At 68.7% G+C, this 111381-nt stretch carries 101 protein-coding genes (1 of these 101 only partly in view); 54 read left to right on the top strand and 47 right to left on the bottom strand.

Features of this window, described 5'->3' with window-relative positions; all coding sequences use genetic code 11:
- The 8 genes from kdgR to kduD all read right to left on the bottom strand — a co-directional run.
- Positions 1-236 carry the beginning of a DNA-binding transcriptional regulator KdgR gene (gene kdgR / locus ABGI63_RS09720; RefSeq protein WP_272647671.1) on the bottom strand. 589 nt of this gene lie to the left of the window's left edge, so 236 of the gene's 825 nt are visible here — the first part of the coding sequence; its start codon is at positions 234-236; its stop codon lies beyond the left edge, outside the window.
- A gap of 30 nt (positions 237-266) precedes the next feature.
- A complete protein-coding gene (locus ABGI63_RS09715) occupies positions 267-2561 on the bottom strand; it encodes a pectinesterase family protein (RefSeq protein WP_349742227.1) in 2295 nt (764 codons plus the stop codon).
- Complete coding sequence (locus ABGI63_RS09710; RefSeq protein WP_349742226.1) at positions 2558-3712, bottom strand: oligogalacturonate lyase family protein; 1155 nt, start codon at positions 3710-3712, stop codon at positions 2558-2560. The genes ABGI63_RS09715 and ABGI63_RS09710 overlap by 4 nt, the downstream gene beginning before the upstream one ends.
- A gap of 1 nt (position 3713) precedes the next feature.
- Positions 3714-5003, bottom strand: a complete 1290-nt coding sequence (locus tag ABGI63_RS09705) for an ABC transporter substrate-binding protein (RefSeq protein WP_349742225.1) — start codon at positions 5001-5003, stop codon at positions 3714-3716.
- A 1-nt stretch (position 5004) separates the two neighbouring features.
- Entirely contained in the window at positions 5005-6126 is a 1122-nt protein-coding gene (locus ABGI63_RS09700) for an ABC transporter ATP-binding protein (protein WP_349742224.1), read from the bottom strand.
- Positions 6127-6156: 30 nt separating this feature from the next.
- Positions 6157-7059, bottom strand: coding sequence for a carbohydrate ABC transporter permease (locus tag ABGI63_RS09695; RefSeq protein ID WP_349742223.1), 903 nt, complete (start codon positions 7057-7059; stop codon positions 6157-6159).
- Positions 7056-7943, bottom strand: coding sequence for a carbohydrate ABC transporter permease (locus ABGI63_RS09690; RefSeq protein WP_137940982.1), 888 nt, complete (start codon positions 7941-7943; stop codon positions 7056-7058). Before ABGI63_RS09690 ends, ABGI63_RS09695 begins: the two co-directional genes overlap by 4 nt.
- Positions 7944-8015: 72 nt before the next feature.
- Entirely contained in the window at positions 8016-8777 is a 762-nt protein-coding gene (kduD, locus tag ABGI63_RS09685; protein ID WP_349742222.1) for a 2-dehydro-3-deoxy-D-gluconate 5-dehydrogenase KduD, read from the bottom strand.
- A 224-nt stretch (positions 8778-9001) separates the two neighbouring features.
- On the opposite strand from kduD, the gene ABGI63_RS09680 reads away from it, so the two are divergent.
- The 5 genes from ABGI63_RS09680 to ABGI63_RS09660 all read left to right on the top strand — a co-directional run bounded on the left by ABGI63_RS09680 (position 9002) and on the right by ABGI63_RS09660 (position 16614).
- A complete protein-coding gene (locus tag ABGI63_RS09680; RefSeq protein ID WP_349742221.1) occupies positions 9002-9337 on the top strand; it encodes a cupin domain-containing protein in 336 nt (111 codons plus the stop codon).
- A 190-nt stretch (positions 9338-9527) separates the two neighbouring features.
- Positions 9528-12377, top strand: coding sequence for a TonB-dependent receptor (locus ABGI63_RS09675; protein ID WP_349742220.1), 2850 nt, complete (start codon positions 9528-9530; stop codon positions 12375-12377).
- Positions 12378-12438: 61 nt separating this feature from the next.
- Positions 12439-13194: a rhamnogalacturonan acetylesterase gene (locus ABGI63_RS09670; protein ID WP_349742219.1), complete on the top strand. Its 756-nt coding sequence runs from the start codon at positions 12439-12441 to the stop codon at positions 13192-13194.
- A 46-nt stretch (positions 13195-13240) separates the two neighbouring features.
- A complete protein-coding gene (locus tag ABGI63_RS09665) occupies positions 13241-13801 on the top strand; it encodes a PEP-CTERM sorting domain-containing protein (protein WP_349742218.1) in 561 nt (186 codons plus the stop codon).
- Positions 13798-16614, top strand: coding sequence for a pectate lyase family protein (locus ABGI63_RS09660; RefSeq protein WP_349742217.1), 2817 nt, complete (start codon positions 13798-13800; stop codon positions 16612-16614). Before ABGI63_RS09665 ends, ABGI63_RS09660 begins: the two co-directional genes overlap by 4 nt.
- 4 nt (positions 16615-16618) lie before the next feature.
- Here ABGI63_RS09660 and ABGI63_RS09655 read toward each other — a convergent pair whose 3' ends face one another.
- Positions 16619-17791, bottom strand: coding sequence for a cytochrome c biogenesis protein DipZ (locus ABGI63_RS09655; RefSeq protein WP_349742216.1), 1173 nt, complete (start codon positions 17789-17791; stop codon positions 16619-16621).
- A 12-nt stretch (positions 17792-17803) separates the two neighbouring features.
- Positions 17804-18283, bottom strand: a complete 480-nt coding sequence (locus ABGI63_RS09650; RefSeq protein ID WP_349742215.1) for a DUF2147 domain-containing protein — start codon at positions 18281-18283, stop codon at positions 17804-17806.
- 166 nt (positions 18284-18449) lie between these two features.
- Here ABGI63_RS09650 and ABGI63_RS09645 point away from each other — a divergent pair, with 166 nt between their 5' ends.
- Complete coding sequence (locus ABGI63_RS09645) at positions 18450-19190, top strand: response regulator (RefSeq protein WP_349742214.1); 741 nt, start codon at positions 18450-18452, stop codon at positions 19188-19190.
- A complete protein-coding gene (locus tag ABGI63_RS09640) occupies positions 19187-20530 on the top strand; it encodes an ATP-binding protein (protein WP_349742213.1) in 1344 nt (447 codons plus the stop codon). The genes ABGI63_RS09645 and ABGI63_RS09640 overlap by 4 nt, the downstream gene beginning before the upstream one ends.
- On the opposite strand, the gene ABGI63_RS09635 is transcribed toward ABGI63_RS09640, so the two are convergent.
- Complete coding sequence (locus tag ABGI63_RS09635; protein WP_349742212.1) at positions 20520-21806, bottom strand: pectate lyase family protein; 1287 nt, start codon at positions 21804-21806, stop codon at positions 20520-20522. The two genes, ABGI63_RS09640 and ABGI63_RS09635, sit on opposite strands and share 11 nt — an antisense overlap.
- Before the next feature lie 110 nt (positions 21807-21916).
- Between ABGI63_RS09635 and ABGI63_RS09630 the strand changes: the two genes are divergently transcribed.
- Genes ABGI63_RS09630 through fdhD form a run of 8 tightly spaced genes read left to right on the top strand, consistent with a single transcriptional unit; the run spans position 21917 to position 29773 of the window.
- Positions 21917-22735 carry an NAD-dependent epimerase/dehydratase family protein gene (locus tag ABGI63_RS09630; RefSeq protein WP_349742211.1) on the top strand — a complete coding sequence of 273 codons (819 nt, stop codon included), beginning with the start codon at positions 21917-21919 and terminating at the stop codon, positions 22733-22735.
- On the top strand, positions 22732-23646 hold the full coding sequence (locus ABGI63_RS09625) for an SMP-30/gluconolactonase/LRE family protein (RefSeq protein WP_349742210.1): 915 nt from the start codon (positions 22732-22734) through the stop codon (positions 23644-23646). The genes ABGI63_RS09630 and ABGI63_RS09625 overlap by 4 nt, the downstream gene beginning before the upstream one ends.
- On the top strand, positions 23643-24614 hold the full coding sequence (locus ABGI63_RS09620; protein ID WP_137940991.1) for a TRAP transporter substrate-binding protein: 972 nt from the start codon (positions 23643-23645) through the stop codon (positions 24612-24614). Before ABGI63_RS09625 ends, ABGI63_RS09620 begins: the two co-directional genes overlap by 4 nt.
- A 47-nt stretch (positions 24615-24661) precedes the next feature.
- The gene (locus ABGI63_RS09615; protein ID WP_349742396.1) at positions 24662-25108 is read left to right on the top strand and encodes a TRAP transporter small permease; all 447 of its coding nucleotides are present in this window, start codon (positions 24662-24664) and stop codon (positions 25106-25108) included.
- On the top strand, positions 25099-26388 hold the full coding sequence (locus ABGI63_RS09610) for a TRAP transporter large permease (RefSeq protein ID WP_349742209.1): 1290 nt from the start codon (positions 25099-25101) through the stop codon (positions 26386-26388). The genes ABGI63_RS09615 and ABGI63_RS09610 overlap by 10 nt, the downstream gene beginning before the upstream one ends.
- 52 nt (positions 26389-26440) lie before the next feature.
- Positions 26441-28741 (top strand): FdhF/YdeP family oxidoreductase, encoded by a 2301-nt coding sequence (locus ABGI63_RS09605; RefSeq protein ID WP_349742208.1) that lies wholly within the window; start codon positions 26441-26443, stop codon positions 28739-28741.
- Positions 28722-28985 (top strand): hypothetical protein, encoded by a 264-nt coding sequence (locus ABGI63_RS09600; protein ID WP_349742207.1) that lies wholly within the window; start codon positions 28722-28724, stop codon positions 28983-28985. Before ABGI63_RS09605 ends, ABGI63_RS09600 begins: the two co-directional genes overlap by 20 nt.
- Positions 28976-29773: a formate dehydrogenase accessory sulfurtransferase FdhD gene (fdhD, locus tag ABGI63_RS09595; RefSeq protein ID WP_349742206.1), complete on the top strand. Its 798-nt coding sequence runs from the start codon at positions 28976-28978 to the stop codon at positions 29771-29773. The genes ABGI63_RS09600 and fdhD overlap by 10 nt, the downstream gene beginning before the upstream one ends.
- Before the next feature lie 13 nt (positions 29774-29786).
- Here fdhD and ABGI63_RS09590 read toward each other — a convergent pair whose 3' ends face one another.
- Positions 29787-30668, bottom strand: coding sequence for a PEP-CTERM sorting domain-containing protein (locus tag ABGI63_RS09590; protein WP_349742205.1), 882 nt, complete (start codon positions 30666-30668; stop codon positions 29787-29789).
- Positions 30669-31717: 1049 nt separating this feature from the next.
- On the opposite strand from ABGI63_RS09590, the gene ABGI63_RS09585 reads away from it, so the two are divergent.
- The gene (locus ABGI63_RS09585; RefSeq protein ID WP_349742204.1) at positions 31718-32101 is read left to right on the top strand and encodes a VOC family protein; all 384 of its coding nucleotides are present in this window, start codon (positions 31718-31720) and stop codon (positions 32099-32101) included.
- A 25-nt stretch (positions 32102-32126) separates the two neighbouring features.
- On the opposite strand, the gene ABGI63_RS09580 is transcribed toward ABGI63_RS09585, so the two are convergent.
- The 6 genes from ABGI63_RS09580 to uraH form a co-directional block, all read right to left on the bottom strand.
- Entirely contained in the window at positions 32127-32501 is a 375-nt protein-coding gene (locus tag ABGI63_RS09580; protein ID WP_349742203.1) for a VOC family protein, read from the bottom strand.
- Between the two features lie 87 nt (positions 32502-32588).
- Positions 32589-33785 carry a urate hydroxylase PuuD gene (locus tag ABGI63_RS09575; protein WP_349742202.1) on the bottom strand — a complete coding sequence of 399 codons (1197 nt, stop codon included), beginning with the start codon at positions 33783-33785 and terminating at the stop codon, positions 32589-32591.
- A 170-nt stretch (positions 33786-33955) separates the two neighbouring features.
- Positions 33956-34879 (bottom strand): SdiA-regulated domain-containing protein, encoded by a 924-nt coding sequence (locus ABGI63_RS09570; RefSeq protein ID WP_349742201.1) that lies wholly within the window; start codon positions 34877-34879, stop codon positions 33956-33958.
- 20 nt (positions 34880-34899) lie between these two features.
- Positions 34900-35547, bottom strand: coding sequence for a lamin tail domain-containing protein (locus ABGI63_RS09565; protein WP_349742200.1), 648 nt, complete (start codon positions 35545-35547; stop codon positions 34900-34902).
- 124 nt (positions 35548-35671) lie between these two features.
- Entirely contained in the window at positions 35672-36475 is an 804-nt protein-coding gene (xdhC, locus tag ABGI63_RS09560; RefSeq protein WP_349742199.1) for a xanthine dehydrogenase accessory protein XdhC, read from the bottom strand.
- A 7-nt stretch (positions 36476-36482) separates the two neighbouring features.
- Positions 36483-36836, bottom strand: coding sequence for a hydroxyisourate hydrolase (uraH, locus tag ABGI63_RS09555; RefSeq protein ID WP_349742198.1), 354 nt, complete (start codon positions 36834-36836; stop codon positions 36483-36485).
- A 50-nt stretch (positions 36837-36886) separates the two neighbouring features.
- Here uraH and ABGI63_RS09550 point away from each other — a divergent pair, with 50 nt between their 5' ends.
- The 8 genes from ABGI63_RS09550 (at position 36887) to ABGI63_RS09515 (ending at position 44304) form a co-directional block, all read left to right on the top strand.
- Positions 36887-37591, top strand: coding sequence for a GntR family transcriptional regulator (locus ABGI63_RS09550; RefSeq protein WP_349742197.1), 705 nt, complete (start codon positions 36887-36889; stop codon positions 37589-37591).
- Positions 37592-37694: 103 nt separating this feature from the next.
- A complete protein-coding gene (gene puuE, locus ABGI63_RS09545) occupies positions 37695-38630 on the top strand; it encodes an allantoinase PuuE (protein ID WP_349742196.1) in 936 nt (311 codons plus the stop codon).
- A gap of 7 nt (positions 38631-38637) precedes the next feature.
- A complete protein-coding gene (gene uraD, locus ABGI63_RS09540) occupies positions 38638-40422 on the top strand; it encodes a 2-oxo-4-hydroxy-4-carboxy-5-ureidoimidazoline decarboxylase (RefSeq protein WP_349742195.1) in 1785 nt (594 codons plus the stop codon).
- Positions 40419-41651: a M20 family metallopeptidase gene (locus tag ABGI63_RS09535; RefSeq protein WP_349742194.1), complete on the top strand. Its 1233-nt coding sequence runs from the start codon at positions 40419-40421 to the stop codon at positions 41649-41651. The genes uraD and ABGI63_RS09535 overlap by 4 nt, the downstream gene beginning before the upstream one ends.
- Before the next feature lie 30 nt (positions 41652-41681).
- A complete protein-coding gene (locus ABGI63_RS09530) occupies positions 41682-42332 on the top strand; it encodes a glutathione S-transferase (RefSeq protein WP_349742193.1) in 651 nt (216 codons plus the stop codon).
- 89 nt (positions 42333-42421) lie between these two features.
- The gene (locus ABGI63_RS09525) at positions 42422-42754 is read left to right on the top strand and encodes a DUF1330 domain-containing protein (RefSeq protein WP_349742192.1); all 333 of its coding nucleotides are present in this window, start codon (positions 42422-42424) and stop codon (positions 42752-42754) included.
- A 114-nt stretch (positions 42755-42868) separates the two neighbouring features.
- Positions 42869-43651, top strand: coding sequence for a helix-turn-helix transcriptional regulator (locus ABGI63_RS09520; protein WP_349742191.1), 783 nt, complete (start codon positions 42869-42871; stop codon positions 43649-43651).
- An 89-nt stretch (positions 43652-43740) separates the two neighbouring features.
- Positions 43741-44304 carry a YbhB/YbcL family Raf kinase inhibitor-like protein gene (locus tag ABGI63_RS09515; protein WP_349742190.1) on the top strand — a complete coding sequence of 188 codons (564 nt, stop codon included), beginning with the start codon at positions 43741-43743 and terminating at the stop codon, positions 44302-44304.
- Between the two features lie 65 nt (positions 44305-44369).
- On the opposite strand, the gene ABGI63_RS09510 is transcribed toward ABGI63_RS09515, so the two are convergent.
- On the bottom strand, positions 44370-45566 hold the full coding sequence (locus ABGI63_RS09510; protein WP_349742395.1) for an MFS transporter: 1197 nt from the start codon (positions 45564-45566) through the stop codon (positions 44370-44372).
- Between the two features lie 118 nt (positions 45567-45684).
- Here ABGI63_RS09510 and ABGI63_RS09505 point away from each other — a divergent pair, with 118 nt between their 5' ends.
- Positions 45685-46731, top strand: coding sequence for an AraC family transcriptional regulator (locus ABGI63_RS09505; protein ID WP_349742189.1), 1047 nt, complete (start codon positions 45685-45687; stop codon positions 46729-46731).
- A 9-nt stretch (positions 46732-46740) separates the two neighbouring features.
- Here ABGI63_RS09505 and ABGI63_RS09500 read toward each other — a convergent pair whose 3' ends face one another.
- Positions 46741-47691, bottom strand: coding sequence for a LysR family transcriptional regulator (locus tag ABGI63_RS09500; RefSeq protein ID WP_349742188.1), 951 nt, complete (start codon positions 47689-47691; stop codon positions 46741-46743).
- A 98-nt stretch (positions 47692-47789) separates the two neighbouring features.
- On the opposite strand from ABGI63_RS09500, the gene wrbA reads away from it, so the two are divergent.
- Genes wrbA through ABGI63_RS09485 form a run of 3 tightly spaced genes read left to right on the top strand, consistent with a single transcriptional unit; the run spans position 47790 to position 50662 of the window.
- On the top strand, positions 47790-48398 hold the full coding sequence (gene wrbA, locus ABGI63_RS09495; RefSeq protein ID WP_349742187.1) for an NAD(P)H:quinone oxidoreductase: 609 nt from the start codon (positions 47790-47792) through the stop codon (positions 48396-48398).
- Complete coding sequence (locus ABGI63_RS09490) at positions 48395-49561, top strand: MFS transporter (RefSeq protein WP_349742186.1); 1167 nt, start codon at positions 48395-48397, stop codon at positions 49559-49561. Before wrbA ends, ABGI63_RS09490 begins: the two co-directional genes overlap by 4 nt.
- Positions 49562-49615: 54 nt before the next feature.
- Positions 49616-50662, top strand: a complete 1047-nt coding sequence (locus tag ABGI63_RS09485) for a glycosyltransferase family 4 protein (protein WP_349742185.1) — start codon at positions 49616-49618, stop codon at positions 50660-50662.
- Here ABGI63_RS09485 and ABGI63_RS09480 read toward each other — a convergent pair.
- The 5 genes from ABGI63_RS09480 to ABGI63_RS09460 form a co-directional block, all read right to left on the bottom strand.
- Positions 50637-52124 (bottom strand): chemotaxis protein CheW, encoded by a 1488-nt coding sequence (locus tag ABGI63_RS09480; RefSeq protein ID WP_349742184.1) that lies wholly within the window; start codon positions 52122-52124, stop codon positions 50637-50639. The two genes, ABGI63_RS09485 and ABGI63_RS09480, sit on opposite strands and share 26 nt — an antisense overlap.
- Before the next feature lie 5 nt (positions 52125-52129).
- Positions 52130-54937, bottom strand: coding sequence for a methyl-accepting chemotaxis protein (locus ABGI63_RS09475; RefSeq protein WP_349742183.1), 2808 nt, complete (start codon positions 54935-54937; stop codon positions 52130-52132).
- A gap of 65 nt (positions 54938-55002) precedes the next feature.
- Complete coding sequence (locus tag ABGI63_RS09470) at positions 55003-56307, bottom strand: hypothetical protein (RefSeq protein WP_349742182.1); 1305 nt, start codon at positions 56305-56307, stop codon at positions 55003-55005.
- Complete coding sequence (locus tag ABGI63_RS09465) at positions 56304-57113, bottom strand: hypothetical protein (RefSeq protein WP_349742181.1); 810 nt, start codon at positions 57111-57113, stop codon at positions 56304-56306. The genes ABGI63_RS09470 and ABGI63_RS09465 overlap by 4 nt, the downstream gene beginning before the upstream one ends.
- 11 nt (positions 57114-57124) lie before the next feature.
- Positions 57125-57820, bottom strand: a complete 696-nt coding sequence (locus ABGI63_RS09460) for a hypothetical protein (RefSeq protein WP_349742180.1) — start codon at positions 57818-57820, stop codon at positions 57125-57127.
- Positions 57821-58085: 265 nt separating this feature from the next.
- Here ABGI63_RS09460 and ABGI63_RS09455 point away from each other — a divergent pair, with 265 nt between their 5' ends.
- From ABGI63_RS09455 to ABGI63_RS09420, 8 genes are all read left to right on the top strand, one after another.
- Positions 58086-59129 (top strand): ABC transporter substrate-binding protein, encoded by a 1044-nt coding sequence (locus ABGI63_RS09455; RefSeq protein WP_349742179.1) that lies wholly within the window; start codon positions 58086-58088, stop codon positions 59127-59129.
- 12 nt (positions 59130-59141) lie between these two features.
- Positions 59142-59954 carry an ABC transporter ATP-binding protein gene (locus ABGI63_RS09450; RefSeq protein WP_349742178.1) on the top strand — a complete coding sequence of 271 codons (813 nt, stop codon included), beginning with the start codon at positions 59142-59144 and terminating at the stop codon, positions 59952-59954.
- Positions 59951-60727: an ABC transporter permease gene (locus tag ABGI63_RS09445; RefSeq protein ID WP_349742177.1), complete on the top strand. Its 777-nt coding sequence runs from the start codon at positions 59951-59953 to the stop codon at positions 60725-60727. Before ABGI63_RS09450 ends, ABGI63_RS09445 begins: the two co-directional genes overlap by 4 nt.
- 30 nt (positions 60728-60757) lie before the next feature.
- Positions 60758-61753, top strand: coding sequence for a porin (locus ABGI63_RS09440; RefSeq protein WP_349742176.1), 996 nt, complete (start codon positions 60758-60760; stop codon positions 61751-61753).
- A 47-nt stretch (positions 61754-61800) separates the two neighbouring features.
- Positions 61801-62634 (top strand): urease accessory protein UreD, encoded by an 834-nt coding sequence (locus tag ABGI63_RS09435; RefSeq protein ID WP_349742175.1) that lies wholly within the window; start codon positions 61801-61803, stop codon positions 62632-62634.
- A 140-nt stretch (positions 62635-62774) separates the two neighbouring features.
- Entirely contained in the window at positions 62775-64490 is a 1716-nt protein-coding gene (locus tag ABGI63_RS09430; RefSeq protein WP_349742174.1) for a methyl-accepting chemotaxis protein, read from the top strand.
- A gap of 270 nt (positions 64491-64760) precedes the next feature.
- Entirely contained in the window at positions 64761-65303 is a 543-nt protein-coding gene (locus tag ABGI63_RS09425; RefSeq protein ID WP_349742173.1) for a heme NO-binding domain-containing protein, read from the top strand.
- Positions 65284-66834 carry a putative bifunctional diguanylate cyclase/phosphodiesterase gene (locus ABGI63_RS09420; protein ID WP_349742172.1) on the top strand — a complete coding sequence of 517 codons (1551 nt, stop codon included), beginning with the start codon at positions 65284-65286 and terminating at the stop codon, positions 66832-66834. The genes ABGI63_RS09425 and ABGI63_RS09420 overlap by 20 nt, the downstream gene beginning before the upstream one ends.
- Positions 66835-66837: 3 nt before the next feature.
- Here ABGI63_RS09420 and urtE read toward each other — a convergent pair whose 3' ends face one another.
- From urtE to urtA, 5 genes are read right to left on the bottom strand one after another with little or no spacing between them, the layout of a single operon-like run.
- Entirely contained in the window at positions 66838-67554 is a 717-nt protein-coding gene (gene urtE / locus ABGI63_RS09415) for an urea ABC transporter ATP-binding subunit UrtE (RefSeq protein WP_349742171.1), read from the bottom strand.
- Between the two features lie 4 nt (positions 67555-67558).
- Positions 67559-68443: an urea ABC transporter ATP-binding protein UrtD gene (gene urtD / locus ABGI63_RS09410; protein WP_349742170.1), complete on the bottom strand. Its 885-nt coding sequence runs from the start codon at positions 68441-68443 to the stop codon at positions 67559-67561.
- A complete protein-coding gene (gene urtC, locus ABGI63_RS09405) occupies positions 68440-69570 on the bottom strand; it encodes an urea ABC transporter permease subunit UrtC (RefSeq protein ID WP_349742394.1) in 1131 nt (376 codons plus the stop codon). Before urtC ends, urtD begins: the two co-directional genes overlap by 4 nt.
- Entirely contained in the window at positions 69570-71129 is a 1560-nt protein-coding gene (gene urtB / locus ABGI63_RS09400; RefSeq protein WP_349742169.1) for an urea ABC transporter permease subunit UrtB, read from the bottom strand. Before urtB ends, urtC begins: the two co-directional genes overlap by 1 nt.
- Positions 71130-71154: 25 nt before the next feature.
- A complete protein-coding gene (gene urtA / locus ABGI63_RS09395) occupies positions 71155-72423 on the bottom strand; it encodes an urea ABC transporter substrate-binding protein (protein WP_137941039.1) in 1269 nt (422 codons plus the stop codon).
- A 201-nt stretch (positions 72424-72624) separates the two neighbouring features.
- On the opposite strand from urtA, the gene ABGI63_RS09390 reads away from it, so the two are divergent.
- The gene (locus ABGI63_RS09390) at positions 72625-73473 is read left to right on the top strand and encodes a helix-turn-helix transcriptional regulator (protein ID WP_349742168.1); all 849 of its coding nucleotides are present in this window, start codon (positions 72625-72627) and stop codon (positions 73471-73473) included.
- Here ABGI63_RS09390 and ABGI63_RS09385 read toward each other — a convergent pair.
- Positions 73468-74058 carry a LysE family translocator gene (locus ABGI63_RS09385; protein WP_349742167.1) on the bottom strand — a complete coding sequence of 197 codons (591 nt, stop codon included), beginning with the start codon at positions 74056-74058 and terminating at the stop codon, positions 73468-73470. The genes ABGI63_RS09390 and ABGI63_RS09385 overlap by 6 nt on opposite strands.
- 166 nt (positions 74059-74224) lie before the next feature.
- Between ABGI63_RS09385 and ABGI63_RS09380 the strand changes: the two genes are divergently transcribed.
- Both ABGI63_RS09380 and ABGI63_RS09375 read left to right on the top strand, forming a co-directional pair.
- Positions 74225-75610, top strand: a complete 1386-nt coding sequence (locus ABGI63_RS09380) for a hypothetical protein (protein ID WP_349742166.1) — start codon at positions 74225-74227, stop codon at positions 75608-75610.
- A gap of 53 nt (positions 75611-75663) precedes the next feature.
- Positions 75664-76338, top strand: coding sequence for a hypothetical protein (locus ABGI63_RS09375; protein WP_349742165.1), 675 nt, complete (start codon positions 75664-75666; stop codon positions 76336-76338).
- A gap of 67 nt (positions 76339-76405) precedes the next feature.
- Here the strand turns inward: ABGI63_RS09375 and ABGI63_RS09370 are convergent, their stop codons facing one another.
- The 4 genes from ABGI63_RS09370 to ABGI63_RS09355 all read right to left on the bottom strand — a co-directional run bounded on the left by ABGI63_RS09370 (position 76406) and on the right by ABGI63_RS09355 (position 80526).
- On the bottom strand, positions 76406-76684 hold the full coding sequence (locus ABGI63_RS09370) for an HU family DNA-binding protein (RefSeq protein ID WP_137941041.1): 279 nt from the start codon (positions 76682-76684) through the stop codon (positions 76406-76408).
- An 85-nt stretch (positions 76685-76769) separates the two neighbouring features.
- Complete coding sequence (garD, locus tag ABGI63_RS09365; protein ID WP_349742164.1) at positions 76770-78347, bottom strand: galactarate dehydratase; 1578 nt, start codon at positions 78345-78347, stop codon at positions 76770-76772.
- A gap of 2 nt (positions 78348-78349) precedes the next feature.
- The gene (locus ABGI63_RS09360) at positions 78350-79333 is read right to left on the bottom strand and encodes a Bug family tripartite tricarboxylate transporter substrate binding protein (RefSeq protein WP_349742163.1); all 984 of its coding nucleotides are present in this window, start codon (positions 79331-79333) and stop codon (positions 78350-78352) included.
- A 50-nt stretch (positions 79334-79383) separates the two neighbouring features.
- Positions 79384-80526, bottom strand: a complete 1143-nt coding sequence (locus ABGI63_RS09355; protein WP_349742162.1) for an L-talarate/galactarate dehydratase — start codon at positions 80524-80526, stop codon at positions 79384-79386.
- A 167-nt stretch (positions 80527-80693) separates the two neighbouring features.
- Between ABGI63_RS09355 and ABGI63_RS09350 the strand changes: the two genes are divergently transcribed.
- On the top strand, positions 80694-81704 hold the full coding sequence (locus ABGI63_RS09350) for a LacI family DNA-binding transcriptional regulator (protein ID WP_349742161.1): 1011 nt from the start codon (positions 80694-80696) through the stop codon (positions 81702-81704).
- A 15-nt stretch (positions 81705-81719) separates the two neighbouring features.
- Here ABGI63_RS09350 and ABGI63_RS09345 read toward each other — a convergent pair whose 3' ends face one another.
- Positions 81720-82979, bottom strand: coding sequence for a class I SAM-dependent methyltransferase (locus ABGI63_RS09345; protein ID WP_349742160.1), 1260 nt, complete (start codon positions 82977-82979; stop codon positions 81720-81722).
- A 60-nt stretch (positions 82980-83039) separates the two neighbouring features.
- On the opposite strand from ABGI63_RS09345, the gene ABGI63_RS09340 reads away from it, so the two are divergent.
- A complete protein-coding gene (locus ABGI63_RS09340) occupies positions 83040-84035 on the top strand; it encodes a formylglycine-generating enzyme family protein (RefSeq protein WP_349742159.1) in 996 nt (331 codons plus the stop codon).
- Here the strand turns inward: ABGI63_RS09340 and ABGI63_RS09335 are convergent.
- Positions 84032-84700 carry a histidine phosphatase family protein gene (locus ABGI63_RS09335; protein ID WP_349742158.1) on the bottom strand — a complete coding sequence of 223 codons (669 nt, stop codon included), beginning with the start codon at positions 84698-84700 and terminating at the stop codon, positions 84032-84034. The genes ABGI63_RS09340 and ABGI63_RS09335 overlap by 4 nt on opposite strands.
- A gap of 135 nt (positions 84701-84835) precedes the next feature.
- On the opposite strand from ABGI63_RS09335, the gene ABGI63_RS09330 reads away from it, so the two are divergent.
- Positions 84836-84994, top strand: a complete 159-nt coding sequence (locus ABGI63_RS09330) for a hypothetical protein (RefSeq protein WP_171018102.1) — start codon at positions 84836-84838, stop codon at positions 84992-84994.
- Between the two features lie 99 nt (positions 84995-85093).
- The gene (locus ABGI63_RS09325; protein ID WP_349742157.1) at positions 85094-86761 is read left to right on the top strand and encodes an NAD(P)/FAD-dependent oxidoreductase; all 1668 of its coding nucleotides are present in this window, start codon (positions 85094-85096) and stop codon (positions 86759-86761) included.
- Positions 86762-86770: 9 nt separating this feature from the next.
- Here the strand turns inward: ABGI63_RS09325 and ABGI63_RS09320 are convergent, their stop codons facing one another.
- Both ABGI63_RS09320 and ABGI63_RS09315 read right to left on the bottom strand, forming a co-directional pair.
- Entirely contained in the window at positions 86771-87847 is a 1077-nt protein-coding gene (locus ABGI63_RS09320) for a response regulator (RefSeq protein WP_349742156.1), read from the bottom strand.
- Complete coding sequence (locus ABGI63_RS09315; RefSeq protein ID WP_349742155.1) at positions 87844-91284, bottom strand: hybrid sensor histidine kinase/response regulator; 3441 nt, start codon at positions 91282-91284, stop codon at positions 87844-87846. Before ABGI63_RS09315 ends, ABGI63_RS09320 begins: the two co-directional genes overlap by 4 nt.
- Before the next feature lie 67 nt (positions 91285-91351).
- On the opposite strand from ABGI63_RS09315, the gene ureA reads away from it, so the two are divergent.
- The 5 genes from ureA to ureC are packed head-to-tail and all read left to right on the top strand — an operon-like array spanning position 91352 to position 94925.
- Complete coding sequence (gene ureA / locus ABGI63_RS09310) at positions 91352-91654, top strand: urease subunit gamma (RefSeq protein ID WP_137941052.1); 303 nt, start codon at positions 91352-91354, stop codon at positions 91652-91654.
- A 13-nt stretch (positions 91655-91667) separates the two neighbouring features.
- Positions 91668-92228, top strand: coding sequence for a HupE/UreJ family protein (locus ABGI63_RS09305; RefSeq protein WP_349742154.1), 561 nt, complete (start codon positions 91668-91670; stop codon positions 92226-92228).
- Entirely contained in the window at positions 92225-92536 is a 312-nt protein-coding gene (locus ABGI63_RS09300) for an urease subunit beta (protein WP_349742153.1), read from the top strand. The genes ABGI63_RS09305 and ABGI63_RS09300 overlap by 4 nt, the downstream gene beginning before the upstream one ends.
- Positions 92533-93210, top strand: coding sequence for a LysE family transporter (locus ABGI63_RS09295; RefSeq protein ID WP_432767391.1), 678 nt, complete (start codon positions 92533-92535; stop codon positions 93208-93210). The genes ABGI63_RS09300 and ABGI63_RS09295 overlap by 4 nt, the downstream gene beginning before the upstream one ends.
- Entirely contained in the window at positions 93198-94925 is a 1728-nt protein-coding gene (gene ureC / locus ABGI63_RS09290; RefSeq protein WP_349742152.1) for an urease subunit alpha, read from the top strand. The genes ABGI63_RS09295 and ureC overlap by 13 nt, the downstream gene beginning before the upstream one ends.
- Here the strand turns inward: ureC and ABGI63_RS09285 are convergent.
- Entirely contained in the window at positions 94870-95802 is a 933-nt protein-coding gene (locus ABGI63_RS09285) for a DMT family transporter (protein ID WP_349742151.1), read from the bottom strand. The two genes, ureC and ABGI63_RS09285, sit on opposite strands and share 56 nt — an antisense overlap.
- A gap of 67 nt (positions 95803-95869) precedes the next feature.
- Positions 95870-96703, bottom strand: a complete 834-nt coding sequence (locus ABGI63_RS09280) for an AraC family transcriptional regulator (RefSeq protein WP_349742150.1) — start codon at positions 96701-96703, stop codon at positions 95870-95872.
- 133 nt (positions 96704-96836) lie between these two features.
- Between ABGI63_RS09280 and ABGI63_RS09275 the strand changes: the two genes are divergently transcribed.
- The 4 genes from ABGI63_RS09275 to ABGI63_RS09260 are packed head-to-tail and all read left to right on the top strand — an operon-like array spanning position 96837 to position 102482.
- Positions 96837-98147, top strand: coding sequence for a hypothetical protein (locus ABGI63_RS09275; RefSeq protein WP_349742149.1), 1311 nt, complete (start codon positions 96837-96839; stop codon positions 98145-98147).
- A 22-nt stretch (positions 98148-98169) separates the two neighbouring features.
- Entirely contained in the window at positions 98170-98751 is a 582-nt protein-coding gene (gene ureE, locus ABGI63_RS09270) for an urease accessory protein UreE (RefSeq protein ID WP_349742148.1), read from the top strand.
- A gap of 6 nt (positions 98752-98757) precedes the next feature.
- On the top strand, positions 98758-99489 hold the full coding sequence (locus ABGI63_RS09265) for an urease accessory protein UreF (RefSeq protein WP_349742147.1): 732 nt from the start codon (positions 98758-98760) through the stop codon (positions 99487-99489).
- On the top strand, positions 99489-102482 hold the full coding sequence (locus tag ABGI63_RS09260; protein ID WP_349742146.1) for a sensor histidine kinase: 2994 nt from the start codon (positions 99489-99491) through the stop codon (positions 102480-102482). The genes ABGI63_RS09265 and ABGI63_RS09260 overlap by 1 nt, the downstream gene beginning before the upstream one ends.
- Here the strand turns inward: ABGI63_RS09260 and ABGI63_RS09255 are convergent.
- Positions 102425-103027, bottom strand: a complete 603-nt coding sequence (locus ABGI63_RS09255) for a YciI family protein (protein WP_349742145.1) — start codon at positions 103025-103027, stop codon at positions 102425-102427. The genes ABGI63_RS09260 and ABGI63_RS09255 overlap by 58 nt on opposite strands.
- 46 nt (positions 103028-103073) lie before the next feature.
- Positions 103074-103775 carry a winged helix-turn-helix transcriptional regulator gene (locus ABGI63_RS09250; RefSeq protein WP_349742144.1) on the bottom strand — a complete coding sequence of 234 codons (702 nt, stop codon included), beginning with the start codon at positions 103773-103775 and terminating at the stop codon, positions 103074-103076.
- A 175-nt stretch (positions 103776-103950) separates the two neighbouring features.
- Here ABGI63_RS09250 and ABGI63_RS09245 point away from each other — a divergent pair, with 175 nt between their 5' ends.
- Complete coding sequence (locus ABGI63_RS09245) at positions 103951-105336, top strand: FAD-binding oxidoreductase (protein ID WP_349742143.1); 1386 nt, start codon at positions 103951-103953, stop codon at positions 105334-105336.
- Positions 105337-105375: 39 nt separating this feature from the next.
- Here ABGI63_RS09245 and argJ read toward each other — a convergent pair whose 3' ends face one another.
- From argJ to secA, 4 genes are all read right to left on the bottom strand, one after another.
- On the bottom strand, positions 105376-106605 hold the full coding sequence (argJ, locus tag ABGI63_RS09240; protein WP_349742392.1) for a bifunctional glutamate N-acetyltransferase/amino-acid acetyltransferase ArgJ: 1230 nt from the start codon (positions 106603-106605) through the stop codon (positions 105376-105378).
- Positions 106606-106706: 101 nt separating this feature from the next.
- Positions 106707-107276 (bottom strand): FxDxF family PEP-CTERM protein, encoded by a 570-nt coding sequence (locus ABGI63_RS09235; protein WP_349742142.1) that lies wholly within the window; start codon positions 107274-107276, stop codon positions 106707-106709.
- A 33-nt stretch (positions 107277-107309) separates the two neighbouring features.
- Positions 107310-107852, bottom strand: a complete 543-nt coding sequence (locus ABGI63_RS09230) for an FxDxF family PEP-CTERM protein (protein ID WP_349742141.1) — start codon at positions 107850-107852, stop codon at positions 107310-107312.
- A 150-nt stretch (positions 107853-108002) separates the two neighbouring features.
- Positions 108003-110744, bottom strand: coding sequence for a preprotein translocase subunit SecA (gene secA / locus ABGI63_RS09225; RefSeq protein ID WP_349742140.1), 2742 nt, complete (start codon positions 110742-110744; stop codon positions 108003-108005).
- Between the two features lie 254 nt (positions 110745-110998).
- On the opposite strand from secA, the gene ABGI63_RS09220 reads away from it, so the two are divergent.
- Positions 110999-111364 carry a hypothetical protein gene (locus tag ABGI63_RS09220; protein WP_349742139.1) on the top strand — a complete coding sequence of 122 codons (366 nt, stop codon included), beginning with the start codon at positions 110999-111001 and terminating at the stop codon, positions 111362-111364.
- The last annotated feature ends 17 nt before the right edge of the window (positions 111365-111381 follow it).

The following is a 111381-nucleotide window of genomic DNA, read 5'->3' as shown; positions in this document are numbered from 1 at the left end:
AAGGCCTTCATCGTCAGGCCGTAGCGCTCGCTGTCGGCCTCCTGGCGCACATAGCCCAGGGTCATCATGGTCTGCAGAAAACGGTAGACCGTGGCCTTGGGCATGGCCAGGCGCACCGACAGATCGGAGATGCCGGTCTCGCTGCGTTCGGACAAGGCCTGCAGGATGGCAAATACCTTGAGCACCGCCGCCACCGATTCGGGCTGCTGCTTGCCGTCGTTCAGATCGTCATCCATGCCGTGTTTCGCTTTGTTTGGTCTGGCGTTTCAATTGTGCTGGATTATCGCCGCGCCGGCCCCGGCACGAACCCGTGCCGCGACCGCCTCGACCGGATCCAGCGGCCCGTGCAGACGCGGCTGCCAGCCGACATCGCCCCCCAGCTCGGCCCCGGCGGCGCGCAGCGCGGCGCCCAGGTCCAGCGGCCGGCCGTTGTGCAGCGACTCGCGATCGCTGAAGACCTGGCCCTTCAGCACCCGGGCCAGCTGCGCCGCCGGGATCTCCGCCGGGGTTTCCCAGACATTGCGTTCGCTGACGATGCGCGAGCCCAGCCCTATGCCTATCGAGTAGCCATAGGGGTAGTCGCCGTCGCTGCGGGCCACAAACAGATTGTTGTAGAGATGGACCTGGCCGTAGCGCACCCGCGGCGTGCGCTCCATCAGCGCCTCCCAGAGGTTGTGATGCAGGCTCACGCGCAGCCGGCCGGCGTCGCCCGTGTGCCTGTCGCTGCCGCCGACCAGGCTGGTCTTGTCGTGGCGCGAGAAATGGTTCCAGGACACGGTCACGAGGTCGGACTGCTGGGTGATGTCCAGCAGCCCGTCATGGTGCTGCAGGGGCCGGCCCAGCGCGACGCGGGCCTGGCGGTCGGTGCGCGCCCCGTCGTCGAAGCTGCAATGGTCTATCCACACATGGCTGGCGCCGCGCAGCGCGACGGTGTCGTACTCCGAATTCCATTCGCCGGCCGCGCCGTCGAGCGGATCCCAGGCCGGGAAGAAGTCGTAGGCATCGGCGAACTGCAGGCCGCGCAGGATGATGTTGTCCACCTTGTCCAGCAGCAGCATGCCGTTGCTGAAGCCCGCGCCCGGCGCGGCGCCGACCAGGGTGGTGTTGACCGGGATGCGCAGCACGACGCGCTGGGCCTGGGTCCGCACCGAGCGCTGGCGCGCCTCCTCCAGCGGCCCCTCGGGCGGCTTGCGGCCCCAGACGGCCGGATCGTAGGCGCGCAGATAGGCTTCGAAGTCGAAACCCGGGTCGCGGTAATCCTCGTAGCCCAGCGGCCGGCCGGCGGCATCGCTGCTCAGATCGATGCGGGCCAGCAGGTAGATGATCTTGGGCCGGCTGCCGGCCGCCAGCGCGACCTCCAGCTCGGCACGGCTGCGCACCCGGTAGACATCGGCCGGTGCGGCCGCCGCGCCGCCGGTGGTGCCGCCCTCGGCGGCGGCCCAGCCTTCATCCAGCGCTGGGACTTCGCGCCCCCAGTCGCGCGGCGCGGCGCGGTTGCGGTATTCGGCCATGCGGTTCTGCGCGGCATCGAAGGGGCGGCGCGAGGTCGAGCGGGACCAGGGCGCCAGATGCGAGCCCAGCTCGCTGTCGCGTATCAGGGCCTGGCCGTTCGGCGAGATGCCGGCCTGCCAGGCGCCGTGCGCAACCCCATGGTCCCAGGCCCGGCCCAGCGAGATGCGCCCCGCGCCGACGCCGGGTTCGACCCGCAGCCGGCTGTCGATGATCAGGAAGCCATGGGCCTGCCCCGGCGGCGTGCTCGGCGCCAGCACATGGCCGCCCTCGCCCGGCGCGCGACGGCCGGCGCGGCTGAGGATCTCGCTGCGCGCGATCACCAGGCGGGCGTCGCCGAAGATGAAGTCCACATCGCCGGCGATCAGGCTGTCGCTGACATGGATGCGGCCGCTGCCCGCCGCATAAAAAGTGTCCTGATGGCCCAGCAGGCGCAGGCGCTGCAGCTGGATGCGGTCGCCCCGGGCCAGCAGCGCCACGGCCTGGGCACCGCCGGCCTCGCCGGCTCCGGCCGGATAGCCCTGGCCCAGGCGCACCGCGTCCATCGCATCGTTGGCAATGGTCAGATCGGCCAGCTGCAGATCGTCACCGAACAGCATCGCGCTGGCGCTGCCGGCCGTGCCATAGCTGGCGCTGTCCTGGTGGGGCGTGCAGGTGTTGATCGCCTGGCCGACCGGCTTGGGCTGGGCGTTGTAATGGCCGGCCACGATGACGGCACCCGGGTCGCCGTACAGCGTCAGCGGCGCCTTGTCGCGCAGACAGACCTGCTCGCGGTAGCTGCCGGGCTTGAGCCGGATGTAGTGGCGCCGCCCTTCGCGGGGCAAAGCGTCGAGCGCGGCCTGCAAGCTGCGGTGGGTGCCACTGCCGTCCGCAGCGACGATGAAGTCGGGCATCCAGGCCCTGGGGTCAAGCGGCTGTGGCTGCCAGCCTTGCAGCCAGTCCTTGACGCGCAGCCGTGCTGCCTGGGCCTCGTCGAGCTGGGGGCGCATCGGACCCTGAGCCTGCGCTGCGGCCCCCGCCACGGCCAGCAGCAAAGCAGCGAGCCGCCTCACAGATCGGCCAGGTAGAGCGCGGGCTCGCCCGGCTCCTTGTCGCAGCTGAACAGCACCTGCTTCTCATCGGGCGTGAAGCTCGGATGCGGATGGGTGACCTGGCGGCTGTCCTTGTAGACGTCCCAGCCGCTGTCGTGGCGGGCGATCGGTCGGGTCGTGCCGGCCTTCAGGTCGAACAGGTGCAGATAGGGGTCGCCGCTCAGCATCTCGTTGCTGGCGCTGGCATCGCCGCTGGCCTTGCCGCACCCATCGCCGACGATCAGCGTGCCGTCATGGTTGCTCATCAGGTGCGAGCACTGCGGCATCGCGGTCAGCACCCGGTTCTCCAGCGTGACCGGGTCGAGGCTGCAGATCCAGCGCTCGGGCGAGCTGTGGTCGTAGGACACATAGATCATCGCGCTGCCGTCCGGCACCCAGAACTCGTGGGTACAGCTCTCGCCCTCGCTGTGTTCCTTGCCGCAGCGACGGTTCGTGCCGTCCTCGTTGATGAACCACATGCGGGCATCGATCAGGTCATGCGGGCCCTCGTGGCAATAGGCCACCGTGTTGTCGTCGAAGGGACGGTACTGCGGGTGGCCCAGCCAGCCGCGCTGCTCCAGGATGATGCTGCGCTCGCCGGTCTTCAGGTCCACGCTGAAGAGCCGGCAGCGCGGCTGCTGATGGAACATCTCGTTGAACTTCTGCCAGGTGTTCAGTGGGAACCAGTCATCGGCATGGATCTCGATGCCGACCATCTTGGTGCAAGCGCTGTTGCTGACCCAGGTGCCGTAGCCGACCCAGCCCTGCGGCACCGTGTAGACCACCTGCTCGCTCAGATCGGCCAGGGCCAGGCGTATCAGCTGGCGCTCGGCGCGCACGAAATAGAGGTACTGGTCATCGGGCGACAGAAAGCCGCCAAAGGTGTTCTCGCCAGGCTGGTCGGTCAGCTGCGTGGCGACCTGTGATGGCAGGTCCAGCAACTGGTAGTTCCAGTGCTTGCCGGGACCGAATTCCCCGGCAAACAGCAGCTTGCTGCCATCGTTGCTGAAGCACTTCTGATAGAAATAATTGCGATGGCAGGTCACGTCCAACGGCGTGAGCCGGGTCACCCGGGCGCCGGTGTCAGGGTCCTGCTGGCTGACGAAGTTCAGCTGTCTTTCGGTGGCTTTCATCTCACTTGATCCGGTTGAGCAGGGCATTGCCCTCTTCGACGAGGCGACGTGCGGCCTCCTGGTCCGTGGTCTTGCCATAGGCGACGGTCTCGAAGACCTCGCGCATGAATTTGTGGAAGCGCGCATGCTCGAACAGCTTGGAGGGCATGGGCACCCGGCCGGCCTGGCGCTGGGCCTTGACCTGCTCGTGGGCAGCCAGCTCCAGCGCCGGCAGCTTGCCAGCCTTCAGCAGCAGCTCGAAGCTGTTGGCGGCTGCCGGCACGCCGCGGCTGCGGCCCAGGATCTCGGCGGCCTCGGGGTCGGTCAGCAGGAAGTTGACGAAGCGCGCGGCCAGCTCGGCCTGCTTGCTGTTTCGGCCCACCGCATACATCAGCGTGGGCCGGCCGAACATGCCGCTGTTGCCGGCGCCGGGCAGGGTCGGGAAGTCGCCCAGCACCAACTTTTGCTGCTTGTCCAAGGTGCTGGCGCGCAGCGCGATCACCGAGTCCCAGGTGTAGTTGCCGGCCCAGTTGCCGAGCACCCAGTCCTGCTGCTGCTCGGTGGGCTTCTCGGCGCCGCCCAGGCTGGCGCGCAGCGGCAGCGGCACGGCCACATGCTCGGTAATCAGGCGGCGGTAGGTCTGCACCCATTCCAGCGCGGCGGCCGGGCTCATCGCGACGCGCGGCTGGGCCGGATCGACATAGGGGGTGCCATGCTTTTGCTGCACATAGCTCTGCGCCAGCAGCATCATGTCGTAGAGCTCGCCGTCCAGCGGATAGGCCTTGTCGCCGTACCTGGCCTTGAAGACACGGCCGGCCGCGAACAACTCGTCCCAGGTCTTGGGCACCGGCAGACCGGCGCGCGCCAGCGCCGCCTCGTTCCACAGCAGCACGCGGGCGCTGTAGGACACCGGCAAGGCATTGAGCTTGCCGGCCACCCGGCCCAGTTCCAGATCGGTGGCGTCGAACTGATGCAGGGCCAGCTGCGAGCGGTAGGACTCCAGATCGGTGAAGCCATTGCCGCGCTTGGAGAACATGCCCAGCCAGGCCCAGTTGATCTGCATCACATCGGGCTCGGAGCGACCGGCGATCTGGGTCGTCAGGCGCTCCAGATAGCCGTTGAAACCCATGTACTCGGCCTTGATCTTCAGGCCGGGGTTGCGGCGCTCAAAGGCGGCAATCGCCTTCAGCGTGGCCTCATGCCGGCCCGCGCCGCCCCACCAGGAAAAACGCAGCACGGTGGTGTCCTGGGCCCAGGCCGGCAGGGACAGCACCAGCGCGGCCGCGATGACAAAGAGCATTCTTATCGTCATGTCAGAGCAGCAGGTTGGCGCCGCTGGCGGCGTCGAACAGATGGGCCTGGTTGAGCTGCAGCCAGAAGCCGTGGGCGGCGCCGCGCGTCTTCTCGCTCAAGGCTCCGAGCTGATCGGCCGGCACGCGGGCCGTCATCGGTACCGTGCCGATGTCGAAGTGCACGAACACCTCGCTGCCCATATGCTCCATGAAGCGCAGCGTGCTGGGCACCTCGACGCTGCCGGGCCGCGGCAGCGAGGACACATGCTCGGGCCGCAGGCCGAACTTGATGGCCGCACCTCGGCCCTTGAGCTTGTCCGCCTTGACCTCGGGCAGCGGCAAGACCTGGCCCCCGATGGCGATGGCCAGGCCGGCGCCCTGGCTCTGCAGGGTGGCATCGTGGATATTCATCTCGGGCGAGCCGATGAAGCTGGCGACAAAGGCATTGGCCGGGCGGTCGTACAGCGCGGTGGGCGTGTCGACCTGCTGGATCACGCCTTCCTTGAGCACGCAGATGCGCTCACCCATGGTCATCGCCTCGACCTGGTCATGGGTCACGTAGATGGTCGTGGCCGGCTGGCCCGCCTCCCGCAGGGTGCGGTGCAGCTCGGTCAGCCGCACCCGCATCGCGGCGCGCAGCTTGGCGTCCAGATTGGACAGCGGCTCGTCGAACAGAAAGACCTCGGGCTTCTTGACGATGGCCCGGCCCACCGCCACGCGCTGGGCCTGGCCGCCGCTGAGCTGCTTGGGGTAGCGGTCCAGCAGGTGCTCCATCTCCAGCAGCTGGGCGGCATGGCGCACGCGCTGGTCGAGCTCGGCCTTGGGCGTGCCGGCCAGTTTCAGGCCGAAGGCCAGGTTGTCGTAGACCTTCATATGCGGGTAGAGCGCATAGTTCTGGAACACCATCGCGATGCCGCGCTGCTTGGGTGCCAGCTCATTGACACGCTGCTCGCCAATCCTCAGCTCGCCGCCGCTGATGGTCTCCAGGCCGGCAATCATGCGCAGCAAGGTGCTCTTGGCGCAGCCCGAGGGGCCGACGAAGACCATGAACTCGCCATCGCGCACTTCCAGATCGACCCCGTGCACGGCCTTGAAGCCATTGGGGTAGACCTTCTCGATTTTCTTCAGGCTTAGCTGCGCCACTGTCGTCTCCGCATCATTTGTAGTTCTGTGTCAGCCCTTGACGCCACTCGAGGTGGCGCCTTCGATGAAGTGCTTCTGCGCCGCAAAAAACACCAGCACCGAGGGAATCAGCGCGACGACCGAGATCGCGATGACGTTGGCCCATTCGACCTCCTCGGTCGCGCCTATGCTCATCTTCAGCGCCAGCGAGACCGGGTACTTCTCGACCGAGGCCAGATAGATCAACGGGCCCATGAAGTCGTTCATGGTCCAGATGAACTGGAACACGATGACCGAGATGATGGCCGGCTTGAGCAGCGGCACGATGATGTGCCAGAGCAGCTGCCAGGCGTTGCAGCCGTCGATCTGGGCCGCCTCTTCCATATCGCGCGGAATGCCGCGCAGGAACTGCACCAGCAGGAAGACGAAGAAGGTGTCGGTGGCAAAGGCCGAGGGCACGATCAGCGGCAGATAGGAATCCAGCCAGCCGATCTCGCGGAACATCAGGTACTGCGGCAGGCGCAGCACGATCAGCGGCAGCATCATCGTGCCTATCATGATGGAGAACAGCAGTTTCTTGCCCCAGAACTCGAAGCGGGCAAAGGCATAGGCCACCAGCACGCAGGAGATCACGGTCACGATGATGCGGGGGATCGCGATCAGGAAGCTGTTCAGGAAGTAGGTCGCGAAGGTGTATTCGGTGCTGGTCTTCCAGCCCTTGGCATAGGCGCCGAAGTCCAGCCGGCTGGGCCAGAAGCCGGCCTCGGTGAAGATCTCGGCATTGCTCTTGAACGAGGCCCCGATCAGCCACAGCATCGGGTAGAGCATCACGAAGGCCACCACGATCAGCGCCACATAGCGCAGCCAGGGATTGCCGCGGTCGCGCGCCAAGGCCAGCGGCGCCGGGGCCAGCTTGCCGGCTCCGGGCAGGGGTTTGGCATCGGCGCGGCTCATCGCTTGCTCTCCTTCTCGCCGGAGTAGAAGACCCAGTACTTGGAGCTCCAGAACGACAGCGCCGCCAGACCGCCGACCAGGGCGAACAGCACCCAGGAGAGCGCCGCGCCATAGCCCAGATTGAAGAAGCGGAAGCTCTGGTCGTAGATATAGAGCGCCAGCACATAGGTCGAATGCAGCGGGCCGCCCTCGGTGATCGCGTAGGGGCCGTTGAACTCCTGGAAGGCGTGCACCATCTGCATGATCATGTTGAAGAAGATCACCGGCGTGATCAGTGGCACCGTGATCTTCCAGAACTGCTGGCTCTTGCTGGCGCCGTCGCATTCGGCGGCCTCGTACAGCGAGACCGAGACGTTCTGCAGCGCCGCCAGGAAGATCACCATGGCCGAGCCGAACTGCCAGGTGAACAGCAGCACGATGGTCCACATCGAGTAGTGCTCGTCGGCCAGCCAGGCGATCGGCTCGATGCCCAGCTTGATCAGCACCAGATTGACCAGGCCGTTCTTCGCGAAGATGAAGCGCCACAGCACCGCCACCGCGATCGAGCCGCCGAGGATGGAGGGGATGTAGAAGGCGGCGCGGAAGAAGTTGATGCCGCGCAGCTTGAAGTTCAGGACATGGGCGATGAACAGCGCGAAGCCCACGCGCAGCGGCACGGCCAGCAGCGCGAACAGCAGGGTCACGCCCAGCGATTTTCGAAACAGCGGATCGTCGCCGGCCAGCTCGCGGTAGTTCTGCAGCCCGACGAACTCAGGCGGGTCGATCAGATCGTACTGCGTGAAGCTGAGCGCGAAGCTCATCACGAAGGGGAAGAGCTTGAACAAGAGCACGCCCAGCACGAATGGCAGGACGAACAGCAAGCCCAGCTTTTTGTTCTCATACATGCACCGAGTCTCCGGCGGTAGGACAGCGCCCGGGCTCTGACGGCCCGGGTCGCGGCAGTGAGAAAGGAAGGCTTACCTTGCCAGCCAGCCGCCGTCGACGGCCACGGTGTAGCCGTTGACGTAATCGGACGCCTGCGAGGCCAGGAAGACCACCGGGCCGGCCAGATCATCCGGCACGCCCCAGCGCCCGGCTGGGATGCGCTCGAGGATGGCGGCATTGCGGCCCTCGTCGGCGCGCAGCGCGGCGGTGTTGTTGGTGGCCATATAGCCGGGCGCGATCGCGTTGACATTGATGCGCTGCGAGGCCCATTCATTGGCCATCAGCCGCGTGATGCCCATCACGCCGCTCTTGCTGGCCGTGTACGAGGGCACGCGCACGCCCCCCTGGTAGGACAGCATCGAGGCCACATTGATGATCTTGCCGCCGCTGCCCTGGGCGATGTACTGGCGCGCCACGGCCTGCGAGAAGAAGAACACCGTCTTCAGGTTCAGGTCGATGACATCGTCCCAGTCCTTCTCGCTGAACTTGATCGCATCCTCGCGGCGGATGATGCCGGCGTTGTTGACCAGGATGTCGACCCGTCCGCCAAAGCTTTTGGCCTCGCCGACCAGGCCTTCCAGACAGCTGATGTCGGACAGATTGGCGCGCAGATCGAGGAAGCGGCGACCCAGCGCCTGGACCTGCTCGCGGGTCTCGTCGGGTTCGGACACGTTGACGCCGACGATGTCGGCGCCGGCCTGGGCCAGCGCCCGGGCCATGCCCTGGCCCAGGCCGGTGTTGCAGCCGGTCACGATGGCGACGCGGCCTTGCAGATGGAAATTGTCCAGAATCATGTGCTGTCTCGCTGATTTCTGACGCGCTGAACAGGCGTCTCGGCATGCCCCTGGGGGCTCAATGGCCGCTAGCCTAACGCAGCTCGGGACTTTCCCGGAATTATGGTTTCTATTTAGTGAACCAATGTTTCATTTATTTGCGTCGGCGCTATAGTAGCTGCAAATCGATGTTTCAGACATCACACCGCGCCCGGGCTTTCGGGTGGAGACAGCGGAGCCAAGAGATGAGCAGCAGTTACTTCGACAACGACGCCACGCCCTGGACCGAGCTGGGCGAGGGCATACGGCGCAAGATCGTCGGCCACACGCCGGAGCTGATGTCGGTGCTGGTGCAGTTCGACCGCGGCGCGATCGGCACCCCGCACGCCCACGACGCCCATGACCAGATCGCCTATGTGATCGCCGGTTCGTTCGAGGCCGAGGTGGCCGGGGTCAAGCGCATCCTGAAAGTCGGCGACGCTTTCGTCGCGCCCCGCCTGCATACCCACGGCGTGGTGGCTCTTGAAGCCGGCAGCACCCTGCTGGACCAGTTCTCCCCCCGCCGCGAGGACTACCTCTAAGTCGCTCGAGGTCCAGCGGTCGCCGCACTGCAGCGCGCGGCCGCCCCGTCAAGAGGCGCCCTGCGCGCGCCGCTGTCATCCCATCTCAGACCGAGCTACGGGCACAGAACCCGCAGCGGTCGGTGAATGCCAAGCCGTGCCCTGCTCGCATCGGGCGAGCCTGCGCCAAAAATCAATAGGAGACTAGACCATGCAAACCCGCCACAGGCTCAAGCAGCCGCGACTGTCCAAACTGGCCGCCTGCCTCTTGGGCTCCACCAGCCTGCTTGCCGCAGCGCAGAGCGCCGCGCCCGCTGCCCAGCCGCAGGCGATGGAGACCGTGGTCGTCACCGGCTTGCGCGCCTCGCTGGAGAGTGCCTTGCGTGCCAAGCGCGATGACAAGGGCATCGTCGATGTCATCAAGGCCGAGGACATCGCCAAGTTCCCCGACACCAATCTGGCCGAGTCGCTGCAGCGCGTGCCCGGCGTCGTGATCGATCGCGATGCCGGCGAGGGCCGCAGCATCACGGTGCGCGGCCTGGGCGCCGACTTCACCCGCGTGCGCATCAACGGCATCGAGGCGCTGGCCACTACCGGCGGCACCGACAGCTCGGGCGGCGCCAACCGCTCGCGCGGTTTCGACTTCAACGTCTTCGCCTCCGAACTCTTCAACAGCATCACGGTACGCAAGAGCGCCTCGGCCGATGTCGACGAGGGCTCGCTGGGCGCGACCGTGGATCTGCAGGCGGCGCGCCCCTTCGACTTCAAGCCCGGCTTCACCGCGACCGGCTCGGCCCAGGGTCGCTACAACGATATGTCCGGCAAGACCACGCCGCGCGTCGCGGGCCTGCTGTCCTACACCGACGAGAGCCGTCGCTTCGGCCTGCTGATGTCGGTCGCCTACTCCGAGCGCAAGGTGCTGGAAGAAGGCTTCTCGACGGTGCGCTGGGCCAACGGTGTCAGCAGCCAGGGCCTGTTCGCCGCAGCCGGCTCCGACGCCGCCGCCTTGGCCGCGTCCAACAATGCCGCCAACTTCCACCCACGCCTGCCCCGCTACGGCCGGCTGACGCACGACCAGGACCGCCTCGGCGTCACCAGCTCGATGCAGTTCCGCCCGGGCGAGAACACGCTGGTGTCCGCCGACATCATGTATGCCAAGCTGGAAGCGACGCGCCAGGAAGACTTCCTGCAAGCCATCTCCTTCAGCCGCACCGGCACCAACGGCAAGCCCCAGACCAGCGTGCTGGAGGCCAAGTACGACGCCTCGGGAGAACTCGTGCGCGGCGTCTACAACGGGGTGGACATTCGCTCCGAATCTCGTTTCGACCGCCTGTTCACCGAGTATGTGCAGCCGACCCTGAGCGTCGATCACGACTTCAGCGACACGCTGCGCATGAGCGTCAAGATGGGCCAGAGCAAGAGCCGCTTCCGCAACCCGGTGCAGACCACCACCACGCTGGACGCCAACAACGTCAATGGCTACACCATCGACTTCAGCGGCAACGATCGCCTGCCGTCTATCACCTATCCGATCTCCGTCACCTCGCTGACACCCGGCGGCCTGGGTTTTGTCACCGCCGCTGCGGGCGCGGCCACGGTGCCCGGCACCTTGGTCAGCAGCGAGATACGCATCCGTCCGCTCGGCGCCACCAACCGCAGCGACAACGGCCAGGTCGACCTGAGCTGGGATCTGGTGCCCGACCGCTACACCGCCAAGGCAGGCATCAGCTACAAGCGCTTCTCCTTCGACACCTTCGAGTTCCGTCGTTCCAACGAGGCGGTCATGTACGCGCCGCCCGCCGGTGTCAGCGCCAGCAGCCTGACCACCATGCTGACCGGCTTCGGCAAGGAGCTGGGCCTGCCCGCCGGCGTGCCGACCGCCTGGCTGATCCCCAACCTCAGTGCCATCTCCGCGGCCTACGACATCTATTGCAACTGCCTGAAGAGCGGACCGGCCGGCGGCCCCGGCGACTTCCGCCTGACATCGATCACCAACGGCAGCGCGCGCGGCAACAACTTTGGCGCCACCGAGAAGGACGAGGGTGCCTACCTGATGATGGAGTTCAATGAGAAGGTCTCGAGCTTCCCGGTGCGTGGCAATGTCGGGGTCCGCTATGTGCGCACCGCGCAGACCGCGTCCGGCTACGACTCCGTGGGCGGCGGCACCCCGACCCAGGAATCGCAGAACTACAGCGATGTGCTGCCCTCGCTGAACCTGGCCGTCAACCTGTCCCGTGACGTGATATTGCGTGCGGCGGCGGCCAAGGTCATGGCCCGCCCTCGGCTGAATGACCTGAACCCCGGCATGTCGCTGAACACGGCCAACCAGACCATCACGGCGGGCAACCCCGGCCTCAAGCCCTACCGCGCCAAGACCCTGGACATCAACGGCGAGTGGTACTTCAGCCGTGACGGCTTCCTGGGCCTGGGCCTGTTCTACAAGGACATCGACACCTATATCCAGAGCCTGCGAGGCAGCGTCCGCTACGGCGATACCGGCCTCCCTATCGCCTCGCTGCCCAACTCGCAATCGGCCGACACGGTCTACGCGATCACCACGCCGATCAATACCCAGGGCGGATCGCTGCAGGGCGTGGAGCTGAACTGGCAGCAGCCCTTCAGCTTCCTGCCCGGCATCTGGCGCAACACCGGGATGCAGTTCAACTACACCTACGTCAAGTCGGATGTCACCTATCGCGACAGCGGGGCCAACAACGCCACCATCGTCGACGACCTGATCGGACTGTCACCGCGCTCGGGCAACCTGTCGCTGTACTACGACGACGGCCGCTTCAGCGCCCGCGTCTCCACGTCCTACCGATCCGCCTTCCTGACCCGGGTCCCCGGTCAGAACAACAACGATGTGGAAGGCACCAATGCCGCGGTGAACGTGGACCTCTCGCTCAACTACAAATGGGATGACCGCCTCACACTGACCTTCGAGGGCACCAATCTGAACAACCGGGCGAAGGACCAGTTCGTCAGCCGGGCCCGCAACAGTCCGGTGGTCTACAACATCACCGGCCGCGAGTTCCTGCTGGGCGCTCGCTACAAGTTCTGAGCCAGTGCCAAAACCGGGCCAGGCCCGGTTTTTTTTCGTCCCTGTTCAGGAGCGATAGACGATGAAGAGAACCGCCCTCGTCGGCTTGGCGATGTGCTGGCTGGCATCGATGGCCCAGGCCGACGGCCGCCTGATCCTGGTCGGCGACTCGACGATGGCGCCGCGCAGCGGCTATGGCGACGCGCTGTGCGCCCGCTTCAAACCCGGGCTGCGGTGCCTGAACCTGGCGCGCGGCGGCCGCAGCTCCGGCTCCTTCCGCGCCGAAGGCCTGTGGGAGCAGGTGCTGGCACTGCTGCGCGAGCCGGAGGGCCGGCCCAGCCATGTGCTGATCCAGTTCGGCCACAACGACCAGCCCGGCAAGCCCGGCCGCTCCACCGATCTGGTGCATGACTTTCCCGCCAACCTGGCCCGCTATGTCGACGAGGTGCGCGCCGCCGGCGCCACGCCCATGCTGCTGACCCCGCTGACCCGGCGCAGCTTTCGCGGCCCCTGGCTGCACGACGACCTCGCGCCCTGGGCCGCCGCCACCCGACGCGTGGCCGCCGACAAGCAGGTCGCGCTGCTGGACCTGCACGGACTGAGCCGCGCCGCGGTCCAGGCCATGGGCGAGGCCGAGGCCGACACGCTGGCGATGGCGGCCAAGCCAGCGCCCGGTGCGCCCATCCACCCGGCGACCACAGCCGAGCGCGCCGGCGCCGCCAATCCCGTGTTCGACCGCACCCATCTGGGCGACAAGGGGGCGCGGCTCTTCGCATCCCTGGTCGCCCGGCAGCTGCAAGACCTGAGCCCCGAGCTGGGCGCGCAGCTGCTGCCCTGAGTTCTTCCCCACAACAAGCCGCTCGACGGCATCGGAGACAAAGCGCATGAGACCTCTTCTTCTGCAAAGCCTGCTGGCCTGTCTGCTAGCACCCGGCGCCGCCCTGGCCCAGACCACCGTGACCGCGCTGCTCGACGGCCAGCCCAGCCTGCTCGGCTGGAACCAGGGCTACCAGAGCGGCGCCGGCAGCCATATCGCCACACTCAGCGACAGCGAGCTGGAATACCTCAGCGCCGACTACGCGCTGGCCATCGATCTGTTCAGCGACGGCCTGATCCGCCTCTACGACAACAGCGGCAGCGGCAGCATGGCCGGCGCGACGCTGAGCCTGGACTTCGCCGGCCTGGGCGCCGCGATCACCGGCATCGCGCTGCAGGACATCAGCCAGCTCGGCGGCGGCACGGTCAGCGCCACGCTGCTGAGCCCCAGCAGCGTCAGCATCAGCTTTGGCGCGCTGAGCTTCACCAGCGATGCCTTTCCCAGCTTCGAGCTGCAGCTGAGTCTGGCCCCGGTGCCGGAGCCGGCCAGCATCGCGCTGCTGGCGACCGGTCTGGCCGGCCTGGTCGGGCTGGCCGCACTGCGTCGCCGTCAGGGAGGCCAGGCATGAGCAAGAAGCACTGTCTCGCCCTGCTGCCACTGCTATCCCTGTTCTCGTCGCTGCAGGCCGGCGCGGTTGACATGGCCCAGCAAGCCGCGCCCGCGGACGGCTGGGGCGCCGGCACCGTGGGCGGCGCTGCCGCAACGCCCGAGCGCATCTACACGGTCAGCAGCCGCGCCGAGCTGCTGGCCGCGCTGGCCAATGGCGGCAATCTGGCCAAGATCATCAAGGTGGCCGGCACCATAGACATGAGCGAGGGCCGGCCCTTCACCAGCGCTGCGGATCAGAAGGCCCGCGCCCGCATCAAGCTGCCCAGCCACACCACCCTGGTCGGCGAGGGGCCGGGGGCCGGCTTTGTCAACGGCCATATCGACATCAGCGGCGTCAGCCAGGTGATCGTGCGCAATCTGCACATCGTCGCGCCCTGCGATATGGCGCCCGTCTGGGATCCGAGCGACGGCGCCCTGGGCAACTGGAACTCGGCCTATGACGCGATCGCGATCACGACGGCCACCCAGATCTGGATCGACCACAACACCATCACCGACGCACCGCTGACCGACGATCAGCTGCCCATCGAGAACGGCAAGCTCAGGCAATGCCACGACGGCGCCATCGACATCACCAAGGGCGCCGACCTGGTCACGGTGTCCTACAACCTCATCAGCCAGCACGACAAGACCATGCTGATCGGCGGCTCCGACAGCCAGACCAGCGATGCCGGCAAGCTGCGCGTGACGATCGCCAACAATGTGTTCAGCGGCGTCAGCCAGCGCGTGCCGCGCGTGCGCTTCGGCCAGGTCCATCTGTTCAACAACGTCTTCACCGGCAGCAAGAGCGCCAGCCCCTACGCCCACAGCTACAGCGTCGGCATCGGCAAGGCCGCCCAGGTGCTGTCGCACGGCAATGCCTTCGCGATCGAGGGTGCGGCCGGCTGCGACGCGCTGGTCAGCCATCCCAGCGCCGACCGCAGCGGCGGCTTCAAGGACAGCGGCTCCACGCTCAACAACGCGGCGCTGGGCGCCTGCAGCGTGGCCGGCGCGCCGGTCGCCTGGACCCCGCCCTATGCCTACAAGCCGCGGCCCGCGGTCCTCGCCAAGGCCAATGCGCTGGCCCAGGCCGGCGCCGGCAAGCTGACGACCCAGATCAGCGGCTCGGGCAATGTCGACGACGTGGCCGGCACCAAGGTCCCGGCAGCCCAGGAGACCGGCGTGCCCACCGACACCCGGCTCGCGCTGGCCTTCGATGCGCCGCCGCTGATCGGCAGCAGCGGCCTGATCCAGGTCCGCCGCGCCAGCGACGATGCGCTGGTCGACAGCCTGGACCTCTCCACCGCCCCCTCGGCCAGCGACACCCAGACCCTGCTGGCGCGGACCAATCTGGAGATCGATGCGCTGGGCCTGGGTGCGATGCCCGAGAACCCGGCGCTGGCCCGCTGGGTCTGGTACCGGCCGGTCAGCGTGCAGGGCAGCAAGGCCCTGGTCAAGCTGCGCAGCGGCAAGCTGGACTTCAACACCGCCTACTACGTGACGATGGACGCCGCCGTGCTGAGCGGCACGATCAAGGGCACGCCCTTTGCCGGCATCGCCAAGGCCGATGGCTGGCGCTTCACGACCCGCGCCGCGCCAAGCAGCTACACCCAGGTCCGCGTCGACGACGGCGGCAGCGCGGCCGACTTCCGCACGCTGCAGGGCGCGCTGAACTGGGTCATGAAGCACTGCGCCACCGGCAGCCCGGCCGACTACGGCTGCAACACCGTGGCCACGCCCAAGACCATAGAGATCGCCAACGGCCACTATCCTGAATTGGCCGTGTTGCGGCGTGTCCACAACCTGAGCCTGGTCGGCGAGAGCCGCGAAGGCGTGGTGGTGGGCGAGGCCAATTTCGAGTCGCTCAACGCCGGCAGCGGCGCCAGCACTGCGACGCCCGGCACGGCGCTGTCCAGCGCCGGCCGCACGGCCGGCCACCGCGTGCTGGGCGGCGGACGCTCGGTGCTGCTGGTCGAGAGCGCCGACCTGCTGAGCCTGCTCAACTTCACGCTGAAGAACCCGCACGAGCGGAGCACGCTCTACGACAACCAGGCCGAGGCCCTGTACTTCAACACCAGCACGACGGCCGCGGCCGGCCGCCTGGTCGCCAAGCAGATGAACTTCATCAGCCAGCAGGACACCTTGCAGCTCAAGGGCTACAACTGGATCTACCAGTCCCTGGTCGAGGGCAATGTGGACTTCATCTGGGGCGGTGCGATGGCCAGCCTGTTCGAGGACAGCGAGATCCGCTCGGTGGCCGACCCCGCCAGCAACTCGCCCGGCTACATCCTGCAGGCCCGCGCCACCGCCGGTGACAAGGGCTTTGTGTTCCTGAACAGCCGCCTCACCGCCGGCCCCGGTGTCACACAAGCCTATCTGGCCCGCAGCGGCGGCACCGCATCGAGCGCCTATGTCGACAACATCGCCTTCGTCAACAGCCGCATCGGCGCCCACATCCTGCCGATCGGCTGGTGCGTCGGCAGCGGCAGCAGCAAGACCGGTCAGGGCACAGGCGGCTGCGGCAGCAACCCACCCCCCTGGGCCGGCGGCAGCGATGGCGGCGCGAGCGACACCGCGGGCTGGCGCGAGATCGGCAGCCTGGACCTGGGCGGTGCGCCGCTGGACCTGAGCGCCAGGCTGGGCAGCGCGACCGTCAAGCTCGGCGGCACCGACAAGACGGTGCTGCTGGCCAAGCAGCTGGGCAGCGACGCGGGCCTGAGCAGCCGCGCCGAGATCTTCCACAGCTCGACCATCGCGACGGGCGCGCCAGGGGGGTGGGCGCCGCTGCCCTGAGAGCTCACTGGGGCCCCAGCGCCTGCCGGATCTGCCGCTCGATCTCCTCGTAGTCGCCCTCGCCGACATGCTGGAACACGAGCCGGCCCTGGCGGTCGATCAGGAACAGCGAGGGCCAGTACTGCACGCCCCAGGCGCTCCAGGTCTTCCAGCCATTGTCCTGGGCCACCGGATAAGGCAGGCGGTGGCGCTTGATCGCGGCCTGCAGATGGGCGCTGTCGCGCTCGAAGCCGAACTCGGGCGTGTGCACACCCACCACCACCAGGCCCTGATCCGCATAGCGCTCGCTCCAGCGCCGCAGATGCGGCAGCGTGTTGATGCAGTTGACGCAGTCAAAGGTCCAGAAGTCGACCAGCACGACCCGGCCGCGCAGGCCGCCCAGAGTCAGCGGCGCGCTGTTGAACCACTGCGTGATGCCGGCGAACTCGGGCGCGCTACGGGTGGCGGCCGGAGTCGCCGGCTTGGCCTGGGCCGCCGGCATGCCACGCGACAGCCAGGCGACGAACTGCGTGTCAAGCTGGGCGTAGATGGCCAGCGCGGTGGCCATCACCAGCAGACCGAAGCCCTGGCGCACCCGCCCCATATGGCGGGCCAGCCCGCGCACACGGCGGGTCACGGCCTGGCCGCCGTAGGCGATCGCCAGCATCGGCAGGCCAGCACCGGCCGCATAGGCCAGCAGCAGGCCGAAGGCCTTCAGCGCGTCCTGCTCGCCGGCCACCAGGGCCAGCACCGAGGCCAGCACCGGGCCGGCGCAGGGCGTCCACAGCAGGCCCAGGCTCAGGCCCAGCAGCAGGGCACCGGCCGGGCCGGCCCCGGCCCGCTCGCCCAGGCGCTGGCCCAGCGCGGCCAGGCCGCCCAGGCCGCCCAGATGGCCGAACCCTGCCATCGCCCGCTCCAGCAGCGCCGGCCAGGCCAGCAGCAGGCCGAACATCAGCAGCACCGCGATGCTGGCGTTGCGCAGCAGATCCGGCGACAGCCCGAGGGCCCGGGTCGAGGCGCCGAACAGCAGGGCCGCGCCGGCAAAGGACAGCACAAAGCCCAGCACGATCAGCAGCGGCCGCCCGCGCGAGGCCGGGCCGCCCAGGCTGGCACCCAGCAGCAGCGGCAGCATGGGCAGGATGCAGGGGCTGGCGACGGTGACGATCCCGGCGCCAAAGCTCAGCAGGGCTTGCAGCATCTGGGCCCCCGCTTACTGAGCCGCGGCGGCGGGCGCCACGCGGGTCCAGACCAGGGTCTTGCCGAACAGCGGCAGGCCCACATAGGGGCGCAGGATCAGCTCGCCGGCGGCGTTGTCGGCCGTGCTGACCCGCAGCGTGCAGTCATAGTGCTTGCCGTTCTCGCGGTTGTAGAGCCGGCCCCGCCAGGCGCTGACCGGCTGGCCGGCCTCCGCCGCGACCGGCTGGAAATCGCTGAGCAGCTGCATGCCCAGCGCCGGCCGGGGGTCGGCCGGCTTCATCTCGGCCTGCCCCTCGCCGCTCATCGAACGGTTGCCCAGCACCCGGCTGACGCTGCCGCACAGCGCCGCGCCGCAGGGTGCGATCTCGACTTCCAGATTGCCGTTGGCCGTCAGCCAGCGGCCGCGCGGATCGCCCGCCTGGGCCTGCGCCGGGGCCAGCAGGCCGGCCATCAGCAGCAGGGCCGGGCCGCTGTTCAGAATCAGTTGTCGCATCGGGTGCTCCCTTCGGTGGTGAGGCCCTGATTGCAGCGCGGCAGGCCGCCGGCCCTGTGTCCGGGGCCTGGGCTTTTTGTCGCGGCGCGTGTCGGCGAGCGCGGCAGACAAGTTGGGATACAAACAGACCCCGGCCCGCGCATCGCGGGCGCTAAGGTAGCGAGCCATGCAAGCCCCGGATCACATCCTCATCGTCGACGACGACCCCGAGATACGCAGCCTGCTGGGCGAGTACCTGCGCCGCCAGGGCCTGCGCGTCAGCGCCGCCGCCGACGCGCGCCAGCTGCGCGCGGTGCTGGCGCAGGGGCCGGTCGACCTGATCGTGCTGGACCTGATGCTGCCCGGCGAGGACGGGCTGTCGCTGTGCCGCGATCTGCGCGCCCGCGATGTCGAGCCGGTGCCGGTGCTGATGCTGACCGCGCGCAGCGACGAGAGCGACCGCATCCTGGGCCTGGAGATGGGCGCCGACGACTATCTGACCAAGCCCTTCGCCGCCCGCGAGCTGCTGGCCCGCATCCGTGCCATCCTGCGGCGCGCCCGCATGCTGCCGCCCAATCTGAGGGTGCAGGAGGCGGCCGATGGCCTGGCCTTCGGCGATTGGCGGCTCGACACCCGGGCCCGCCATCTGCTCGATGCCCAGGGCACGATGGTGGCGCTGACCGGCGCCGAGTACCGGCTGCTGCGCGTGCTGCTGGCCCATCCGCAGCAGGTGCTGTCGCGCGACCAGCTGCTGAGCCTGACGCAGAACCGCGAGGCCGATGCCTTCGACCGCTCGATCGATCTGCTGATCAGCCGGCTGCGCCAGCGCCTGCGCGACGAGGTGCGCGAGCCGCGCTATATCAAGACCGTGCGCAACGAGGGCTATGTGCTGTCGGCCGAGGTGCGGCCCATCGGGCTGGCGCGATGAGGCGGCTGGGGCGCTGGCTGGCACGGTGGGCCTGGCCCGCGTCGCTGGTCGGCCGGGTCGCGGCCATCCTCTTCCTGGCCCTGCTGCTGGCCCACAGCCTGACCCTGGTCTGGCTGCTGGGCGGGCGTGCCGAGCTGGGTCGGCGCCTGATGCTGGACTATCTGGGGCCGGACGTGGCGGCCGCCGTCGCGACGCTGGAGCGGCTGCCGGCCGCCGAGCGCCCCGCCTGGCTGGCCCGCATCGCGCGGCCCAACTACCGCTTCCACCTGGCAGCGCCGCCCGCCAGCGCCGAGCCCGACCGCTCGGCGCTGGGCCCGCGCATCGCCGCGACCTTGCAGGCCGCCCTCGGGCCGGCGCGGCCGCTGGCGCTGCTCACGCAGGGCGATGCCGGGCAGCGGCGCTTCATCGCGCTGCGCCTGGCCGATGGCGCGCCGCTGACGCTGGAGCTGTGGGCGCTGCCGGTGGGGCTGTCGGCGACGGTGTGGGCGGTGGTCGCGGCGCAGCTGGCGCTGTTCGCGCTGGCTGCCTGGTGGGGCGTCAGGCTGGCGACCCGGCCGCTGACCCGGCTGGCCCGGGCGGCCGACGGGCTGGACCCCGAGCGAGCGGCGCTGGCCAGTCCGCTGGACGAGAACGGTCCGACCGAGGTCGCCGGTGCCGCGCGCGCCTTCAATGCGATGCAGCGGCGCATCGCCGCCCATCTGGCCGAGCGAGCGCAGATCCTGGCCGCCGTCTCGCACGATCTGCAGACCCCGATCACCCGGATGCGGCTGCGCGCCGAGCTGCTGGACGAGGGCCCGCTGCGCGAGCGCCTGCAGGCCGATCTGGGCCAGATGCAGGCCCTGGTCGAGGAAGGCATCGCCTATGCGCGCAGCGCCCATGCGGCGCTGGAGCCGCCCTGCCGCACCGATCTGCGCGCGCTGCTCGATGCCTTGGTCTGCGACTACCAGGACCTCGGCGCCCCGCTGAGCCTGCGGGCCGAGGCGGTGGCGCCGCTGCTGACGCGGCCGCTGACCCTGCGCCGCCTGGTCGGCAATCTGCTGGACAACGCGCTGAAATTCGCCGGCAGCGCCGAGCTGAGCCTGGCGCCGACCGGGACGGGCATCGAGATCACCGTCGCGGACCGCGGGCCCGGCATCCCCGAGGATCAGCTGGCCGCGGTGCTGCAGCCCTTCCATCGCCTGGAAGGTTCGCGCAACCGCGGCAGCGGCGGCACCGGCCTGGGCCTGGCGATCGCCGAGCAGCTGGCGCTGAGCCTGGGCGGCCGGCTGAGCCTGGCGAACCGCGACGGCGGCGGCCTGTGCGCGACGCTGAGCCTGCCCGCCGAGCGTCTCAGCGCCTGAACAGGCTCTGCCAGCCCTGGCGCGGGCTCATGTCCTGCAGATGCCAGTCGGCCGGATCGAAGCGGCGCCGGGTCGGCGCGTGGCGCGGGAAGCCGGCGCCGTTCTGGCTCTCGCTGTCGATGATTTGGCCGCGCGCCTCGGCGACGTCGGACAGCAGCTTGAAGTCGATCGCATCGCGGGACCAGGGCCGCGCGCCGGCGGCCAGCATCAGCTCGGCCTCCAGCCGTTCGGCCGGCAGGGCTTGCAGCCCCGGCGGCAGATAGGGCTGCTCGGCGGCGACGATGCGGGCCGGGCCGGCCGTGTAGACCCCGGTCTGCGCGAGCGCGCGGCCGGCCATGTCCAGCGCCACATTGCCTTGCATGAACAGCTCCACATCGCCATGGCCGCCGAGCGCGAACAGCGGCGTGCCGGCCAGTGTGTCGGGCCCGTGGCGCAGCACATTGCCGACCAGGCTGATCCGGCCGGTCTGGTAGGGCTGGCCGGCCCATTCATGCGCGACCAGGTTGTAGTGCACCGCCTTGGCACCGGGGTTGTAGATCAGGTTGTTGACCATGGCCGCCTGCACCCCGCCCTTGAACAGCGCGTTGCGCTCGCGGTTGGAGGCATAGACATTGCCGTAGATCAGGATGGCGCTGGCGTTGTCATGGATCAGCGAGCCCTTGGAGTGCTCGCCCTTCGCGTGCACCGAGTTCGCCAGGCCCTCGTAGATCAGGTTGTGGCTGAAGGTGATCTGGCGGCCGGTGTGCTGGCGCCACTGCGCGGGCGTGGCGCCCTCGAAGCGCGGGCCGGAGACCGACAGGTTCTCGTCGGTGGCCCAGGAGAAGCTGCAGTGGTCGACGATGATGTTGTGGGCCGCACCGGCGGTCGAGATGCCGTCCTGGTCGCCGCCGCCCTTCTTGGGCCGGCCGAACTCGCCGGGCCGGAACCTCAGGTGCTGGACGATCACATCATGCGTGGCGATCAGGGTCTCGGCCTTGATCACGGTGATGCCGGGGTCCGGCGCGGTCTGGCCGGCCACGGTCACGAAGGGGTCGCGGATCTGCAGCTTGGCGCCCGCCATATCGATCACGCCGCCGACCTCGAAGACCACGATGCGTGGCCCCTGGGCCTCCAACGCCGCGCGCAGCGAACCGGGGCCGTCGGCCGCCAGCGTGTCGACGCGCAGGATGCGGCCGCCCTGCCCGCCCTGGGTCGTGGCCCAGCCGGGGTGGGCGATGCCGGCGCGGTCCAGCGCGTGGACGGCGGGCACCAGCATCAGCCACGCGGCGAGCGCCATCCGATAGGTCCTCATGGAATCCCCTAGCATTTCCGAAACAGTGTTTCGATATTCTACAAAGACACTTTCATTTCCGGCACAGGGCTGTCCCTAAAGCCGCATCAGGCCGCATGAACCCTGACGACAAGACGCCATCGACCTGGCTGCTGACCGGCGCCGCAGGCACCCTGGGCAGGGTGCTGCGCGCGCCGCTGGGCCGGGCCTGCCACCGGCTGCGGCTCAGCGACCGCCTGCCGCTGGACGGCGGCCTGACCGCGCATGAAGAGCAGCAGCCCTGCGACCTGGCCGACCGCGCCGCAGTGCGGGACCTGCTGCAGGGTGTCGACGCCGTCGTGCACCTGGGCGGTGTCAGCGTCGAGAGCCCCTACGAGCAGATCGCACCGGCCAATCTGGACGGGGTCTTCCATCTCTACGAGGCGGCCCGCCTGGCCGGCACGCGCCGCATCGTCTTCGCCAGCTCCAACCATGTGAGCGGCGGCTACGAGCGCGGCGCCGCGCTGAGCCCGCAGGATCCGCCCCGGCCGGACGGCTATTACGGCCTCAGCAAGCTGTTCGGCGAGGGCATGGCCCGGCTCTACTGGGACCGCTACGGCATCGAGTCGGTCTGCCTGCGCATAGGCACCGCAACGGCCGAGCCGCCCGATGCGCGCGCGCTGTCCACCTGGCTCAGCCATGCCGATCTGCTGCGCCTGGTGCTGGCGGCGCTGCGCGCACCGGAAGTCGGCTGCCTGACGGTCTATGGCGTCTCGGCCAACCCCGAGCGCTGGTGGAGCGAGGACGGCTGGGCGCAGATCGGTTACCGCCCGCAGGACAGCGCCGAGGCCTGGCGCGCCAGCGTCGGCGCCATCGACTTCCCCGCCGGCACGCCGATGGCGCGGCTGCAGGGCGGCAGCTTTCTGGGCCTCGGCCCTTTCGAGGCCAAGCCATGACGCCCGAGCTCTGGTGGCAGGGCGACAGCCAGCTGGCCGAGAGCCCGCTGTGGTCGGCCGAGGCGGCCGCCTTTTTCTGGGTCGACATCAGCGGCCGGCGGCTGTGGCGCCATGACGGTTCGGCCCGGCCGGCGCGCAGCTGGGCGCTGCCGCAGCAGATCGGCTGCATCGCGCTGCGCGAGGGCGGCGGGCTGATCGCGGCGCTGCAGGACGGCGTCTATGCGCTCGATCTCGACGACCGCGATGCCGCCGGGCTGCGCCTGCTCGCCGCCGCGCCGCATGGCGCCGATATGCGCTTCAACGACGGCCGCTGCGACCGCCAGGGCCGCTTCTGGGTCGGCAGCCTGCACCTGGCCGGCGGTGCCGAGCGCCAGGCCAAGGGCCGCTTGGCGCGCCTGTCCGCGCCGGGCGAGGCAGGCCCCTGGCAACCGGCGCTGCGCGAGGATCTGCTGGTGGCCAATGGTCTGGGCTTCAGCCCCGACGGCGGCACGCTGTACTTCAGCGACTCGCATGCCTCGCAGGCCCGGGTCTGGGCCTGCGACTACGAGCGCGAGACCGGCCGCGCCGGCACGCCGCGCGACTTCATCACCGCGCTGCCGGCGGGCCGCCCCGATGGCGCGGCGGTCGATGCCGAGGGCGGCTACTGGATCTGCGCCAACGACGGCGCGGCAGTGCTGCGCTACACGCCGGCCGGCCGGCTGGACCGCCGCATCGCCTTGCCGGTGGTCAAGCCGACCATGTGCGCCTTCGGCGGGCCGGCGCTGGACCTGCTGGTGATCGCCTCGATGCGCCCCGAGGACGGCACGACGACCAAGCCGCTGGACGGCGCGCTGTTTGCGCTGCGCCCCGGCGTTCAAGGACTTCCGGAAACACCCCACCCCTGCACCGAGATCAAGGAGACAAAACCATGAAACAGTACAAGCTGGCCGGCCTGGCCCTCGCCGCGCTCGCCCTGATGGGCAAGGACGCCGCCGCGATCGAGTTCCGCTCGGCCGATGTGCACAACGCCGACGACTACCCGACCGTGGCCGCCGTCAAGTACATGAGCGAGCTGCTGGCCCAGAAGAGCGGCGGCAAGCACAAGATCAAGGTCTTCAACAAGGGCGCGCTGGGCACCGAGAAGGAGACCATAGACCAGGTCAAGATCGGCGCGCTGGAGATGACACGCGTCAACATCAGCCCGATGAATGCGATCTGCGCCAAGACCCAGGTGCCGACCATGCCCTTTCTGTTCCGCTCGGTCGAACATATGCGCAAGAGCCTGGACGGCCCGGTCGGCGAGGAGATCCTGAAGAGCTGCGAGGCCCAGGGCTTTGTCGGCCTGGCCTTCTATGACAGCGGCGCCCGCTCGATCTACGGCCGCAAGCCGGTCAAGAGCGTCGCCGATGCCAAGGGCATGAAGATCCGCGTGCAGCAGAGCGATCTGTGGGTGGCCCTGGTCAGCGCGATGGGCGCGAACGCGACGCCGATGCCGATCGGCGAGGTCTATACCGGGCTGAAGACCGGGCTGATCGATGCGGCCGAGAACAATGTGCCCTCCTACGACGGCTTCAAGCACTACGAGGCGGTCAAGTACTACTCGAAGACCGAACATTCGATGGCGCCCGAGATGCTGCTGATGAGCAAAGCGGTGTTCGACAAGCTGCCCAAGGCCGACCAGGACCTGGTGCGCGCGGCGGCCAAGGAATCGGTGGCCTTCCAGCGCAAGAAGTGGGACGAGCAGGAGGCCAAGAGCCTGGCCGCGGTCAAGGCCGGCGGGGCCGAGATCGTCGAGGTCGACAAGGCCGGCTTCCAGGCCCAGATGGGCCCGGTCTACGCCAAGTTCATGACCACGCCGGATCTGCAGCGCCTGGTCAAGGCGGTGCAGGACACCCAGTGAGGTCTCGCTTCACCAGGCTCTGCGCGGGCCTGTCCAAGCTGGCCCTGATGGCGGCGGTGGCGGGCCTGATCGCGGTGGTGCTGTGCGTGCAATTCCAGGTGGTGGGCCGCTATGTGTTCAACGACACCCCCACCTGGGCCGAGGCGCTGGCGATGCTCTTGATACTCTTCGTGACCGCCTTCGGCGTCGCGGTCGGGGTGCGCGACGCCGGCCATATCGGCCTGGAGTCGCTGGCGGCCCTGCTGCCCGAGAAGCTGCGGCGCAAGCTGGAGCTGCTGATCCATGCGCTGGTCGCGCTGTTCGGCGCGCTGATGGCCAAGAGCGGCTGGCTCTGGGCCACGCTGAAGTGGAACGAGCGCAAGCCCATGCTCAATGTGCCCGAGGGCATCGACTATGTGCCCATCGTGATCGCCGGCGTGCTGATCGTGCTTTTTTCAATCGAACATATCGTCGCGCTGCTGAAGGGCGAGACTGTGGAGCCAGCGTGGAATTGACTGTTCTCGGGATTAGTTTCACGGTGCTGCTGCTGCTGGGCGTGCCGGTCGCCTTCTCCATCGGCCTGGCCTCGGTGGCCACCATCATCGCCGCCGGCCTGCCGGTGGCGGTGGTGTTCCAGAAGATGGTCGGCGGCATGCAGGTGTTCTCCTTTCTGGCCATCCCCTTCTTCGTCTTTGCCGGCGAGCTGATGCTGCACGGCGGCATCGCCGACCGCATCGTGCGCTTCGCCAACAGCCTGGTCGGCCATGTGCGCGGCGGTCTGGGCATGAGCAATGTGCTGGGCTGCACCTTGTTCGGCGGCGTGGCCGGCTCGCCGCTGGCCGATGTGTCGGCGATGGGCTCGGTGATGATCCCGCTGATGAAGAAGCAGGGCTATCACGCCGACTACGCGGTCAATGTGACCACGCATGCCTCGCTGGTCGGTGCGCTGATGCCCACCTCGCACAATCTGATCATCTTCACGCTGGCCACCGCCGGCATTGCGGCGGTCAGCGTGTTCGACCTGATCCTGGCGGCGCTGATCCCGGCCGTGCTGCTGACCCTCGCCAACCTGGCCGCCGCCTACGGCGTCGCGGTCAAGCGCGGCTACCCGACCCATGGCGCCTTCCCCGGCTGGACTGCCGTGCTGGCCGCCTTCATCGGCGCGCTGCCGGGCCTGCTGATCGTCGTCATCATCCTGGTGGGCATTCTCAGCGGAGTCTTCACCGCCACCGAGTCGGCAGCCACCGCGGTGTTCTGGGCGCTGCTGATCACGGTCTTCGTCTACCGCTCGCTGAGCTGGCCGCACTTTCTGAAGGCCTGCGCCAAGGCCTGCAAGACCACCGGCGTGGTGCTGCTGCTGATCGGCATTTCCTCGGCCTTCGGTTACTTCATGGCGCTGTACGAGGTGCCGCAGAAGACCGGCGAGCTGATGACGGCCATCACCAGCTCGCCCTGGGTGATCTTCCTGATGGTCAACATCCTGCTGTTCCTGCTCGGCACCTTTCTGGACATGGCGGCCACCATCCTGATCTGCACGCCGATCTTTCTGCCGATCTGCCAGCAGTTCGGCATGAGCCCGGTGCAGTTCGGCATCATGATGCTGATCAACTGCGCGCTGGGGCTGAACACCCCGCCGGTGGGCAGCACCCAGTTCGTCGGCTGCGCGATCGGCGAGATCTCGGTGGGCGAGGTGATGCGATCCATCCTGCCCTTTTACGGCGCGCTGACCGCGACCCTGATGCTGGTGACCTATGTGCCGGCCTTCTCGCTGTGGCTGCCGGGCCTGTTCAGATAGCGCTCGCCAACTGATACGCTCCTGCCTGGTATGGCAAGTCTGCAGGCAGGACATGAGCGAACAGAAAATCGAGTTGTATGAGGGCCCGGCCGGCGGCTGGGGCGCGCTGAGAAGCGTGGCCCGGCAGCTGTTCGAGCAGGACATCGTCGCCAAGGGCGCAAGAACCCTGCTGCACGCCAACCAGCCCGACGGTTTCGACTGCCCCGGCTGCGCCTGGCCCGACCGCAACCATGCGTCGAGCTTCGAGTTCTGCGAGAACGGGGTCAAGGCCGTCGCGGCCGAGGCCACCAGCCGGCGCGCCACGCCCGCCGTGATCGGTGCCAAGACCGTCAGCGAATGGGCGCAGGAGAGCGACTTCGCGCTGGAGGCCACCGGCCGCCTGACCGAACCCATGGTCTACGACGCGGCCAGCGACCGCTACCGCGCCATCGCCTGGGACGATGCCTTCGCGCTGATCGCCCGCGAGCTGCAAGGCCTGGCCGACCCCAACGAGGCGATCTTCTACACCTCGGGGCGCACCAGCAACGAGGCCGCTTTTCTGTACCAGCTCTTCGTGCGCGAGTTCGGCACCAACAACTTCCCCGACTGCTCGAATATGTGCCACGAGCCCAGCGGCTCGGGACTGCGCCCGACCATCGGCGTTGGCAAGGGCACGGTGACCCTGGATGATTTCGAGCAGGCCGACGCGATCTTCATCTTCGGCCAGAACCCCGGCACCAACCACCCGCGCATGCTGGGCGAGCTGCGCGCGGCGGCCAAGCGCGGCGCGAAGATCGTCAGCTTCAACCCGCTGCGCGAGCGCGGCCTGGAGCGCTTTGCCGACCCGCAGAACAAGCTGGAGATGGCCACCTTCGGCTCGACGGCCATCAGCAGCCACTACTTCCAGCTCAAGATCGGCGGCGATCTGGCGCTGCTGAAGGGCATCTGCAAACGCCTGATCGAGCTGGACGATACGGCGCCGGTGCTGGACCGCGACTTCATCGCCGCGCACACGGTCGGCGTCGAGGCGCTGATCGCCGATCTGCGCGCCGAGTCCTGGGAGCTGATCGTCGCCGAGTCGGGCCTGAGCCAGGCCCAGATCCACCAGGCCGCCGAGCTCTATGCCGGCAGCCAGCGCGTGATCGTCTGCTGGGGCATGGGCATCACCCAGCACCAGCATGCGGTGGCGACCATCCAGATGATTGCCAATCTGCTGCTGCTGCGCGGCAATATCGGCCGGCCCGGCGCCGGCGCCTGCCCGGTGCGCGGCCACAGCAATGTGCAGGGCGACCGCACGATGGGCATTTACGAGAAGCCCGCCGCCGCCTTTCTGGACCGCCTGGGCGAGGTGTTCGGCTTCGAGCCGCCGCGCGCGCACGGCGTCGACACGGTCGGCGCGATCGAGGCCATGCGCGACGGCCAGGCCAAGGTCTTCATCGCGATGGGCGGCAATTTCGCCGCGGCAACACCTGACACCGCCGCCACCTGGGCGGCGCTGCGGCGCTGCGCGCTGACCGTGCATGTGGCGACGAAGTTCAACCGCAGCCATGTGGTCCATGGCCGCCAGGCCCTGCTGCTGCCCTGCCTGGGCCGCACCGAGATCGATATGCAGGCCGGCGGGCCGCAGGGCGTGACGGTGGAGGACTCGATGAGCATGGTCCATCTGTCGGCCGGGCTGAACGCACCGGCCTCGGAGCACTTGCTGTCCGAGCCCATGATCGTCGCCCGCCTGGCCGCCGCCACCTTGCCGGCCAGCCGCACGCCCTGGCTGGCGCTGGCCGGCAACTATGCGGCGATCCGCGACAAGATAGCGGCGGTGTTCCCCGACTTCGCCGGCTTCAACGAGAAGATCAAGACGCCCGGTGGCTTTCGCCTGCGCAACACCGCCTCGGAGCGGGTCTGGGCCACGGCCTCGGGCAAGGCCGAGTTCCGCTGCCACGCGGTGCCCACCGATACCAGCGTCCATCGCGCCCGACGCCACCAGCAGCAACAGGACACCATCGTGTTCGCGCTCGCGACGGTGCGCTCGCACGACCAGTACAACACGACGATCTACGGCATGGACGACCGCTACCGCGGCGTCTGGGGCCACCGCCGCGTGGTCTTCATCAACGCCGAGGACCTGCGCCAGATCGGCATGAAGGCCGGCGACTGGGTGGACATCACCAGCCTCTATGACGACGGGCACGCGCTTGTGAAGGAACGGCGCGCCGAGCGCTTCCTGCTGGTCGAGTACGACATCCCGCGCGGTTGCCTGGCCAGCTACTACCCGGAGACCAATCCGCTGGTGCCGCTGCAGAGTTTTGCCATCGATGCGCGCACGCCCACCTCCAAATCGATCCCGGTGAAGCTCAGTGTCCACGCTGCTGTCTGAGAACCTGCTGCACACGCTGGCCGAGTTGGATCAGCAGAACGGGGGCCGGGGCGTCGCGCTGACCCGCATCGGCAAGCGCCTGGGCCTCAATGTCAGCCTGCTGATGCGCGAGTACACGCTGCTCAGCGAGGCGCGGCTGGGCGGCATCGCCGGCCCGGGCTGGGTGCGGCTGGCCTGCGATGAGGACGGCAGCGGCCGCTGGCTGGTGCATCTGACCGAGCAGGGGCGCGCGCAATGCCGGTGACGACAAGCGAGCCTATCCAGGCCCTGGCCGTGCAGCGCATCAGCGGCGAAGAGCGGCAGGCGCAGCTCGACCAGGTCGCGGTGGAGCTGCCGGTGGCCCTGGTCTTCAACGGCATCTCGCAGGCCGTGATGATGGCCACACCGGCCGATCTGGAGGCCTTCGCGCTGGGCTTCGCGCTGTCGGAAGGGCTGCTGCAGTCGCGCGCCGAATGCTATGGCATCGAATTGCTGTTCCAGCCGCAGGGCTGCGAGGTCCAGCTGCAGGTGGCGGCCAGCGCCGAGATGCGCTTGAAGGAGCGGCGCCGCACCCTGGTCGGCCGCACCGGCTGCGGCCTGTGCGGCATCGACAGCCTGCGCCAGCTCGACCTGGCCCCGCAGCCGCTGGCCCGTCCACAACAGATTTCCCCCGCCGCCGTGGCCCGCGCCTTCGCGCAGCTGCCGGCGCTGCAGCCGCTGAACGCGCAGACCGGCGCCCACCACGCCGCCGCCTGGGCCACGCCGGACGGCGACCTGCTGCTGGTGATGGAAGACGTGGGCCGCCACAACGCGCTCGACAAGCTGCTGGGCCGACGCCAGATGGACGGCCTGCCCTGCGACGATGGCAGCGGCTTCGTCATCATGTCCAGCCGCGCCAGCTACGAGCTGGTGCTCAAATGCGCCCGCCTGGGCGTGCCAGCACTGGCGACAATCTCGGCCCCGACCACGCTGGCGGTGGATATCGCGCGCCGGACCGGGCTGCAGCTGTATGGATTTTGTCGGGGGGAGCAGGCGGTGTTGTACACGGGGTAGGTGACTGGCAGTGTTAAGACCGTCTACGCAAGGCCAGGCACGCTAGACCCAGGCCAAGCAGCAGCGCTGACGCAGGTTCAGGCACGACGCTGACCGGTAGTGAGCCGGATACCGAGGTCACGTCAACGTCCGGTACGGTACGCACACCAAAGGAGACCGTATTTCCGAACAGCGCTTCCCAGGTGCCGGATGCGTAGCCCGTGACGGTCGCCTGGATAATCCATTGCGAGTAGTCACCGCTCCAGTTCAGCGCATAGCTCTTGTCCATATTGACCGAGGCGCTGCAGCTGAGGTCTGCATTGTTGGGCAGACATAGCCCGCCAGGGCCAAGAAGCTCGCTAGAGAGTAGCTCCAGTCGGTCACCGAAACCACCACCGTTGGTACGGTTCAGCAGATTGAAGGCAACCCGCACGCCGGCTTCACCGAAAACGGCATTCGCACGATCATCTCCATCCCTCGGGTGACCAATCACTCTGCCGGAGAAATGGACGGTCAGATAGGTCTGACCGGAGTTCTTTCCCTGCAGGCTGATCATGTCGCTCATGACAATGGTCGCGTTAACTGGGTAGGTCGTGGACCTCGGGCAAATAGTCGTGCCAGGCTGTCCGACAACACAGGGATCGTGACCGCCAACCAGCTCGAAGCGCGCCGCTCCAGCGCTGACCGAAGCCTCGGCGCTCATCCCGGTCCTGCTGTCGCCCAGCGTGGCAGTGTTGGTGACCACGGGGTCGTAGCGCGCCGCGCCTACAGCCGTCGTCAACCCACCATCGGGCAGGTGACCAACCAGTTGGATATGTTGTTGAAAGCCAAGGCCTGGAGGCAATGGCGCAGCGAATGCGCTCACTCCCGACCCAACCGCCAAAGACAGAATTCCTGCCTGCTTGCAGACTCGCATCTTCATCTCCCTGCAGCAACGATCGCACGGATTCTAGGGTCAGGACTTGCCCGCCGGACCGTGTGTCCCAGGAACCGGTGATGTGCATTAGCCTTTGATGGAGAGAAGACCCTTGCAGGGTCGCACAGGCTCTGCCTGCTCTAGTGACACCAGATGACGAACCCGCAGGGGCCAGCCTCGTAGAAGATGCGCAAGACCTGGCCCGACTGAGCGGCCGGGGAAGCGCCTTGTACATCGCGTCGAGGTCGCACTTGTTACTGCAGACATGCCGAATCTCGCCGTCTCGCGGCGCATCCACAACAGCGATGCCGATACCGTCCTTCCGAAAATCCAACCCGATGAACACGGTGCTAGATTCCTGACTCATGGCCCGGCTCCTCGCAAACTCCCAACGCCCCGGCAGCCCGTCCGCCGGGTGCCTTGGTGCAGCTCTGCAGGCCCAGCGCCTGCAACCTACGGCATCGCAGGGGTCGGGCCGCCCGGCGTCACGAAGCCATCTTGTCTAGGCCTCAATGTTCACCTTTCCCACTCTTCGCAGCACGCTGTTCTTCATGGCGGTTTGGGGTGTATTTCTTGCTGGGGCTGCCTCGGTCACAAGCCCCAGCGCTGCAATGGTTCTTGGCGGCGCACTGCTGGGTGCGTTTGCCGGTTTCGTGGAATCGCAGGCCCTTCGCGCTCTGCCAGTTGGCCTTTCAAATTCAACTGCAGACTTCCCGGCGCGTCGAAGCGCCTTCCTCGCCACATTGCCAGGGAAGCTTCTCCTTGGTGCTCAACTGCTCAGCGTTTTAGCCGTAATTGCCACCGCCGTTTTTCAACGGTCGACATCGGCTATTGTCGTTATCCCAGCGTTTGGCCTCGCTCGCCACGTTCTCGTCCTGTTTGCTCGCATGCACTCCAATCGGAGTAGGCGCGCCAATGAGGCCTAAACACTCCATCGAGCGGACAACCAATGGCGGTCCCGTTTTGGGCTCCTTGCCTGGGCTGGTGCCACCGTCGTTGGCCCCTCATGTCAAACGATAGGCCGCCGAACCACGACCCCGCCACATCCGATGCAACTCAATCAGGTCACGCTCCCCGCAGTCGACGTCGAGAACTCTGTCAGGTTCTACTGCGGCCTGGGCCTTCGTGCCATCGTCAGCGCCTTGCCGCACTACGCACGGCTTGAGTGTCCTGACGGAGGTTCAACTTTCTCCCTTCATCAAGTCAGCAAGCGCCCAGAGCTATCAGATGTCGTCGTGTATTTCGAGTGCGAGGACTTGGATGCCAAGGTGAGTCAGCTGCAATCGGCCGGCTACACCTTCCACCAGGAGCCCAAAGACGAATCTTGGCTGTGGCGTGAAGCACGCCTTCTCGACCCTTCGGGCAATGTCATCTGCCTGTACTGGGCCGGCGAAAATCGTCGAAATCCACCGTGGCGGATCTTCGGGGCTTGAGGGTCAGCAGGCTTGAGGACTGGCATCACCGCGCCGAGCCCTGCAGCGCGATGCAGTTCCCTTCGCTGTCCAGAAACTCCGCGACCCAGCCGGCGCCGGGCACGGCGGTCACTGGATACAGCACCGAGGCCCCGGCCGCGACGGCCACTGCCAGCGTGGCATCGATGCTTTCGACTCCGAAGTAGAGCCGCGCGCCGGCCCTGCCCGGCATATAGCTGTCGCCCTTGGCGAGGGCGCCGGATGCGCCCGGCGCGTCGTCCTGCCAGGGAAACAAAGCCATCTCGTTGCCATCGATCCGGGTCCGCTGCAGCTCGATAGCGAACACCTTTTCATAAAAGGCCACGGCTCGATCCAGGTCCAGCACGGGGATCTCGAAGTAGCTGACGAGGTTGATGCTCATGCTTGAAGGCGCTGGGCTTGCTTGATGGCGGCCTGACAGTATCCAGGCATCGCAAGCCGACAAGCGCCAGCGGCGCCCAGATCGGGCTCAGCGCCCGCCCGCCTGCCGCCCCTCGAACCAGCGCCCCAGCAGGGCCCGCTCCTCGTCCGTCATCTGCGTCGCATTGTTCAGCGGCATGATCTTCTGCACGACCGCCTGCTGGTAGATCGCCTGGGCATGCTGCTCGATCAGCGCCGGTGTGTGCAGCTGCATGCCTTTCTGGGCCAGCTGGGCGTTGTGGCACATCGCGCAGCGCAGCTCGATCACGGCCTGGACCTGGGCCAGGGTCGGCACAGCTGCGGCGGCGGAGGCGCCTGGCTTGGCCGGCGCCATCCAGACGATCAGCGCGGCCAGCAGGGCCAGGGCCGCGACGATCAGGCCCCAGGCGTTGACACCTTTGTGCCGCTTGACGAACCAGGTGCGCACCAGCACGCCAACAGCCATCAGCAGCACCAGCACCAGCCAGCCCTGGGCATGGCTGTAGAGCATGCCGTAATGGTTGCTGAGCATCGCGATCAGCACCGGCAGCGTGAAATAGGTGTTGTGCACGCTGCGCTGCTTGCCGCGCTGGCCAAACACCGGGTTCACCGGGCGGCCGGCGCGCATATCGGCAATCACCTGCTTCTGGCCCGGAATGATCCAGAAGAACACATTGGCGCTCATCATCGTCGCCAGCATCGCGCCGATGATCAGAAAGGCCGCGCGGCCGGCGAACAGCTGGCCCGCACCCCAGCTCGCCGCCACGACAAAGACCGCGATCAGACCCAGCACCAGGCCGTCATTGCCGATCTGACCATCCTTGGTGTGGCCGAAGCGGCGGCAGATCTGGTCATAGACCAGCCAGCCGGCGGCCAGAAAGCCCAGCGCCGCCGTGATCGCTGCTGGCGCGCCCCAATCGAACACCCGCTTGTCGATCAGAAAGCTATCGGCATTGAAGAGGTAGAGCACGACGAACAGCGCGAAGCCACTCATCCAGGTCCAGTAGCTCTCCCAGTAGAACCAGTGCAGCTGCTGGGGCAGATCGGGCGGCGCCACCAGGTACTTCTGCGGGTTGTAGAAGCCCCCGCCGTGCACGGCCCACAGCTCGCCGTCGACACCCTTGGCCTTCAGATCAGCCGCCGCAGGCTTGAGCAGATGGTTGTCCAGCCAGACGAAGTAGAAGGAGGCGCCGATCCAGGCGATGCCGACGATGACATGCAGCCAGCGCAAGAGCAGATTGGCCCAGTCGAGCAGATAAGTTTCCATGCAGCAGCACCCAGCGGACGATGGGCCGGCCCACCACTGCGGGCGCTGTGAACCGGCGAAGCATCGCGCTGACCGGATGGCTGCACCCGGGCGCCGCGGCGATGTGTGAGCAGAAGTGTATACAGTTTTGCCTCACACCATCGCCGCGCCCCGGCGGCTTTCAGCGCCGCTCAGCGCCGTCTTGCGCGCCAGGCCAGCAGGCCCAGGCCCGCCAGCATCAGCGCGACGCTGGCCGGCTCGGGCACCGGGGTCAGCACGATCAGGCGCGAGTTGCCGAAGCCGGAGTCCTCGGCGACCAGGTAGATGATGCCTTTCTCGTCCACCGTCACGCCCTCGATCGCCTGCTGGGTCAGGCCGCTGAGTTCGAGGCTGGAGAGGATCTGGCCGCTGCGGTTGACCTCGACCAGGCGCTGCGATTCCAGGCTCAGTATCAGCAGATGGTCGGCCGCCGCCGTGCCGGCCAGCGCATCGACCGAGGCCAGGGTCTGCACATCGGACAGGCTGGCCAGGCCCAGCAGCGTCGGGTTGAACAGTGCGCTCATCGTCGAGGCGCCGGTCGCGAAGTTCAGGCCACCGGCCAGCACGGCCTGCGGGCTGCCCTGCTTGACGGTGACGAAGCTGCCGCCGTTGCGCGGGTCATAGCTGATGCCCTCGGTACCCAGATTGCCGGCATTGCCGCCAAAGGACACCGACTGGGCATTCGCCAGATTGATGCTGCCGCCGGCCTGGTAAGTGAAGCGGTGCGCGTCCTGCGGCCGCTCGTCGACCACCACCAGCTGGCCATTGCCCAGATAGGCCAGGCCTTCGGCGTCGTGGTGCGTGCTGTTGGCCGGCCAGCCGGAGAAGCGCATATGCCCCAAGGTCTGGCCGGTCAGCGAGATCTCGACCACGCCCAGACCCTCGTCGCCGACGAAGAACAGGCTGTTGCGGTCGCGCGCGTAGGTCACGGCCGAGGCTTCCAGCCCCATGCCGCCCAGCGTGTCGAGCGCGTAGTTGGCGCCGAGCTGGTAGCGCGACAGATCGAGGCCGGCGGCCGAGGCGCCTAAAGCGCCCACGGACAGGGCCAGCGCCAGCAGGGTTTTCTTGATGCTCATGATCGTGCCCGCCTTTTTGCTTACTTCGCGCGGCGGCGTGCCACGCCGGCCAGCAAGGCCAGGCCACCGATCAGCAGCGCGTAGCTCGAGGGCTCGGGCACGGCCAGTGCGAACTGGCCCGGGTTGCCGATGCCGCCGTCCAGCGACAGGCGCGAGCCGAAGGCATCGCCGTCCGAGGCCAGCACCCAGCGGGTGGGCGTGGTCTGCTGCAGATCGGCCAGGCTCAGCGGGTTGCCGCTGCGCGTGTCGGCGCGCACCGTGCCGCGTGCCTGGTCGCCATAGGTCAGGCGGTCGACCAGCTGGCCGGCGCCGTCGAACAGATTGATCTCGTCGGCGCGACCCAGATTGGTGCCGTTATTGCCGATCACCTTGACGCTGGCGGCCAGGCCCCAGGCGGCACGGAAGTCGGCCGCATCGGACTCGGCCAGTATCACCGACTCGCCGGCGCCCACCAGGCCGAAGCCCGACAGATTCACGACACCGGCCAGGCGCGAGTCGTCGTCGAAGGACCAGCCGCTGAAGTCCACGGCCGTGCTGCCGAGGTTGGTGAACTCGATGAATTCCGAGGTGTTGTAGAGCCACTCGGTGATCTGCACCTGGGCCTGTGCAGCGAGGCTGCCCAGGCCGAGAGTGGCGGCGATCAGGCTGCGGGAAATCGTCTTGCTCATCATCAGCTCCTGGCTTGCTTGTTGTGACCGAAGTCGGCAAGTTAGGAGGCGTCGATGACAGGCCCGCGACAGTGCTATGACCACCCCCGCGGATCGGGGGTGGGAAGCGGCGGCGGGCCAGCCCTCAACCCTGCAGCAGCTGGGCCACCACCGCGATCGCGATCACCTCGGGCTGCTTGCCGCTGATGCCGGCCACGCCGATCGGGCTGGTGACATGGGCCAGCTCGGCCTCGGAAAAGCCGCGTGCCAGCAGACGCTGGCGGAAGCTGGCCCATTTGCTCTTGCTGCCGATCAGGCCCACATAGGGCAGATCGCCACGCTCACGCTGGCGCTGCAGGCAGGCGGCGACAACGTCCAGGTCCTCGGCATGGCTGAAGCTCATGATCAGCACCAGGGAGCCGGGGGCCAGGTCTTGCACCGCCGCCTGCACCGGGTCGGAATGCTCGGCGCCGACATTGTCGGGCAGCTCGGCCGGGAAGATCTCGTCGCGGCTGTCCACCCACAGCACCCGGGCCGGCAGCCGGCCCAGCAGCGCGATGATGGCCCGCCCTACATGGCCGCCGCCGAACAGCGCCACCGGCATCAGGTTCTCCTCCTGCGCCAGCCGCGCCCGCAGACCGCCGATATCCGCTGCGCCCAGCAGCTCGTAGCGCAGATGCACGACGCCGCCGCAGCACTGCCCCAGGCTGGGCCCCAGCGCATAGCGGCGCAGCGGCTCGGCCACGACGCCGGCCGCCAGCGCGGCGCGCGCCTGGGCGATCGCCTCGAACTCCAGCTGGCCACCGCCTATGGTGGCAAACAGCCGGTCCGGCGTCACCGCCATCCAGGCACCGACCTCGCGCGGCCCGCTGCCCTGTACCTGGTCCACCGTCACCAGCACGGCCGGCCCCTGCGCCAGTGCCTGTTGCAAGGTCTGCCATTCACGCATAAGGCATTCAGCTACCGCGGTAAGTGGAATAGCTCCATGGGCTGGCCAGCAAGGGCACATGGTAGTGCGAGCCCACATCGGCGATGCCGAAGTCCAGCGGCACCTCGTCCAGAAAGGCCGGCTCGGGCAGCTGCACGCCACGCGCCTTGAAATAGGCCGCGACGCCGAACACCAGGCGGTAGCGCCCGGCCAGCAAGGCCTGACCCTCCAGCAGCGGGCCGTCGGCACGGCCATCGGCGTTCAGCTTCAGGGTCTTCAGCTCGCGCGCCTCGCGCCCGTCCAGGCGGTACAGGGTCACGGCCATGCCGGCGGCCGGGCTGCCGTGCATGGTGTCCAGCACATGGGTGGTGAGCTTGCCCATCGATTGTTCCTCCGAGTTCAAGCGGCAAAGTGTATACACTTCGGAACACAATGCCCGCCAAACCTCTTGAACCGGTCTCCGACCGGGCCGCCGAGTCCGTCACAGCCACCGACCGGATCGCCGACTCGATCACCCAGGCCATCGTCGAGCGCCGGCTGATGCCCGGCACCAAGCTGGCCGAGCAGCAGATTGCCGACATCTTCCAGGTCTCGCGCACGCTGGTGCGTCAGGCACTGAACCAGCTCAGCCGGGATAGGCTGGTGACGCTGGAGCCGGCGCGCGGCGCTTTTGTGGCCCAGCCAAGCGTCGAGGAAGCGCGCCAGGTCTTCGAGGTGCGCAAGATGCTGGAGGCGGCGATGATCGGCCAGCTGGCCGTCACCATCACCAAGGCCCAGATCGCCCAGCTGCGCGCCCATCTGAAGGCCGAGCGCGAGGCGGTGGCCCATACCGATGTCAGCGGCCGCACCCGGCTGCTGGCCGATTTCCATGTGATCCTGGCGCGCATGCAGGGTAATGAGGTGCTGGCCCAGCTGCTGACCGATCTGCTCTCGCGCAGCTCGCTGATCGCCTTGATGTACCAGAGCAGCCACTCGGCGGCCGAATCGCAGGCCGAGCATGAAGCCATCGTCGACGCACTGGAGCGCGGCGACAAGAAGGCCGCGCTGAAGCTGCTGGAGGCGCATCTGGGCAATGTCGAGGCGAATCTGCGGCTGAACCCGCGTGTCAAGGATTTGAAGAGCGTGCTCTCACCATGAAAACACTGATGCAAACTGGCCGGGGCCCAGCGCCGGGCCGCCCCAAGCGGGCCCCCATCCCCTCGGGGGATCGGGCGATGTACTCATCGAACGAGGGGCTGACATGTACCCCAGAGACTTGATCGGCTACGGCGAGAAGCCACCGCATCCGCAGTGGCCGGGCCAGGCCCGCATCGCGCTGCAGTTCGTGCTGAACTACGAGGAAGGCGGCGAGAACTCGGTGCTGCATGGGGACGCCGGCAGCGAGCAGTTCCTGTCCGAGATGTTCAACCCGCCGGCCTTTCCGGCGCGGCATCTGAGCATGGAAGGCATTTACGAGTACGGCTCGCGGGTGGGGGTCTGGCGCCTCTTGCGCGAGTTCGAGAAGCGGGCGCTGCCGCTGACGGTGTTCGGCGTGGCCATGGCGCTGGAGCGCCACCCGGAGCTGACGAAAGCCCTGGTCGAGCTGAACCATGAGATCGCCTGCCACGGCTGGCGCTGGATCCACTACCAGGGCATGGACGAGGCCACCGAGCGCCAGCATATGGAGATCGGCATGGACCTGCTGCAGCGCCTGACCGGCGAGCGAGCCTCCGGCTGGTACACCGGCCGCGACAGCCCCAACACCCGCCGCCTGGTGGCCGACTACGGCGGCTTCGAGTACGACAGCGACTATTACGGCGACGACCTGCCCTTCTGGCTGCAGGTCAGGAAGAGCGACGGCGCATTGGCCCCGCACCTGGTCGTGCCCTACACGCTGGACTGCAACGATATGCGCTTCGCCCTGCCCCAGGGCTTCAGCCATGGCGACGAGTTCTTCGAGTACCTGCGCGACAGCTTCGATGTGCTCTATGCCGAGGGCGACGAGGCCCCAAAGATGATGAGCATAGGCATGCACTGCCGGCTGCTGGGCCGACCCGGCCGCATGCGCGCGCTGCAGCGCTTCATGGACCACGTCGAGAAGCACGACCGCGTCTGGGTCTGCCGCCGCGTCGACATCGCGCGGCACTGGCGCGCCACCCATCCCTTCGATGCAAACACCGCTTTTGTCTGGGAGTGAGGCCGCCATGCTGACCCTGACCCGTTTGAACGCCGCCAGCGATGCCGACTTCGTCGCGCTGCTGGACGGCACCTATGAGCACTCGCCCTGGGTGGCCGAGCGGGCCGCCGCCGCCCGCCCCTTCGCGACCCTGGCGCAGCTGAAGCTGGCCCTGGCCCGCGCGGTGCGCGAGGCCAGCCGCGAGGAGCAGCTGGCCCTGATACGCGCCCACCCCGAGCTGGCCGGCAAGGCCATGGTGGCCCAGTCGCTGACGGCCGAATCGAGCAAGGAGCAGAGCAAGGCCGGCCTGACCGCCTGCACGCCCGAGGAGTTCGCCCGCATCCAGCAGCTCAACGCCGACTACAGCGCCAGGTTCGGCTGGCCCTTCATCCTCGCGGTGCGCGGCCCCCGGGGTCAGGGCTTGCCCCGCAGCGAGATCATCGCGACCTTGGCGCGCCGGCTCGCCGGCCATCCGGACTTCGAGCGGGCCGAATGCCTGCGCAATATCCACCGCATCGCCGAGATCCGCCTGAACGACAAGTTCGGCGCCAGCCCCGCGCTGGGCGAGCAGGTCTGGGACTGGGCCGAGGCCCTGGCCGTGCATTCCGACCCCGGCTTCAAGGAGCGCGGCGAACTTACCGTCACCTATCTGACCGAGGCGCACCGCGCCTGCGCCGCGCAGCTGCAGCAGTGGATGCTGGACGACTGCGGCTTCGACGAGGTCAGCCTCGACGCGGTGGGCAATGTGGTGGGCGTCTATCACGGCGCCGAACCGAATGCGAAACGCCTGCTGACCGGCAGCCACTACGACACGGTGCGCAATGGCGGCAAGTACGACGGCCGGCTGGGCATCTTCGTGCCCATGGCCTGCGTGCGCGAGCTGCGCGCGCAGCGCCGGCGCCTGCCCTTCGGCATCGAGGTGGTCGGCTTCGCCGAGGAAGAAGGCCAACGCTACAAGGCCACCTTCCTCGGCTCGGGCGCGCTGATCAAGCAGTTCGACCCGCGCTGGCTGGATCAGCTGGACGCCGACGGCATCTCCATGGCCGACGCGATGCGCGCGGCCGGCCTGCCGGCGACGCTGCGCGCCATCGCCTCGCTGCAGCGCGATGCCGCGCAGTACCTGGGCTTTGTCGAAGTGCATATCGAGCAGGGGCCGGTGCTCAACGAGATCGACCTGCCGCTGGGCGTCGTGACCTCGATCAACGGCAGCCTGCGCTACCAGTGCGAGATCGTCGGCATGGCCTCGCATGCCGGCACCACGCCGATGGACCGGCGCCGCGACGCCGCCGCCGCCGCCGCCGAGCTGATCCTGTTTGTCGAGAAGCGTGCCACCGCGGTGCCCGATGTGGTCGGCACCGTCGGCATGCTGCAGGTGCCGGCCGGCTCGATCAACGTGGTGCCGGGCCGCTGCCTGTTCAGCCTGGACCTGCGCGCCACCACCAACGCCGCGCGCGACGCGCTGGACGCCGATGTGCGCGCCGAGCTGGCCGCCCTCTGCGAGCGCCGCGGCCTGAGCTTCACGCTGGAGCAGACCATGGCGGCCGATGCCGCCCCCAGCGACCCGGCCTGGCAGGCCCGCTGGGAAGCCGCGGTGCGCGCCCAGGGCCTGCCGGTCTACCGCATGCCCTCGGGCGCCGGCCACGACGCGATGAAGCTGCACGAGGCCATGCCGCAGGCCATGCTCTTCCTGCGCGGCGCCAACGCGGGCATCAGCCACAACCCGCTGGAATCCATCAGCGCCGACGACGCGCAGCTCTGCGTCCAGGCCTTTCAAAGCCTCTTGCACAACCTCGCCGAAGAATGCCGCCCATGAACACTCGCTACGAACAACTCGATCGGTGGATAGACGCGCATTTCGACGAGCAAGTGCGCTATCTGCAGGCCCTGGTCCAGGTGCCCACCGACACGCCGCCCGGCAATAACGCGCCGCACGCCGAGCGCACCGCCGAGCTGCTGGCCGCGATGGGCTACACGGCCGAGCTGCATGCGGTGCCCCAGGCCGAGGTCAAGGCCTATGGCCTGGAATCGATCACCAATCTGATCGTGCGTCGCTCCTTCGCCCCCGGCGGCCCGGTCATCGCGCTGAACGCGCATGGCGATGTGGTGCCGCCCGGCGAGGGCTGGACGCACGGCCCCTATAGCGGCGAGCTTGTGGACGGCAAGCTTTACGGCCGTGCCGCCGCCGTCAGCAAGAGTGACTTCGCCAGCTACACCTTTGCGCTGCGCGCGCTGGAGTCGCTGAACGCGCCGCTGAAGGGCGGCGTCGAGCTGCACTTCACCTACGACGAGGAATTCGGCGGCGAACTGGGCCCGGGCTGGCTCTTGAAACAGGGCCTCACCAAGCCCGATCTGCTGCTGGCCGCTGGTTTCAGCTACCAGGTCGTCACCGCACACAACGGTTGCCTGCAGATGGAAGTCACGGTACACGGCAAGATGGCACACGCCGCCATCCCCGACACCGGCGTCGACGCGCTGCAGGGCGCGGCCGCCATCCTGAACGCGCTGTATGCGCAGAACCTCGAATACAAAAAGGTCAGCAGCCGGGTCGAGGGCATCACGCACCCCTATCTGAATGTCGGCCGCATCGAGGGCGGCACCAACACCAATGTCGTGCCCGGCAAGGTGGTGCTGAAGCTGGACCGCCGCATGATTCCCGAGGAGGATCCGGTCGCGGTCGAGGCGAACATCCGCGAAGTGATTGCCCAGGCGGCCGCCAGCTATCCCGGCATCACGGTCGAGATCAAACGCCTGCTGCTGGCCCGTGCGCTCCAGCCGCTGCCCGGCAACAAGCCCCTGGTCGAGGCCTTGCAAAAGCATGGCGCGGCGGTCTTCGGCGAAGCGATCCCGACCTCGGGCACGCCGCTCTACACCGATGTGCGCCTCTATGGCGAACAGGGCATCCCGGCCGCGATCTACGGCGCCGGCCCGCGCACCGTGCTGGAAAGCCATGCCAAGCGGGCCGACGAGCATCTGGTGCTGGAGGACCTGCGGCGCGCGACCAAGGTCGTCGCGCGAAGCTTGTACGACTTGCTGCAGGGCTGAGGTACACAGAAAAAAGCCAGCCGCTTCGTGATGCTGCCACTGCTCTACAGCTACCGCCGCTGCCCCTATGCGATGCGGGCCCGCATGGCCCTGCTGCAGGCCGGGCTGCGCTTTCGTGCCCACGAGATCGTGCTGCGCGACAAGCCGGCCGAGCTGCTGGCCCTGTCACCCAAGGGCACGGTGCCGGTGCTGCGGCTGAGCGATGGGCCGGTGCTGGAGCAGAGCTGGGACATCATGCGCTGGGCCCTGGCGCCGGCCGATGCCGACGGCTTCTGGCAGCGCGCCCAGACGCCCGAGAACCTGGCGCTGCTCGGCATCAACGACGGCGAGTTCAAGCACCATCTCGACCGCTACAAATACCCTGACCGCTATCCCGACGCCGACCGCAGCCGGCATCGCGACCACGCCGTGGCCGCACTGCTGGCGCCGCTGCAGCAGCGGCTGCAGGGTCAAGCCTATCTGGGCGGCGACTCGCCCTGCGCCAGCGATCTGGCGATCTTTCCCTTCGTTCGCCAGTTCGCGGCGGTGGAGCCCGACTGGTTTGGCGATGCGGCGCAGCGCGCGCGGTGGCCGGCGCTGCAGCACTGGCTGGCGCAGTGGCTGGGCAGCGCGCTGTTCGCCGCCTGCATGGTCAAGCTGCCGGTCGGGCAGGCGGTGGAGTTTCCGGCACCGGCCGCGTGATCGGATCGGGCCTGACGATGACCTCGCAGGTCATCGCCACAAAGCAGCCACTCGCGCACAGTGGAGCCATCAACAACGGAGCCCACCCTATGCCCGCCTTCGCCATCGCCCATCTCCGCGACGTCCAATTCGGTCCGGACATCGTTCACTACCTGGAGCGCATCGACGCCACGCTGGCGCCCTTCGGCGGCCAGTTCCGCGTGCATGGCGCTAGCGCCGAGGCGATGGAGGGTCAGTGGATCGGCGACATCGTCGTGGTCGAGTTCCCCGACCTGGCACGCGCCCGCGCCTGGTACCGCTCCGAGGACTACCAGGTCATCGTGCCGCTGCGCAGCCGCAACTCGATCGGCGAGGTGATCCTCGTTGACGGCGTGGACGGCGGGCACCGGGCGACCGACATCCTGGCGGGCGTGGGGGCCTGAACAGGAGTCAGGTCTTGCCCGGGGCGGGGCGGGGCGGGTCACAATGCCGCCCGGGTACTGATCGATGCATGAATCATCGACGGCCCGCCGGCCCGCTCCTCCCGACCACCCGCCATGAACCCCTGCCCAGGCGCCAGCGCCCAGCTCATTTCCACCCGCGTGCCGCACCGGGTCCGCACCGCCACCGTGCGCGACGATCTGGTGGGCTGGGTGCTGTCGGGCCGCAAGCGCCTGTCCACGCCCTTCGGCGAGACCCGCTTTGCCACCGGCCAGGTCTTCGTCATCCCGCGTTCGACCCAGTGGGACATGATCAACGAGCCGGCCGCAGGTGGCCACTACGAGGCACGCATGATGGGCTTTGCGCCGCCGCTCATCGAGCGGTTTCACGAGCGCTTTGCCCAGTTCACCGCGACACCGGCCGTGCAGAGCTGCGCCAGCACGGTGGCGGACGAGGCCTTTGCGGCCAGCTTCGACCATGCGACCGCGGCGCTGCTGGATCCCGAGGCCTCGCAAGCCCTGCGCGAACACCGCGCGCTCGAGGTCCTGCTGCTGCTTGCGGAACGCGGCCTGGTGTTTGCGCCGGCGCGCGAGCTGGGCTGGACCGACCGCGTACACCGCCTCGTCGGCCAGCGCCCCCATGCCGCTTGGACGGTGGACGAGGTCGCCCGCGCATTTCATCTGAGCGCCAGCACCTTGCAGCGCCGGCTGGCCGATGAAGCCACCTCGCTCAGCCGCTGCGTGCGCGAGGTCAGGCTGGAGGCCGCGATGGCCCTGCTGCAGGGTTCGGACCTGCAGGTCTCGGAAATCGCGGCTCGCTGCGGCTACGACTCCCACAGCCGGTTCTCGGCGGCGTTCCGCCAGCGCTTCGGCTACGCGCCCTCACATCTGCGGCCCTGAGCCGCAGCGCACAGCGAATGACGCCGTCGGGCTAGCGCGGCGCGTTTGATCGCTGCATCATTCGGCCTCCTCTCAACACGGAAGGCCCCATGAAACACACGCTTGTTGCCGGCGCGCTGCTCGTCACCGCCACCCTGACCCACGCCGTCGGTTTCCAGCTCAGCAGCCCCGACATCAAGTCCGGCGGCACGATCGACCCGCGCTTCGAGTTCAATGGCTTCGGCTGCAGCGGCGAGAACAAATCGCCCGCCCTGCAATGGCGCGGCGCGCCCGCCGGCACCAAGAGCTTTGCGGTCACGGTCTACGACCCGGACGCTCCCACCGGCTCGGGCTGGTGGCACTGGTCCGTCATCAATCTGGGCGCCGATGTCAATGAACTGAAGCCTGATGCCGGCGCCGTCGGCGGCGCCAATCTGCCCAAGGGCGCCAGCCATGTGCGCATCGACTACGGCGTCGCCGGCTGGGGCGGCACCTGTCCGCCGCAGGGCGACAAGCCGCACCGCTACATCTTCACCGTCTACGCGCTGAAGACCGACAAGCTCGAACTCCCCGCCGACGCCACCGCCGCGCTGGCCGGCTACATGATCAAGGCCAACGCACTGGGCCAGGCCAGCTTCACCGCCAAGTACGGCCGGGCCAAGGCCAAGCCCTGAGCGGCCGAGCCGGCCCTGCTCGACGGTGAAGAAAGAGCGGACCTATCTTCGCTTCAGTCAGGGCCTCACCGTACCGAAGGCCCGGACGCCGGACGCGGGCCGTGACGCAGGGTCAACAAGGTGCCCAGGCTCAACGCGACGAGCGCGAAGCCGGGGCCGCCCAGCGCGCCGACATGGTCGACCAGCAGGCCGCCGAAGATGGCGCCGCTGGCGATCGCGATCTGGAAGGCCGCGACCAGCAGGCCGCCGGCACCCTCGGCCTGATCGGGCGCGGCCCGCACGATCCAGGTCTGGAAGCCGACCGGGAAGGCACCGAAGGCAAAGCCCCACAGCGTGACGGCGACGGCGGTGACCAGCACCGAGCTGCCGGCGACCAGCAGACTGGCCGCGAGCACCGCGATCAGCGCGCCGCCGCTGACGATGGCGTGGCGCTCGCTGCGCTGGGCGATCCAGCCGCCGGCGAAATTGCCGAAGAAACCGCCGACGCCATAGCCCAGCAACACGGCGGTGATCGCGCCGACCGACAGCTGGGTGACCTGCTCCATCAGCGGGCGGATATAGGTGAAGCCGGCAAAGTGCCCGGAGATCACCAGCAGCACGGCCAGCAGGGCCATGCGCACATTGGGCCGCCTCAGCAGCTCGCCCAGCACGCGCAGATCGGGCTTGTCGCGCGGCGGCAGCGCCGGCAGCGTGAAGAACTGCACCAGCAGCGTGACCACGCTGACCACGCCGGCCGCGACAAAGGCGCTGTGCCAGCCCCATCGATCGCCCATCCAGGCCCCGATGGGTGCGGCGCCGACGGTGGCGACCGAGACGCCGGTCAGTATCAGCGACATCGCGCGGGCAAACAGCGGCTCGGGCACCAGGCGCAGCGCCAGCGCGGCCGACATCGACCAGAAGCCGCCCAGCGCCACGCCCAGCAGCACCCGGGCAGCCAGCAGCAAGGCCAGGCTGTCGGCCAGCACCGTCAGCACGTTGGACAGCAGCAGCAGCAGGGTCAGCGCCAGCATCACAAGCCGGCGGTCCAGCCGGCGCGTCAGCAGCGGTATCGCCGGCGCCGCGACCGCGCCGACCAGGGCGGTCGCGGTGACCGCCTGGCCGGCGGCGCCATCGCTGACGCCCAGGTCGGCGGCCATCGCGGTCAGCAGGCTGGCCGGCAGGAACTCGGCCGTGACCAGGCCGAACACGCCCAGCGCCAGCGAGACGACGGCGGGCCAGCGGGCGGCGGCGGCCGAGGGTTCAGGGCTGCCGGGCAAGGCCACGGCGTTCGGAGCGAGGGTCGCAGAGCAGGTCGAGGAAGACACGTTGGAGGCCGTTGTAGTGGACTGAGCGCCCAGCTTAGAGATAGGATCCCGGCGTTTCCATGCCGGAATATCCGAAATGCTTGATCTTTTATCCAAGCCTGCTCACAGCCCCTCGCCCGAGCCGGCCCCGGGCCCGCGCGATATGCTGACCGAGATCCTGCGCGGCCTGCGCCTGGACGGCGTCGAATACGGCCGCTGCCTGCTGCAAGCCCCCTGGGCGGTGGCCTTCCCGGCGCAGCGCGCGGCGCGCTTTCATTTCGTCGGCAGCGGTGGCTGCTGGTTGCGCACACAGACCAGCGAATGGCTGCAGCTGCAGCCGGGCGATGCGGTGCTGCTGCCGCGCGGCAGTTTCCATATCATCGCCAGTGCGCCCGAGGTGCCGGCGGTCGATGTCGACTCGCTGGCCCGTGTCGCGGTCTCGGAGAATATCTACCTGGTCGGCGGCGAGGCTCACGAGGCCGGTGCACCGGAGATCAGCGATTCGACACCGACGCCCGACCTGATGTTCTGCGCGGCGCTGCGCTTCAATCTGGATCCGCTGCATCCACTGGTGGCGATGATGCCCGAGCTGATGCTGGCCGGCGAGCTGGCGCAGCGCGATCCCACCGTGCCGGCGCTGCTGGAGGCGATGGAACGCGAGGTCAGGCTGGAGCGCATCGGCGCCTGCGGCCTGCTCGCACGGCTGGCCGATGCGCTGGCGGCCAGCGTGATACGCGCCTGGGTCGAACGCGGCTGCGGCAGCTCGACCGGCTGGGTCGCGGCGGTGCGCTGCCCCCGGATCGGCCAGGTGATCGCGGCCATCCATGCCGACCCCGAGCGCGACTGGAGCGTGCCGGCCCTGGCCGAGCTGATGGGCGCCTCGCGCTCGAGCTTTGCCGAGGCCTTCACCCGCACGATGGGCGAGAGCCCGGCGAAATATGTCGCCAAGGTCAAGATGTTCCAGGCCCGGCGCTGGATCAGCCACGAGGGCATGCGCATCGCGGTGGCCGCCGAGCGCCTGGGCTATGACTCGGAGGCCTCGTTCAGCCGCGCCTTCAAGCGCATCATTGGCCAGCCGCCCAGCAGCGCCCGGGCCGAGCAGCAGGGCCGCAAGGCGCCGCCGCGCAGGTCCTCAAGGCCCTGATCGGCGCGCTCAGCGCGAAGCGCTGGTGGCGCGGTGCGAAGCCCTGGCTGCGCGGTGCGGCAGCGTTGCCAGCCGATGCAGCGCCGCCCGCAAGGCCGTCGCCGCGACGCCCAGGCTGCGATCGCTGCGCCGGGCCAGATAGGTCTGCACCTGCGCCACGCCCTGCGGGCCCAGCGCGGTGGCGGCCAGCGGCAGCAGCTGCTGCTCGGCCAGCTCGCGCTCCACCGTCCACCGCGGCAGCCGGCCCCAGCCGACGCCGGCCAGTATCAGCGCGCGCTTGGCCTCCTGGGTGCCGACCCGCAGTGTCTGCGGCGACAGCACGCCGAAGTCGCGCCCCTCGGACAGCGCCGTCGGATCCTCCAGCACGATCTGCAGCTGGTCGGCCAGGTCCGCGCTGGTGAGCGCCTGGCGGCGCCGGGCCAGGAGGTGGCTGGCAGCGGCCACCGCCACGATGGGCACCGTCTGCAAGGCCTCGGTTTCGATGCGGGGGTCGAGAAAATCCTCGCCCGCCATGATGGCCAGGTCGCAGCGCCGCTCGCGCAGCGCCTGCAGCGGCCCGCCCAGCGGCGCCACGCTCAGGCGCAGGCGCACCGCCGGCAGCGCCTCGCGCAGCTCCCCCAGCGCGGCAGCCACCAGAGGCAGCGGGTAGAGCGTGTCCACCACCAGGGACAGCTCGATCTCCACGCCCTCGCCCAGGCCGCGAGCGCGGGCCCGCATGAAGTCGACCTTGAGCAGCACGGCGCGGGCGTCTTCCAGCAGGGCCGCGCCCGCCGCCGTGAGCGTGGGGCGGTGGCCGCTGCGGTCGAACAGGCTCACATCGAGCTGCTGCTCCAGATTGGCGATGGCATGGCTGACGGCCGACTGCGCGCGCAGCAGGCGCGCCGCCCCGGCGCGGAAGCTGCCGGCCTCGGCCACGGTGACAAACATGCGCATCTGATCGAGTGTGAGAGCGTCCAGCATTGATCGATTTTATAGATCAAGAATCTCTGAATTTTATGGCTTCCGTCGATCAGCAGCGCTGCCGATACTGGCCTCATTCCACACAGGAGGTTCGGCACATGAGCAAGGTTCTGGTTCTTTACTACTCGTCCTACGGCCATATCGAGACCATGGCCGCCGCTGTGGCCGAGGGGGTGCGCAGCCACGGCGCCGAGGCGGTCGTCAAGCGGGTGCCCGAGCTGGTGCCGGCGTCCGTCGCGGCCCGCTACAAGACGGCGCCGGACACGCCGCTGGCCCGGGTGGAGGAGCTGCCCGACTACGACGCCATCGTGATCGGCACACCGACGCGCTTCGGCGCTATGGCGGCGCAGATGAAGAACTTCCTGGACCAGGCCGGCAGCCTGTGGGCCCGGGACGCGCTGGTGGGCAAGGTGGGCAGCGTCTTCACCTCCACCGGCAGCCAGCATGGCGGGCAGGAGTCGACGATTCTGTCGACGCACATCGTGCTGCTGCATCTGGGCATGGTGCTGGTGGGCCTGCCGTATAGCTACAAGGGCCAGCTGCGCATGGACGAGATCACAGGCGGCTCGCCCTATGGCGCGTCCACGCTGGCCGACGACGGGCGAGGCGGCGATCGCCAACCCAGCCGCAACGAGATCGAGGCGGCCCGCTACCAGGGCCGCCATGTGGCGCGGATCGCCGGGGCGCTGGCACAGGCGCCGGCATGAGGCGCGCGGAGATGCCGCCGCGCAGCGACTGGCGGGCCGTCTGGCTGGTGGTGGCCGCCGGGGTGGCCTCGGCCTTTCAGCTGGGCAAGGTGGCGATTGCCGCCCCGCAGCTGCAGGCCGAGCTTGGCCTGAGCCTGGCGATGCTGGGCGGCCTGGGCGCCACCTTCGCCGTGCTGGGGGCGCTGGGCGGGGTGGCTGCGGGCTCGCTGGTGGCCCGCGCCGGGGATCGCTCCATGCTGCTGCTCGGGCTGCTGGCCACGCTGCTCGGTTCGGTGCTCGCCCTGGCCACCGGCAGCTTTGCGCTGCTGCTGGTCTCGCGGGTGATCGAAGGCCTGGGCTTTCTGCTGATCACCGTGGCCGGGCCCACGCTGCTGGGACGGCTGGTGCCTGCGGCCGACCGGAACGCCGCGTTGGCGCTGTGGAGCTGCTTCATGCCGGCCGGCATCGCGCTGGCGATGCTGACCGGGCCCCGGTTCGACGACTGGCGCAGCCTCTGGACCGCTGCAGCGCTGGTCACCGGCCTGATCATGCCCGCCGTGGGCTGGGCGGTGCCACAGGCGCCGGCCGGCGCCGAGGGGTCGAGGCCGCCGGCTCGGGTGGCCGAGGTCTGGCGGTCCCTGCCACTGGCTGCGAGCTTCCTGCTCTACAGCCTGATGTTCTTCGCGCTCTTCAGCTTTCTGCCGGTGCTGCTGCAGCAGCGTCTGCAGGTGGGGCCAGCGACGGTGGGCTTGCTGGCGGCGCTGGCCAGCGCGGCCAATATCGTCGGCAATCTCGCCGCCGGCCTGCTGCTGCAAAGGCTGAGCCGCGCGGCGCTGGGAGGCGGCGCGGCGCTCACGATGGGGCTGTGCGCGCTGGGCATCTTTCTGCCGGTGCTGGACCCGTGGGCGGCCTTCGCGCTGTGCCTGCTGTTTTCGGCGGTGGGAGGCCTGATCCCGGCCAGCCTGCTGTCGGCGGTACCGCAGCAGTGCGCGACGCCGGCGCAGGCCGCGCTCGCCGTGGGCCTGCTGATGCAGGGCAGCAATCTGGGCCAGGCGCTGGGGCCGCTGCTGGTGGGCCGCGCGGTGGACAGCCATGGCTGGCCGGCCGCTGCGGCCTGGGTGGCTGCAGCGGCCCTGGCCATGGTAGTCACGCTGTTCTGGCGTCCGGGGGCCCGAGCCGCATAGCCGAAGGCAGCGATGCCTGCGCTACAGTGCAGCCCTGCCCGCCCGCCGTGCCCCATGCGCCTCCTCCTCCTGCTCCGCGACACCTCGCCCAACGGCATCACCACCTACAACCGCATCCTGGCGCGGGAGCTGGTGGCGCAAGGCCACGAGATCCATGTCTGGCCGGCCCGCAGCGACTTCGGCGCCGGCCGGGCACTGCGCCTGCCGCCGGCCCATCCGCTGCTGGAGCCACTGGCCCGGCCCTGGCTCAAGCGGGGACTCAAGCCCGACCTGCTGTTCGTCAACAGCTACACCCAGGCCCGCTTCGCCCACCAACTCAAGGCCAGCGCCGGCATCCCCTGGCTGGCCTGCATGCACAACGGCCACGGCCTCGAACGCATGGCCCAGTGGCTGCAGCTGTTCGGCAATGCCGACGGCGTGGTCACGATGTGCGAGACCCTGCGTGCCACCTATGCCCAGCTGATCGCCGATGGCGGCGCCGCCCACCAGCCTCCGGTGCTGGGCAGCCGGCTGCCGATAGCCATGCCGGCGCTGCGCGAGCGCAGCGCCGAGGGGCCGATCACTCTGGGCTACTGCTCGCGCCTGAGCGGCCACAAGGGCCCGCGCTGCGAGGCCTGGCTGGAAGCCATCGCGCGGCTGCCCGGGCGTGAGCGCTACCGTGTGCTGGTGATTGGCGGCGGCAGCCATCTGAAGGCCTTGCAGGCCAAGGCCGCCGCCTTGGGACTGAACGCCGAATTCAGCGGCATGGTGGCCGACCCGGCGCCGCTGCTGGAGCGCATCGATGTGATCACCGGCGCCGGCTATGCGCTGATGGAGGGTCTGATGCGCGGCTGCGCGGCGGTGGGCCTGGGCTTTGGCGGCTGCATCGGCGCGATCACCGAGCAGACGCTGGACGAGGCCTATGCGCTGAACTTCGGCGACCACTGCCCGCGCGCCTACCCCGGCGATGCCGACAGCATCGCGGCCGCGCTGGCCACCGCCATTGCCTCGCTGCAGACTCCGGGCCTGGCCCGGCTGCACCAGCGCGCGCGCGCGTTCTCGGCGCCCGGGCCGGTGGTCAGCGAGCTGGTGGATTTCATCGCGCGCTGCAGGCGCGGCTGAGCCGGCGTAGCTCGAGCACCGGCAGGGTGCGGCGCTGCTCGCCGCCGCCCACCTCGACCAGCGCCTGCAGCGACAGGTCGCGCGGATCGGCATCGGCCGGGGCCTCGCGGAGCCAGCGCGCGGGCTCGATGCCGGTCAGCCCGTCCACCACCCAGCCGACCGCGCCGCCCCCCTCGTCATCCACCACCAGCACCATCGCGTCGGCGTGATCGGCCGACGGCCGGGCCTGGCCCAGCACCGTGCGCAGGCAGACCAGGGGCAGGGCCTGGCCGCGATGCAGCAGCAGGCCCAGCATGCCGGGCGCATCCGAGGCGGCGGCGCCGCGCTGCGGCGGCAGTCGCATGATCTCGCGCACCTGGGTCAGCGGCGTGCCCAGCTCGGTGTCGAGGCGATAGGTCAGATAGCTGGTCTGCGGCCCCTGGCCTGCAGCCTCGGCGGCCTCGGGCGAGGCGAGCTCGGCCCGGCGGTGGCTGCGGGCGGCCGGGATCGGGTGGCTCAACCCGGCCAGCGCCTGCAGCACCGGCTCGGCCAGCAGGGCCGCGCTGCGCAGCAGCAGCACCGGCGCCGCCTCCTGCTCGGGCGGCAGCAGGCCGGCAAACAGCTCGGGACGCCGCAGGCCCAAGAAGGGCAGCGGCAGCAAGGCCTGGGCGGCGAGGTGGCGGATATCGCGCACCAGGTCCAGCACCAGGGCCAGCCGCCCGGCCCCCAGGCGCAGCACCAGCACATCGCTGAGCGCCGCGGCCGGGCTGCGACCCAGGCCCAGCAGCTGCAGGCTGTCGACCACCGGGATCTCCTGGCCATGATGGTGGATCACGCCCAGGCAGAGACCGCCGCGCAGCTCGCTGCCCAGGATCTGGGCCTGCGGCACCGTGGTCTCGACCAGGGCTGCGGCAATCGCCAGACCATGGCCGCCGACCTCGAACAGCAGGCAGGGCTCGCGCGGGCCGGCGGCGGCGGTGGCGCCCGTCTCGCCTGCTTCGCGCGCCTCGGCCACCAGGGGCGCGCCCGCCAGCCGGGCCAGCGCGGCCGGGTCCAGCACGGCCACCAGGCCGGCATCGGCCGGCGCATCATCGAGCGCGAACGCGTGAGTCAGCAGCCCAGGCGCACTGTCAGCCACGGCGGGCTCCAGGCCATGCAGCCGGGCCGGGGCCACGATGCTGCCAACGCCGTCAAGCAGCAGGCCCAGCAGCAGCGGCCGCTCGGCCGTGCCCAGGCGCAGCAGCAGTATCACCCGCTGCGGCGTCGGCAGGGCCGCCGCCAGCCCCAGCAGCGGCGCCGGATCCAGCACCGGCACGACGCTGCCGCGCACATCGATGGCCCCGCGCAGCTCGGCCGCCGCGCCGGGCAGCGGGGCCAGGGCCGCCGGGCAATGGATCACCTCGCGCACCGCCGCGACATCGATGCCCAGCGTGCAGCCGCCCACCCGTATCAGGCCGAAACGCAGGCCGGTCGCCGCCATCATGGGCCTCAGCGCGGCGCCGCCGCACCGGCGCCGCTACCCAGGCCGGCGACCAGCTCGGCCACCTCGCGGGCCACGCCCTGCTGGGCCTGGGCGGCCTCGGCGATCTGGCGGATCGAGTCGCTGGTCTTGCCGGCGCTGGAGACGATGCCCTCGAAGGCATCGCGCGCCTTGGCCGAGCGCTCCGAGCCGGTATCGACCCGCTCGCCCGACTCCTCGATCAGCTTGGTGATCGCATGGGCCGCCTCCGAGCTGCGCTCGGCCAGGCGCCGCACCTCGCCGGCCACCACCGAGAAGCCCAGCCCATGCTCGCCGGCCCGGGCCGCCTCGATCGCGGCATTGAAGGCCAGCAGATTGGTCTGGGCCGCGATGTCGCCGACCACCCGCACGATCTCGCCGATCTGGCGGCTGCTGGTCTGGATCAGCTCGATCGACTCGATCGCCTTCTGCAGCGCCGCAAAGCCCTGCTGGGCATTCTCCTGCGTGGCGCCGGCCAGTGCGGCGGCGGCCTGGGTCGACTGGCCGATGCGGGCGATCGCCTGGTCCAGCGCGCTGATCGTCACGCCCATCGCCGTGGTCTTCTGGCGCACATCCCGCTCCAGCCGCACCTGGTCGCTGACATCCACCGCGTACTTGATGACGCCGCGCGGCTGGCCCTTCATATCGAAGATCGGGCTGTAGGTGGCCAGTATCCAGACCTCGCGGTTGAACTTGCCGACACGCTGGAAGCGGCCGCTGCGATGCTCGCCCTTGCCCAGGCGCAGCCAGAAGTCGCGGTACTCCTCCGAGGTGATGTATTCGGGCGGGCAGAAGCTGCTGTGGTGGCGCCCCACCACCTCGCGCAGGCTGTAGCCCATGGTGCGCAGAAAGTTCTCGTTGGCGGCCAGCACATTGCCGTCCAGATCGAACTCGATCGCGCCCAGGCCCAGGTCCACCGCCCTGACCCGGCTCTCCACCTCGCTGCTGCGGATCTTGGCGGCGGTGACGTCGATCGCGTACTTGACGATCTTGGTGATGCGGCCCTCGGGATTCATGATGGGGTTGTAGGTGGCCTGGATCCAGACATCCTTGCCGTTCTTGCCCAGGCGCTTGTACTCGCCGCTGTCGAACTCGCCGCGCGCCAGCTTGTCCCAGAAGCCCAGATAGGCCTCGCTGCCGGCGTAGGCCGGGTCGCAGAAGATGCGGTGGTGCTTGCCGCGCACCTCCTCCAGCGCATAGCCCATCAGCTGCAGGAAGTTGGCATTGGCCGTCAAGACATGACCCTTGAGGTCGAACTCGATCACCGCCTGGGCCCGGCTGATCGCGTTGACCTTGCCCTGGAACTCGGCATTGCTGAGCCTGGCCTCGGTCACGTCATGGGCGAACTTGACGATCTTCAGCGGCCGGCCCTCGAAATCGAAGATCGGGTTGTAGGTCGCCTGCAGCCACAGTTCCTGGCCCTGCTTGGCCAGGCGCTTGTAGATGCCGCCGTCGAACTCGCCCCGGCCCAGCTTCTGCCAGAAGCGCTGGTAGTCCTCGCCGGCCGCGTACTCGGGCTCGCAGAACATGCGGTGGTGCTTGCCGCGCAGCTCCTCGAGGTTGTAGCCAACCAGCTGCAGAAAGCGCTCGTTGGCGTTCAGGATGTTGCCGCGCAGATCGAACTCGACGACCGCCTGCGAGCGCGAGATCGCCGCCACCTTGCCCTCGGCCTCGGCGGCGCGCAGCTTGGCGCCGGTGATGTCGTAGGCAAACTTGACGATCTTGAAGGGCAGGCCGTCCAGATCGAGGATGGGGTTGTAGCTGGCCTGGATCCAGACCTCCTTGCCGTTCTTGCCCAGGCGCTTGTACTCGCCGCCGTCGATCTCGCCGCCGCGCAAGCGGGTCCAGAGCGCGGTGTACTCGGGGCTTTGCGCATACTCGGTCTCGCAGAACATGCTGTGATGCTGGCCGCGCACCTCGGCCAGGCTGTAGCCCATCAGCTCCTGGAAGTTCTTGTTGGCATCCAGCACCCGGCCCTGCAGATCGAACTCGATCACCGCCTGGGCCCGGTTGATGGCCGCCACCTTGCCCAGCAGCTCGGCATTGCCCAGCTTGCCGGCGCTGATGTCCAGCACATACTCGACGACGCGCAGCGGCTTGCCGTCCACGCCCAGCACCAGGTTGTAGCTGGAACGCACATAGACCTTGCGGCCGTCAGCGGCCAGGCGCACGAACTCGCCCTCCTGAGACTCGCCGGCCCGCAACCGCTCCCACAGGCGCTTGAACTCCGGCCCCGCCGCATAGGCGGGCTCGCACAACATCGCATAGGGCTGGCCCTGCAGCTCGGCCAGGCTCCAGCCCATCAGGGTCAGGAAGTTGTCGTTGGCGCTCAGCATGTGGCCGTCCAGATCGCACTCCACCACCGCCTGCACCCGCGCGATCGCGCCGACCCGCGCGCTCAGGTCGGCCGCCGCCAGGCGCTGCTGGGTGGTGTCCAGCGCCACCAGGGTCAGCCGGCTGCGCGCCTCGTTGGCAAACAGCCAGCCCTCCAGCATCGCGGTGGCGCCACCATCGCCGGGCCGGGCCGGCAGCGTGACCGTGGCGGCCCCATCGGCGGCGCCCAGCGCGGCATTCCAGGCCGTGCGCATGGCCAGCAGATCCAGGCCCAGCAGGGCATCGCGGTCGATGCTGCCGAGCCGCCCGCGCTCCAGCGCCAGCGTCTGCAGGGCCAGCTCGTTGGCATCCAGCAGCAGCCCGCTGCTGACCTCGAACACCAGGGTCAGGTATTGCTGGTTCAGCGCATGGGCCAGCGCCGCTATCGGCACCTCCGACAGCTGGGGAATCGACGAATAGGTCATCTTCTCTCCCTGTTTGCACAGCCCGGCAGGCGGCGGCCCATCGTAGTGACAGCGAGGCGCCCCGGTCAATCACGGCGTGTGGCGGCCCGCACGATGAGCTGGCGCTCGCGCAGCGCCTCGGGTTCGAAGGGGCTCCAGTCGGGGCGCTGCTGCTCGTAGAAGCCGTAGAGCCGCTCCAGATTGCCCAGCAGCTGGGCGTTGTCCGGCGCCAGCGCCAGCGCGGCCATCAGCTCGCGCGACAGCCGCGCCGCGCTGTCAGCGGTCAGGGCCCCGGGGCCGACGGCCACCCGCGCCAGCGCCGCCAGCTGGCGCGCGCCGGCATAGGCCGGCAGCTGCACCTGGGCCTGCTCGAACAGCGCCAGCGCCGGCTCGTAGCGCCCCTGCTCCCAGGCCTGCCAGCCGCGCAGCGCGCTGGCCAGCCCCCAGGCGCCGGGCGCCAGATCGGCCGGCACCGCGCGCTCATAGCGGCTCAGGCCCTGCTCCATCAAGGCGGCCGTGCGGGTGCGCTGGGCGGCCGTCAGCCCGTCGACCCGCAGCCGCACAAAGGCCGAGACCGCATCGACATAGGCCAGCTCGGGCAGCCAGCGCTGCAGCGACCAGGCGGCCTGCTCACCCGGTTGAGCCGCCACCTGCACCCAGCCGCCAGGGCCGCCCTGCTGCGACTGCAGATGCAACCATTCGCCGCGCGCCTCGCTGACCCAATAGGCCAGCGCCTGGTGGGGCGAGAACTCGATGGACCGGCCGGCAGCGCCGCGCTCGGGCCGGGGCCGCAAGACCATGGCCTGGCGGAAATCGCGGTCCACCTGGGCCAGCTCGGCCCGGCTGATGCGGCGTGGCGCGAAAGCGATGGCCTGGGTCGGCAGGCTGCCGCGCAGCTGCAGCGGCCCGTTCTTGAACCACAGCTGTTCAGCCCCGCCGCCCTCGCCAACCTGGCGCACAAAGCGCAGATAGCTCTGCAGATAGAACTCGCCGGCCTGCTCGAACAAGCGGCCCCAGACCAGCACCGCCCCCTGGCCCGGCCGCAGCGCGCCCGACGCACCGACCCGGGTGATGCGGCCGACGATCACATCGACATCGCAGACCTCGCCCGGCTCGGCCCACAGATGCTTGGCGCCTATCGAGGGGTACTTCAGCAGGCCCATCAGCACTTCCAGATGGACCAGCGCGGCGATCTGGCGGCTGGCCAGCTGCAGCTCGGGCGGCGGTGGGCGGCCATCGCGGGTGTCGGCGTGATAAGGCAGGACCAGGGCATTCAGCGCCGCGCCCGGAAACACCGAGGCATAGCTGCAGGGCTCCATGCCGGCCGCGCGCGCCGGGCCGGCCAGTACCGCCAGCAGGCTCATCAGGACGTATAGACAGCGGCGCATCATGGCTTGGCCTCCTCGTCGCAGGGCTTGGCACTCGCTCGCAGGCGCAGCAGGCCGGTCTTCGGATAGGCCGCGTCGGCCTTGGCCTCGCTGATCGCGCGCCCGGCCGATGTCAGCACAAAGGCGCGCAGGCCTTCCAGCTCGCTCTTGGTCCGTCCCTCCAGCGGCCGTTTGGCCAGGGCGGCCAGCAGCACATCGGCGCGGCACAGATTGCGATGCGCCGTGTCAAAGCTGCGCTCGCGCAGCAGCTTGAAGCCGAAGGCACTGGCGACAAAGGCATCGATATCGCTGGAGCGCGCCACCAGCTGGACCGGGTCCCGGATCGGCGTGGCGCCCGGCTCGGGGTAGCTCAGGCGCTGCAAGGCGCCGGCGGCGGCCTCGTTCTGGTTGGCCGCCTGCCGCAGCGGCACCAGCAGATAGCTCAGCTGCGCGCTGGGCTGGCTCGTGCCGCCGGGCCCGGGTTCGCTGGACAGCTGGCCCCAGACCTCCAGCAGGACCCGCCGCGTGTGCAGGCCGTCGACCAGGCGCGGGTTGTGCTCGCGCCCGTCCAGTGCCGGTGCGCGGCCCGGGCAGGCGACGAAGCGCACCGGCGTGTCGGGCAGATTGATCCAGCGGGCATTGCGGTTCTGGTCGAGCTCGAACTGCAGACGCTCCAGATAGTTCTTCAGCTCGGCCGGCTTGAGCAGCTCGCCGCTCGGCTCGCTGAGCAGGACCGTGAAGCTGCCGGCCTGGGGCTCGCAATCGATGATGACGGCCTGGGCCGCACCGGTGCCCACAGCCAGAAGCCAGCTCAGCCAGTGTTTCCTCATCGCGGTCTCCCTCATTCGTCCAGCATCGCCAGCGCCGCGTCGACCGACTTCAGCAGCCGCGGATAAACCTCGCCCGCCCCCTCGGGCTTGACACGCACCAGGGCCTCGAAGCCGGCCGGCCGCCCGGCCAGCGCCGCCTCCACCAGGCCGCGATAGCGCCGCAGCGCCGGCCGGGCCTTGCCGCAGCCATGCTGGCCCAGCATCAGCACGACCTTTTCCTGCGCCTGCCACTCATACTGCTGGCGCAGGCCCAGCACCCGGGGCAAGGCGGCACAGACCAGCTCGGGCTCGCGCAGCGCCAGCACATTCAGGCCCTCGGCCGCCGCCGCGCCACCCATGCCGCTCTGGCGCAGATGACTCATCAGCCCCGGCAGCGCCGGCTCGCCATAAGAGGCCAGCAGGGTGGCGGCGCTGCCGAGCTCGGCCTCGCTGCCCTTGCCGCCGAGCTGTATCAGCAGGCCCTGCATCTCCTTGGTGTAGGAGAGGTCGAGCTGGCGCTGCTTGATCGCCAGGTCCACCGAGTCCTTCAGCGCAAAGCCCAGCACCAGCACGACCGCCGCGGCGACCAGCTTGGGCAACTCGGCGCCCATCCAGGCGGCGGCGCAGGCCAGCACTGACCGGGCTTCCGATGGGGCCGCTGCCGGCGCTGGCTGGGCCTGCAGCAGTTGCTCGATGCGCGCCAGCCGTTCTTCCACCGTGCCGCTCATGCCTGGGCTCCGCTTGTCGCGATGCCGCAGTCTGGAGCGGACGCGCCCGGGCGTCAAACCCTAGAACGCCACACAAAGGGGCGACGCATCCCATCTTGGTGCAGACAGATTGCATACAGTTTCATCAATTCCTTGTATGCAGCATTGCGACCACGCCGCGGCAAGGCCTGGCTTGATGGCATGGAGATTGCTCCGTAGAGTGGATCGCCGGGTCGGCAAGACCTGGCCCTTCCTTATTCCTTGCAAGATTCACGGAGACATCCCGATGCTGACAACAAGCACCCGCCGCCACTGGCTGGCCGCCGCCACGCTGGCCGCCCTCGGCACTTTCGCCGCCGCCGCCCAGGCCCAGACCACGCCGCTCAAGTTCCAGCTCGACTGGCGCTTCGAGGGCCCGTCGGCGCTGTTCCTGCAGCCGATCGCCAAGGGCTTGTTCAAGGCCGCCGGCCTCGATGTGACGCTGGACGCCGGCAACGGCTCCGGCGGCGCGGTGACCCGGGTGGCCTCGGGCTCCTATGACCTGGGCTTTGCCGACCTGGCCGCGCTGATGGAGTTCCATGCCAACAATCCCGATGCGCCGAACAAGCCGGTCGCGGTGATGATGGTCTACAACAACACGCCGGCCGCGGTGCTGACGCTGAAGAAGTCCGGCATCAGCAGCGTCGCGCAGCTGAGCAGCAAGAAGCTCGGCGCCCCGGTGTTCGACGCCGGCCGCAAGGGCTTCGCCATCTTTGCCCAGGCCAACAAGATCAGCAATGTGGCCTGGACCAGCATGGACCCGCCGCTGCGCGAGACCATGCTGGTGCGCGGGGACATCGATGCGATCACCGGCTTCTCCTTCACCTCGCTGCTGAACCTGGAAGCGCGCGGCATCAAGGCCGCCGATGTGCAGATCTTTCCCTATGCCGAGCACGGCGTGAAGCTCTACGGCAACGCCATCATCGCCAGCCCGAAGCTGCTCAAGGAGAAGCCCGAAGTCGTCAAGGCCTTTCTGCTGGCCTTTGCCAAGGGCGCCAAGGAAGTGATGGCCAATCCGGATGCCTCGATTGCCTATGTGAAGCAGCGCGACGGCATCATCAACGAGGCGCTGGAGAAGCGCCGCCTGCGCCTGGCCATCGATGCCGTGATCGCCAGCCCCGATGCGCGCGCCGAGGGCTTCGGGCAGGTCCTGGCCCCGCGCCTGGCCCTGATGGCCAGCCAGATCTCGGATGCCTATGGCACCAAGACCCGCGTCGTCCCCGAGGCGGTCTGGAACGGCGCCTTCCTGCCCAGCAAGGCCGAGCTGGATGTCTTGCCGCCCAAGCGCTGAGGCGGGCTCATCATGGACAACTTCGTCGACTTCCGGCGGGTCTGGCTCGCCTACAACGATGAGCTCTGGGAACAGGGCAAGTTCGCGGTGGAGGACATCTCGCTGACACTCAGGCGCGGCGAGTTCGCGGCCATCGTCGGGCCTTCGGGCTGTGGCAAGAGCACCTTCATGAAGCTGGCCACCGGGCTTAAGAAGCCCAGCCGCGGCGAGATCCATGTGGACGGCCAGCCGGTCAACGGGCCGCTGAAGATCAGCGGCATGGCCTTCCAGGCGGCCTCGCTGCTGCCCTGGCGCACGACCTTGCAGAACGTGATGCTGCCGCTGGAGATCGTCGAGCCGCACCGCAGCCAGCTGCGTGCCAGGAAGGCCGAGTACATCGAGCGGGCCCGCGCGCTGCTGGCCAGCGTCGGCCTGTCGGGCTATGAGGACAAATTCCCCTGGCAGCTCTCGGGCGGCATGCAGCAGCGCGCCAGCATCTGCCGCGCGCTGATCCACGAGCCCCAGCTGCTCTTGCTGGACGAGCCCTTCGGCGCGCTCGATGCCTTCACCCGCGAGGAGCTGTGGTGCACGCTGCGCGACCTGCAGGCGGCCAAGGGCTTCAATGTGATCCTGGTCACGCACGATCTGCGCGAGAGCGTGTTCCTGGCCGACACCGTCTACGTGATGAGCAGAAGCCCGGGCCGGCTGCTGCACCGGCGTGAGATTGAGCTGCCGCGCCCGCGCGAGCTGGAGCTGACCTACACGCCGGCCTTCACCGAAATCGTCCACGAGCTGCGCGGCCATATTGGCGCGCTCAGGAAGAGCGGCGCGGAGGTGGCGCAATGACAGCGAAGAAACCCCATCTGCTGTTCAAGCGCTACGCCTCGTCCCTGCTGCTGCTGGCCATCCTCTTGCTGTGGCAGCTGATCTGCAGCGCGCTGCAGGTCTCGGAGTTCATCTTCCCCAGCCCCTGGGCCATCGCCCAGGCCCTGGCCGACTATCACCAGGTCATCCTGGGCCACGCCTGGCGTACCTTCTGGGTGACCCTGGCGGGCTTCGGCATCGCCATCGTCGTCGGCGTGCTCTTGGGCTTTCTGATGGGCAGCTCGCAGCTGGCCTACAAGGCCATGTACCCGCTGATGACCGGCTTCAACGCGCTGCCCAAGGCGGCCTTCGTGCCGATTCTGGTGGTGTGGTTCGGCATCGGCGTCGGCCCCGCGATCCTGACCGCTTTTCTGATCAGCTTCTTCCCCATCATGGTGAACATCGCCACCGGCCTGGCCACCCTGGAGCCCGAGCTGGAGGATGTGTTGCGGGTGCTGGGGGCCAAGCGCTGGGATGTGCTGGTCAAGGTAGGGCTGCCGCGCTCGCTGCCCTATTTTTTCGCCGCGCTGAAGGTCGCGATCACCTTGGCCTTTGTCGGCACCACGGTGTCCGAGATGACCGCCGCCAACGAGGGCATCGGCTATCTGCTGATCTCGGCCGGCGCCTCGATGCAGATGGGCCTGGCCTTTGCCGGCCTGGTCGTCGTCGGCGCGATGGCGATGCTGATGTACGAGCTGTTCGCGGTGCTGGAGCGCCGCCTGACCGGCTGGGCCCACCGTAGCGACAACCACTGAATTCCCAACCTGAATCGAGGAGCTTCCAGAGTGAACAACAAGAAACTGCATCTGCTGGCCGCGGCCACCCTGCTGCTGGCCTGCGGCCTGGCCCAGGCCCAGGTCCGGCTGTACGGCCTGCTCGATATGAGCGTCGGCGCAGCCAAGGCGCCGGGCGGCCAGTCCATCAAGGGGGTCGACAGCGGCAAGATGACGACCAGCTATTTCGGCCTCTCGGGCAGCGAAGACCTGGGTGGCGGCCTGACGGCCTCGTTCACGCTGGACAGCTTTCTGCGCGCCGATGTCGGCAACAACGGCCGCTTCAACGGCGACAACTTCTGGGCCCGCAATGCCTGGGTGGCCCTGAGCAGCAAGGAGCTGGGCACCATGCGCCTGGGCCGCAACACCACGCCGCTGTTCGTGCAGACCCTGGCCTTCAATGCCTTCGGCGATTCCTTCGGCTACTCGCCCAGCATCCGCCAGTACTTCAGTGCCGGCGCCACGGTCAGCGGCACCACGGCCACCGGCGACACCGGCTGGAGCGACTCGGTGCTCTATCTGAGCCCCAAGTTCGGCGGCTTCAGTGCCGGGGCCTTTATCGCGGCCGGCGAAGGCGCGGGCGGCAGGAACTACGGCTTCAACGCCAACTATGGCGACGGGCCGCTGGCCCTGGGCTTCACCTACCAGAACGTCAAGAAGGACGGCGCCGCCCCGCTGGCAGACACCAAGACCTGGCAGGCCGCTGCGGCCTATGACTTCGGCGCGGCCAAGCTGTTCGGCCAGTACGGCAAGGTCGACAACACGACGACGGGCCGCGACTACAAGATCGCCGGCATCGGCGCCGCCGTGCCTATCGGCGACGGCAAGCTGCTGGCCCAGTACGGCCATCTGGGCGCCTCGGTCGGCCCGGACCGCAAGACCTTCAGCTTCGGCTACGACCACTTTGTCTCCAAGCGCACCGATGTCTATGCGGTAGCGATGAGCGACAAGCTCGACGGCCTGTCCGGTGGCAGCAGCTACTCGGTCGGCATCCGCCACCGCTTCTGATCTCGCTCGCGCCGGCTCACGCTTTCTCTCTTGCTAAGCTGCCGCCCATGGCATGGCATGGACATCTGAAGCTGGACTACCGGCGCGACGAGCAGGGGCGCACCACGGCCCTCGATAAACACCACGGCCCGCTGCGTGTGCTGCAGCGGCTCTATCCCGAGGGCCCGGGCGTTTGCCACCATGTGCTGGTGCATCCGCCCGGCGGCATCGTCGGCGGCGACCGGCTCGAGATCGAGATCGATCTGCAGACCGCCAGCCATGCCCTGCTGACCACGCCGGGCGCCACCCGCTACTACCGCAGCGCCGGCGAGCTGGCCAGCCAGCGCCTGCGCGCCCGGGTCGCCGAGGGCGCGCGGCTGGAATGGCTGCCGCTGGAGACCCTGATCTACGATGGCGCGCTGGCCGAGAACCGCATGGTGTTCGAGCTGGCGCCGGGCGCCGAGATGCTGGGCTGGGATGTGCTGGCGCTGGGCCTGCCGGCCGCCGGCCTGCCCTTTGCGCGCGGCCACTACACGCAACACCTGGAACTGCCCGGCCGCTGGCTGGAGCGCGGCCGCCTCGCCGCCGACGACCATGGCCTGCTGGACTCGCCGCTGGGCCTGGCCGGCCACAAGGTGATGGCCAGCCTGTGGTTCGCCGCGGGTCAGGTCTTGCCGAACGCCCGCCGGGAGGCCCTGCTGGAGACCGCCCGCGAGCTCTGCGCGGCCGACGGCTTGCGCGCCACGGCCGGCTGTACCGCCCCCGAGCCGGGCGTGGTGGTGCTGCGTGTGCTGGCACCCAAGGTCGAGCCGGCGATGGCCTTGCTGGCCCGGGTCTGGGCGGCCTGGCGCACCCAGGCCTGGGGCCTGCAGCCCTGCCCGCCGCGGGTCTGGCGGACCTGAACAAAGCGCTTGCCGGCAGGCACCCAAGCGCGGAAGATGCCCAACATCCGCCGCCTTGATCGGGGCTTTGGGCGACGGCAAAGCACGGATGATTCAGCCCTGTCACAGCAGCCGTCCGGCTCGACACAAGGGAGCGCTTCATGCAGGTTCTGAAGAATATGAGCATCGCCGCCAAACTTTCGGCGGCCTTTGCCATCATGCTGGGACTGTTGGCCATCCTGGCCTTGTTCGCGTTCTCGCGACTGCAGCTGGTGCAAGCCGAGTCGCGCACCATTAGCGGCAACTGGCTGCCCTCGGTGCAGGCCATCAATGGCCTGAGTGCCGACATCGTCGAGTTCCGCATCGGCCTGATCGTCAATCTGAACGCCACCGATGCCACGCAATCGGCCTCCTCGGCCAAGTCGATGGAGGACGCAAGCGCAGCCGCCCAGAAAAGCATGGCCGCCTATGACAAGCTGATCAGCAGCGACAACGAGCGGCGCGAGTTCGAGCGCTTTGCCGGGCTGTGGAGCAAGTACCAGGCGCTGGCAAAGCAGGTGGTCAGCTCGGTGCGCGATGGTCAGCTCGACGACGCCCGCAAGCTCGCCGGCGGCGAGGCCCGCCAGACCTTCACCCAGGCCAGCACCTTGCTGCGCCAGCTGGTCGAACTGAACAACAAGGGTGCCGATGCCTCGGCCGCCCATGGCGAGGATGTCTACAGCTCGGCCGCGCTGTGGCTGCTGATCGTCAGCCTGATCGCCGGCGGCCTGGCCATCGTGATGGCGCTGACCTTGATACGCGCGATCACCCGGCCGCTGGCCCAGGCCGTCAGCGCCGCCGACCGGGTGGCCGGTGGCGATCTGAGCCAGCCTATCCGTTTCGAGGGCAAGGACGAGACCGCGCGGCTGCTGGAGGCGATGCAGCGCATGCAGCAAAGCCTGGCCGGCACGGTCAGCAGCGTGCGCGAGGGCGCCGAGTCGGTCTCCACCGCCAGCGCCCAAATCGCCCAGGGCAATGCCGACCTGTCGGCCCGCACCGAGGAGCAGGCCTCCTCGCTGGAGCAAACCTCGGCGACGATGGAAGAGCTCAGCGCCACCGTGCGCCAGAACGCCGACAGCGCCCAGCAGGCCAACCAGCTGGCCCAGAGCGCCAGCGAGGTGGCGCGCAGCGGCGGCCAGGTGGTCGGCGAGGTGGTCACGACGATGCGCGGCATCGAGGACAGCTCCAAGCGCATTTCCGACATCATCTCCACCATCGACGGCATCGCCTTTCAAACCAATATCCTGGCGCTGAATGCGGCGGTGGAAGCGGCCCGCGCCGGCGAGCAGGGCCGCGGCTTCGCGGTCGTGGCCTCCGAGGTGCGCAGCCTGGCCCAGCGCAGCGCCGACGCCGCCAAGGAGATCAAGAGCCTGATCAACGACTCGGTCGAACGGGTGCAAAGCGGCACCCAGCTGGTCGACCGGGCCGGCCAGACCATGCAGGACATCGTCAACTCGGTGCAGCGGGTGGCCGATATCGTCGGCGAGATCAGCAGCGCCAGCGTCGAGCAGAGCGCCGGCATCGCCCAGGTCGGCGAGGCGGTGACCCAGCTGGACCGGGCCACCCAGCAGAACGCGGCGCTGGTCGAGGAAAGCGCAGCCGCCAGTGAGAGTCTCAAGCACCAGGCGGTGCGGCTGCTGGAGTCGGTGGCCAGCTTCAAGCTTGAGGGCCATCAGTCCCGCGCCCGCCCGGTCGCCGCACCGGCCCCCAAGGCCCCGGCCCACAAGCCTGCCGCTTTCAAGTCGGCAACGCCCCGCCCGGCGGCGCCCAAGCCTGCGCCCATCTCCAGCAAACCCCAGCCAGCGGCAGCCGCCGATGGCGACTGGAGCAGCTTCTAGAAAGCTGCCCACCCCTAGCGCCCAGGCTGCCGGCCGCCAACCCGCTTGGCACCATGCTCCGCCCTGCGCTGCCTGCGCTTGTCCTGCACACCGCAGCCCCACGTCGCGACGTCCCGGGCGGTGTTAGCGCCATTGACTGGCCCCGGCAATTGCCGGGGCCTTTTTTTGCCGATTGGCGGGCCGGCCGCAGCGCAAACCTATACAGTCAACCAGACCTAGAGCGCGCCAGCGAGCGCCGCAGTTGAGTCGCATGGCCAGCAAGGAGGCGCCATGAAAGGTGTGGTCTTCACCGAGTTTCTCGGCTTTGTCGCCGCCCGTTACGGCAACGACGCGGTCGACGATCTGATTGACGGGGCCGACCTGCCCAGCGGCGGTGCCTACACCACGGTCGGCACCTACAGCCATGCCGAGATGGTCAGCCTGTGCAACGGGCTGGCCGCGCGGACCGGCCTGCCGGTGCCCGAGCTGATGCGCGACTTCGGTATCCATCTGAGCGGCAGCTTCGGGCGGGCCTATCCGGCCTTCTTCGCCCGCTGTGGCGGGTTCTTCGATTTTCTTGAGAGCATCGAAGCCCATATCCATGTCGAGGTGCGCAAGCTCTACCCCGACGCCGAGCTGCCGAGCTTCGAGGTGCGCTCACGCGAACCGGTCCGGCTGGTACTGGACTATCGCAGCCCACGCCGCATGAACGCACTGGCCGAGGGCCTGATCCTCGGGTCGGCACGCCAGTTCGGCGTCGCGGTGCAGGTTCGCAGCCTGCCGATCGAGGGCGGCAATGGGGAGGGAACCCGTTTTGTCATCGAACTTGCCTGAGCCGTCCACCTCGTCGAGCGATTCGCAGCTGCTTGAGCGTCTGCGCCGCACGGAGGCCAGGCTTGAGCGCGAGCGGCGCGCGCGCGGCGAGGCCGAGCGCCTGCTGGAGAGCAAGTCGCTGGCCTTGTACGAAGCCAATATCGCGCTCAGTGCGCTGGCGGCCGATCTTGAGCAGCGGGTTGAGGACCGCACCCGGGAGCTGTCGACCGAGCGCCAGCTGGCGCTGCAGCGGGCCGAGATCGATGCGCTGACCGGCATTGCCAACCGCGCCTCGTTCGCCCGCCAGCTGGGCGCAGAGCTGGCCGATCCGAATGCCACCGCCAAGGGCGTGGCCGTGCTGCTGCTGGACCTCGACGATTTCAAGACGGTCAACGACACGCTGGGACACGCCGCCGGTGATGCCTTGCTGATCGAGTTCGCACGCCGGCTGGCCGAGACCGTGCGCCCGCGCGATCTGGTGGCACGGCTCGGCGGCGACGAGTTCGCCGTCATCGCGCGGGCGGTCGGCAGCCAGCGGGGCTTGCTGCATATGGCGCAGCGCCTGCTGCGCACACTGTGTCAGCCGGTCACGCTGAACGGGCGCCATGTGCCTTGCATGTGCTCGATCGGCATTGCCGAGGCCGGCCGGGAACGCTGTGGCGCCGACGATCTGCTGCGCGACGCCGATCTGGCCCTCTATGCCTCCAAGCGCGCCGGCCGCGCCCGCGTGACCTCGTTCGAGATCGCCTTGCGTGCCGACCTGGAGCAGCGCACCGCACTGGAGGCCCAGCTGCGCCGGGCAGTGGCCGAGGACCGCATCGTGCCCTGCTACCAACCCATCCTGCGCCTGAGCAGCGGCCGCTATGCCGGGGCCGAGCTGCTGGCGCGCTGGCAGACCGAGGACGGCGAGCTGCGCACGCCGGCGGTGTTTCTCGATGCGGTGGAGCGCCTGAGCCTGCTCGACACGATGATGGAGAACATGCTGCGCCGTGCGCTGCGCGAGGCCGGCCCGCTGGTGGCCGAGGGCCGGCTCGACTATCTGTCGATCAATGTCTCGCCCTCGCAGTTCAACCAGGGCTGGGCGCAGAGCCGGTTGCCGGCGCTGCTGACCGAGACCGGCTTTCCGGCCCAGGCCCTGGTGGTGGAGATCACCGAAACCGCCCTGCTGCACGACGTCGGCCGCACGCGGGCGATGCTGGCCGCGCTGACCGACGGCGGCATGCGCATCGCGCTGGACGACTTCGGCATCGGCTACTCGAACTTCTCGCTGCTGCGCCAGCTGCCGATCGACCTGCTGAAGCTGGACCGGACCCTGATCTGCGACATCGAGACCGACGGCCAGGCCCGGGCCTTGGCCGAATGCATTCTGGAGCTGGCCTCGCGGCTGAGCATCCCGGTAGTGGCCGAGGGCGTCGAATCGCAGGCCCAGGCCGAACTGCTGGCCGCGGCCGGCTGCGGCGCGATGCAGGGCTATTGGCTGGCCCGGCCGCAGCGCGAGCTGTCCACCTGGTTCGCGGCCGAGGCCGTGCCGCCACCGCGGCTCAGGGGCTGAGCGTCAGATGGAGACGCGCTCGCGCACACCGTCGCGCTGCATGTCCTGGCCGCGTCCGCGAGCGACGAACTCGCCGCGCTCCATCACCAGGTACTGGTCGGCCAGTTCCTCGGCGAAGTCGTAATACTGCTCGACCAGGATCACCGCCATGCGATGTTTCCTGCCGGCGATCTCCAGGCCTTCGTCGGCCAGCTGGCGCAGCACGCGGGCGATGTCCTTGATGATGCTGGGCTGGATGCCTTCGGTAGGCTCGTCCAGGATGATGAGCTTGGGCCCGGCCGCCAGCGCGCGCGCAATCGCCAGCTGCTGCTGCTGACCGCCCGAGAGGTCGCCGCCCCGCCGGTTGATCATGGCCTTCAGCACCGGGAACAGTTCGAACAGCTGCGGCGGTATCGGCGTGCCGCCGCTCTTGTAGGCCAGGCCCATGCGCAGATTGTCCTCGACCGTCAGCCGGCCGAAGATCTCGCGGCCCTGCGGCACATAGCCGATGCCGCGCCGCACGCGCTCGTAGGACGTCAGCTTGGCGATGTCCTGCCCGTCCAGGCTCAGCCCGCCGCTCTTGATCGGCACCACGCCCATCAAGCTCTTCAGCAAGGTGGTCTTGCCGACGCCGTTGCGCCCGAGTATCACCGTGATCTCGCCGAGCTGGGCCTCGAAGCTGAGGCCGCGCAGGATGTGCGAGCCGCCGTAGGCCTGGTGGATGTTGTCGACTTTCAGCATCTGATCAACGCCCAAGATACACCTCCACCACTTTCTCATTCGCCTGCACCTCGGACAGCAGGCCCTCGGCAAGCACCGAGCCCTCATGCAGCACCGTGACCTTCTTTCTGCCCTCGGTCAGCTGGTCGACGAACTTCATATCGTGTTCGACCACCACCAGCGAGTGTTGCCCCTCCAACGAGAGAAAGAGCTCGGCGGTGCGTTCGGTCTCCTCGTCGGTCATGCCGGCCACCGGCTCGTCGAGCAGCAGCAGCTTGGGGTCCTGCATCAGCAGCATGCCGATCTCCAGCCACTGCTTCTGACCATGCGACAAGAGTCCGGCCTGGCGTTGCGCTTCGGGCAGCAGATGGATCAGCTGCAGGATCTCGGCGATGCGATCCAGCTGCACGCCGGACAAGCGCGCGAACAGGCTGGCGCGGGCGCGACGGTCGGCGCTGAGTGCCAGCTCCAGGTTTTCGAACACGCTCAGCTGCTCGTAGACGGTCGGCTTCTGGAACTTGCGGCCGACGCCGATCTGGGCGATCTCGTTCTCGCGCAGGCGCAGCAAGTCGATGTTCTGGCCGAAGCTGACCGTGCCCTGGTCGGGCCGGGTCTTGCCGGTGATGACATCCATCATCGTGGTCTTGCCGGCGCCATTGGGGCCGATGATGCAGCGCAGCTCGCCGACATTGATCGCCAGGCTCAGCTGATTCAAGGCCCTGAAACCATCGAAGGACACCGTGATGTCGTCCAGATACAGGGCCACGCCGTGGGCAAAGTCGGGTGTGCCGGCGGTCAGCAGGCGGCCAAACGAGGCCGAGCCGCCCGACGAGCCCGCCTGCAGCGCGGCCAGCTTGCTCTCGTGCTCGCTGCGCAGCTTGCTGCCCTCCTCCATCAGCTCGGGCGTCATGCGCGCTCTCCCTGCTTGCCTGTGAGTTTCCTGAACAGGCCGACGATGCCATTCGGCAGGAACAGGGTCACCGCGATGAAGAGCGCGCCGAGGAAATACAGCCAGAACTCGGGGAAGGCCTGGGTGAACCAGCTCTTGGCGCCATTGACGAAGAAGGCGCCGACGATGGGGCCGATCAGCGTCGCACGGCCGCCGACGGCCGTCCAGATCGCGATCTCGATCGAGGCCGCCGCCGACATCTCGCCGGGGTTGATGATGCCGACCTGGGGCACATAGAGCGCGCCGGCCACCGCGCACATCAACGCCGACAACACCCAGATCGCCAGCTTGTAGGCCAGCGGGTTGTAGCCGGTGAACATCACGCGGCTCTCGGCATCGCGGATGGCCTGCAGCACACGGCCGAACTTGCTCTGCACGATCCAGCGCGCCATCAGGAAGAAGGCGATCAGCACCAGTCCGGTGAGGACGAACAGCACCATCCGGGTGGAAGGCTGCGCCAGCGGCACGCCGAGGAGGCGCTTGAAATCGGTGAAGCCGTTGTTGCCGCCGAAGCCGGTCTCGTTGCGGAAGAACAGGAGCATGGCCGCGAAGGTCAAGGCCTGCGTGATGATCGAGAAGTAGACGCCCTTGATGCGCGAACGAAAGGCGAAGTAGCCGAATACAAAGGCCAGCAGTCCCGGCACCAGCAGCACCAGCAGCATCTGCAGCACGAAGGAGTCGCTGAGGGCCCAGTGCCAGGGCAGCGCCTTCCAGTCCAGGAAGACCATGAAGTCGGGCAGATCGCTCTGGTAGTTGCCGTCGCGGCCGATCTGGCGCATCAGGTACATGCCCATGCCATAGCCGCCCAGCGCGAAGAACAGGCCGTGGCCCAGGCTCAAGATGCCGGTATAGCCCCAGATCAGGTCCATCGCCAGCGCGCAGATCGCGTAGCACATGATCTTGCCCACCAGGCCCACCGCATAGTCGCTCATATGCAAGACATGACCCTCGGGCAGGGCCAGGTTCAACAGCGGCACAACGATGGCCACCACCAGCAGACAGGTGGCCACGGCCAGCCAGCCGCTGGCGGACAGCAGGCCGCGTGAGGGCTGCAGCAGGGTCGTGTTCGGAGTGACAGGTGTGTTCATCATGCTTCCGCGCTCCGGCCCTTCATCGCGAACAGCCCTTGCGGTCGTTTTTGGATGAAGACGACGATGAAGACCAGCACCATGATCTTGGCCAGCACCGCACCGGCCCAGTCCTCCAGCAGCTTGTTCAGGATGCCCAGCCCCAGGGCCGCGATCACGGTGCCGGCCAGCTGGCCGACGCCGCCCAGCACCACCACCATGAAGCTGTCGACGATATAGCTCTGGCCCAGATCCGGGCCGACATTGCCGACCTGGCTCAGCGCGCAGCCGGCCAGGCCGGCGATGCCGGCGCCCAGCGAGAAGGCATAGGTGTCGATGCGGGCGGTGTTGACGCCCATGCAGGCGGCCATGCGGCGATTCTGCGTGACGCCACGCACGAACAGGCCCAGCCGCGTCTTCGCGATCAGCAGCGCCACGCCGGCCAGCACCAGCAAGGCAAAGCCGATGATGGCGATGCGGTTGTAGGGCAGGGTCAGATTGCTCATCAGCGCGAAGCCGCCGGACAGCCAGGCCGGGTTCTCGACCGGCACGTTCTGCGCGCCGAACAGGCTGCGCACCGCCTGCATCAGCACCAGGCTGATGCCCCAGGTGGCCAGCAGGGTCTCCAGCGGCCGACCATAGAGCCAGCGGATGATACTGCGCTCCAGCACCGCGCCGACCAGGGCCGCAGCCAGAAAGGAGGCGGGAATGGCCAGCAGCACGTAGTAGTCAAACGCGCCGGGCAGATAGCTGCGGAACAGGTTCTGCACCACATAGGTCGCATAGGCGCCGATCATCATCAGCTCGCCGTGCGCCATATTGATCACGCCCATCAGCCCGTAGGTGATGGCCAGACCCAGCGCGACCAGCAGCAGGATGGAGCCGAGACTGACGCCGGTGAAGACCAGGCCCAGGCGCTCGCCCCAGGCCAGGCGGCCTTCCAGCTTGGCCAGGGCCTGCGACAGCGCGCTCTTGACCTCAGCGTCCGATTCGGCCGCGATGCGCTCGATCAGCAGGCTGCGCACCGCCGGGTCGCTGGCGCCGGCCAGCTGCTGCGCGGCCTCCAGGCGCCTGGTCTTGTCGGGCGAGGCGATCACCAGGGCCGCGCGCATCAGGGACAGTTGGGTCTTGATGCCCGCGTCGCTCTCGCTGGCCAGGGCCTTGTCCAGCAGCGGCAGCTGGGACTCGTCCAGCGACTGCTTGCCAAGCTCGACGACGGCCTCGCGGCGCGTCGCCAGCTCGGGAGCGAACAGCTTCAGCGCTGCCAGCGCGGCCTGCAGCGCGCCGCGCATGCGGTTGTTGTTCGTCACATCCTCGGCACCCTCGGGCGCGGCCTGGTCGCCCTTGATGACCAGCACCTGCTCGGGCGTCAGCTTGACCGCATCGTCCAGCAGGGCCTGCACAAATTCGGCCAGGCCCGGCTCGGCGCCGGCGGCCGCCGCATTGAGCGCGGCAATGCGCTCATCGGTCTCGCCGCTCGCGATGGCGCGGGCTTGTTGCGGGGTCAGGGCGTGGGCAAGAGGCACTTGGCTGGCGACAAACAGCAGCCAAGCACCTGCTCTGAGCAGGCGCTTGATCATCACGGCTCCGTGGCGAGGGGCTGAATTACTTCGCTACCGGCTCGTCTTTCTTGCCCTTGTTCTCGGGGATGTAGGGGCTCCACGGCTGGGCCTTGACCGGGCCAGGCGTCTTCCAGACCACGTTGAACTGGCCGTCGGCCTTCACTTCGCCGATGAAGACGGGCTTGTGCAGATGGTGGTTCTTCGCGTCCATCGTGCTGGTGAAGCCGCCCGGGGCCTTGAAGGTCTGGCCTGCCATCGCGGCGATGACCTTGTCGGTATCGGTGCTCTTGGCCTTGGTGACCGCCTGGGCCCACATATTGAAGCCGATATAGGTCGCCTCCATCGGGTCATTGGTCAGCGGCTTGTCCTTGTGGCCGGGGATGTTCTTGGCCTTGGCATAGGCGGCCCACTTCTTCGTGAACTCGGTGTTGGCCGGGTTCTTGATCGACATGAAATAGTTCCAGGCGGCCAGATGGCCCACCAGCGGTTTCGTGTCGACGCCGCGCAGCTCTTCCTCGCCGACCGAGAAGGCCACCACCGGCACATCGGTCGCCTTCAGGCCCTGATTGCCCAGCTCCTTGTAGAAAGGCACGTTGGAGTCGCCGTTGATCGTCGACACCACGGCCGTCTTCTTGCCCTCGGCGCTGAACTTCTTGATCTTGGCGATGATGCCTTGATAGTCGGAGTGACCGAAGGGGGTGTACTCCTCCATGATGTCGGCGTCGGCTACACCCTTGCTCTTCAGGAAGGCGCGCAGGATCTTGTTGGTGGTGCGGGGGTACACATAGTCGGTGCCCAGCAGCACGAAGCGCTTGGCCGAGCCGCCGTCCTTGCTCATCAGGTATTCGACGGCCGGGATGGCCTGCTGGTTCGGCGCGGCGCCGGTGTAGAACACGTTCTTGCTCAACTCCTCGCCCTCGTACTGCACCGGGTAGAACAGCAGGCCGTTGAGCTCCTCGAAGACCGGCAGCACCGACTTGCGCGACACCGAGGTCCAGCAGCCGAACACCGCGGCGACCTTGTCCTGCGAGATCAGCTGCTTGGCCTTCTCGGCGAACAGCGGCCAGTTCGACGCCGGGTCGACCACCACCGGCTCCAGCTTCTTGCCCAGGAGGCCGCCCTTGGCATTGATCTCGTCGATGGCCATCAGCACGGTGTCCTTCAACACCGTCTCCGAGATCGCCATCGTGCCGGACAGGCTGTGCAGCACGCCGACCTTGATGGTGTCGGCTGCGTGGGCAGGCAGGCCCAGGCCGGCGATGCCCAAGGCCAGGGCGGACAGGTTCAGGGTGCGGCGCGATACAAGCTTCATGGCGGGGGTCTCCTGCACGGGGTTGAGTAAGGGGTGGAGTCAGGCTTACAGCTGACGCCAGTCTCACGAGACACCGCCGGTTCAGGAATACGCCATCTTGCGTAGTTGCTGCTGCTTGACGGCCGGCCGCCCGACCCGGACATAGGCAAAATGCGTCCCCAGGGCGCCAGCGTCGCCCCCCCAGGAAGGAGAGAGTTCCCTATGGCGTTGCAGGCAAACCGCCAGTTGGCCACTGCGGAGTTCTGGCGTGACGAGCGACTGCCCCGGGTCGAGATGCGCAGCGTGCGCGCCGGCCACGGGATTTGCTATGCCCGGCATTTCCACGACACGGTGACCATCGGGGCCATCGTCCAAGGCGCTTGCCTCCATTCGACCGAGCAGCACAAACACGCGCTCACCGCCGGCACCCTCGTTGTCGTCAACCCGGGCGAGATCCACGACTGCGTCAAGGTCGGCCATCAGCCGCTGTCCTACCTGATGCTGTATGTCGACGCCTCGCTCGTCGCGGCCCACCAAGGCAGACCCGATGAGGCCAGGCCTGGCGGTTTCCGCCCGTTCGCCAGCACGGTCACTGGCCGGCTCTTTCATGAGCTTGCTGCGCTGCATGGCATGCTCGTCCGTCCGGACTTGGCCTTGCTCGCCAAGGATTGCGCCCTCCACGTCTTCCTGATGCGATTGAATGCAGCGCTGGTACAGAGCCAAGGGCCGCGCTATCACCCGGCACCGTCACGCAAGCTGGCGATGGCGGCGGAATTCATTCACGCGAGCTTCCAGAGTTCGCTGAAGCTGGAGGACATTGGCGCTGCGTCCGGGCTGTCAGTCTCCCAGCTGATCCGCTCGTTTGCCCGGCAATTCGGCATGAGCCCACATCAATATCTGACACACCGGCGCATTCAGTTCGCCAAAGATCAGCTGCGCGCCGGCCACCCGATAGCCGCCGTCGCGGTCGATGCAGGCTTCGCCGACCAAGCCCATCTGCAGCGTACCTTCAAGGCGCAGATGGCCGCCACGCCGGGTCAGTACCAGGGCAGCATCCGCCGCCGCTCATGAGGCCAGCAGCAGGTAGCCCGCACTGCCCACCAGACACAGCGCCAGGACGGCATTGAGCACGCGCAGGCGTGCCGGCGTCTGCAGCGCCGTTCGCATCATCGCGCCCGCCAATGCCCAGCTCGCAAGCGAGAGATAGCAGACCATAAAGTAGATCGCGGCAAAAACCCACAGACGGTGAGGCTCGCCGTTTCCCGCAAAAGTCCCGACACCCGCGACCGCCGCCAGCCAAGCCTTAGGATTGAGCCATTGCATGCCCGCCCCAGCCAGCAGCGACGCCTCCTGACCGACGGCACCAATTGGCAAGCTGCCATCGTCACGGGCCAGACGGAACGCCATGTAGAGCAGGAACAGAATGCCCGCCCAATGCAGGGCCATCGTCAGCCACGGCCACAGCGCCAGCAAGCCACGCAGACCGAAGCCCGCCAGGAGCAGCAGCAGCGTGAAGCCGAGCGTCGCGCCGGTCACATGCCGCATGCTGACTGTGATGCCGTGTCGGGCGCCCAGACCAAGGGCCACCACATTCACCGGTCCCGGCGAGATCGAGGCAGCGAGGGCGAAGAAGGTCATCGGGAGCATGTCGTTCATACAGAGCTTGACTCGAAATAGGCTCCCATGGTGGGCGCGCCGCAGCGCCCGGTATTGAACAAAATGCGCGTTCTCGCCGCACCTTGGGGTGATTGTTCCGGCCCACACATGTCCTTACGCTCACCCCCTGCTCACCACGCCATCTGCAGCGGCGAAAGGAAAGAACGTGAACGTTTCGAAATGGGCGGCTGCGGCCGCCATGGGAGCAGGCTTGCTGGCCTGCGGTGGCGGCGAGGGCAATCCGCCAGCGCCCGGCGGCGAAACGCCGGCAGCCATTGCAATCAGCGTGCCGGGCCGCTACATCATCAAGCTGGCCGCCAATGGCGGCAGCAGCTGGGTGGCTCTCGCCGAGAAAGCCCGGCGCTTCGAGAACACCACCACGCCGGACCGGCAGTTGCTGCTGTCGGCCGAGGGCGGGCGCGTGCAACTGCAGGCCTACACGCCACCCGACGGCTGGTCGCTGATCGATTTCACGCTGCATCCCTCGCGCGAGATCAGTGTCGTGCTGGCCTCGGACCATCGCCTGCGCCTGCAGCGGCTCAGCGCCACAGGCACGCTGCTGCGGGATCAGGAGTTTCTCGACCCGCCGGCCGCCACCGATCCCATCATCAACGGGCCGTTCGCGCTGATGAACTCGCAGTCGCTGCTGCCACTGGTCACGCGCGACGCGGCCCGCCTGGGTGCGATCGGCGAAGACCTGGTGCTGGGCTTTCGCAGCGGGCGTTTCGCCGTGGTGCTGCACCGGCTCGCCTACAGCGCCGACGCAGGCTTCGCCAAGCGCTGGCGCAGCCTGGTCGAGCCCGGCGTGCTGATCGGCGCCTCGCTGCCGATGTCGGGCAGCTTCGACCCTTTCAAGAGCGTGGACCATATGTGGCGGCTGGCGCTGGAGGTCGACACGCAAGGCCGCATCGCCATCGCGCTGTCGCTGACCCATACCGAGCTGGTGGCAGGTCATGCCGAGCATTTCGGCGAAGCGCTGGATCGCTCGGTGACCGACGGTTTCCTGCTGAGCCGCTTCTCGGCCGAGGGGCAGCGCCTGTACAGCGTGCTGAAGAACACCGGCCAGCGTGCCGAAGTCCACGGCCTGCGCTGGATCGGCGAGCGCATCGCCGTCGTCGGCCGCACGCGCAGCGTGCAGACCCCGGAGGGTTGGAACGGCTTTGTGGCCCTGCTGAGCGACGCCAGCCGGACACTGAACTACGAACTGATCGACGTCGATCAGGGCGAGGTGCTGTTCGACATCGCCGCGCTGCCCGGCGGCCGGTTGCTGGCCACCGGCGCGGCCGGCTACACGCAGAACCCGACCGGCGCCAGCATTTCGGAAGCGGCCAGCCCGCTGCTGGTCCAGCTCGCGGACGACGGCAAGTTGCTCAAGCACATCCCTCTGGCGAGGGGACCGCGCCACAACCAGCTGCGCGCGGCCCTGGCATGGCAGAACGGCTGGCTGCTGGGCAGCATGGACAACGGTCCCGGCACCCATTCGGCCGATGGCGATGCCGCGCAGCTGACCGCCGACGGCCAGCTGCGCGAGCAGCGGCAACTGGACCTGTAGCCCGGTCCAACCATCGCTGAACGGCAACGCGTCGGTCGAGTAGAGTCGCGCTGATGAACAGACTGCTCACCGAACTGCAGCGCCTCTATGCGCCGACGGCGCCCGCCAACGCGCCTGCCGAGGGCCAGGTGCGCGCGCTGCTGCTGGAGCTGGCCCGGCCGGCCGACTGGGATGCGCTGGGCGCCGTCTGGCGCGGCGTGCAGGCAGATCTGGCGCTGCCCGCCCCCGCCATCGCGGTCAATGGGCGCGATGGCTACCAGCTCTGGTTCTCGCTCGCCGAGCCGGTGCCGGCCGCGCAGGCGCTGGCCTTTCTGGAAGGCCTGCGCCGGCGCTATCTGGGCGGCATCGCGGCACAGCGGCTGAGGCTGGAGAACGTGGCCCAGGAACTGCCACCGCGCCAGCTGCCCGGCGGCCTGTGGTCGGCCCTGCTGGCCCCGGACCTGGCGCCGGTCTTTGCCGACGAGCCCTGGCTCGACACCGAGCCCGGCGCTGAGGGCCAGGCGGACCTGCTGTGCCGACTCCAGCCGATCAAGAGCGCCGACTTTCGCGCCGCGCTGGAGCGGCTAGCGCCGGACACGCCCACGCCAAGGGTCGACACCGCATCGGCCGCCCCTGCCCCGTCGGCCGCTGCCGACCAGGACGCGCCGCGCCGCTTTCTGCTGGGCGTGATGAACGACGCCAGCGCGCCCCTGCATCTGCGCATCGAGGCGGCCAAAGCACTGCTGTAGAGGCGATAAAAAAGGGCGCTCGTCGCGATGACGGCGCCCTTCTGATCAAGACCGAGGTCTTGAAGCCTTACTTGCTGTTCACGGCGTCCTTGAGGGCCTTGCCGGCGGTGAACTTGGGCACCGTGGCGGCGGCGATTTCCAGCGCTTCGCCGGTGGCCGGGTTCTTGCCGGTGCGGGCGGCGCGCTCGCCGACCTTGAAGGTGCCGAAGCCGACCAGGGCCACGGAGTCGCCCGCAACCAGGGCTTCGGTGATCGTGCCCAGGGCGGCGTCCAGCATCGTGGTGGCGGCAGCACGGGTGACGCCGCTCTTGGTGGCGATGCTTTCGATCAGTTCACTTTTGTTCATCAGTTATCCAGTAGATACGGGGAAAGTCCCGGTGACGGGGTCGCGATTATCGGTCCGCCGGCCGAACTGGGCTGAAACAAGGCGTTCAGGTCACCGGCGCCGGATTGAAAAGCACCAGCTGGTTGTGCAGCTGCCACTGCTCGGCCCAGGTCTTCTTGCGGCCGCTGGCCACGTCCAGCATCAGGCGGAACATCTCCCAGCCCAGCTCCGCTATCGTGGCCTCGCCGTCGGCGATGCGGCCGGCGTTGATGTCCATCAGGTCGTGCCAGCGCCGCGCCAGCTCGCTGCGTGTCGCCACCTTGATGACCGGGCATTCGGCCAGGCCGTAGGGCGTGCCGCGGCCGGTGGTGAAGACATGCAGATTCATGCCGGCGGCCAGCTGCAGGGTGCCGCAGATGAAGTCGCTGGCGGGTGTGGCGGCGTAGACCAGGCCGGCGCGGATGCCGCGGTCGCTGAGCTTCTCGCCGGGCGAGAGCACGCCGCTGATCGGTGCGCTGCCACTCTTGACGATGGAGCCCATCGCCTTCTCGACGATATTGGACAGGCCGCCCTTCTTGTTGCCGGGCGTGGTGTTGGCGCTGCGGTCGGCGCTGCCGCGCTTCAGGTAGGCGTCATACCAGGCCATCTCGCGGATCATCGCCTCGGCGATCTCGGGGCTGGCGGCGCGCGAGGTCAGCTGATCGATGCCGTCGCGCACCTCGGTGGTCTCGGAGAACATCACGGTGGCACCGGCGCGCACCAGCAGGTCGGTGCAGAAACCCACCGCCGGGTTGGCGGTGACGCCGCTGAAGGCATCGCTGCCGCCGCACTGCACGCCCACCACCAGGGCGCTGGCCGGCACGGTTTCGCGGCGGCGCGCATCCAGGCGCTTCAGGTGCTGCTCGGCGGTGCGCATGATGGAGTCGATCATGCTCATGAAGCCGACATGGGCGCCGTCCTGCAAGCAGACGACATCGGCGCCAACCCCCTCGCCCTTCGCTTGCTCCGGCGCGATGGCGAAGGTGCCGGGCGGCAACAGGCGCTCCGGCTGCAGCTTCTCGCAGCCCAGGCTGACCACCATCACCTCGTTGCCGAAGTTCGGGTTCAAGGTGATATTGCGCAGCGTGCGGATCGGCACCACCGCATCCGGCGCGTCGATCGCGACGCCGCAACCGTAGCCATGCTCCAGCGCCACCACGTCGTCGACGTTCGGATACTTCGGCAGCAGCTCGCGCTTGATGCGCTCGACCGCGAAGTCCACCACGCCGGACACGCACTGCACGGTCTGCGTGATCGCCAGGATGTTGCGCGTGCCGACCGAGCCGTCGGCATTGCGGTAGCCCTCGAAGGTATGGCCCAGCAGCGGCGGCAGCGCCTCGCGCTGTGCGGTGGCGATAGGCAGGCCCTCCAGCGAGCGGGCTTCCGGCATCTCTAGCAGGCGTTCGTGGATCCAGCTGCCGGCTGGCACGGCCTTCAGCATGCGGCCGATCACGACGTTGTAGCGTCGCACCGCGTCGCCGGCGGCCAGGTCCGTCAGCGCCACCTTGTGGCCCTGGGGCACCCGGTCCACCAGCGCCAGCCCGTCGGCAAAGCGCGCGCCGGCATCGAGCCCGCCTTCGTTGGCCACGATGGCAACGTTGTCGGCCTCGTGCATCTTGATGTAGAGCGGTGCGCTGGAAGCCATGGTCAGTCCGCGGTGATCTTGCCGGTCTCGATCACCTTCTTCCAGCGCGCGAACTCCGCGGCCTGGAAGGCGGTGAACTGCTCGGGCGTGTTGCCGACGATCTCGAAACCCAGCTCCAGCAGCTTGGGCTTGACGGCCGGGTCGTTCAGGCCGGCCACCAGCGCGGCGTGCAGCTTGCCCTTGATGTCGGCGGAGATGCCCTTGGGCGCGGCGAAGGCCTGCCAGGAATAGACGGTCACACCCTTGTGGCCCAGCTCCTCCATCGTCGGCACGTCCGGCAACAGCGGCGAGCGCTTGCTGCTGGTGATAGCCAGGGCGCGCAGCTTGCCGGCCTTGATATTGGTCAGGCCGGTGTTGACGTTCATGAAGCTGGCGTCCACCTGGCCGCCCAGCAGGTCGGCCATCGCCGGGGCGCCGCCCTTGTAGGGGATGTGGCTGGCCTGGGTGCCGGTCTCCTGCCAGAACAGCTCGGCGGTCAGGTGGTCCGAGGTGCCGTTGCCGGCCGAGGCGAAGCTCATCTTGCCCGGATTGGCCTTGATGAAGGCCAGCAGCTCGGCGAAGCTCTTGTGCGGCGAGTTGGCCGGCACGGCCAGCACATTCGGTGCCTGCACCGCGATGGTCAGGTAGTCGAAGTCCTTCAGCGGGTCGTAGCCGACGTTCTTCAGCAGGTGCGGGCCGATCACGAAGGGACCCAGCGAGGAGACGAAGACGGTGTAGCCGTCCGGCGCGGCGCGCTTGGCCTGCGAGGCGCCGACCGTGCCGCCGGCGCCGGCCTTGTTGTCGACGATGAAGCTGCCGCCGAGCTTTTCCTGCAGCTTCGGGCCCAGGGTGCGGGCGATCATGTCGGTGGAGCCGCCCGGCGGGAAGGGCACCAGCAGCGTGACCTGCTGCTTGGCAGGCCAGGCCTGGGCGATGGCGCCGCCGGCGGCCAGCAGGCCCAGTGCCAGGGCTGCGAGGACCTTCTTCTTGCTCGATGTCTTCTTCATGGTTTGTCTCCGTTGTTGTCTATGGGGGAATCGCTGTGGGGATGGGTTCTTCAGGGCCGCTGGCCGAGCTCGCACTGCTCGCGGGTCCAGGCGCGCGCCTGCTCGCTCAAGCTGAGGCCCAGGCCCGGCCGCGTGGGCACCCGCATGCGGCCGTCCTTGATCTCCAGCCGCTCGTTGAACAGCGGCTCCAGCCAGTCAAAGTGCTCGACCCAGGGCTCGGTCGGATAGGCAGCAGCAAGGTGCACATGCAGCTCCATCGCGAAATGCGGCGCCAGCATCACCCCGGCCTGCTCGGCCTGCGCGGCGATCTTCAGAAAGGGCGTGATGCCGCCGACGCGCGGCGCATCGGGCATCAGATAGTCGGCGGCGCGGTGGCGTATCAGCTCGCCATGCTCCATGGCGCTGGTCAGCATCTCGCCGGTGGCGATCGGCGTGTCGAAGGCGGCGGCCAGCGCGGCATGGCCCTCGTGGTCGTAGGCATCCAGCGGCTCCTCGATCCAGACCAGGCCATAGGGCTCGAACTGGCGGCACATGCGCTGCGCGGTCGGGCGGTCCCATTGCTGGTTGGCGTCCACCATCAGCGCGACGCCATCACCGAGGTGCTTGCGCACCGCCTCGACGCGCCGGATGTCCAGCGCGCGGTCCGGCTGGCCCACCTTCAGCTTGATGCCGCCGATGCCGCGCGCGACCGAGGCCTCGGCATTGACCAGCAGCTGCTCCAGCGGCGTGTGCAGGAAGCCGCCCGAGGTGTTGTAGCAGGCCACCGAGTCGCGGTACGCGCCCAGCAGCTTGGACAGCGGCAGTCCGGCCCGGCGCGCCTTCAGGTCGTACAGCGCCACGTCGAAGGCGCCGATGGCCTGGGTCGACAGGCCGCTGCGGCCCACCGAGGCGCCGGCCCAGCAGAGCTTGTTCCAGAGCCTGGCGATGTCGCTGGGGTCCTCGCCCAGCAGGGCCGGCGCGATCTCCTTGGCGTGGGCAAACTGGCCCGGGCCGCCGGCGCGTTTGGCGTAGCTCAGGCCCAGGCCCTGGTGGCCGTCGGCGGTGACGATCTCGGCGAACAGCATCGCGATCTCGGTCATCGGCTTCTGCCGACCGGTCAGCACCTTGGCATCGCTGATCGGCGTGAGCAGCGGCAGATAGCAGGAGGAGAGGCGGATCCAGGCAATCCGGTCAGCGCTGGTGGCTTGATTCATGTGAACGCTATCAGTTGAATGAGGCGAATACTGGCCAAGCCAGCAACTACAGGCCAACTTGATCGTCCTGTCTCGTTGCAGCCAATGATATCGATATCATTTACATTCCGTCAAACACCTTGCTGCAAAGCCCGGACAATCCCGCCCACCGCCACGAACCCGTCCGCATGCCGCCCGCTTCCCGTCCCAAGTCCGTCACCCTGCAAGATGTCGCCCGCAGCGCCGGGGTCTCGCCGATGACCGCCTCGCGCGCGCTCAGCAGCCCGGAGCTGGTGTCACAGGGCACGATAGAGAAGGTGCGGGCGGCGGTGGAGGCCACCGGCTACATCCCCAATCTGCTGGCCGGCGGGCTCAAATCCAAGCGCAGCATGACGGTGGCGGCCCTGGTGCCGGTGATCTCGGTGCCGCAGTTCCTGCCCACCATTCAGACGCTGACGGAAGAACTGGACCGGGCCGGCTACCAGCTGATCCTGGGCCAGACCGGCTACGACCATGGCCGCGAGGCGGCGCTGCTGAACACCATGGTGGGCCGGCGCGTCGACGGCATCGTCGCCGCCGGCCTGCTGCAGCCGGGCGATGCGGCCAAACGACTGGCCCGGCTGGGCATTCCCGTGGTCGAGACCTGGGACATGACGGACCGGCCGCTGGATGCGCTGGTGGGCTTCTCGCACCTCAAGGTCGGCAGCGCGGTGGCGGGCTATTTCCTCAGCAAGGGCTGGCAGCGGGTGGGCCTGGCGACGGCCGACGACCAGCGCGCCGGCCTGCGGCGTGAGGGCTTTGTGTCGACCCTGGGCCGCGAGATCCCCACCGCCACCGTCAAGCCGCCCACCGGTGTGCCGCATGGGCGGCGCGCGCTGACCGAGCTGCTGCACATCGATCCGCAGCTCCGCGCCGTCTTCTGCAGCTCGGACGGGCTGGCCGAGGGCGTGCTCACCGAAGCGCAGGCGCGCGGCATCCGCGTGCCCGAAGACCTGGCGGTGTTCGGCTTCGGCGGCGCCGACTTCTCGGCCCATTTGAATCCCTCGCTGAGCACGGTGCACATCGACGGCGCCGCCATCGGCCTGCATGCGGCCCAGCTGATCATTGCGCGCTGCCGCGGCGAGACCGTCGACCAGCGCATCATCGATGTGGGCTTCCGCATCATCGAGCGCGCCTCGACCAGCAGCCCGCCGCGTTGAAGACCGTCGCCGCGCTCAGACCGGACAGGCCAGCGCCGCGTCGTCCTGGATCAGAGTTTCCAGGCACTGCTCCCGCAGCCCATAAAAGCGTTTGACCTCGGCGATCTGGGCCAGCAGCTCGGGCCGGCGCTTCTCTGCTGCGGCCAGCGCCGCGCCCGATTTCTTGACGGCCAGAATCATCTTGTTCTTGCTGGTGTGCTCCAGCGCGATGAACTCGAAGACCTGGGTCTCATAGCCCTGGGCCTCCAGCAGCAGCGCGCGCAAGCTGTCGGTCACCATCTCGGCCTCCTGGCCCAGATGGATGCCGTGCTGCAGCAGCGGGCGCAGCACCGGCGGCGTCTGCATCTGCGGGCGCAGCTGCTTGTGGCAGCAGGGCGAGCACATGATGATCGAAGCCTTGGCGCGCAGGCCCAGATGGATCGCGTAGTCGGTGGCGATATCGCAGGCATGCAGCGCGATCATCACGTCCAGCCGGGCCGGGGTGTAGGAGCGCACATCGCCTTGGTCGAACTTCAGCCCGTCCAAGCCGTGACTGGCCGCCGCCGTGCCGCAGAGTTTGACCATATCGTCGCGCAGCTCGACGCCGGTGACCTGGGGCCGCTTGCCCTGGCTGGCCAGCCAGTCGTGCATCGCAAAGGTCAGATAGCCCTTGCCCGAGCCGAAGTCGGCCACATGGACATCGGGGCTGTCGGCCAAGGGGCTGCTCTTCAGCGCGGCGCTCATCACCTCGATGAATTTATTGATCTGCTTCCACTTGCGCGACATCGCCGGCACCAGCTGGCGCTCGCCTTTGACTTCGTGCGTGACGCCCAGGTCGACCCAGAACGCTCGGTCCAGCGCCAGATAGCGCTGCTTTTCCTTGTCGTGTCCCTTGTCATGCACAGCGGGCGTCGCTTCGGCGGCCTCGGCCCTGCCGACCCGCAGGCTGGGCTTGCCCTTGCGGCTGAAGGCCAGCTGGATCTCCTGGCCCTGGGTCAGCAGATGGGCGTTCTGGAACTGGCTGCCCAGCAGGCCGGCGATCAGATCCAGGCCCTCGTCAAGGCCATGGTTCTTCGTGATGTCCTTGGTCCGGTGGCGCCACAGAAAGGACAGCTGACGCTCGCCGCGCAGCAGCACCTCGCGCACCGTCAGACGCTCCAGCGTCTCTTCGTCACCGCTGTACTTGCTCAGTAGCAGCTTGACGAAGCGGCCCTCGACCAGGGCCGTCTTCAGCAGCACGGCGAAGCGCTGCGCGGCATCGACGGCCGGCGGCGGGGTGATCAGGTCGGTAAACATCGAGGAGCCACGAGCGGAAAGCCCGATTGTCCGTCATCGAGCCCACGCTAGCATCGGCGCATGAAAGCCTACAGCCTCGTCGCAACTCTGCTGGTACTGCTGCTGCCGCTGGCGGCGGCCGCACAGCCGGCCATCGAACGCAACAGCCTGGGCATGGCCTTCGTCAGGCTGCCGGCCGGCGAATTCCTGATGGGCAGCGAGGAAAACCCCGCCATGCTGGCACAGGCCTACCCCGCCCTGCCCCGCGAGCGTTTCGACAAGCTGCAGGACGAAGGCCCTATCCACCCGGTGCGCATCAGCAAGCCCTTCTGGATGGGCCAGCATGAGCTGACGGTCGGCCAGTTCCGCCGCTTCGTCGAAGCCTCGGGCTACCGACCCGAATCGGAGGCCGATGGCACCGGCGGCTATGGCTGGCGCGCCGACTACGACCCGGCGAGTAGCCAGCGCGGCGATGCCTTCGAGGGGCGCGACCGTCGCTACTCCTGGCGCAATCCCGGCTTTGCCCAGAACGACGATCACCCGGTCACCAATGTCACCTGGAACGACGCGCAGGCGCTGGCGGCCTGGCTCACAAAGACCGAGGGCCGGCGCTACCGCCTGCCCACCGAGGCCGAGTGGGAGTACGCCTGCCGAGCCGGCACCCGCACCCGCTACTCATCGGGCGACGATCCGCAAAGCCTCTTGACGGTCGCCAACACCTTCGACGCTGACAGCGCCAGGCACTGGCCGCGCTGGCAAGACATGGCCCTGAAGGGCAGCGACGGTTTCTCCTTCACCGCCCCGGTCGGCAGCTTTGCGCCGAACGCCTGGGGGCTTCATGACATGCACGGCAATGTCTGGGAGTGGGTGGCCGATTGGCATGAAGACGACTACTACGCCCGCTCGCCGCTGGTGGACCCGCAAGGCCCGGACAAACCGGCCGACGGCGGCGTCAAGGTGCGGCGCGGTGGCTCCTGGCACACCTGGGCCTTCTATGCCCGCGCGTCCTACCGCAACTGGAACGCGCCCGACACCCGCTACACCCTGGTCGGCATCCGCCTCGTCAGAGAGGACTAGGCGTAGCTCGCCAACTCGCGGTACTCCGGCGAGTCCAGATGCGGCACATTGTTGAAGCTCTGCAGCAGGTGGCGCTTGGGGTTGAAGCTGAACTCGCTCACCGCGCTGTTGCGGATGCGCAGGTTCAGCTCGATGCTGGTCTCGGCGCTGGTGCCCAGCACCTGGCCCACGGCTGTCGCGATCGGCCCGCCGCTGGAGACGATCAGCACCTGGCCTTGGCAGTGCTGCCGCACATGCGCCAGCGCGCCCGCCACGCCGGCCGCGAAGTCCGCATAGCTGGGCATGCCCGCAGGCCGGGTCTCGCCACGCATCCAGGCCTGCAGGCCACTGCGCAGCAGCCGGAAATGGTGGCGCACCATCTCGGCGTCGACCGGCCTGGGCAGCGGCTCGGGATGGATCGCGTGGATCACCGCCTCGCTGTCGTACTCGTTCAGGCCGGGCCAGATCAGGGGCTCGGGCGCCGCGCCCAGGCCCTCGACGATGGCCGCGAAGGACTGGGCATGGCGTTTCAGCGAGCCGGTCAGCACCGCATCGAAGCGCTGGCCGCGCTCCCGCCAGTACTCGCCCAGCAGGCGGCACTGGCGGGCGCCCAGCGCGCTCAGCTGGTCATAGTCGGCGGCACCGAAACTGGCCTGGCCGTGGCGCACAAGATAAAGCGTTCCCATGCGCCGCATCATCGGCTGGCCGCCGGATTCGGGCTGTCGCCCGGGCGACCTGCGGCCTTCGGTTAAAATGCCGGGCTTGATTCGTCTTGGCGCGCCCTTTCGGCCCCCGCCAGTCTTTTTTCCAACGGAGCCATCATGGGCAACAAGATCAAAACCGAAGCCGATCGTCGCGCCACCCCGCGTCCCGCCGGCCTGACCGCTTTCACCCACGGCCGTGGCCAGAAGTCCAGCCTGGAGCGTGGTTCGCACACCCGCAGCAAGAAGAACCCGGGCAAGCGCCCTCATTCGGGTTGAAGCCCGGGCCCGATGGGGCCTGCTTCGGATCTGACAGGCCCGCGCCTTCCGGCAGGGCCTGTACTTTTTTGTACTGACCGATCGCTTTGAGCCATAACCATGCTCCGCATCACCGAACTCCGTCTGCCGCTCAACCATGCCGAGCATGAGTTGCGTCCCGCCATCGTTGCCCGTTTGGGGCTGGACGACAGCCAGCTGCTGAACTTCACGGTCTCCAAGCGCAGCTACGACGCGCGCAAGAAGACGGCCATCGTGCTGATTTACACGCTGGACTGCGAGCTCGCTGACGAGGCTGGCGTCCTGGCCCGTTTTGCCGGCGACGCCCACATCAGGCCGACGCCGGACACCGGCTACCACTTCGTCGGCCAGGCGCCGGTGGACTTCTTCACCGCCGAGCGCAAGCGGCCGGTGGTGATCGGCTTCGGCCCCTGCGGCATCTTCGCCGCGCTGATCCTGGCCCAGATGGGTCTGCGGCCCATCGTGCTGGAGCGCGGCAAGTCGGTACGCGAACGCACCAAGGACACCTGGGGCCTGTGGCGCGAGAGCCAGCTGCACCCCGAGTCGAATGTGCAGTTCGGCGAGGGCGGCGCCGGCACCTTCTCCGACGGCAAGCTGTGGAGCCAGATCTCGGACCCGCGCTTTCTGACCCGCAAGGTGCTGAGCGAGTTCGTCAAGGCCGGCGCGCCCGAAGAAATCCTCTATGTGAGCAAGCCGCATATCGGCACCTTCCGGCTGGTGTCGATGGTGATCAAGATGCGCGCCGAGATCGAGGCGCTGGGCGGCGAGATCCGCTTCGAGCAGAAGGTCACGGATGTGCTGATCGAGGACGGCCCCGATGGCAAACACATCCGGGGCTTGACGCTGGAATCCGGCGAGCAGCTCAGCACCGACCATGTGGTGCTCGCGCTGGGCCATAGCGCGCGCGACAGCTTCACGATGCTGCACCAGCGCGGTGTCTTCATGGAAGCCAAGCCCTTCTCGATCGGCTACCGCATCGAGCACCCGCAAAGCCTCATCGACGCGGCCCGCTTCGGCCCCAATGCCGGCAACGAGATCCTCGGCGCGGCCGACTACAAGCTGGTGCACCACGCCAAGAACGGCCGCTCGGTCTACAGCTTCTGCATGTGCCCCGGCGGCACCGTGGTGGCGGCGACCTCGGAACCCAACCGTGTCGTCACCAACGGCATGAGCCAGTACTCGCGCAACGAGCGCAATGCCAATGCCGGCATCGTCGTCGGCATCTCGCCGCAGGACTACCGGCAGGACGGCAAGAACGAAGGCCCGGTCAGCCCGCTGGACGGCATGGCCTTCCAGCGCATCTGGGAGAGCCGCGCCTATGAGCTGGGCGAAGGCGCCTACAGGGCGCCCGGCGCCCTGGTCGGCGACTTCATCAAGCGCCAGCGCAGCAAGGTGCTGGGCAGCGTCGAGCCCTCCTACAAGCCCGGCGTCACCTTGACCGATCTGCAGCAAAAAGGCTTCGGCAGCCTGCCCGACTATTGCCTGGACGCGATCCGCGAGGCCCTGCCGGCCTTCGAGCGCCAGATCAAGGGCTTCAGCATGGCCGACGCGGTGCTGACCGGCGTCGAGACCCGCACCTCCTCGCCGCTGCGCATCACCCGCGGCCGCGACTACCAGAGCCTCAACGTCAAGGGCCTGTACCCGGCCGGCGAAGGCGCCGGCTATGCCGGTGGCATCATGTCGGCCGGCGTCGACGGCATCGAGGTGGCAGAAGCGCTGGGGCGCAGCCTGCTGGGCCGGGCTGACTGAGGGCGCCCCTCAGCGCCCCGCCTCCAGCCCCCGGACCCGCCCCATCGCCATCGCCGCCGCTGCGGTGCGGGTTTCGACGCCCAGCTTCTCGAACACATGCTCGAGGTGCTTTTGCACCGTGCGCGGGCTGGAGCCGAGGATGTCGCCGATGTCCTGGTTGGTCTTGCCCTTGACCACCCAGTACAGCACCTCGGCCTCTCGGGCGGTCAGCTTGAAGCCGTGGATCAGGCCGTCCATCAGCGCCGCGTCGTCGGCCTCGCGCATCACGATCAGCCACTGGCCCTCGCCGAGCGCATCGGGGTCCACCGCATGCAAGGTGAAGGACAGGCGCTTGGCGCCGCGCGTGGCCAGCGCCGCGCCGCTGGCAGGCGGCGCATCGGCGCGGGGCTGCGGCAGCACGGTCAGCACCGAGGGCTCGGCGCCGGCACGGCGGCGCAGCGATTCGCGGTGCAGCCAGACCAGCACCTCGGGCGGCAAGCGGCCGCGCTCGAAATGGCCGCCGCTGAAGTAGTCGGCCATCAGCGAGCGCGCCAGCGCGGTCTGCCAGACGCAGCGACCATCGGCCTCGTGCACCGCCATGCTGGCGTGGCCGAAGGCGTCCAGCGCATTGCGGGCCTGGCGCTGGGCGCGGGCGCTGCGCAGATGGGCAGCGATGCGGGCCAGCACCTCGCGCGGGCGGATGGGCTTGGTCACATAGTCGACGCCGCCGGCCGCGAACGCGGCCTCGACATGGGCGGTGTCGGACAGGCCGGTCATGAAGATGATGGGCGCGGCCGCGGTGGCCGGGTCGGCCTTGAGCCGGCGCGCCACCTCGAAGCCGTCCAGCCCCGGCATCATCGCGTCCAGCACGACGACATCGGGCGGCATCAGCGCGGCGCTCTCCAGCGCCGCCGCGCCGCTGAAGGCCACCAGCACCGTGTAGCCGGACTCGTCCAGCGCATCGTGCAGCAGGGCCAGGTTGTCGGGCACGTCGTCGACAATCAGCACCCGCTCGGCATGGCTGGCGACCGGGGGGCTCTGCTGTTCCAATGACGGCAGGGCCGCATCGATCTCTTTGTGAGGCGTGGGGAGGGTGGAGGCATTCATGCTGGGTCCTCAGCCTGCAAGGCGCGTGCCACCAGCCGGCTCATCGCCTGCAGTTCGAACTGACGCGCCATCGCACGCAGCTGGGTGACAAAGTCGCTGCAAGACTGATCCTCGCCGGCGATCCGGTCAAGCTGCTGATGGATGCCCTTGACATGGCCCTGGCTGAGCTGCTGCTGCAGGCGCTGCAAGGCCTCGCGCGAGGGCAGCTTCAGCGGCGCCTTGTCCGCGTCGGCCGCTTGGACCGGATCGCGCAGTCGCCAGTCCAGGTTCAGCCGCCGACCCAGCCAGTCCAGCAGCTCGTCCACCCGCACCGGCTTGACGATGAAGTCCCGCTCGCTGACGCCAAGGCCATTGTCCAGGCCCCGATCAAAGGCATTGGCCGAGATGATGACGGCCGGCGCCTCGCTCAAGCTCCGCACCCGGATCTCGGCCAGGGTCTGCCAGCCGTCCAGGCCCGGCATCGCCAGGTCCAGCAGCAGAGCCTCGGGCCGCCAGCCGGGGATCAGCGCCATCGCCTCGATGCCGCTGGCCGCCATCCGCAGCTCGAAACCCAGCGGCTCCAGGATGGCGCGCAAGAGATTGCGGTCGGCCTCCTCGTTGTCGACCACCAGCAGGCGCCGCGCCGGCCCCTCGAAGCCGATGCGCGCCGCGCGCCGCGCCTGCGCCGCCATCGCACCGGCATGCAGGCTGGGCAGGAACAGGCGCAGCTCGAAGCGCGTGCCGTGTTTTCCTGTGACTCCCGGCGTGCTGGCCACCTTCAGCTCGCCACCCATCAGATCGGTCAGCATCTTCGCGATGGTCAGACCCAGGCCGGTGCCTGATCCCGAACCCACGGCGGCCGCCCCGCGCTCGAAGGGCTCGAACACCCGCTCCAGCTCCTCGGCACTCATGCCGGGGCCGCTGTCCTCGATCTCGAAGCGCGCCATCTCGCGGGCGTAGTGCAGGCGCAGCGTGACTTGGCCTTCCGGCGTGAATTTGATCGCGTTGCCGAGAATGTTGATCAGGATCTGCTGCACCCGCTTGCCATCGGCGCGCACCCAGTCCGGCAGGCTGGGGGGCGATGTGTAGACGAAGTCCAGGCCCTTGGCCGCAGACTGCAGCGACAGCAGATGGACCAGATCATGGATCGCCTGGCCGAACGCCCAGGGCCCCGGCTCCAGCTTGAAGCGGCCGGCCTCGATGCGGGCCAGGTCCAGGCTGCCCTCGATCAGCGACAGCAGGTGCTCGCCGCCGCGCCGTATCACCGTGATCGCCTGCTTGCGGTGCGCGGGCATGCGCTCGTCCTCGTCGAGGATCTGCGCATAGCCGAGGATGGAGTTCAGCGGCGTGCGCAGCTCGTGGCTGATATTGGTGATGTAGCGGGTCTTGGCCTCGTTGGCGGCGTCGGCCTGGATTTTCGCCTGCTGCAACTGGGCATCGGTCTGGCGGTGCGACTCGATTTCCTGGTGCAGCGCTTGGGCCTGGCGGCGCGATTCCTCCTGCGCGACCTGGCGGCTCTTGTGCGTCAGCACCAGCCACCAGCCGATCACGCCGGACAGCAGCAAGAGCGCCACCAGGGCCTTCGCATAGGACGCCCGCAGATGGGGCGCCATCTGCTCGGCCGCCGCGCCAAGCCGCCCCAGCTCGTGCTGGTAGAGCAGGCCGAACAGCAGCACGAGCACCGGCAGCACCAGGGCCATCAGGCCCAGATACTGGGTCAGGCCGCTGTCCAGCAGGGGCCAGACCTTGCGGGGGAGCAGCCGCTGCAGGAGCGCACGGGCCTGTGTCGCCAAGCGGGCGTCTGGCTTGCAGAGGTCATCGCAGCGGGCGTCCAGCGAGCAGCACAGCGAGCAGATCGGGCCCTGATAGGCGGGGCAGTGCGCCATGTCCGGCCCCTCGTAGGCGCGCTCGCAGATCACGCAGTGCTGCAGGCGTTTGTAGGCACCGCCCTCCTCGCCCTCCTTACTCTGGCGTGCAATGTAGTAACGCCCCCCGGTGGCCCAGGCGATCAGCGGCGAGCAGACCATGGCCGTCACCAGCGCGATCAACGCCGAAAAGGCCTGGGCCATAGTCCCGAACAGGCCCAGATGGGCGGCGATGGACAGCAGCGAGGCCATCGCCATCGCGCCGACGCCGACCGGGTTGATGTCGTAGAGATGGGCGCGTTTGAACTCGATGCCCGGCGGTGACAGCCCCAGCGGCTTGTTGATCACAAGATCGGCAACCACGGTCATGATCCAGGCAATCGCGATATTGGCATACAGGCCCAGCACCCGGTCCAGCGCCTGGAACAGCTCCATCTCCATCAGGATCAGCGCGATCAGCGTGTTGAACACCACCCAGACCACGCGGCCCGGGTGGCTGTGCGTCAGCCGGGCGAAGAAATTGCTCCAGGCCAGCGAGCCCGCATAGGCATTCGTCACATTGATCTTCAGCTGCGAGACGATCACCAGCAAGGCGGTGGCCGCCACCGCCAGGCCGGGCCGGCTGAACACCGTGTCATAGGCCACCAGATACATCTGGTTCGGGTCCACCGCCCGTTCGGTCGGCACCATCAGCCGCATCGCCAGATAGGCCAAGAGCGCACCGCCCAGCATCTTGGCCACACCCAGCACCACCCAGCCCGGCCCGCCGACAAAGACCGCCGCCCACCAGCGCCAGCGCCTCTTCGGATTCGCATCGGGCTCGGGCATGAAGCGCAGATAGTCGGCCTGCTCGCCCATCTGCGTGATCAGCGCGATGCCCACCGTCATCGCCGCGCCGAACAGCGGCAGGCTGAACTCGCCGCCCTGGCCATCGGCGCCGGCATAGCTTTGCAGCTGAGCGGGCAGCTCCGGATAGCGCATGAAGACATAGACATAGGGGACGATCAGCAGGATCAGCCACAGCGGCTGGGTCCAGACCTGCAGCCGTGCGATGGCCGTCACGCCGTGCGTCACCAGCGGCAGCACCACCAGCGCGCAGATCAGATAGCCCCAGGCCGGCGGGATGTCGAAGGCCAGCTCCAGCGCATAGGCCATGATGGCCGCCTCCAGCGCGAAGAAGATGAAGGTGAAGCTGGCGTAGATCAGGCTGGTCAGCGTCGAGCCGATATAGCCGAAGCCGGCACCCCGGGTCAGCAGGTCCATGTCCACGCCGTAGCGGGCCGCATAGACGCTGATCGGCCAGCCGGCCAAGAGAATGATCAGCCCGGTGGCCAGGATGGCCCAGAAGGCATTGGCGAAACCGTACTCCACCAGCAGGGTCGCCCCGACCGCCTCCAGCACCAGAAAGGAGGCCGCGCCAAAAGCCGTGTTCGCCACCCGGGTGCCGGACCAGCGCCGGAAGCTGTGCGGCGTGAAGCGCAGCGCGTAGTCCTCCAGCGTCTCGCTGGCCACCCAGGCGTTGTAATCGCGACGGATCTTGATGACGCGCTGGACGGGTTCGGCGGTCTGGACGGAGGGCGGCGCGGCGGGCATGCTTCTCCCTTATCAAGACCCATGCCCAGGACGGCGTCCTGGCATAGCTCCTGCAACAGGATCCCCCATGGAACTGACGCCTAGAGAGAAAGACAAGCTGCTGATCTTCACCGCCGCACTGCTGGCCGAGCGCCGCAAGGCCCGAGGCCTGAAGCTCAACTACCCCGAGGCGGTGGCCCTGATCAGCGCCGCCATCATGGAAGGCGCGCGCGACGGCAAGAGCGTTGCCGAGTTGATGAGCGAGGGCAAGACCGTGCTGGCGCGCACCGATGTGATGGACGGCATCGCCGAGATGATTCCCGAGATCCAAATCGAGGCCACCTTCCCCGACGGCACCAAATTGGTGACCGTGCACCAACCCATTGCCTGAACGACGCACCAAGATGAATAGCAAGAAGCAAGTTCTGACCCTCACCGCCGGCCTTGCCCTCAGCGGCATGGCCTTCGCCCATACAGGCCACGCCGGCCACCACGGCTTCGCCGAGGGCTTCAGCCACCCCTTCACCGGCCTGGACCATCTGGCCGCGATGCTGGCCGTCGGCATCTGGAGCGCCGGCACGCCGCGCCGCCAGTGGCTGGCGCCGCTGGTTTTTACCCTGATGCTGCTGGCCGGTGCGCTGCTGGCGCAGAGCGGCCTGCACTTTCCGGCCGTCGAGCCGATGATCGCCGGCTCCTTGCTGGTGGTCGGTGCCTTGCTGATGTCGCCGCGACAGCTGCCGGTCGCTGCGGCCGCCTTGGCGATGGGCGGCTTCGCGCTCTTCCATGGTGCGGCCCATGGCCAGGAGCTGACGGGCACCGGCGCGCTGGCCGGCATGGTGCTGGGCACGGCCCTGCTGCACGGCCTGGGTATTGGGCTGGGGTTGGCACTGCGCAAGGGCTCGTTGTGGCTGCCGCGAATTTCTGGCGCAGCGGTTGCGCTCTTTGGCATGGGACTGTTGACATGACCCCGGGTGAGTTGCTGATTGATGACGAGTCGGCGGTTCATGAACTGAACCCCGGCCGACGCACGCAGGCCCTGGTGGTCGAGAACGCCGGCGACCGGCCGATCCAGGTCGGTTCGCACTACCACTTTGCCGAGACCAATGCCGCGCTGCGCTTCGACCGCGCGGCCGCGCGCGGCATGCGGCTGAACATCGCCTCCGGTACCGCCGTGCGCTTCGAGCCCGGCCAGCAGCGCAGCGTCGAGCTGGTCGACTATGCCGGCGACCGCCAGGTCTGGGGCTTTCGCGGTCTGGTCCAGGGGGCGCTGTGAACACGCTGACCCTGTTCATGACGGCCTTTGGCCTGGGCCTGGTCTTCAATGCCGCGCCCGGTGCGGTATTCGCCGAGACCGTGCGTCAAGGCCTGCGCGGCGGCTACCGGCCGGCACTGGCGGTGCAGCTGGGCTCTCTGGTCGGCGACGCCAGCTGGGCGCTGGCGGGCCTGGCCGGCATCGGCTTCGCCTTGCAGTGGGAGGTCTTGCGCTGGCCGGTCGGCCTGGCCGGCGCGGCCTATCTGGGTTATCTGTCCTGGGACAGCTGGCGCGCCGCGCGCACGGTCCATGAACTGGGTGTCGACGCGGCGGCGGGCCACGCGGCCAGGCCGCTGCGCGCCGGCATGCTGCTGTCGCTGACCAATCCGCAGAACCTGGCCTACTGGGCGGCGATGGGCAGCGCGATGGGCGCGATCGGCCTGGCCGAACCGACGCCGGCCGACTACGGCCTGTTCTTCGCCGGCTTCATGGCCGCCTCGCTGGCCTGGGCCTTCATCTGCGCGGCCCTGGTGGACCGCTTGTTCCGGCGCGTCGGCGCGCAATGGGCCCGTTTCACCTACCGGCTCTGCGCCGCCGCGCTGCTGGCCATGGCCCTGGGCACGCTGCGCGACCTGGCCCCGCAGACCCCCACCCGCATCGACACCCACAAGAAACCCGTTCTATGGCCCAGATAGGACGACGCGCCTATGCCGAGATGTTCGGCCCCACCGTCGGCGACCGGGTCCGCCTGGCCGACACCGCGCTGATCATCGAGGTCGAGCAAGACCTGACCCTGGGCGCTGGAGGCTATGGCGAAGAAGTCAAATTCGGCGGCGGCAAGACCATACGCGACGGCATGGGCCAGTCGCAACGCGCCAACGGTCCCGGCCCCGGCGACGCGATGGACTGCGTGATCACCAATGCGCTGATCGTCGATCACTGGGGCATCATCAAGGCCGATATCGGCCTGCGCGGCCATCGCATCGCCGCCATCGGCAAGGCCGGCAACCCGGATGTGCAGCCGGGTGTCGATATCGTCATCGGCCCCGGCACCGAGATCATCGCGGCCGAAGGGCTCATCGTCACCGCCGGCGCGGTCGACACCCATATCCACTTCATCTGCCCGCAGCAGGTCGAGGAGGCGCTGATGAGCGGCGTCACGACCATGATGGGTGGCGGCACCGGCCCGGCCACCGGCACGCTGGCGACCACCTGCACGCCCGGGCCGGAGAACCTCAGGCGCATGCTGCTGGCGGCCGATGCCTTCCCCATGAATCTGGGCTTTCTCGGCAAGGGCAATGCCAGCCGGCCGGAGGCGCTGCGCCAGCAGATCGAGGCCGGCGCGATCGGCCTGAAGCTGCACGAGGACTGGGGCACGACGCCGGCCGCGATCGACTGCTGCCTGTCGGTGGCCGACGAGTTCGACGTGCAGGTCTCGATCCACAGCGACACCCTCAACGAGAGCGGCTTCGTCGAGGACACGATGGCCGCGACCAAGGGCCGCACCTTGTGCGCCTTCCACACCGAGGGCGCCGGTGGCGGCCATGCGCCGGACATCATGCGCGTGGTCGGCGAGAACAACTTCCTGCCCTCCTCCACCAATCCCACGATGCCCTACACCGTCAACACGGTGGACGAGCATCTGGACATGCTGATGGTCTGCCACCATCTGGATGCCAGCGTGGCCGAGGACCTGGCCTTCGCCGAGAGCCGCATCCGCCGCGAGACCATCGCGGCCGAGGATGTGCTGCACGACCTGGGCGCGATCAGCATGTTCTCGTCCGACTCCCAGGCCATGGGCCGGGTCGGCGAGATGGTGATGCGCTGCTGGCAGACCGCGCACAAGATGAAGATCCAGCGCGGCCCGCTGGCGGGCGACTCGGAGCGCAACGACAACACACGCGTCAAGCGCTATATCGCCAAGCTGACGATCAACCCGGCGCTGTCGCACGGCGCGGCGCATGAGATTGGCAGCGTCGAGGTCGGCAAATGGGCCGATCTGGTGTTCTGGCGCCCGGCCTTCTTCGGCGTCAAACCCAGCCTGATCGTCAAGGGCGGCTTCATCGCAGCGGCCGCGATGGGCGACCCGAACGCCAGCATCCCGACGCCGCAGCCGGTGCACTACCGGCCGATGTTCGGCAGCTTTGGCGGCGCCGTCGCCCAGGGCTCGCTGACCTTTGTCTCGCAGAGCGCGCTGGACTCGGGCGTGGCCGCCGGCTACGGCCTGAAGAAGACCCTGAGCGCCGTGCGTGGCTGCCGCACGGTCAGGAAGACCGATATGGTGCACAACGCCTATCTGCCGACCATGCAGATCGATGCCCAGACCTATGAGGTGCGGGCCGACGGCCAACTGCTCAGCTGCGAGCCGGCGCGCGAGCTGCCGATGGCGCAGCGCTACTTTCTGTTCTAGCGCCGCCGGTGCTGGCCAGCACGACGGCCGCCAGCACGCAGGCCAGGCCCGCCCATTGCCAGGGCTGCACGGTCTCGCCCAGCAGCAGCGCCGACAGCAGCAGGGCCGAGACCGGCAGCCAGGCCGTGGCCAGCGAGGCGCGGACGCCGCTGGTGCGCGCGCTGCCCGCATACCAGAGCACGAAGCCGCCAACCGTCGGCAGCCAGGCGTAGTAGGCAATGCCCATCAGCGCCGCCGGACTCAGGGTCGAGGGCGTGCTGCGGGCCAGATAGCAGGCCGGCAGCGCCGACAGCAGCAGGCCGCCCGCGCACATCAGCGTCGACAGCAGCAGCGGCGGCAGCGGCTGGCGCAGCCGCTTGTTGCCGAGAATGAAGACCGCCTCGCAGGCGATCGCGGCCAGCACCGCGGCAATGCCCAGCAGCCGGGTCGGCTTGGCTGCGGCCGAGTCGGGCGCCAGCGCCAGCGCCATCACGCCCAATGTCGCCAGCGCGATCGCGCCCAGCAGGCGCAGCCCCGGCCGCTCGCCCAGCATCAGCACGGCCAGCAGCGCCGCCATCGCCGGCAGCGTGCCGGCGACCACGCCGGCATCGGCCGCGCTGGACCACATCACCCCCTGGATCAGCAGCACCGTGTAGCCGACGCTGCCGGCCGCCGCCTGCACCAGCAAGAGCAGCGCGTCGTGGCGGGACAGCCTCGGCATCACGCAGCCGGAGCGCCAGGCCAGCCAGACGAACACCGGCAGCGCCATCGCGTGGCGCAGCGCGGTGGCCAGAAAGGGCTCGATGTCCGCGCCGATGATCTTGCTGACCACCACCGTGCTGCCCACCAGCAGCATCGCCAGGCTGCACAGCAGCTGGCCCTTCAACGCATCCGACATGCGAGACCCCATCAAGACAAGAAGAAGGCTCGCAGTCTGGCCACGCCGGGCGGCCCGGTCTTGAACGCTATTGCGGCCGCCAGGCCCCAGGCGTGAGGCCGAAGTGGCGGGCAAACACCCGTGTCATATGGCTCTGGTCGGCAAAGCCGGCGGCCGCGGCGGCCTCGGCCAGCGCGCTGCCGGAGGCGATCAGGCGGCGCGCCCGCTCGGCCCGCAGCTGCAGCAGCCAGGCATGGGGTGGCAGGCCATGGACCGCCTCGAAACGGCGCAGCAGCTGGTATCTGCTCAGGCCCAGCGGCATGGCCAGCTCGGCCAGGCTCGGCACCACCGCGCCGGCATCGGCGTCGGCAAGGCGCTCGCGCACCATGGCCATCTCGGCCGCCGTCGCCGTCTCGGCAGGCCGTGGCGCCACCGTCGAATAGCGCTCCAGCAGCAGGCCCAGCACCCGCAGCAGGGCCTGCTCGCAGGCCAGGGCGGCCAGCGCGGTCGGCCCGGCCTGCCAGGCGTCGAGCCGCGCGAACAGCCGCGCCAGCACCAGCCGCAGGCGGGCATCGGCAATCACCGGCCGGGTCAGCTCGGCTGTACCCGAACCTGAAGCCGACCCCGAAGCCATGGCCGCGACCACCTCGGGGTCCAGGTAGAGCATGCGCCAGCGCCGCGAGTCGCTGCCCAGCGGGCGGCCGTCATGCACCTCGCCGGGGTTGCTGGTGATCAGCTCGCCGGCAAAGGCGTCGACACTGCCGCGCCCGCTGGCCGAGCGCTGCGCGCCCTGCAGCAGCAGGCCCAGGCCGTAGCTGTCGTGCCAATGGCGGCCGAAGTGGCGGCCGCTGTCGATCAGGCTGCCGTACACGCCGGACCAGGGCGTGGCCAGAACGCGGGATCGGTGTGCGGCTTGAACCATGGCCGGCATTGTGCCCAAGCCGGCCGGCGCCGGTTTGGGCTGTTTTTCCGGGCCAAGTCGCCCGAACACGGGGGCGGATTTGAGGCACCATGCGCGGGCGGCAGCTTGCCGTGGCGAAGCTCGGAAAGGGCCCATGGATCGATTGGCCGAGCAAGTCGTGGCCTGGCATAACCGCCACCCGCTTGCCAAAAAGATCAGCATTTACGACGTCCACACCATAGGCGTGGTGGCCCTGCCCTTTATGCGCAGCGGCCGCCCGGCTGCGGCCGCTGAACCCATCGAGCCGGTGCTGAGCGAGGAGCTCACCGAGCCGGCCCTCACGCCGCAGCCCCCCGCGCCGGCAGCCAGCAAGCCCTGGTGGCAAGCCCTGACCCCGCTGCTGGCCCGCCTGGGCCTGGCGCGGGGTGCCGATGCGGCCTGGCCGCTGTTCAGCGAGCGCTTCATCCACAACTTGTCGCCGCGCCGCGTGGCCGCCTTCGCGCTGCGCCACGGCCACGCCAACCCGCCCGGCGAGCCCGACTGGCCGCAGCGCGAGGTCGCGATCGATGAGCGCCTGATGGCGCGCGGCGCGGCCCAGGCCGGCGGAGCCTGGCCTTACGAGCTCTATCTGATGAGCGCCGGCATCGACGCCGGCGCCTCGCGCACCCGGGTGCTGCTGGCGCGCGGCGCCGGCGGCCGCATGGAGGTGCTGGGCCGGCGTTGCCTGAACCCGCTGCCGCTGGCCGTGCTGGCCCTGCTGCTGCTGGCCGCCCTCGGTCTCGGGGCCTGGTGGCAGCTGGGCCGCGGGTCGGGCCCGGCACCGGCAGCACCGGCAGCCTCGGCAGCCAGTGCCGTGCCAGCCCCGGCGCCAGCCTCTGCACCAGCCTCTGCACCAGTCTCCACACCGGCCTCCGCACCGGTTTCTGCCCCGGTGGCAGCCCCGGCCTCCGCAGCGGTCGAGCCGGCAGCCTCTGCCGCTTCGGCAGCGTCGGCCGCCGAGCCGGCCCCGGCGCTGCCGGCCTCCGAGGTCCAGGTCGCGGCTTCGGCACCCGATATCCGTCCGCGCCTGGTGCCGTCGCCGCGTCCCCGCCCGGACGCGCCCAGCGTGGCGCCGGCCGCCACCGCCGCTTCCGACGTGCTGTCCCGCGAGCTGAACCGCCGCCCCGAACCGCCCCAGGCCCTGCCGCAGAGTCGCGGCGAACCCAAACCGATGCCGGCAGGCAGGCAGGTGGCCCTGGTCGGCCCGGCGCAGGCCAGCAAGGCCGAGGCCGAGGCCCAGCTGGAGCGCATGCGCGCGATGCTGGGCCAGACCGTGCGCGAGCCCGACCGCTTGCAGGCACAGGTGTTCCAGACCCACGAGGGCTGGCGCGCCGCGATCTGGCCTTTTGCCAGCCGCGAGCAGGCCCAGCTGATCAATGCCACGCTGATTGCGCGGGGCTTGAGAACCAGGGCGGTCGACTTCTAGTTTCTGCTCCAGAATGTCGGCCATGCTGACCGTCAACAAACTAATCGCCCGCGGCCAGGGCCTGGCCCCGGTCCTGCTCAAGCGCGCCGCCAGCGTCGAGCTGGACTGGGATGTGCGCCAGAAGAGCCGTTTCGACGCCACCGACAGCCAGGGCCGCCACCTCGGCGTGTTCCTGCCGCGCGGCACCGCCGTGCGCGGCGGCGATGTGCTGGTGGCCGAGGACGGCTCGCTGGTGCGCGTGATCGCGGCGCCGCAGGCCGTGCTCGAGGTGCGCGCCTGCGCCGAGCATGGCAGCCCCTTCGACCTGCTGCGCGCCGCCTACCATCTGGGCAACCGCCATGTGCAGCTGGAGCTGCAGCCCGAGCGGCTGCTGCTGGAGCCCGACCATGTGCTGGCCGATATGCTGCGCCAGATGCATCTGATCGTCAGCGAGACCCACAGCGCCTTCGAGCCCGAGGCCGGCGCCTATGCGGCCGAAGGCCATGCGCACCATGACCACGGCCATGCCCACAGCCATGCCGCGCCGGCTCGTGGCAAGCCGATCGGCATCGCCGTCGCGGCCGCGCCCGCGCCGCATGTGCACGGCCCCGGCTGCAAGCACTGAGCGCCGATGCCGCGCGTTCGCCCGGCGCCAGCGCCGCTCACCGCCAGCGCCTGGCTGCAGCTGATGCAGCTGGCCTCACCGGCCCTGCCGGTGGGCGGCTTCAGCTATTCGGAAGGCCTGGAGGCGGCGGTCGAGTCCGGTCGGGTCACGAACGAAGCCACGGCCACGCGCTGGCTGCTGGACCAGCTACGCCTGGCCCTGGGCCGCGCCGACCTGCCGGCCTGCGCCAGCGCGATGCGGGCCTGGAAATCCTGGCGAGAGCAAGACCTGGCACGCATCCGTGAGCTCAACGACTGGCTGCTGCAGACCCGTGAGACCCAGGAGCTGCGCCTGCAGAGCGAGCAGATGGGGCGCTCGCTGCTGGAGTGGCTGCGCAACAAGGGGCTGGACGATGCGCGGAGCCGAGCCCAGCTCGCCCATCTGGCCGCGCTGCGACCGGCGCCCAGCTGGCCCATCGCCTTCGCGCTGGCCGCCGCTCAAACGGGGGCGCCGCTGCGTGAGGCCATGCTGGCCCATGCCTTCGGCTGGGCCGAGAACATGGTGGGCGCGGCCATCAAGGCCGTGCCGCTGGGCCAGAGCGCCGGCCAGCGCATGCTGCAGGCGCTGAGCGCCGAGATCCCGGCCAGCGTCGACGCCGCGCTGGCCCTGCCCGACAGCCAGCGCCAGGCCTTCACGCCGATGCTGGCCATCTTGTCGGCCCAGCACGAGGCGCAGTACTCGCGGCTGTTCCGCTCCTGATGCGCGGGCTGGTTGCGCTGCTGCTGGTCGCCTGCCAGGGCGCAGCGGCCGAGGCCCTGCTGGAGCGCTTCTCGCACACCGCCTGGAGCGTCAACGAGGGGGCGCCGGCCGATGTCTGGACCCTGTCGCGTTCGCAGCGCGGCTATCTCTGGCTGGGCACCGGCCTGGGGCTCTACCGCTTCGATGGCGTGCGCTTCGACCGCTACCCGCTGCGCGAGGGCCAGCGCCTGCGCTCGACCAATATCAATGCGCTGATCGAGCTGCCCAACGGCGATGTCTGGATCGGCCTGTATGCCGGCGGCACCGTGCGGCTGCGCGACGGCATCGCCAGCGCCCATGGCGAGGCGCAGGGCATGCCGCCGGGCCGGGTGCTGCGCTTCGCACAGACAGGCGATGGCACGCTGTGGGCCGCCAGCACCGGTGGCCTGGCCCGTTATGCCGACGGGCGCTGGCAGACGGTGGGTGAGGACTGGGCCTACCCGGCGGCGGCGGCCTACTATGTGTTCGTCGACCGTCGCGGCACGCTCTGGGTCGCGGCGCCGGACACGGTGTGGTTCCTGCCGGCCGGCGAGCGCCGGTTCCGCCGCAGCGGCGCCCTGGTCTCGCGCCATGCGGTGCTGGCCGAAGACCCGCAGGGGCGGATCTGGGTCTCGGACGGCTTGCTCGGCACGCGCCCGCTGGGGGCGGTGCCGGAGCAGCCCCGCCTGGCAGGCCCGGGGGCCGAGCCGGTGGTGCAGGCCAAGCAGCTGCTGTTCGCCGGCGACGGCAGCCTGTGGCTCACCGATGTGCGCGGCGGCGTGCTGCGGCTGCCGGCGCCGCAGCGCATCGCGAGCGGCCAGGCCCTGGCGGCGGCCGATCTGCCGGAGCGCTTCACGCGCCGGCAGGGCCTGCCGGCCGATGTGGCCGTGCCCCTGGTCGAGGACGCCGAGGGTCAGGTCTGGGTCGGCACCAATTACGGCATCAGCGGCTTCAGGCAGCGGCGGCTGCGCGAGGTGCCGGAACTGGCGCTCAAGCCCCATCACGGCTTCACCATCATGGCCCATGCCGACGGCGTGCTGGCCACCAACTGGGACCAGCCGCTCTACCTGGCCCCGCCCGCGCCGCCACAGCTGCGAGCGCGCCGGGCGCCGGTGCGGGCCGGCACGGCCGCGCCCGACGGCGCCTTGTGGGAGGTCGACAGCGAGGGCATCTGGCGCAGCGGCGCCGACGGGCGCTGCCGCATCGAGCTGGGTGTCGCCCCCCGCGTGCTGGCGCTGGCGCCCGATGCCGGCGGCGGCGCCTGGCTGGCCGTCGACGAGGCCGGCATCTTCCATGCCGACTGCGCCGGCGCGCGCCGCGAGCGCGCCGTGGAGCGCGGCAGCGCGCTGCCGACAGCGATCGCCACCAGCGCCGATGGCACGGTCTGGTTCGGCTACGACGACGAGCTGCTGCGGCTGTCCGGGGGCCGCGTGAGCCGCTACACGGCGGCCGATGGCCTGCTGGTCGGCCGGGCCACGACGATAGCGCCGGCCCGCAAGGGCGGCGTCTATGTGGCCGGCGAGGCCGGCTTCGCGCGCTTTGACGGCCAGCGTTTCGGGCTTGTCAGCGCCGCGCAGGACGAGGCCTTCGCCCATATCACTGGCATCATCGAGCTGCCCGACGGCGAGCTCTGGCTCAATGGCGGCCGCGGCCTGCTGCGGGTCGCCCCTGCCGATGTGGACGCGCTGTTCGCCGGGCCGCAGGCCCGGCGCAACTACCGCCTGCTCGACTGGCGCGACGGCCTGCCCGGCGTGGCCCAGCAGGCCCAGCTGACGCCCACCGCGCTGCGAGATCGCGCCGGCCGTATCTGGGTGGCCACCAATCGCGGCGTGGCCTGGATAGACCCCGCCGATGTGCCGCGCAATGAGCGGCCGCCGCCGGTCGAGATCCAGAGCCTGCGCGCCGGCGACCGGCTGCTGACGCCACAAGCCGGCATGCGCCTGCCCGAGGGCACGCGCACGCTGGCGATCCGTTTCACCGCGCTGACACTGGCGGTGTCGGACCGGGCGCGCTTTCGCTACCGGCTCGACGGCATCGACGGCGACTGGCAGGAGGCCGGCCACCGGCGCGAGGCGGTCTATGCCAATCTGGGTCCGGGCCGCTACCGCTTCCGCGTCATCGCCGCCAATGCCGACGGGGTCTGGAATGCCGAGGGCGCGGCGCTGGCCTTCGAGATTGCGCCGCGCTTCTGGCAGAGCCCGGTGTTCCAGGTCATCGCCGTGCTGACCGCGCTGGCGCTGGCCTGGAGCCTGTACCTGCTGCGGGCCCGCGCGATCGCGACCCAGGTGCGGCTGCGGCTGGAAGAGCGCCACCGCGAGCGCGAGCGCATCTCGCGCGAGTTGCACGACACCTTGCTGCAGGGCTTCCAGGGGCTGATCCTGTCCTTCCATGCGGCCACGCAGCGCATCCAGGATCTGGAGCTGCGCCAATGGATCGAACGCGCCATCGAGCGCGCCGAGGCCGCGATGATCGAGGGCCGCGAGCGCATGCACGAGCTGCGCCATCTGCCCGAGCTCGGGTCCGCGCTGGAGGACGCGCTGGCGCTGGCGGGTGCGGCCCTGGTCGCCGAGGGCTGCGCTTTCCGGGTCAGCGTCAGCGGCGACCGGCGCCGGCTCAGCCCGCTGCTGTGCGACGAGTTGCTGCTGATCGTGCGCGAAGCCTTGAGCAATGCGGCCCGCCACGCGCGCGCCGGCGGCATCGAGGTGGCGCTGATCTTCGAGGACCAGGGCCTGCGTCTGCGCATCAGCGACGATGGCATCGGCATCGCCGCGCCCGTCCTGGAGCGCGGCTACCGCGAGGGGCACTACGGCCTGCGGACGATGCGCGAGCGCGCCCGGCGCCTGGGCGGCACGCTGGCGATCGGCGCGGGCCCGGCCGGCGGCACGCAGGTCGAGATCAGCCTGCCGGCGGCGCTGGTCTATGCGGAGGGTGGCGGCTGGTGGTCGACGCTGTGGCGGCGCGGCAGGCGGTCTTGAGCATCGAGCGCCAATTCGCGGCCTAGGACTGCGCCGCGCGGCTGCCAGGCCGAGGCGCTCCACATGGGCGCAGCCTCCTCGATCAGCCGCAGAATCTCGGCCGGCAGGTCTGCCGCGCCCGTCAGCTGCCGGACCTCCAGAACATCGTCCGCGCCGAAACCGGAGGGCGCGCGCAGCGCCCACTGGACTGCCTCGTCGAGCGAGCCCACCTCGATGAGGTAGAAACCGCCGACCAGTTCCTTGGACTCGGCAAAAGGCCCGTCCACCACATAGCGCCGGCCATTCGCCACCGCGATGCGGGCACCGGGCGCCGCCGGGTTGAGGCCCTCCGACGCGACCAGCACGCCGGCCTGATGCATCTCCTCGTTGAAACGCATATAGGCCTTGAAGAGCTCCGGGTCGAAGTCCGGCTGCGCTTGCCCGCCCGCCTGGTCCGCACTCGCCTGTGCAGTGATGATGAACCGCATATCCTGATCTCCGATGAAGCTTGCTTGTTGACCGGTGAAGCTACGACGAGCGAGGGCCGGGCCGATCGACAAGGGCATTGTCTTGCAGCGGGCACGCAGGACCGTCAACGCTGGCGCTGGTGCGTCAAGCTCGCGCGGCAGGAGCAAGCCGGGCGCGCCGCGTCGGGGCGAAGGCGCTGGTGCCCAGCCAGCGCCACAGCTCGTCCGCATCGCGCTCCGCCCCGTCCACACGGATCTCGCGCGAAGCCAGGGCCTGCTGAGGCGTGCGGTCGCCGGCCCAGATCTCGGTCAGCGCCCGCAGGGTCGAAACCACCACCAGCGTCAACTCACGACCGGGGTCGGTGCGGCAGAGGTCGGCCACGCCGTCCTCCACCACCAGCCACCATGAGCCTTCGCCGGTCCGAGCATCCCGGAACTGGAAGTTGATGACGATGGGGCGTGGCGGGAACTCGGGGACGCAGGCGAAGCGCCGGATGTCCCACATCAGCAGGCCCGCATCCAGCTCGTCATCGCGAAGCCGGCTGCCTATCCAGCGCGCGCCCCAGTGGCCGAGCGCCATGACGATGGGCCGCAACTCCTCGCCGGCCGCGGTGAGGCTGTACTCCCAGACCTTGCCGGCGGCTGCGCGTCGCACGATGCCGAACTCCTCGAGACGCGTCAGCCGCTGCGCCAGCAGGCTGGTGGACATGCGTGGCACGCCGCGGTGCAGGTCGTTGAAGCGCTTGCTGCCGCACAGCAGCTCGCGCACCACCAGCGGCGTCCAGCGCTCGCACAGCACTTCGGCGCCTCTGGCGACGGTGCAGAACTGGCCGTAGGTGTTTTCCATGGTTTCGCCTTCCAAGCCCAAACGCTTCAGATTCTGGACTGGCCTTGGCGCCATGTCATGCGCATGCTGTGCATGCAGGTGATCGCTCCACGACCGCCGGCACACGCTGAACGTTCGTCACCCGACAGGGAGGTCAACAATGGCAATCAAGCTCAAGCAATTGGATGGCGGGACCATGGATCTCCCGTCGGAAGCCCTGCAGTCCTTCAAGGCGGCCTTCAAGGGCCGGGTGCTGAGCGCAGAGGACCCTGACTACGAGGAGACCCGCAAGGTCTGGAACGCAATGATCGACCGGCGTCCCGGCCTGGTGGCGCGCTGCACCGGCACGGCCGACGTGGTGCAGGCCGTGCGCTTCGCGCGCCAGCACGGGCTGCTCAGCTCGGTGCGCGGCGGCGGCCACAACATCGCCGGCCTGGCGGTGTGCGAGGGCGGTCTGATGATAGACATGTCCCTGCTGCGGGGCGTCTGGGTCGATCCGCTGCGCCGCACGGCGCTGGCGCAGGCGGGCTGCACCCTGGCCGACGTCGACCGCGAGACGCAGCTGCATGGGCTTGCGGCCGTGCTGGGCTTCGTCTCCGCGACCGGCATCGCGGGCCTGACCGTGGGCGGCGGCTTCGGCTACCTGACGCGCCGCCATGGCTGGACCTGCGACAACCTGGTCGCCATGGAGGTCGTGACCGCCGATGGCCAGGTCCTGCACGCCTCAGCGGACGCGCACGCCGACCTGTTCTGGGCCCTGCGCGGCGGCAGCGGCAACTTCGGCATCGTCACATCCTTCGAGTACCGGCTGCATCCGGTCGGCCCCGAGATCCTGGGCGGTGCCATCGCCTGGCAGGGCGAGGACGCCGTGCAGGTGCTCGAAGCCTATCGCGCATTCAGCGCTGCGGCACCGCGCGAGCTGACCAGCGTGGCCGTGCTGCGGATCGCGCCGCCAGCGCCCTGGCTGCCGAAGGAAGTGCACGGCAAGCCGATCGTCGCCATCTTCGTCTGCCATTCGGGCCGGGTCGAGGACGGTGAAGCCCTGCTGGCGCCGCTGCGCGCGACCGGCCGGCCGATCGCCGACATCGTGACGCGCCGCCCCTATGTGCAGATGCAGAGCCTGCTCGATGCCACCCAGCCCAAGGGCAGGCGCTATTACTGGAAGTCGCACTACCTGCCCGGCATCGACCGCCCCTTCATCGACGTCGCCGTGGCGCATGCCGCTCGCATCGCATCGCCGCACTCGGCCCTGCTGATGTTCCAGATCCAGGGCGCGCTGAACGAGTTGCCCGCCGGGCATTCACCGGCCGGCAATCGCGACGCCGCCTATGTGCTGAACATCGCCGGCTCCTGGGAAAAGCCCGAGGACGATGGCGTCCATATGCAGTGGGCGCGCGACTGCTTCGAGGCCACGCGCGCCTTCTCGACCGGCGGCACCTACATCAACTTCCTGACCGAGGAGGAGGGCCGCGACCGCGTCGAAGCGGCCTATGGTCGAGCGAACCTGGACCGGCTCGCGACGCTCAAGCAGCGCTACGATCCGGAAAATTTCTTCCGCCACACGAAGAACGTCAGCGGCTGAACAGCCAGGGACCGGTGGGAATCGAACAGCGGCGCCGGCTCAGCTGCGGTAGTCGGCGTTGATGCTGACGTAGTCGTGGCTCAGATCGCAGGTCCAGACCGTGGTCTGGGCCGGGCCGCGATGCAGGTTCACGCGCACCGTGATCTCGCTTTGCTTCATCACGCGCTGGCCGTCCTCCTCGCGATAGTCGGGGTGGCGGCCGCCCTTGGTGACCACATGCACATCGTCCAGATGCATCTCGATCAGGGTCTGGTCCAGATCGGCGATGCCGGCATAGCCGACCGCCGCCAGGATGCGGCCCAGGTTCGGGTCGCTGGCGAAGAAGGCGGTCTTGACCAGCGGCGAGTGAGCGATGGCATAGGCCGCCAGCTTGCATTCGGCCTCGTCGCGGCCGCCCTCGATGACGACGCTGATGAACTTGGTCGCGCCCTCGCCGTCGCGCACGATGGCCTGGGCCAGCTGTTGCGCGACCGCGATCACCGCCGCGCGCAAGACCTGACCCTCGGGGCTGTTCAGCGACTCGATGCGGGCATGAGCAGCCTTGTGGGTGGCGATCAGCACGAAGCTGTCATTGGTCGAGGTGTCGCCGTCGATGGTGATGCGGTTGAAGCTGGCATCGGCCGCCTCGGTCACCAGGCTTTGCAGCAGCTCAGGCTGGATATTGGCATCGGTGGCCACATAGCCCAGCATGGTGGCCATATTCGGGCGGATCATGCCGGCGCCCTTGGAGATGCCGGTGATGGTGACGGTCTGCCCGCCGATCTGGACCTGGCGCGAGGCGGCCTTGGGCAGGGTGTCGGTGGTCATGATGCCGGCGGCGGCCTCGTCCCAGGCGTCGGCGCGCAAGGCGGCCAGGGCTGCCGGCAGACCGGCGATGATGCGATCGGCCGGCAGGGTTTCCATGATGACGCCGGTCGAGAAGGGCAGGATCTGGCTGGCTTGCACGCCCATCAGGCCGGCCAGCGCCGCGCAGGTCGAGCGGGCGCGGGCCAGGCCGTCCTCGCCGGTACCGGCATTGGCATTGCCGGTGTTGACCAGAATGGCGCGCACGCCCTGGCCGCCATCCAGATGCTCGCGGCAGATCTGCACCGGCGCCGCGCAGAAGCGGTTCTTCGTGAACACGCCGGCCACCGACGACCCCTCGTCCAGCGCGATCACGCTCAGATCGCGGCGATTGGCCTTGCGCACACCCGCCATGGTCACGCCCAGGCGCACGCCGGGCACGGGGTGGAGGGAGGCAGGGTCGGGGGCGTTCAGATTGACGGGCATGAAGGTCTCGCGGGCAAGAAAGGACGGATGGCGCGGATTGTAGGGAGTTGCGCCCATGAAAAAGGGCTCCCGAGGGAGCCCTGATGCCGGCATGCGATGGTTCAGACGATCTTGCGACGCCGGGCCAGCAAGCCCACGACACCCAGACCGGCCAGCATCAAGGCATAGCTCTCGGGTTCGGGCACGGCGCTGGTCGGCATCACATTGAGGGCGCCGGAATAGCTGGCCGAGATCCGCTGGCCCTGGCTGCCCAGCAGGCCGGCATAGCCGTTCACCACCAGGGTCAGATCACCGTTGAGCGGCTGCTGGAACAGGCCGGCGGTGCGGAACACCGTGCCGCCCGAGGTCCGCTCCGGGTCGATGGTCAGGGCCATGCCGTTCAGCGTGGCGCCGGTGAAGACGATTTGCTGGGTCGCCAGCGCATTCGCGCTGGAAACGGTGTCCAGCCAGACGTCGACGATGCCGGTGCCGCTGAAATGGAACACAAAAGTGTCGGTAAAGCTGCCCGACAGGGCATGGTTCACCGCCGTGCCCGACGGGTCACTGAGGCCTGCGGTCCAGCCGACCTCGCTGTCACCGATCAGATCAATGGTGTGGTCGATATTGGCGGCCTGAGCCGACCATGCCGCCAGACCAAGCGCAACGGCCATCGTGATGTTCTTGATTTTCATGCTGGATTCCTGTGGCGTTTCGTTGCGATTCGATCAGCGGGGGCGGCGGCGCGAGGCCAGGCCGGCGGCCAGCAGGGCCACACCGAACAAGGCATAGCCGGTCGGCTCGGGCACCGCGTTGAAATTGATCGTGCCGGAGTAGCTGGCGCTGATGCGCGACGTGCTCGGCAGGCCTTGACCCGCGTTGCCATTGATGGTCAACACGAAGGGCGAGCTCAGCATGCTGTCGGGCAGGCTGGCGATCTCGCGGAAATCGACGAAATTGCCCTGGACGAACTTCTCCAGGTCCAGCATCACGCCGTTGATCGAGATGTCGATGAAGTCGATGTCCTTGACGGCAGGGCCACCGGCCGTCTGCAGCAGGCCATTGACCAGGGACAGGCCCTGGACGCCACCGAGCACATAGACATCGGTGAACAGGCCCGGCTTGGTGTGGGTCTTGGAGATGCCCGCCGACCAGCCACCATGGGCATCCGCGACCAGGGCCACCGTCGACGAGGACAGCACCGGCGCCGCCGTAGCCAGGCCCACGGTACCGACAAGCAGCAGGGCCGAACAGAGAGCTTTGATTTTCATAGGGATTGACAGGTCGGTGACAGGCGTTTACCGCTCGATGCCTGTCACTCTACCTATCCAGGGCTAAAGCCCCTATCCCCGAGCCCGGGGGGGCGAGCTTGAAAATGCGCAAATCCGCACAATTGCCGACCCGATACGGGTCGGCTGCGCTCAATTCAGCTTGCCGTGGCAGGCCTTGTACTTCTTGCCGCTGCCGCAGGGGCAGGGATCGTTGCGACCGACATGGGCGTACTGCGAGCCGGCTGGCGCTGCCGCATCCTGCGACACCGAACCGTCCTCGTTGGGATGGGTGTAGGTGACGTTGCTGATGTGCTCGGCGCGCTCCTCGATCGCTTCGGCGGCACGGGCCACCTCTTCCTGCGACTGGATGCGCACATTCAGCAGGGTGCGGGTGACTTCCATCTTGACCACATCGAGCAGCTGGGAGAACAGCTCGAAGGCCTCGCGCTTGTACTCCTGCTTGGGGTTTTTCTGCGCATAGCCGCGCAGATGGATGCCCTGGCGCAGATAGTCCAGCGCCGCCAGATGCTCGCGCCAGTGCTGGTCTATGCTTTGCAGCAGCACCATGCGCATGAAGGGCGAGAACTGCTCGACGCCGACGCGCTCGAGCTTGTCGGCAAACAGCGCGTCGCCGGCGGCCACCACCTTGGCGAGAATGTCCTCATCGGTGATGGAGTCGCTCTTCTCGACCTCGGCGGCCAGGCCCACATCGAGCTGCCACTCGCTCTTCAGCACCCGGTCCAGCCCGGCCAGGTCCCACTGCTCTTCCAGGCTCTCGGCCGGCACATAGGTCCGCACCACGTCTTCCAGCGTGCTGGCGCGCAGATTGCCGATCTGGGCCACCAGGGAGTCGGCCTCGAGGATGTCGTTGCGCTGCTGGTAGATGACCTTGCGCTGGTCGTTCGACACATCGTCGTATTCCAGCAGCTGCTTGCGCACATCGAAGTTGCGCGCCTCGACCTTGCGCTGCGCGCCCTCGATCGAGCGGGTCACGATGCCGGCCTCGATGGCCTCACCCTCGGGCATCTTCAGCCGGTCCATGATGGCGCGCACGCGGTCGCCGGCGAAGATGCGCATCAGCTGGTCGTCCAGCGACAGATAGAAGCGCGAGGAGCCCGGGTCGCCCTGGCGGCCCGAACGGCCGCGCAGCTGGTTGTCGATGCGGCGGCTCTCGTGGCGCTCGGTCGCGATGATGCGCAGGCCGCCGGCGGCCTTGACCTGCTCGTGCAGGCCGGCCCACTCGTCCTTGAGCTTCTGGATGCGCGTGGCCTTCTCGGCCTCCGGGATGGCGGCATCGGCCTCGATGAACTGCACCTGCTTCTCGACATTGCCGCCCAGCACGATGTCGGTGCCGCGACCGGCCATATTGGTCGCGATCGTGATCACACCGGGCCGGCCGGCCTGGGCCACGATCTCGGCTTCCTTGGCATGCTGCTTGGCGTTGAGCACCTGGTGCGGGAGCTTGGCCTTGGTCAAGAGGCTGGAGATCAGCTCGGAGTTCTCGATCGAGGTCGTGCCGACCAGCACCGGCTGGCCGCGCTCGTGGCAGTCGCGGATGTCCTGGGTGACGGCGTCGAACTTTTCCTTGGTGGTCTTGTAGACCAGGTCCAGCTCGTCCTTGCGTATCGTCGGGCGGTTCGGCGGGATCACCACGGTCTCCAGACCGTAGATCTCCTGGAACTCATAGGCCTCGGTATCGGCCGTGCCGGTCATGCCGGCGAGCTTGCCGTACATGCGGAAATAGTTCTGGAAGGTGATCGAGGCCAGTGTCTGGTTCTCGCTCTGGATCGCCACGCCTTCCTTGGCCTCGACGGCCTGGTGCAGGCCGTCGCTCCAGCGCCGGCCGCTCATCAGCCGGCCGGTGAACTCGTCGACGATGACGACCTCGCCGTTCTGCACCACATAGTGCTGGTCGCGGTGATACACATGGTGTGCGCGCAGCGAGGCGTACAGATGGTGCATCAAGGTGATGTTGGCGGAGTCGTACAGGCTCGCGCCCTCGGCCAGCAGACCGGCCTGGCTCAGGTACTTCTCGGCGTTCTCGTGGCCGTCTTCGGTCAGATAGATCTGGTGCGATTTCTCGTCGACCGTGAAGTCGCCGGGCTCGACCACGCCCTCACCGGTGCGCAGATCGAGCTCACCGATCTGCTTCTTCATCAGCGGCGCGACCTTGTTGATCGCCTGATAGACATCGGTCTGGTCGTCGGCCTGGCCGGAGATGATCAGCGGCGTGCGGGCCTCGTCGATCAGGATCGAGTCGACCTCGTCGACGATGGCATAGGCGGTGCCGCGCTGCACGCGGTCGGCCGTCTCGTAGACCATGTTGTCGCGCAGATAGTCGAAGCCGTACTCGTTGTTGGTGCCGTAGGTGACGTCGGCGCGGTAGGCGGCCTGCTTTTCCTCGCGCGGCATGTTCGGCAGGTTGATGCCCACCGTCAGGCCCAGGAAGTTGTAGAGCTTGGCCATCCACTCGGCATCGCGCCGGGCCAGATAGTCGTTGACCGTCACCAGATGCACGCCCTTGCCGGTCAGCGCATTCAGATAGACCGGCAGGGTGGCCATCAAGGTCTTGCCCTCGCCGGTACGCATTTCGGCCACTTTGCCGGCATGCAGCACCATGCCGCCGATCAGCTGCACATCGAAATGGCGCATCTTCAGCGCGCGCTTGCCACCTTCGCGCACCACGGCAAAGGCCTCGGGCAGGATCGCGTCCAGGCTCTCGCCGCCGGCCACGCGCTGCTTGAATGCCTCGGTCTGGGCGCGCAGCTCGTCGTCGCTGAGCGCTTCGAACTTGGGTTCCAGCGCATTGATCTGCTGCACGACGCGGCGGTATTGCTTGAGCAGGCGCTCATTGCGGCTACCGAAAATCTGGGTAAGAAGCTTGGGCAACATGCAGCGTGTCTGTCTTGGACTTGAAGGTAGGCGGACCAGGTCTGAGCCGCTGGCGTGCCCGCTCGGGGGCAACGACGGGCGCGGCAATCAGCCCGTGGAGTTCTGTTCTTGCTTGTTCGACGGTTTCTACAGCTGAGGGCGTCGCGCCGGCTTGCAAGCCGGGTGCCGGCCTCAACCTGCAGAAAAACCCGCCGAGTTTAGCACCGGCACCCCCGACATCCGGGCTGGCCAGGCTGCGGGACTACACTGAGGCCATGTCCACGACGACGCGCCCTTCGAGCCCTTATCGCCCGCGCCGCGCCGCCACGCGCGGCGGCCCTTCGGTGCCCGAGCCGATGCCGATCGAGCAGGCGATGAACGGCCATACGGGGCTGGCGCGGCTGGGTCTGCTGCTGCAGGAATCGAACCGGCGCATGGCCATCGTCAGCGTCGCGCTGCCGGGCGCACTGACGCGCTTCGTGAAGCCGGGGCCTATCGATGAGGAGGGGTGGACGCTGCTGGCCTCGAATGCCGCCGTGGCGGCCAAGCTGAGGCAGCTGCAGCCGCGGCTGCTGGAGCTGCTGGCCGAACAAGGCATCCCCGCCGCCAAGCTGCGCATCAAGGTGATGCAGCCCGGCTGAGGACGGTGTTGGGCGCG

The sequence above is a fragment of the Roseateles cavernae genome (assembly GCF_040187885.1).
Taxonomy (GTDB): domain Bacteria; phylum Pseudomonadota; class Gammaproteobacteria; order Burkholderiales; family Burkholderiaceae_C; genus Roseateles_E; species Roseateles_E cavernae.
The sequence above is the reverse complement of the archived record's forward strand: the minus strand, read 5'-3'. Positions and strand labels throughout refer to the sequence as shown.

What these genes read in the sequence shown, in the direction of transcription:
- ABGI63_RS09710 (WP_349742226.1), bottom strand. Translation starts at nt 3,712, where the DNA reads ATGAAAGCCACCGAAAGACAGCTGAACTTCGTCAGCCAGCAGGACCCT.
- ABGI63_RS09705 (WP_349742225.1), bottom strand. Translation starts at nt 5,003, where the DNA reads ATGACGATAAGAATGCTCTTTGTCATCGCGGCCGCGCTGGTGCTGTCC.
- ABGI63_RS09695 (WP_349742223.1), bottom strand. Translation starts at nt 7,059, where the DNA reads ATGAGCCGCGCCGATGCCAAACCCCTGCCCGGAGCCGGCAAGCTGGCC.
- ABGI63_RS09690 (WP_137940982.1), bottom strand. Translation starts at nt 7,943, where the DNA reads ATGTATGAGAACAAAAAGCTGGGCTTGCTGTTCGTCCTGCCATTCGTG.
- kduD (WP_349742222.1), bottom strand. Translation starts at nt 8,777, where the DNA reads ATGATTCTGGACAATTTCCATCTGCAAGGCCGCGTCGCCATCGTGACC.
- ABGI63_RS09680 (WP_349742221.1), top strand. Translation starts at nt 9,002, where the DNA reads ATGAGCAGCAGTTACTTCGACAACGACGCCACGCCCTGGACCGAGCTG.
- ABGI63_RS09675 (WP_349742220.1), top strand. Translation starts at nt 9,528, where the DNA reads ATGCAAACCCGCCACAGGCTCAAGCAGCCGCGACTGTCCAAACTGGCC.
- ABGI63_RS09670 (WP_349742219.1), top strand. Translation starts at nt 12,439, where the DNA reads ATGAAGAGAACCGCCCTCGTCGGCTTGGCGATGTGCTGGCTGGCATCG.
- ABGI63_RS09665 (WP_349742218.1), top strand. Translation starts at nt 13,241, where the DNA reads ATGAGACCTCTTCTTCTGCAAAGCCTGCTGGCCTGTCTGCTAGCACCC.
- ABGI63_RS09660 (WP_349742217.1), top strand. Translation starts at nt 13,798, where the DNA reads ATGAGCAAGAAGCACTGTCTCGCCCTGCTGCCACTGCTATCCCTGTTC.
- ABGI63_RS09655 (WP_349742216.1), bottom strand. Translation starts at nt 17,791, where the DNA reads ATGCTGCAAGCCCTGCTGAGCTTTGGCGCCGGGATCGTCACCGTCGCC.
- ABGI63_RS09650 (WP_349742215.1), bottom strand. Translation starts at nt 18,283, where the DNA reads ATGCGACAACTGATTCTGAACAGCGGCCCGGCCCTGCTGCTGATGGCC.
- ABGI63_RS09645 (WP_349742214.1), top strand. Translation starts at nt 18,450, where the DNA reads ATGCAAGCCCCGGATCACATCCTCATCGTCGACGACGACCCCGAGATA.
- ABGI63_RS09640 (WP_349742213.1), top strand. Translation starts at nt 19,187, where the DNA reads ATGAGGCGGCTGGGGCGCTGGCTGGCACGGTGGGCCTGGCCCGCGTCG.
- ABGI63_RS09635 (WP_349742212.1), bottom strand. Translation starts at nt 21,806, where the DNA reads ATGGCGCTCGCCGCGTGGCTGATGCTGGTGCCCGCCGTCCACGCGCTG.
- ABGI63_RS09630 (WP_349742211.1), top strand. Translation starts at nt 21,917, where the DNA reads ATGAACCCTGACGACAAGACGCCATCGACCTGGCTGCTGACCGGCGCC.
- ABGI63_RS09625 (WP_349742210.1), top strand. Translation starts at nt 22,732, where the DNA reads ATGACGCCCGAGCTCTGGTGGCAGGGCGACAGCCAGCTGGCCGAGAGC.
- ABGI63_RS09620 (WP_137940991.1), top strand. Translation starts at nt 23,643, where the DNA reads ATGAAACAGTACAAGCTGGCCGGCCTGGCCCTCGCCGCGCTCGCCCTG.
- ABGI63_RS09615 (WP_349742396.1), top strand. Translation starts at nt 24,662, where the DNA reads ATGGCGGCGGTGGCGGGCCTGATCGCGGTGGTGCTGTGCGTGCAATTC.
- ABGI63_RS09605 (WP_349742208.1), top strand. Translation starts at nt 26,441, where the DNA reads ATGAGCGAACAGAAAATCGAGTTGTATGAGGGCCCGGCCGGCGGCTGG.
- fdhD (WP_349742206.1), top strand. Translation starts at nt 28,976, where the DNA reads ATGCCGGTGACGACAAGCGAGCCTATCCAGGCCCTGGCCGTGCAGCGC.
- ABGI63_RS09590 (WP_349742205.1), bottom strand. Translation starts at nt 30,668, where the DNA reads ATGCGAGTCTGCAAGCAGGCAGGAATTCTGTCTTTGGCGGTTGGGTCG.
- ABGI63_RS09585 (WP_349742204.1), top strand. Translation starts at nt 31,718, where the DNA reads ATGCAACTCAATCAGGTCACGCTCCCCGCAGTCGACGTCGAGAACTCT.
- ABGI63_RS09580 (WP_349742203.1), bottom strand. Translation starts at nt 32,501, where the DNA reads ATGAGCATCAACCTCGTCAGCTACTTCGAGATCCCCGTGCTGGACCTG.
- ABGI63_RS09575 (WP_349742202.1), bottom strand. Translation starts at nt 33,785, where the DNA reads ATGGAAACTTATCTGCTCGACTGGGCCAATCTGCTCTTGCGCTGGCTG.
- ABGI63_RS09570 (WP_349742201.1), bottom strand. Translation starts at nt 34,879, where the DNA reads ATGAGCATCAAGAAAACCCTGCTGGCGCTGGCCCTGTCCGTGGGCGCT.
- ABGI63_RS09565 (WP_349742200.1), bottom strand. Translation starts at nt 35,547, where the DNA reads ATGAGCAAGACGATTTCCCGCAGCCTGATCGCCGCCACTCTCGGCCTG.
- xdhC (WP_349742199.1), bottom strand. Translation starts at nt 36,475, where the DNA reads ATGCGTGAATGGCAGACCTTGCAACAGGCACTGGCGCAGGGGCCGGCC.
- uraH (WP_349742198.1), bottom strand. Translation starts at nt 36,836, where the DNA reads ATGGGCAAGCTCACCACCCATGTGCTGGACACCATGCACGGCAGCCCG.
- ABGI63_RS09550 (WP_349742197.1), top strand. Translation starts at nt 36,887, where the DNA reads ATGCCCGCCAAACCTCTTGAACCGGTCTCCGACCGGGCCGCCGAGTCC.
- puuE (WP_349742196.1), top strand. Translation starts at nt 37,695, where the DNA reads ATGTACCCCAGAGACTTGATCGGCTACGGCGAGAAGCCACCGCATCCG.
- uraD (WP_349742195.1), top strand. Translation starts at nt 38,638, where the DNA reads ATGCTGACCCTGACCCGTTTGAACGCCGCCAGCGATGCCGACTTCGTC.
- ABGI63_RS09535 (WP_349742194.1), top strand. Translation starts at nt 40,419, where the DNA reads ATGAACACTCGCTACGAACAACTCGATCGGTGGATAGACGCGCATTTC.
- ABGI63_RS09530 (WP_349742193.1), top strand. Translation starts at nt 41,682, where the DNA reads ATGCTGCCACTGCTCTACAGCTACCGCCGCTGCCCCTATGCGATGCGG.
- ABGI63_RS09525 (WP_349742192.1), top strand. Translation starts at nt 42,422, where the DNA reads ATGCCCGCCTTCGCCATCGCCCATCTCCGCGACGTCCAATTCGGTCCG.
- ABGI63_RS09520 (WP_349742191.1), top strand. Translation starts at nt 42,869, where the DNA reads ATGAACCCCTGCCCAGGCGCCAGCGCCCAGCTCATTTCCACCCGCGTG.
- ABGI63_RS09515 (WP_349742190.1), top strand. Translation starts at nt 43,741, where the DNA reads ATGAAACACACGCTTGTTGCCGGCGCGCTGCTCGTCACCGCCACCCTG.
- ABGI63_RS09505 (WP_349742189.1), top strand. Translation starts at nt 45,685, where the DNA reads ATGCTTGATCTTTTATCCAAGCCTGCTCACAGCCCCTCGCCCGAGCCG.
- ABGI63_RS09500 (WP_349742188.1), bottom strand. Translation starts at nt 47,691, where the DNA reads ATGCTGGACGCTCTCACACTCGATCAGATGCGCATGTTTGTCACCGTG.
- wrbA (WP_349742187.1), top strand. Translation starts at nt 47,790, where the DNA reads ATGAGCAAGGTTCTGGTTCTTTACTACTCGTCCTACGGCCATATCGAG.
- ABGI63_RS09490 (WP_349742186.1), top strand. Translation starts at nt 48,395, where the DNA reads ATGAGGCGCGCGGAGATGCCGCCGCGCAGCGACTGGCGGGCCGTCTGG.
- ABGI63_RS09485 (WP_349742185.1), top strand. Translation starts at nt 49,616, where the DNA reads ATGCGCCTCCTCCTCCTGCTCCGCGACACCTCGCCCAACGGCATCACC.
- ABGI63_RS09480 (WP_349742184.1), bottom strand. Translation starts at nt 52,124, where the DNA reads ATGATGGCGGCGACCGGCCTGCGTTTCGGCCTGATACGGGTGGGCGGC.
- ABGI63_RS09475 (WP_349742183.1), bottom strand. Translation starts at nt 54,937, where the DNA reads ATGACCTATTCGTCGATTCCCCAGCTGTCGGAGGTGCCGATAGCGGCG.
- ABGI63_RS09470 (WP_349742182.1), bottom strand. Translation starts at nt 56,307, where the DNA reads ATGATGCGCCGCTGTCTATACGTCCTGATGAGCCTGCTGGCGGTACTG.
- ABGI63_RS09465 (WP_349742181.1), bottom strand. Translation starts at nt 57,113, where the DNA reads ATGAGGAAACACTGGCTGAGCTGGCTTCTGGCTGTGGGCACCGGTGCG.
- ABGI63_RS09460 (WP_349742180.1), bottom strand. Translation starts at nt 57,820, where the DNA reads ATGAGCGGCACGGTGGAAGAACGGCTGGCGCGCATCGAGCAACTGCTG.
- ABGI63_RS09455 (WP_349742179.1), top strand. Translation starts at nt 58,086, where the DNA reads ATGCTGACAACAAGCACCCGCCGCCACTGGCTGGCCGCCGCCACGCTG.
- ABGI63_RS09450 (WP_349742178.1), top strand. Translation starts at nt 59,142, where the DNA reads ATGGACAACTTCGTCGACTTCCGGCGGGTCTGGCTCGCCTACAACGAT.
- ABGI63_RS09445 (WP_349742177.1), top strand. Translation starts at nt 59,951, where the DNA reads ATGACAGCGAAGAAACCCCATCTGCTGTTCAAGCGCTACGCCTCGTCC.
- ABGI63_RS09435 (WP_349742175.1), top strand. Translation starts at nt 61,801, where the DNA reads ATGGCATGGCATGGACATCTGAAGCTGGACTACCGGCGCGACGAGCAG.
- ABGI63_RS09430 (WP_349742174.1), top strand. Translation starts at nt 62,775, where the DNA reads ATGCAGGTTCTGAAGAATATGAGCATCGCCGCCAAACTTTCGGCGGCC.
- ABGI63_RS09425 (WP_349742173.1), top strand. Translation starts at nt 64,761, where the DNA reads ATGAAAGGTGTGGTCTTCACCGAGTTTCTCGGCTTTGTCGCCGCCCGT.
- urtE (WP_349742171.1), bottom strand. Translation starts at nt 67,554, where the DNA reads ATGCTGAAAGTCGACAACATCCACCAGGCCTACGGCGGCTCGCACATC.
- urtD (WP_349742170.1), bottom strand. Translation starts at nt 68,443, where the DNA reads ATGACGCCCGAGCTGATGGAGGAGGGCAGCAAGCTGCGCAGCGAGCAC.
- urtC (WP_349742394.1), bottom strand. Translation starts at nt 69,570, where the DNA reads ATGAACACACCTGTCACTCCGAACACGACCCTGCTGCAGCCCTCACGC.
- urtB (WP_349742169.1), bottom strand. Translation starts at nt 71,129, where the DNA reads ATGATCAAGCGCCTGCTCAGAGCAGGTGCTTGGCTGCTGTTTGTCGCC.
- urtA (WP_137941039.1), bottom strand. Translation starts at nt 72,423, where the DNA reads ATGAAGCTTGTATCGCGCCGCACCCTGAACCTGTCCGCCCTGGCCTTG.
- ABGI63_RS09390 (WP_349742168.1), top strand. Translation starts at nt 72,625, where the DNA reads ATGGCGTTGCAGGCAAACCGCCAGTTGGCCACTGCGGAGTTCTGGCGT.
- ABGI63_RS09385 (WP_349742167.1), bottom strand. Translation starts at nt 74,058, where the DNA reads ATGAACGACATGCTCCCGATGACCTTCTTCGCCCTCGCTGCCTCGATC.
- ABGI63_RS09375 (WP_349742165.1), top strand. Translation starts at nt 75,664, where the DNA reads ATGAACAGACTGCTCACCGAACTGCAGCGCCTCTATGCGCCGACGGCG.
- ABGI63_RS09370 (WP_137941041.1), bottom strand. Translation starts at nt 76,684, where the DNA reads ATGAACAAAAGTGAACTGATCGAAAGCATCGCCACCAAGAGCGGCGTC.
- garD (WP_349742164.1), bottom strand. Translation starts at nt 78,347, where the DNA reads ATGGCTTCCAGCGCACCGCTCTACATCAAGATGCACGAGGCCGACAAC.
- ABGI63_RS09360 (WP_349742163.1), bottom strand. Translation starts at nt 79,333, where the DNA reads ATGAAGAAGACATCGAGCAAGAAGAAGGTCCTCGCAGCCCTGGCACTG.
- ABGI63_RS09355 (WP_349742162.1), bottom strand. Translation starts at nt 80,526, where the DNA reads ATGAATCAAGCCACCAGCGCTGACCGGATTGCCTGGATCCGCCTCTCC.
- ABGI63_RS09350 (WP_349742161.1), top strand. Translation starts at nt 80,694, where the DNA reads ATGCCGCCCGCTTCCCGTCCCAAGTCCGTCACCCTGCAAGATGTCGCC.
- ABGI63_RS09345 (WP_349742160.1), bottom strand. Translation starts at nt 82,979, where the DNA reads ATGTTTACCGACCTGATCACCCCGCCGCCGGCCGTCGATGCCGCGCAG.
- ABGI63_RS09340 (WP_349742159.1), top strand. Translation starts at nt 83,040, where the DNA reads ATGAAAGCCTACAGCCTCGTCGCAACTCTGCTGGTACTGCTGCTGCCG.
- ABGI63_RS09335 (WP_349742158.1), bottom strand. Translation starts at nt 84,700, where the DNA reads ATGGGAACGCTTTATCTTGTGCGCCACGGCCAGGCCAGTTTCGGTGCC.
- ABGI63_RS09330 (WP_171018102.1), top strand. Translation starts at nt 84,836, where the DNA reads ATGGGCAACAAGATCAAAACCGAAGCCGATCGTCGCGCCACCCCGCGT.
- ABGI63_RS09325 (WP_349742157.1), top strand. Translation starts at nt 85,094, where the DNA reads ATGCTCCGCATCACCGAACTCCGTCTGCCGCTCAACCATGCCGAGCAT.
- ABGI63_RS09320 (WP_349742156.1), bottom strand. Translation starts at nt 87,847, where the DNA reads ATGAATGCCTCCACCCTCCCCACGCCTCACAAAGAGATCGATGCGGCC.
- ABGI63_RS09315 (WP_349742155.1), bottom strand. Translation starts at nt 91,284, where the DNA reads ATGCCCGCCGCGCCGCCCTCCGTCCAGACCGCCGAACCCGTCCAGCGC.
- ureA (WP_137941052.1), top strand. Translation starts at nt 91,352, where the DNA reads ATGGAACTGACGCCTAGAGAGAAAGACAAGCTGCTGATCTTCACCGCC.
- ABGI63_RS09305 (WP_349742154.1), top strand. Translation starts at nt 91,668, where the DNA reads ATGAATAGCAAGAAGCAAGTTCTGACCCTCACCGCCGGCCTTGCCCTC.
- ABGI63_RS09300 (WP_349742153.1), top strand. Translation starts at nt 92,225, where the DNA reads ATGACCCCGGGTGAGTTGCTGATTGATGACGAGTCGGCGGTTCATGAA.
- ureC (WP_349742152.1), top strand. Translation starts at nt 93,198, where the DNA reads ATGGCCCAGATAGGACGACGCGCCTATGCCGAGATGTTCGGCCCCACC.
- ABGI63_RS09285 (WP_349742151.1), bottom strand. Translation starts at nt 95,802, where the DNA reads ATGTCGGATGCGTTGAAGGGCCAGCTGCTGTGCAGCCTGGCGATGCTG.
- ABGI63_RS09280 (WP_349742150.1), bottom strand. Translation starts at nt 96,703, where the DNA reads ATGGTTCAAGCCGCACACCGATCCCGCGTTCTGGCCACGCCCTGGTCC.
- ABGI63_RS09275 (WP_349742149.1), top strand. Translation starts at nt 96,837, where the DNA reads ATGGATCGATTGGCCGAGCAAGTCGTGGCCTGGCATAACCGCCACCCG.
- ureE (WP_349742148.1), top strand. Translation starts at nt 98,170, where the DNA reads ATGCTGACCGTCAACAAACTAATCGCCCGCGGCCAGGGCCTGGCCCCG.
- ABGI63_RS09265 (WP_349742147.1), top strand. Translation starts at nt 98,758, where the DNA reads ATGCCGCGCGTTCGCCCGGCGCCAGCGCCGCTCACCGCCAGCGCCTGG.
- ABGI63_RS09260 (WP_349742146.1), top strand. Translation starts at nt 99,489, where the DNA reads ATGCGCGGGCTGGTTGCGCTGCTGCTGGTCGCCTGCCAGGGCGCAGCG.
- ABGI63_RS09255 (WP_349742145.1), bottom strand. Translation starts at nt 103,027, where the DNA reads ATGCCCTTGTCGATCGGCCCGGCCCTCGCTCGTCGTAGCTTCACCGGT.
- ABGI63_RS09250 (WP_349742144.1), bottom strand. Translation starts at nt 103,775, where the DNA reads ATGGAAAACACCTACGGCCAGTTCTGCACCGTCGCCAGAGGCGCCGAA.
- ABGI63_RS09245 (WP_349742143.1), top strand. Translation starts at nt 103,951, where the DNA reads ATGGATCTCCCGTCGGAAGCCCTGCAGTCCTTCAAGGCGGCCTTCAAG.
- argJ (WP_349742392.1), bottom strand. Translation starts at nt 106,605, where the DNA reads ATGCCCGTCAATCTGAACGCCCCCGACCCTGCCTCCCTCCACCCCGTG.
- ABGI63_RS09235 (WP_349742142.1), bottom strand. Translation starts at nt 107,276, where the DNA reads ATGAAAATCAAGAACATCACGATGGCCGTTGCGCTTGGTCTGGCGGCA.
- ABGI63_RS09230 (WP_349742141.1), bottom strand. Translation starts at nt 107,852, where the DNA reads ATGAAAATCAAAGCTCTCTGTTCGGCCCTGCTGCTTGTCGGTACCGTG.
- secA (WP_349742140.1), bottom strand. Translation starts at nt 110,744, where the DNA reads ATGTTGCCCAAGCTTCTTACCCAGATTTTCGGTAGCCGCAATGAGCGC.
- ABGI63_RS09220 (WP_349742139.1), top strand. Translation starts at nt 110,999, where the DNA reads ATGTCCACGACGACGCGCCCTTCGAGCCCTTATCGCCCGCGCCGCGCC.